The organism is Pseudoalteromonas sp. DL2-H2.2 (assembly GCF_021532535.1).
Classification (GTDB): Bacteria; Pseudomonadota; Gammaproteobacteria; order Enterobacterales; family Alteromonadaceae; genus Pseudoalteromonas; species Pseudoalteromonas rubra_A.
On record NZ_JAKGBD010000008.1, the window covers coordinates 1 to 115,343 of the forward strand.

General features: G+C 49.1%; 90 protein-coding genes (1 of these 90 running past the window's edge). 48 read left to right on the forward strand and 42 right to left on the reverse strand.

Going from position 1 to position 115,343, the window contains the following annotated elements; translation table 11 throughout:
* The 5 genes from L1285_RS14335 to L1285_RS14355 form a co-directional block, all read left to right on the forward strand.
* Window positions 1-9,008: Ig-like domain-containing protein (locus tag L1285_RS14335; protein WP_268836081.1), on the forward strand; the 9,008-nt coding region annotated here is incomplete at its 5' end.
* Window positions 9,009-9,266: 258 nt separating this feature from the next.
* Window positions 9,267-10,940, forward strand: coding sequence for an O-antigen ligase family protein (locus L1285_RS14340; RefSeq protein WP_235412895.1), 1,674 nt, complete (start codon window positions 9,267-9,269; stop codon window positions 10,938-10,940).
* Window positions 10,941-11,089: 149 nt separating this feature from the next.
* Window positions 11,090-11,416, forward strand: coding sequence for a hypothetical protein (locus L1285_RS14345; protein WP_235412896.1), 327 nt, complete (start codon window positions 11,090-11,092; stop codon window positions 11,414-11,416).
* A 15-nt stretch (window positions 11,417-11,431) separates the two neighbouring features.
* Window positions 11,432-16,351, forward strand: coding sequence for a hypothetical protein (locus L1285_RS14350; protein ID WP_235412897.1), 4,920 nt, complete (start codon window positions 11,432-11,434; stop codon window positions 16,349-16,351).
* Between the two features lie 122 nt (window positions 16,352-16,473).
* Window positions 16,474-17,412, forward strand: a complete 939-nt coding sequence (locus tag L1285_RS14355; protein ID WP_235412898.1) for a class I SAM-dependent methyltransferase — start codon at window positions 16,474-16,476, stop codon at window positions 17,410-17,412.
* On the opposite strand, the gene L1285_RS14360 is transcribed toward L1285_RS14355, so the two are convergent.
* Together L1285_RS14360 and L1285_RS14365 are read right to left on the reverse strand one after the other, a co-directional pair.
* Complete coding sequence (locus tag L1285_RS14360) at window positions 17,405-18,148, reverse strand: substrate-binding periplasmic protein (RefSeq protein ID WP_235412899.1); 744 nt, start codon at window positions 18,146-18,148, stop codon at window positions 17,405-17,407. The genes L1285_RS14355 and L1285_RS14360 overlap by 8 nt on opposite strands.
* A 151-nt stretch (window positions 18,149-18,299) precedes the next feature.
* The gene (locus tag L1285_RS14365) at window positions 18,300-19,061 is read right to left on the reverse strand and encodes a hypothetical protein (protein WP_235412900.1); all 762 of its coding nucleotides are present in this window, start codon (window positions 19,059-19,061) and stop codon (window positions 18,300-18,302) included.
* A gap of 307 nt (window positions 19,062-19,368) precedes the next feature.
* Between L1285_RS14365 and L1285_RS14370 the strand changes: the two genes are divergently transcribed.
* The 3 genes from L1285_RS14370 (at window position 19,369) to L1285_RS14380 (ending at window position 24,124) form a co-directional block, all read left to right on the forward strand.
* Complete coding sequence (locus tag L1285_RS14370; protein ID WP_235412901.1) at window positions 19,369-20,373, forward strand: alpha/beta hydrolase family protein; 1,005 nt, start codon at window positions 19,369-19,371, stop codon at window positions 20,371-20,373.
* A 312-nt stretch (window positions 20,374-20,685) separates the two neighbouring features.
* On the forward strand, window positions 20,686-22,926 hold the full coding sequence (locus tag L1285_RS14375) for a M14 family zinc carboxypeptidase (protein WP_235412902.1): 2,241 nt from the start codon (window positions 20,686-20,688) through the stop codon (window positions 22,924-22,926).
* 139 nt (window positions 22,927-23,065) lie between these two features.
* The gene (locus L1285_RS14380; protein ID WP_235412903.1) at window positions 23,066-24,124 is read left to right on the forward strand and encodes a hypothetical protein; all 1,059 of its coding nucleotides are present in this window, start codon (window positions 23,066-23,068) and stop codon (window positions 24,122-24,124) included.
* A 38-nt stretch (window positions 24,125-24,162) separates the two neighbouring features.
* Here L1285_RS14380 and L1285_RS14385 read toward each other — a convergent pair whose 3' ends face one another.
* From L1285_RS14385 to L1285_RS14405, 5 genes are all read right to left on the reverse strand, one after another.
* Window positions 24,163-24,516, reverse strand: a complete 354-nt coding sequence (locus L1285_RS14385) for a gamma-glutamylcyclotransferase family protein (protein WP_235412904.1) — start codon at window positions 24,514-24,516, stop codon at window positions 24,163-24,165.
* A gap of 314 nt (window positions 24,517-24,830) precedes the next feature.
* On the reverse strand, window positions 24,831-26,984 hold the full coding sequence (locus tag L1285_RS14390; protein WP_235412905.1) for a DUF6351 family protein: 2,154 nt from the start codon (window positions 26,982-26,984) through the stop codon (window positions 24,831-24,833).
* Window positions 26,985-27,067: 83 nt separating this feature from the next.
* The gene (locus L1285_RS14395; RefSeq protein WP_235412906.1) at window positions 27,068-28,288 is read right to left on the reverse strand and encodes a response regulator; all 1,221 of its coding nucleotides are present in this window, start codon (window positions 28,286-28,288) and stop codon (window positions 27,068-27,070) included.
* Window positions 28,289-28,335: 47 nt separating this feature from the next.
* On the reverse strand, window positions 28,336-28,695 hold the full coding sequence (locus L1285_RS14400) for a response regulator (protein WP_046004703.1): 360 nt from the start codon (window positions 28,693-28,695) through the stop codon (window positions 28,336-28,338).
* 46 nt (window positions 28,696-28,741) lie between these two features.
* Window positions 28,742-28,984, reverse strand: a complete 243-nt coding sequence (locus tag L1285_RS14405) for an EAL domain-containing protein (protein ID WP_235412907.1) — start codon at window positions 28,982-28,984, stop codon at window positions 28,742-28,744.
* Between the two features lie 104 nt (window positions 28,985-29,088).
* Here L1285_RS14405 and L1285_RS14410 point away from each other — a divergent pair, with 104 nt between their 5' ends.
* Complete coding sequence (locus L1285_RS14410) at window positions 29,089-29,409, forward strand: GAF domain-containing protein (protein ID WP_442960504.1); 321 nt, start codon at window positions 29,089-29,091, stop codon at window positions 29,407-29,409.
* On the opposite strand, the gene L1285_RS14415 is transcribed toward L1285_RS14410, so the two are convergent.
* The 6 genes from L1285_RS14415 to L1285_RS14440 all read right to left on the reverse strand — a co-directional run bounded on the left by L1285_RS14415 (window position 29,406) and on the right by L1285_RS14440 (window position 35,653).
* Window positions 29,406-30,185: a substrate-binding periplasmic protein gene (locus tag L1285_RS14415; RefSeq protein WP_235412908.1), complete on the reverse strand. Its 780-nt coding sequence runs from the start codon at window positions 30,183-30,185 to the stop codon at window positions 29,406-29,408. The genes L1285_RS14410 and L1285_RS14415 overlap by 4 nt on opposite strands.
* 18 nt (window positions 30,186-30,203) lie before the next feature.
* Window positions 30,204-30,941: a substrate-binding periplasmic protein gene (locus L1285_RS14420; protein WP_235412909.1), complete on the reverse strand. Its 738-nt coding sequence runs from the start codon at window positions 30,939-30,941 to the stop codon at window positions 30,204-30,206.
* 134 nt (window positions 30,942-31,075) lie between these two features.
* Window positions 31,076-31,702 carry a hypothetical protein gene (locus L1285_RS14425; RefSeq protein WP_235412910.1) on the reverse strand — a complete coding sequence of 209 codons (627 nt, stop codon included), beginning with the start codon at window positions 31,700-31,702 and terminating at the stop codon, window positions 31,076-31,078.
* A 171-nt stretch (window positions 31,703-31,873) separates the two neighbouring features.
* The gene (locus tag L1285_RS14430; protein ID WP_235412911.1) at window positions 31,874-34,309 is read right to left on the reverse strand and encodes a TonB-dependent receptor; all 2,436 of its coding nucleotides are present in this window, start codon (window positions 34,307-34,309) and stop codon (window positions 31,874-31,876) included.
* A gap of 259 nt (window positions 34,310-34,568) precedes the next feature.
* Window positions 34,569-35,279, reverse strand: a complete 711-nt coding sequence (locus L1285_RS14435) for a helix-turn-helix transcriptional regulator (RefSeq protein WP_235412912.1) — start codon at window positions 35,277-35,279, stop codon at window positions 34,569-34,571.
* A gap of 56 nt (window positions 35,280-35,335) precedes the next feature.
* A complete protein-coding gene (locus L1285_RS14440) occupies window positions 35,336-35,653 on the reverse strand; it encodes a hypothetical protein (RefSeq protein WP_235412913.1) in 318 nt (105 codons plus the stop codon).
* 153 nt (window positions 35,654-35,806) lie between these two features.
* Here L1285_RS14440 and L1285_RS14445 point away from each other — a divergent pair, with 153 nt between their 5' ends.
* Window positions 35,807-36,427: a LysE family translocator gene (locus L1285_RS14445; RefSeq protein ID WP_046004717.1), complete on the forward strand. Its 621-nt coding sequence runs from the start codon at window positions 35,807-35,809 to the stop codon at window positions 36,425-36,427.
* Between the two features lie 166 nt (window positions 36,428-36,593).
* On the opposite strand, the gene L1285_RS14450 is transcribed toward L1285_RS14445, so the two are convergent.
* Both L1285_RS14450 and L1285_RS14455 read right to left on the reverse strand, forming a co-directional pair.
* On the reverse strand, window positions 36,594-37,241 hold the full coding sequence (locus L1285_RS14450; protein WP_235412914.1) for a hypothetical protein: 648 nt from the start codon (window positions 37,239-37,241) through the stop codon (window positions 36,594-36,596).
* 34 nt (window positions 37,242-37,275) lie between these two features.
* On the reverse strand, window positions 37,276-38,706 hold the full coding sequence (locus L1285_RS14455) for an aminotransferase-like domain-containing protein (protein WP_235412915.1): 1,431 nt from the start codon (window positions 38,704-38,706) through the stop codon (window positions 37,276-37,278).
* An 87-nt stretch (window positions 38,707-38,793) separates the two neighbouring features.
* On the opposite strand from L1285_RS14455, the gene L1285_RS14460 reads away from it, so the two are divergent.
* On the forward strand, window positions 38,794-40,173 hold the full coding sequence (locus tag L1285_RS14460; protein WP_235412916.1) for a pyridoxal phosphate-dependent decarboxylase family protein: 1,380 nt from the start codon (window positions 38,794-38,796) through the stop codon (window positions 40,171-40,173).
* Between the two features lie 50 nt (window positions 40,174-40,223).
* Here L1285_RS14460 and L1285_RS14465 read toward each other — a convergent pair whose 3' ends face one another.
* Window positions 40,224-43,718: a cadherin-like domain-containing protein gene (locus L1285_RS14465; RefSeq protein WP_235412917.1), complete on the reverse strand. Its 3,495-nt coding sequence runs from the start codon at window positions 43,716-43,718 to the stop codon at window positions 40,224-40,226.
* 302 nt (window positions 43,719-44,020) lie between these two features.
* Here L1285_RS14465 and L1285_RS14470 point away from each other — a divergent pair, with 302 nt between their 5' ends.
* Entirely contained in the window at window positions 44,021-46,156 is a 2,136-nt protein-coding gene (locus L1285_RS14470) for a winged helix-turn-helix domain-containing protein (RefSeq protein ID WP_235412918.1), read from the forward strand.
* Between the two features lie 49 nt (window positions 46,157-46,205).
* Here L1285_RS14470 and L1285_RS14475 read toward each other — a convergent pair whose 3' ends face one another.
* Complete coding sequence (locus L1285_RS14475) at window positions 46,206-48,392, reverse strand: carbohydrate binding family 9 domain-containing protein (RefSeq protein WP_235412919.1); 2,187 nt, start codon at window positions 48,390-48,392, stop codon at window positions 46,206-46,208.
* A 169-nt stretch (window positions 48,393-48,561) separates the two neighbouring features.
* Between L1285_RS14475 and L1285_RS14480 the strand changes: the two genes are divergently transcribed.
* The gene (locus L1285_RS14480; protein WP_235412920.1) at window positions 48,562-49,602 is read left to right on the forward strand and encodes a S66 family peptidase; all 1,041 of its coding nucleotides are present in this window, start codon (window positions 48,562-48,564) and stop codon (window positions 49,600-49,602) included.
* Window positions 49,603-49,758: 156 nt separating this feature from the next.
* Window positions 49,759-50,985 (forward strand): alkaline phosphatase family protein, encoded by a 1,227-nt coding sequence (locus tag L1285_RS14485; RefSeq protein WP_235412921.1) that lies wholly within the window; start codon window positions 49,759-49,761, stop codon window positions 50,983-50,985.
* Between the two features lie 266 nt (window positions 50,986-51,251).
* Here L1285_RS14485 and L1285_RS14490 read toward each other — a convergent pair whose 3' ends face one another.
* Both L1285_RS14490 and hutH read right to left on the reverse strand, forming a co-directional pair.
* Entirely contained in the window at window positions 51,252-53,264 is a 2,013-nt protein-coding gene (locus L1285_RS14490) for a urocanate hydratase (RefSeq protein WP_235412922.1), read from the reverse strand.
* Window positions 53,265-53,277: 13 nt separating this feature from the next.
* Window positions 53,278-54,771, reverse strand: a complete 1,494-nt coding sequence (gene hutH / locus L1285_RS14495; protein WP_046004691.1) for a histidine ammonia-lyase — start codon at window positions 54,769-54,771, stop codon at window positions 53,278-53,280.
* 853 nt (window positions 54,772-55,624) lie between these two features.
* Here hutH and L1285_RS14500 point away from each other — a divergent pair.
* Complete coding sequence (locus L1285_RS14500; RefSeq protein WP_235412923.1) at window positions 55,625-56,578, forward strand: LysR family transcriptional regulator; 954 nt, start codon at window positions 55,625-55,627, stop codon at window positions 56,576-56,578.
* 640 nt (window positions 56,579-57,218) lie between these two features.
* Here L1285_RS14500 and L1285_RS14505 read toward each other — a convergent pair.
* A complete protein-coding gene (locus L1285_RS14505) occupies window positions 57,219-57,653 on the reverse strand; it encodes a hypothetical protein (protein WP_235412924.1) in 435 nt (144 codons plus the stop codon).
* Complete coding sequence (locus tag L1285_RS23880; RefSeq protein ID WP_328285037.1) at window positions 57,650-58,009, reverse strand: helix-turn-helix domain-containing protein; 360 nt, start codon at window positions 58,007-58,009, stop codon at window positions 57,650-57,652. The genes L1285_RS14505 and L1285_RS23880 overlap by 4 nt, the downstream gene beginning before the upstream one ends.
* Window positions 58,010-58,258: 249 nt before the next feature.
* Here L1285_RS23880 and L1285_RS14515 point away from each other — a divergent pair, with 249 nt between their 5' ends.
* The 3 genes from L1285_RS14515 to tnpB all read left to right on the forward strand — a co-directional run bounded on the left by L1285_RS14515 (window position 58,259) and on the right by tnpB (window position 59,216).
* A complete protein-coding gene (locus tag L1285_RS14515; protein WP_235412926.1) occupies window positions 58,259-58,549 on the forward strand; it encodes a helix-turn-helix transcriptional regulator in 291 nt (96 codons plus the stop codon).
* 127 nt (window positions 58,550-58,676) lie between these two features.
* Complete coding sequence (gene tnpA, locus L1285_RS14520) at window positions 58,677-58,832, forward strand: IS66 family insertion sequence element accessory protein TnpA (protein WP_235412927.1); 156 nt, start codon at window positions 58,677-58,679, stop codon at window positions 58,830-58,832.
* A gap of 141 nt (window positions 58,833-58,973) precedes the next feature.
* Window positions 58,974-59,216: an IS66 family insertion sequence element accessory protein TnpB gene (gene tnpB / locus L1285_RS14525; protein ID WP_235412928.1), complete on the forward strand. Its 243-nt coding sequence runs from the start codon at window positions 58,974-58,976 to the stop codon at window positions 59,214-59,216.
* Between the two features lie 139 nt (window positions 59,217-59,355).
* Here tnpB and L1285_RS14530 read toward each other — a convergent pair whose 3' ends face one another.
* Window positions 59,356-59,541 (reverse strand): hypothetical protein, encoded by a 186-nt coding sequence (locus L1285_RS14530; protein ID WP_235412929.1) that lies wholly within the window; start codon window positions 59,539-59,541, stop codon window positions 59,356-59,358.
* A gap of 971 nt (window positions 59,542-60,512) precedes the next feature.
* Here L1285_RS14530 and L1285_RS14535 point away from each other — a divergent pair.
* Window positions 60,513-60,737: a helix-turn-helix transcriptional regulator gene (locus L1285_RS14535; RefSeq protein WP_268836094.1), complete on the forward strand. Its 225-nt coding sequence runs from the start codon at window positions 60,513-60,515 to the stop codon at window positions 60,735-60,737.
* Between the two features lie 321 nt (window positions 60,738-61,058).
* Here the strand turns inward: L1285_RS14535 and opgC are convergent, their stop codons facing one another.
* The 6 genes from opgC to L1285_RS14565 form a co-directional block, all read right to left on the reverse strand.
* Window positions 61,059-62,159 carry an OpgC domain-containing protein gene (gene opgC / locus L1285_RS14540; RefSeq protein WP_235412931.1) on the reverse strand — a complete coding sequence of 367 codons (1,101 nt, stop codon included), beginning with the start codon at window positions 62,157-62,159 and terminating at the stop codon, window positions 61,059-61,061.
* Between the two features lie 216 nt (window positions 62,160-62,375).
* Window positions 62,376-63,164: a hypothetical protein gene (locus tag L1285_RS14545; protein ID WP_235412932.1), complete on the reverse strand. Its 789-nt coding sequence runs from the start codon at window positions 63,162-63,164 to the stop codon at window positions 62,376-62,378.
* A 523-nt stretch (window positions 63,165-63,687) separates the two neighbouring features.
* Window positions 63,688-63,858, reverse strand: a complete 171-nt coding sequence (locus tag L1285_RS14550; RefSeq protein WP_235412933.1) for a hypothetical protein — start codon at window positions 63,856-63,858, stop codon at window positions 63,688-63,690.
* A gap of 71 nt (window positions 63,859-63,929) precedes the next feature.
* The gene (locus L1285_RS14555; protein ID WP_235412934.1) at window positions 63,930-64,115 is read right to left on the reverse strand and encodes a hypothetical protein; all 186 of its coding nucleotides are present in this window, start codon (window positions 64,113-64,115) and stop codon (window positions 63,930-63,932) included.
* Window positions 64,058-65,356: a di-heme-cytochrome C peroxidase gene (locus tag L1285_RS14560; RefSeq protein WP_235412935.1), complete on the reverse strand. Its 1,299-nt coding sequence runs from the start codon at window positions 65,354-65,356 to the stop codon at window positions 64,058-64,060. The genes L1285_RS14555 and L1285_RS14560 overlap by 58 nt, the downstream gene beginning before the upstream one ends.
* Before the next feature lie 352 nt (window positions 65,357-65,708).
* On the reverse strand, window positions 65,709-67,124 hold the full coding sequence (locus L1285_RS14565) for a coniferyl aldehyde dehydrogenase (RefSeq protein ID WP_442960505.1): 1,416 nt from the start codon (window positions 67,122-67,124) through the stop codon (window positions 65,709-65,711).
* Between the two features lie 207 nt (window positions 67,125-67,331).
* Between L1285_RS14565 and L1285_RS14570 the strand changes: the two genes are divergently transcribed.
* The 4 genes from L1285_RS14570 (at window position 67,332) to L1285_RS14585 (ending at window position 74,766) form a co-directional block, all read left to right on the forward strand.
* Complete coding sequence (locus tag L1285_RS14570; protein WP_442960506.1) at window positions 67,332-68,636, forward strand: ABC1 kinase family protein; 1,305 nt, start codon at window positions 67,332-67,334, stop codon at window positions 68,634-68,636.
* Between the two features lie 135 nt (window positions 68,637-68,771).
* Window positions 68,772-69,434: an ABC transporter ATP-binding protein gene (locus L1285_RS14575; protein WP_235412937.1), complete on the forward strand. Its 663-nt coding sequence runs from the start codon at window positions 68,772-68,774 to the stop codon at window positions 69,432-69,434.
* Entirely contained in the window at window positions 69,425-71,953 is a 2,529-nt protein-coding gene (locus L1285_RS14580; protein ID WP_235412938.1) for an ABC transporter permease, read from the forward strand. The genes L1285_RS14575 and L1285_RS14580 overlap by 10 nt, the downstream gene beginning before the upstream one ends.
* Window positions 71,954-72,159: 206 nt before the next feature.
* Window positions 72,160-74,766 carry a serine hydrolase gene (locus L1285_RS14585; RefSeq protein ID WP_235412939.1) on the forward strand — a complete coding sequence of 869 codons (2,607 nt, stop codon included), beginning with the start codon at window positions 72,160-72,162 and terminating at the stop codon, window positions 74,764-74,766.
* Window positions 74,767-74,814: 48 nt separating this feature from the next.
* Here L1285_RS14585 and L1285_RS14590 read toward each other — a convergent pair whose 3' ends face one another.
* Complete coding sequence (locus tag L1285_RS14590; protein ID WP_235412940.1) at window positions 74,815-75,336, reverse strand: GNAT family N-acetyltransferase; 522 nt, start codon at window positions 75,334-75,336, stop codon at window positions 74,815-74,817.
* Between the two features lie 173 nt (window positions 75,337-75,509).
* On the opposite strand from L1285_RS14590, the gene L1285_RS14595 reads away from it, so the two are divergent.
* Both L1285_RS14595 and L1285_RS14600 read left to right on the forward strand, forming a co-directional pair.
* Window positions 75,510-75,707 carry a hypothetical protein gene (locus tag L1285_RS14595; RefSeq protein ID WP_046004671.1) on the forward strand — a complete coding sequence of 66 codons (198 nt, stop codon included), beginning with the start codon at window positions 75,510-75,512 and terminating at the stop codon, window positions 75,705-75,707.
* Between the two features lie 2 nt (window positions 75,708-75,709).
* Window positions 75,710-76,108: a beta-lactamase family protein gene (locus L1285_RS14600; protein ID WP_235412941.1), complete on the forward strand. Its 399-nt coding sequence runs from the start codon at window positions 75,710-75,712 to the stop codon at window positions 76,106-76,108.
* Here L1285_RS14600 and L1285_RS14605 read toward each other — a convergent pair.
* Together L1285_RS14605 and L1285_RS14610 are read right to left on the reverse strand one after the other, a co-directional pair.
* Window positions 76,077-76,667 carry an FMN-binding negative transcriptional regulator gene (locus tag L1285_RS14605; protein WP_235412942.1) on the reverse strand — a complete coding sequence of 197 codons (591 nt, stop codon included), beginning with the start codon at window positions 76,665-76,667 and terminating at the stop codon, window positions 76,077-76,079. The genes L1285_RS14600 and L1285_RS14605 overlap by 32 nt on opposite strands.
* Window positions 76,664-77,239 (reverse strand): GNAT family N-acetyltransferase, encoded by a 576-nt coding sequence (locus L1285_RS14610; protein ID WP_235412943.1) that lies wholly within the window; start codon window positions 77,237-77,239, stop codon window positions 76,664-76,666. Before L1285_RS14610 ends, L1285_RS14605 begins: the two co-directional genes overlap by 4 nt.
* Before the next feature lie 127 nt (window positions 77,240-77,366).
* Between L1285_RS14610 and pdxR the strand changes: the two genes are divergently transcribed.
* The 3 genes from pdxR to L1285_RS14625 all read left to right on the forward strand — a co-directional run bounded on the left by pdxR (window position 77,367) and on the right by L1285_RS14625 (window position 79,974).
* Complete coding sequence (gene pdxR / locus L1285_RS14615; protein WP_235412944.1) at window positions 77,367-78,806, forward strand: MocR-like pyridoxine biosynthesis transcription factor PdxR; 1,440 nt, start codon at window positions 77,367-77,369, stop codon at window positions 78,804-78,806.
* Window positions 78,807-79,122: 316 nt separating this feature from the next.
* Window positions 79,123-79,494, forward strand: coding sequence for a hypothetical protein (locus L1285_RS14620; RefSeq protein ID WP_046004666.1), 372 nt, complete (start codon window positions 79,123-79,125; stop codon window positions 79,492-79,494).
* A gap of 105 nt (window positions 79,495-79,599) precedes the next feature.
* Window positions 79,600-79,974, forward strand: coding sequence for a hypothetical protein (locus tag L1285_RS14625; RefSeq protein ID WP_235412945.1), 375 nt, complete (start codon window positions 79,600-79,602; stop codon window positions 79,972-79,974).
* A gap of 34 nt (window positions 79,975-80,008) precedes the next feature.
* On the opposite strand, the gene L1285_RS14630 is transcribed toward L1285_RS14625, so the two are convergent.
* Window positions 80,009-80,479 carry a SixA phosphatase family protein gene (locus L1285_RS14630; RefSeq protein ID WP_235412946.1) on the reverse strand — a complete coding sequence of 157 codons (471 nt, stop codon included), beginning with the start codon at window positions 80,477-80,479 and terminating at the stop codon, window positions 80,009-80,011.
* Window positions 80,480-80,815: 336 nt separating this feature from the next.
* On the opposite strand from L1285_RS14630, the gene L1285_RS14635 reads away from it, so the two are divergent.
* From L1285_RS14635 to L1285_RS14660, 6 genes are all read left to right on the forward strand, one after another.
* A complete protein-coding gene (locus tag L1285_RS14635) occupies window positions 80,816-82,072 on the forward strand; it encodes an efflux RND transporter periplasmic adaptor subunit (RefSeq protein WP_235412947.1) in 1,257 nt (418 codons plus the stop codon).
* A gap of 14 nt (window positions 82,073-82,086) precedes the next feature.
* The gene (locus L1285_RS14640) at window positions 82,087-82,800 is read left to right on the forward strand and encodes an ABC transporter ATP-binding protein (RefSeq protein WP_125779244.1); all 714 of its coding nucleotides are present in this window, start codon (window positions 82,087-82,089) and stop codon (window positions 82,798-82,800) included.
* Between the two features lies 1 nt (window position 82,801).
* A complete protein-coding gene (locus L1285_RS14645; protein WP_235412948.1) occupies window positions 82,802-84,115 on the forward strand; it encodes an ABC transporter permease in 1,314 nt (437 codons plus the stop codon).
* A gap of 14 nt (window positions 84,116-84,129) precedes the next feature.
* The gene (locus L1285_RS14650; protein ID WP_235412949.1) at window positions 84,130-85,335 is read left to right on the forward strand and encodes an ABC transporter permease; all 1,206 of its coding nucleotides are present in this window, start codon (window positions 84,130-84,132) and stop codon (window positions 85,333-85,335) included.
* 197 nt (window positions 85,336-85,532) lie between these two features.
* Complete coding sequence (locus tag L1285_RS14655; protein ID WP_235413063.1) at window positions 85,533-86,870, forward strand: sigma-54-dependent transcriptional regulator; 1,338 nt, start codon at window positions 85,533-85,535, stop codon at window positions 86,868-86,870.
* Between the two features lies 1 nt (window position 86,871).
* Complete coding sequence (locus L1285_RS14660) at window positions 86,872-88,188, forward strand: sensor histidine kinase (protein WP_235412950.1); 1,317 nt, start codon at window positions 86,872-86,874, stop codon at window positions 88,186-88,188.
* Here L1285_RS14660 and L1285_RS14665 read toward each other — a convergent pair.
* Window positions 88,150-88,500: a hypothetical protein gene (locus tag L1285_RS14665; protein WP_235412951.1), complete on the reverse strand. Its 351-nt coding sequence runs from the start codon at window positions 88,498-88,500 to the stop codon at window positions 88,150-88,152. The two genes, L1285_RS14660 and L1285_RS14665, sit on opposite strands and share 39 nt — an antisense overlap.
* A 124-nt stretch (window positions 88,501-88,624) precedes the next feature.
* Here L1285_RS14665 and L1285_RS14670 point away from each other — a divergent pair, with 124 nt between their 5' ends.
* A complete protein-coding gene (locus L1285_RS14670; protein WP_235412952.1) occupies window positions 88,625-88,951 on the forward strand; it encodes a hypothetical protein in 327 nt (108 codons plus the stop codon).
* Between the two features lie 192 nt (window positions 88,952-89,143).
* On the opposite strand, the gene L1285_RS14675 is transcribed toward L1285_RS14670, so the two are convergent.
* The 4 genes from L1285_RS14675 to L1285_RS14690 all read right to left on the reverse strand — a co-directional run bounded on the left by L1285_RS14675 (window position 89,144) and on the right by L1285_RS14690 (window position 92,404).
* Window positions 89,144-89,632, reverse strand: a complete 489-nt coding sequence (locus L1285_RS14675) for a low molecular weight protein-tyrosine-phosphatase (protein ID WP_235412953.1) — start codon at window positions 89,630-89,632, stop codon at window positions 89,144-89,146.
* 90 nt (window positions 89,633-89,722) lie between these two features.
* Entirely contained in the window at window positions 89,723-90,901 is a 1,179-nt protein-coding gene (gene hmpA, locus L1285_RS14680) for an NO-inducible flavohemoprotein (protein ID WP_235412954.1), read from the reverse strand.
* Window positions 90,902-90,962: 61 nt separating this feature from the next.
* A complete protein-coding gene (locus tag L1285_RS14685; RefSeq protein WP_235412955.1) occupies window positions 90,963-92,180 on the reverse strand; it encodes an NnrS family protein in 1,218 nt (405 codons plus the stop codon).
* Complete coding sequence (locus tag L1285_RS14690) at window positions 92,180-92,404, reverse strand: hypothetical protein (RefSeq protein WP_235412956.1); 225 nt, start codon at window positions 92,402-92,404, stop codon at window positions 92,180-92,182. The genes L1285_RS14685 and L1285_RS14690 overlap by 1 nt, the downstream gene beginning before the upstream one ends.
* 119 nt (window positions 92,405-92,523) lie before the next feature.
* Here L1285_RS14690 and norR point away from each other — a divergent pair, with 119 nt between their 5' ends.
* The 10 genes from norR (at window position 92,524) to L1285_RS14740 (ending at window position 105,761) form a co-directional block, all read left to right on the forward strand.
* Entirely contained in the window at window positions 92,524-94,146 is a 1,623-nt protein-coding gene (gene norR / locus L1285_RS14695; protein ID WP_235412957.1) for a nitric oxide reductase transcriptional regulator NorR, read from the forward strand.
* A gap of 197 nt (window positions 94,147-94,343) precedes the next feature.
* A complete protein-coding gene (gene bfr, locus L1285_RS14700; protein WP_235412958.1) occupies window positions 94,344-94,814 on the forward strand; it encodes a bacterioferritin in 471 nt (156 codons plus the stop codon).
* A 3-nt stretch (window positions 94,815-94,817) separates the two neighbouring features.
* Entirely contained in the window at window positions 94,818-95,303 is a 486-nt protein-coding gene (gene bfr, locus L1285_RS14705) for a bacterioferritin (RefSeq protein ID WP_235412959.1), read from the forward strand.
* A 153-nt stretch (window positions 95,304-95,456) separates the two neighbouring features.
* Window positions 95,457-96,293, forward strand: a complete 837-nt coding sequence (locus L1285_RS14710) for an ATP-grasp domain-containing protein (protein ID WP_235412960.1) — start codon at window positions 95,457-95,459, stop codon at window positions 96,291-96,293.
* Window positions 96,294-96,333: 40 nt separating this feature from the next.
* Window positions 96,334-97,590, forward strand: a complete 1,257-nt coding sequence (locus L1285_RS14715) for an adenylate/guanylate cyclase domain-containing protein (protein ID WP_235412961.1) — start codon at window positions 96,334-96,336, stop codon at window positions 97,588-97,590.
* Window positions 97,591-97,749: 159 nt separating this feature from the next.
* Entirely contained in the window at window positions 97,750-98,886 is a 1,137-nt protein-coding gene (locus L1285_RS14720; protein ID WP_235412962.1) for an ABC transporter substrate-binding protein, read from the forward strand.
* On the forward strand, window positions 98,886-102,209 hold the full coding sequence (locus L1285_RS14725) for a PAS domain-containing hybrid sensor histidine kinase/response regulator (RefSeq protein ID WP_235412963.1): 3,324 nt from the start codon (window positions 98,886-98,888) through the stop codon (window positions 102,207-102,209). Before L1285_RS14720 ends, L1285_RS14725 begins: the two co-directional genes overlap by 1 nt.
* A 144-nt stretch (window positions 102,210-102,353) precedes the next feature.
* Window positions 102,354-102,794 (forward strand): phosphate-starvation-inducible PsiE family protein, encoded by a 441-nt coding sequence (locus L1285_RS14730; protein WP_235412964.1) that lies wholly within the window; start codon window positions 102,354-102,356, stop codon window positions 102,792-102,794.
* Between the two features lie 327 nt (window positions 102,795-103,121).
* Window positions 103,122-105,302: an exonuclease domain-containing protein gene (locus L1285_RS14735; RefSeq protein ID WP_235412965.1), complete on the forward strand. Its 2,181-nt coding sequence runs from the start codon at window positions 103,122-103,124 to the stop codon at window positions 105,300-105,302.
* Window positions 105,303-105,368: 66 nt separating this feature from the next.
* Window positions 105,369-105,761 carry a DUF1294 domain-containing protein gene (locus L1285_RS14740; protein ID WP_235412966.1) on the forward strand — a complete coding sequence of 131 codons (393 nt, stop codon included), beginning with the start codon at window positions 105,369-105,371 and terminating at the stop codon, window positions 105,759-105,761.
* A 65-nt stretch (window positions 105,762-105,826) separates the two neighbouring features.
* On the opposite strand, the gene L1285_RS14745 is transcribed toward L1285_RS14740, so the two are convergent.
* On the reverse strand, window positions 105,827-107,962 hold the full coding sequence (locus L1285_RS14745) for a cation:dicarboxylate symporter family transporter (protein WP_442960508.1): 2,136 nt from the start codon (window positions 107,960-107,962) through the stop codon (window positions 105,827-105,829).
* A 317-nt stretch (window positions 107,963-108,279) separates the two neighbouring features.
* Complete coding sequence (locus tag L1285_RS14750) at window positions 108,280-108,771, reverse strand: malate synthase (protein ID WP_125717863.1); 492 nt, start codon at window positions 108,769-108,771, stop codon at window positions 108,280-108,282.
* 305 nt (window positions 108,772-109,076) lie between these two features.
* Between L1285_RS14750 and L1285_RS14755 the strand changes: the two genes are divergently transcribed.
* On the forward strand, window positions 109,077-110,570 hold the full coding sequence (locus L1285_RS14755; protein WP_046004646.1) for a DUF3612 domain-containing protein: 1,494 nt from the start codon (window positions 109,077-109,079) through the stop codon (window positions 110,568-110,570).
* On the opposite strand, the gene L1285_RS14760 is transcribed toward L1285_RS14755, so the two are convergent.
* The 3 genes from L1285_RS14760 to soxR all read right to left on the reverse strand — a co-directional run bounded on the left by L1285_RS14760 (window position 110,567) and on the right by soxR (window position 113,894).
* On the reverse strand, window positions 110,567-111,028 hold the full coding sequence (locus tag L1285_RS14760) for a GyrI-like domain-containing protein (RefSeq protein ID WP_235412968.1): 462 nt from the start codon (window positions 111,026-111,028) through the stop codon (window positions 110,567-110,569). The two genes, L1285_RS14755 and L1285_RS14760, sit on opposite strands and share 4 nt — an antisense overlap.
* 554 nt (window positions 111,029-111,582) lie before the next feature.
* Complete coding sequence (locus L1285_RS14765) at window positions 111,583-113,370, reverse strand: DUF885 domain-containing protein (RefSeq protein ID WP_235412969.1); 1,788 nt, start codon at window positions 113,368-113,370, stop codon at window positions 111,583-111,585.
* Entirely contained in the window at window positions 113,367-113,894 is a 528-nt protein-coding gene (soxR, locus tag L1285_RS14770; RefSeq protein WP_046004643.1) for a redox-sensitive transcriptional activator SoxR, read from the reverse strand. Before soxR ends, L1285_RS14765 begins: the two co-directional genes overlap by 4 nt.
* Window positions 113,895-113,961: 67 nt before the next feature.
* Between soxR and L1285_RS14775 the strand changes: the two genes are divergently transcribed.
* Both L1285_RS14775 and L1285_RS14780 read left to right on the forward strand, forming a co-directional pair.
* Window positions 113,962-114,423: a flavodoxin family protein gene (locus tag L1285_RS14775; protein ID WP_235412970.1), complete on the forward strand. Its 462-nt coding sequence runs from the start codon at window positions 113,962-113,964 to the stop codon at window positions 114,421-114,423.
* A 137-nt stretch (window positions 114,424-114,560) separates the two neighbouring features.
* Window positions 114,561-115,343: the start of a hypothetical protein gene (locus L1285_RS14780; RefSeq protein ID WP_235412971.1), read on the forward strand. The gene runs 1,167 nt beyond the window's last position; 783 of the gene's 1,950 nt are visible here — the first part of the coding sequence; the start codon lies at window positions 114,561-114,563; the stop codon falls past the right edge of the window.

Consider the following 115,343-nt stretch of genomic DNA (forward strand, 5'->3'; position numbering starts at 1 on the left):
TCAACGCAGCCGAAGACAACGATGTACTCATTGCCGGTTCTGGCGCTGAGTCGGGTAACAGCGTGACCGTCACCATCACGGATAACAATTCATCAGTCAGTCGTACCGTGACCGCCGATAACTCCGGTAACTGGACGCTCAGTGGCAGTGAGCTGGATGTCAGTGGCCTGAACAATGGCACGCTCACCGTATCGGCAACGCAAGCGGATACGGCAGGCAATACCTCTAGTGCAGCAACACAAAGCATTACACTGGATAATGTTTCGCCATCAGGCCAGTCTGTCGCTGTCGACCAAACCGTGATTAACCGCGACAACGAGTCGGCACTCAGCTTTACCCTATCTGGCTTAGAAGGTTCTGGTTCATTTACATATCAGGTCAGTGACGGCACTAATACTGTTTCAAGCAACAGCGCGACAACAATCACAGCAAGTAGCCAACAGCTAACGGGCGTTGATGTGAGTACGCTTAATGAGGGGACCTTAACACTGACCGTGACTGTATCCGATGAAGCGGGCAATGCTTCTGAAGGGGTCACTGCCACGGTGACTAAGCAGTACAATATTGCGCCAGTGCTGTCGGGGACACCTGCTACTTCAGTAAATGAAGATGAGGCCTACAGCTTTACACCGACTCTGACTGATTCGGACGATGGAGATACACACACCTTTAGCATTGTGAACAAGCCAGACTGGGCAGAGTTTAGCACCACGACGGGCGCCCTCACCGGGACGCCAACGGATAGTGATGTTGGTACCCATGCAAATATTCAAATTTCAGTCTCGGATGGCACCGATCAGGCAACGTTGACAGCCTTCAGCATTGAAGTGGTAAACACCAATGATGCGCCGGTTGGACAGGACTTTACCTTCACGTTAGATGAAGAAGCGACGCTTACAGTAACAGCGGTCCTCGGTTTGTTAAGCACTGCCACGGACGATGACACGGATAGCGGAGACACCTTAACAGCGAGTGCTGTAAGCCAACCACAGTACGGTCAGTTGACGCTGAATGCAGATGGCAGCTTCAGCTATCAGCATGACGGTAGTGAAAACCACAGCGACAGCTTTACTTACCAAGTCACAGACAGTAACAATGTAAGCTCTGCAACTCAAACGGTGACGCTGACAATTACGCCGGTGGCGGATGCGCCAACTGTGGTTGATGACTCAGCAACGACGAATGAAGACACAGCCGTTATTTTCGACCTGCTGACCAACGACAGCGACCCAGAAAATGACTTGGTTGAGGCCTCAGCCGCTATCGCGACCCAGCCTGGCAAAGGAACTGTGACCATAGTTAATGGCGTGGTAACTTATACGCCAAATGCCAATGAAACGGGCCAGGATACGTTCACCTATACGGTTAAAGATGCGGCACTTAATACATCCGCAGAAGCAACTGTGACAGTGACCATCACGCCTGTTAACGACCAGCCCACAGTGCAAAACTTCACTGTATCAATTGATGAAGACAACGCCAGTGAGGCCATTGCTGTGCGTGCCGGTGCTAGCGATATTGAGGACGGTACGCCCTCGGGTGATATTGCTCTTGCCACGCAACCTTCAAAAGGGAGCGTAGCAATAGATCAGCAAGCTGGTACTTTGGTGTATACGCCAAATGCAAACGAGACCGGCGCAGACACCTTTACTTATACCATCAAAGACAGCGAAGGCAGTACCTCAGAATCTGGTACTGTCACTGTAAACATAGGCGCTGTGAACGACCGTCCAGTTGTTGCTGATGACAGTGTGACCACCAATGAAGATGTCAGCGTGACGCTAGACATACTGAGTAACGACTCGGATGTAGAAGATCAGGGCTTTAATGGCGCAAATGTTACACTGGAAGATCAGGGTAACGGCGCGGGCAGTTATGCCAAAGCAGATGTCAGCATACTAACAGACGGTACATTACAGATAGCACCTAAACAAGACGAGACTGGCACCTTTAGCTTCACTTACACACTGACTGACAGTGAAGGGCTCAGCTCAGATGCAGCAACGGTGACAGTGACTCTGACTCCTGTGAATGACGCGCCAGTTGCTGTTGACAACGTTGCGCAGTTAATGGAAGAGGGCTCGTTTGAAGTCAATGTGTTAGGTAATGACACCGATGTGGATGAAAATGACAGCTTTGATGCGTCAAGCGTCACTGTAGTTCGTGCGCCAAGTAGTGGTCAAACACAGGTCACGACTGCGGGTGCAATTATTTACACCCCTAACACTGACTTCTCCGGAGAAGATACCTTTACCTATACGGTAGCGGATGCGGCCGGTGCGGTTTCGAACGAGGCGACAGTCACTATGACGGTCATTCCGGTGAATGATGCACCAGTGCTTTCTGGTACGCCTGCAACCGAGGTTAACGAAGACAGCGCCTACAGCTTTACCCCAACCGCGACGGATGCGGACGCTGACACATTGACCTTTAGTGTGCAAAATCTACCATCGTGGGCCAGCTTCGATACAACCACAGGCTCAATAACGGGCACGCCAACGAATGATGACGTTGCTACTTATCAGGGGATTGTGATTAGTGCGACGGATGGTACTGAAACTGTGAGCCTGACTGCCTTTGATATCACAGTGGTTAATACCAACGATGCGCCGACAATTTCTGGCTCACCTGCAACCAGTGTCAGTGAGGACACGGCATATAGCTTTACGCCAACAGCCAGTGATGTAGATGTAGGCGACAGCCTGACCTTTAGCATTGCGAATCAGCCTGCCTGGGCAGGTTTTGATGCTCAAACGGGTACGCTCTCAGGTACGCCGACGAATGACAATGTAGGTACAACCTCGGATATTGTTATTAGTGTGAGTGATGGCACAGAAACAGTCTCACTGGCTGCATTCTCATTAACAGTAACGAATACCAATGATGCACCTGTTATCTCAGGAACGCCGGCGACCAGTGTGAATGAAGACACGGTTTATAGCTTTGTACCGACGGCGTCGGATGTTGATAGCGGTGACACACTCACCTTTAGCGTGACAAATCTACCATCGTGGGCCAGTTTCTCTACTTCAACCGGGGAGATAACCGGTACACCTGCTAACAGTGATGTTGGTACTTATCAGGGCATTGTTATCAGTGTTTCGGATGGCTCACAAACCGTTAGCCTGGATGCATTTGCAATTACGGTTGTGAATGTGAATGACGCACCGGTCATTTCCGGGACGCCCGCAACATCGGTCAATGAGGACTCAGCGTATAGCTTTACACCTGTTGCAGCGGATGATGATGGAGACAACTTAACCTTTAGCGTTGTTAATCAGCCAACCTGGGCGAGCTTTAACACGCAAACTGGTACGCTGTCAGGCACACCAACCAACAGTGATGTAGGCACCGTAAACGACATAGTGATTTCGGTGAGTGATGGCACGGCAACTACGTCCTTGCCTGCGTTCTCACTCACGGTTGTTAATACCAATGATGCGCCTGAAATTAGTGGTACACCAGCGACCAGTGTCAATGAAGATGCCAGTTATAGCTTCACTCCAACAGTGTCTGATGTAGATGCAGGTGATGTACTGGTTTTCTCTATCAGTAATCAACCTAGCTGGGCAAGTTTTGATACGGCAACAGGTACACTATCGGGTACGCCGACTGACGCTAATGTGGGTACCGACACGCAAATCGTGATTACGGTGTCTGACGGCAGCGCGCAGCAGTCATTAAGCGCCTTTGATATTGAGGTGGTCAATACCAATGATGCGCCAACGGCACAAGACTTTAGCTTTGGTCTTGATGAAGGACAGTTGCTAAGTATAACTACGACGCTGGGCTTACTCAGCACCGCGAGTGACGACGATTTAGATAGCGGCGATAGCTTGTCTGCCAGTGCGGTTTCTCAGCCTCAACATGGTGTTCTGAGTTTGAACGCTGATGGTAGTTTTAACTATCAGCATGATGGTTCGGAGAGCTCCAGCGATAGCTTTACCTTCCAGGTAACCGATGCACAAAATGCGGCCTCCGCTACGCATACGGTATCGTTAACAATTAACCCGATTGAGGATGCGCCAACAGCGGTTGACGACAGTGCAACAACCAACGAAGATACAGCGGTACAAATTGCTCTGCTAGACAATGACAGCGACCCAGAAGGCAATATGAACGCAGCTTCGGCTGTGGTTGTGAGTGCGCCGAGCAAAGGGTCTGTGTCCATTGCTAATGGCATCGCAACTTACACGCCTGCAACCAATGAGAATGGTCAGGATACCTTTACTTATACGGTTGCAGATACCGCGCTCAACACCTCCGAGCAGGCAACGGTTGTGGTGACAATCACGCCTGTGAACGACGCACCAGTTGCTGCAAACTTAACGATCAGCACTGACGAAGACACTCCGTCTGCGGCACTGGCTGTACGTGCTGCAGCAACGGACATAGAAGATGGCATTCCAACCGGAGACCTGACACTGACCAGCGCACCGAGTCTGGGTTTGGTTACGCTGGACCAGGAAGCTGGTACTTTAGTCTATGCACCAAACACCAATGAGACTGGTGAAGATACCTTCACTTATACCATTACAGATAGTGAGGGGCTGGCCTCGGCCTCAGCCAGCATTACTGTCAATATTGGTGCTATCAACGACCGCCCTGTGGTGGGTGATGATGCGGTCACCACGGATGAAGATATCACGGTTGTTCTCGATATCCTTGCTAATGATTCAGATGTGGAAGATCAGGGCTTTAATGGTGCGAATGTCACACTGGAAGACCAAGGTAACGGCGCCGGTAGCTATGCAAAAGCAGATGTAACTATTCTGGCCGATGGCACCTTGGAGATTGCGCCCAAACAAGATGAAACGGGTACCTTTAGCTTCACTTATACACTAACCGATAGCGAAGGGCTTACTTCCTTACCTGCGACAGTCACAGTCACTCTAACGCCGGTGAATGATGCGCCAGTAGCAGTCAATAATAGCGTTGAGTTGCAAGAAGAAGGGTCGTTTGAAGTAAACGTGCTGGGCAATGACTTTGATGTGGATGAAGGAGATAGCTTCGACTTGAGTAGTGTCACCGTTGTGAGTGCTGCTCAGAATGGCCAAACTACAGTGACCGCACAGGGCACCATTATCTATACGGCTAACACGAACTACTTCGGAAACGATAGCTTCACTTATACCGTGAAAGATCAGGCTGGCGCTGTATCGAACGAGGCTACGGTATCCTTGAGCGTCACCCCAATTAATGATGCACCGGTTGTTGAGGGGCAAGCATTGTCCCTGAATGAAGACGACACTTTGCTGATCACATTGAATGGCACCGACCCAGATGCCGATCCGCTGACATACAGCATAGTGTCTGGTGTGTCGTCTGGGTCGTTGCAGCAGCAGTCTGATACAACCTGGTTGTACACACCAAATGCAGACTTTAATGGCTCAGATAGCTTTAGCTTTATGGCAAATGATGGGGCGCTTGACTCAAATACAGCCACTGTGTCGTTAACGATTAATGCTGTAAATGATGCGCCAGTGATTTCTGGCACGCCAGATACCACAGTAGTCCACAACACTGAGTACAGCTTTACGCCGCAGGCTTCTGATGCTGATGGAGATGCGCTGACATTTGCGATTTCTAACTTGCCTGTATGGGCTCAGTTTGATACTGCAACGGGCACGCTATCTGGCACGCCGGGTAGAGATGACGAGGGCGTGTATAGCAATATTGTGATCAGTGTAACTGATGGGGTTGAACAGGCTTCTTTGAGCCCATTAGAGATTGCAGTTCAGTTTGTGAACAACCAGCCAGTTGCGAACAATATGGATGTGGTGGTCAATGAAGATGGCACAACCAGCTTTGTGGCGGACGCGTCGGACGAGGATGGCGATAGTGTCACAGTCTCCATTGAGCGTCAGCCTGTGAGTGGTTTACTGGTGCTGCAAGGTAATACTTTCACCTATACGCCGTTTGGCAACTTCAATGGCCTGGATAGTTTCAGCTACATTGCCAACGATGGTAGCCTGGACTCTGCTGCAGGCGAAGTGAAGATCACCATTAACGCAGTTAACGATCTGCCGGTCGCAGTGAACGATAGCTTTGTTTTCGAACCGCAGGCCAACAATACCTACACGCTTGATGTGTTAGCCAATGACACTGATGCCGATGCTGGAGATGTACTGAGAATTGTGGGTGCCAGAGCTTCGGTTGGCAGTGTCTCGATTGCTAACGGTACACTATTTTATGTGGCTCAGGCAGATACCCAAGGCTTAATAGTCGTTAATTATTTAATAGAGGACAGTCAAAAGGCACGTAGTAAGGCTACAGCTCAGGTGCAGATCAACTCCGCACCGGTAACGACGCTTCCTGTTATCACAGTCCCAACTGACGTAACAGCCAATGCAACAGGGTTATTTACCAAGGTGCCATTGGGTACGGCAACGGCTGTAGATGGTAATGGGAATACTATTCCTGTGTCTCTTGTTGATGGTACAACTCTGTTCGCACCGGGTACGCACTTTGTGTACTGGGAAGCAACGGATAGCCAGGGAGCTCAGTCCATCGCAACGCAAAATGTGTTTGTTAATCCACTTGTGTCACTGGAGAAAAACAGTGAGGTTGCGGAAGAGCAAAGCCATACAGTGAGTGTCTTCCTAAATGGTCTGGCACCGAGTTATCCGGTGACAATCCCATATACCGTCTCAGGGACTGCCGATGCTGCAGATCATGATTTAGCTGACGGTCAGGTGGTGATTGAGTCTGGTACATCCGGTCAAATTAATTTCAACGTGTTCGGTGATGGGGTCCTTGAGGGTAACGAAAACATCGTTATCACGTTGGCAGATTCGCTAAACCGAGGGGCAAAGTCGTCCACGACAGTGACTATTGTTGAAGAAAATGTCGCACCTAAAGTGTCTGTTAAAGTGACTCAGGCGGGCGAAACCCGTTCGTTGCTTTCTATCAACGATGAATTAGTTACTGTGACTGCAACTGCCAGAGATGCAAATCCGCAGGATAATGTAACATTAAGCTGGAATTCGGCTGATAATACCTTGGTCAATCAAAGTGCAGACGACAATACTTTTGTATTCAGCACCTCTGGGCTGGCAGAGGGAATTTACCAGTTGACCGTGACGGCAACGGACGATGCTCAGCCTAGTCTCTCTTCAAGAAGAGACATCTATCTTGAGGTGGTTGCCGAGCTGCAGGCGCTTACGCAAGTCGATACAGACGGAGACTTGATCCCTGACGACGAGGAAGGCTACGCCGATTCGGATGACGATGGTATACCTGACTTCCAGGATGCGATCACCGAATGTAACGTCATGCAGGAGCAAGCTGCGGAGTCTGCTCAATTCCTGGTTGAAGGTGAACCGGGTGTCTGCCTGCGTAAAGGTGCAACCGTGGCGCAAAATGAGACTGGTGGTGTTCAGTTGCTCGAAAACGAACTCCCTGCTGATGAGAATGCAATTAACATTGGCGGGCTATTTGACTTTATCGCGACAGGGCTGCCGCAGGCGGGTGATACATATACTATCGTAATACCTCAGCGCAGACCGATCCCTGCAAATGCACTCTACCGTAAACTCAAAAATAATGAGTGGGTCGACTTTGTTGTAGCCGATGGCAACGCCATATTGTCGGCGACAGGAGAGCCCGGTTACTGTCCACCTCCAGGCAGCAATGAGTGGACACAAGGGCTGACCGAAGGTGACTGGTGTGTGCAATTACAAATTGTTGATGGTGGACCAAATGACGATGATGGCATCGCCAATCGCAGTGTCGTAGACCCAGGTGGTATTGCGGTGCAAAGAACCAGTAATACTTTACCAGTGGCTGTTGCAGATGAGGTTACAATTGCAGCAGGCCAGCAAATCACCATAGATGCGCTGGAAAATGACACTGATGCAGATGGTAATGTTTTGACCATTACTGGCGCGACGGTTGACTTTGGCTCTGTACGGATCGTAGATAATAAACTGGTTTATACACCACCTGCCACCTTCGTAGGTGTTGCGACCATCCAATATAGTATTTCTGATGGTCAGGGTGGTACATCTAATAGTCAGGCTATTGTCAATTTGACCGTTAATAAAGCACCCACTGCTATGCTGGATGTCGCTACCACGGATGATAAAACAAGCTTAGTTATTGATGTTTTGGCCAATGACACAGATGCGGATGGTGATGAATTATTCCTTGTCAGTGCGGTGGCAACACATGGTAAGGCAACGGTGAACATTGATGGCACGCTGACCTACGAACCTAAACTGGGTTTCTCTGGAGAAGATGTCATTATCTATCAGGTGAGGGACAGTAAAGGCGCTGTCAGTCAGGGCATAGTCAAGATAACCGTCTCTGCTTATCAAACTGTGAGTGTGGAAAATACATCTTCGGGTGGTCTGGGAGGATTGTTAGTGATAATGATGTCGGCATTAATTCTACGTCGTCGTAATAGTAAATTGCCAGCCTATACACTGCTTACTACGAGCTGTTTATTGGCCAATCCGGTATTGGCCCAGCAGTGGCGAGTAGAGGCAGCCGTGGGGCAGGCTGAGGCTGACTATCAGGCGCCTGCTTCTGTTGGCGGGCTGACAGTCGGTGCAGTAGATGACACTAGTGAGTCCTGGTCGGCTGGTGCTTTTTACGAGCTAATGCCGAAGTGGGAAGTAGGGCTACGTTATATAGACTTGGGTCAGGGGCGTCTTGAGTTAACCGGCCAGTCTCTTACGCCAGATACAATACATGAGCTGGCAGCTCGAGCAACACCGGTATTACCAGAGGGCTTCGCGTTGCAATCCGGATTTGAAGTGCTGCGTTATGAGCGCTTTAGTGCGGCCTTGTTTCTTGGAGCGTTCGACTGGAAATATCAGATTGACAGCACACGTAATAGTAAGCACTTGCTGCAATATGAAAAAGAAGGAACCAGTGCTTATGGCGGCTTAACGCTCGGATATGATGTTCTGGAAAATACGTCTGTTAATGTGAGCTACAGTTACTACAACTTAAGTGAAAATGCTATCAATGAGATATCGGCCGGGATTAGCCTGAGATTCTAACCCGATTTTAAACTGATTGGGATTGGGCTGTTTGTCCAATCCCTTTTCCTTTGTACAAAAGAAAAGGGGAGCTCTATTAAATAGTCTAGATGCCCTGTGACTTATTCCAACCATAAATTCTACATTCGGCACTTCATAACGATACATTTCAGTCAGCGACTATGTTAGAGTCCTTCCGATAAGTACCGGTATAATCTACAGTCAGCATAAATAATTAGCATATTCTGTCCAGGCTGGTTGTAGAAATGGAGTGTAATTTTGCAAAGTAATGGAATAAATCTTAACGTCTCCTTGTTTGGCTGTTTAACTATTCTGGCCTCAGTCCTAATCTCTTCAGTGTCGTGGGATGTTTTCTACTATAAGTTTGATGCTCCTAAGTGGATAGTATTCGACCTTTTTATTTGCACTACTCTTACCTATGCATTTATTCAAAGGGTTGATATTGAAATTAGCCGAATTGGCTGGCTTTGCATTGGTTTATTACTCCTAATGCTTGTTTCATTAACATATGCAGTGAATCCTTATGAAGGTGTAGTGTTTATTCTTAGGTACTTAGGGAGCGTGCTGCTTGGTTACCTTCTGTTTAAACACATATGGCACCGGTATGGTGTCAAACTGCTCTTTGATATTGTTATCTATTCTTCAGTGGTTTTCTCGCTATTTTATATTGAATCGCGGATAAACGATTACGATTTAGTTCATGTAACGGCATTTTCTACATTTGGATTCAAAAATAACCTGGGGCAAGTGCTCAATATTTGGTTGCCGGTGCTCATTGCTGCGATCTTGTATCAGGGAAAATTAAATGCGCGCTCTGTCATTGGTTTCTTGTCTTTTATCATCTGTATTTGTGCGTTGCTCGAGTCCGGTACTCGCGGCACGATACTTGGGTTGCTGCTCGGCGAAGCAGTTCTTTTCTTGCTTGTATTTGGCAAACTCAAGGGTAAAGCACTAATCTATCTCACAATAACAGTCAGTTTAATAGCTGGAAGCATTGCGTACAGCCAGGTAGATAGTTATTTAGGAGGAAGGTTGAATGCCAAACTGCAAAGTATAAAGGACCTGAATACAGGGAGAGAGGCGTTGTTTGTCAATACGTTTGATATGCTCCTCAATAAACCTTTTGGGGTAGGAGTCAATAATTTTGAGTATATTCACCCCAAATTTGCAAAGCTTGGTACTGATGAGGCGTCGCCCATGGCGGGGGAAAATCGGATCCTCAGAACGCCACATAACATAGCACTGAAGTTTTTAAGTGAAACAGGTTGGCTTGGTGGGCTCATTTTTTCTTCAATACTTGCCTTGCTGCTGTTTAAGTCAATGGTGAATGCTTACAAAGGTAATCAGACAGATAGGTGGTTACTTGTTGCTGTGGTTTCTACTGTGTTCCACTCGATGTTTACTGCGCTCTTCCTGACTCCGGCAAGTTTGTTTTTCGCAATACTTTTGCTCTCTTTTGTACTGTACAGAAATAAGGAGTTAATTGAAGAAAATACAACGGGTATGAAAGTGCTCAGGTTTGGATACCTTGCTGTCTTACTCGTTTTATATTTGGGGGTTTTTACATCAAATCATCTGGCTAATTACTATGCCCATCATGGATATGTGTCTGCAAACCAGTTATACATGCAACGCAGTCTTACACTAAACCCTTACGATAGCAAAGCACTCTATGATTATTACATGCTTCAGAGGTATTTCTACAAAGACCATGAAGAGGCGTTAAATGCAATTGAGAAATTCTTACCGTTATATCCCTATCATACAAGTGGGCTCCTCGCGGCTGCAGAGCTCATGATAATGCAGCAAAATTACGCTGGGGCTTTGGAGCGGTTAGACTTTCTGTTGACATTTTACCCTGAACTAGCCCGCGCTCATGAGTTAAGAGCCGATGCACAGAAAAAGTTGGAGCAGCCCTCTTTCCTTGAATGACATTGGGTGGGTAGTTTATTTCTCATTAAGCTTTTGTAAAACAATAAAAAAAAGTTGTTTGTGTAGAAATGAGTTGATAGACTTCTCTCGTAGTATGGACCTGCTATAGTTCCAATTTTAAAAATAATACTTAATTCAGGACGAAGAAAATGACGAAGGAAATTCCATCGCTATTGTTGGTGATTGTTATGGCTGCCTCGCTTTCTGCATGTGGTTCAGGGGACAGTAAAGATTCAGTACAAACTGGTGATCAGGGTACAAGTGTTGATAAGCCCGTCACGTCAAAACCTAATCCAGAGCCGAAGCCTACTCCCGGTAAAGCAATTCACACAGTGTCTCAAACGGCACAAGCCCAGCCCGTAATACAAAGCGCTTCTTCTGGCCGTCACGATCTAAAAGCTTCAACAGTCATCGTGACTCAAAAAGCAAGCTCCAACAACTTCCAATTAGACAATGCTCAAACCGCTCTAGACTAACTTTTAAGGGAAATTATGTTTAAAGTTAATGCGTTAGCCGCAATGATTGCTGCTGCCAGTGCGATATCTATGCCTGCAATTTCAGCACAACTAAATCACCAAGGTACATTGACCAATTCAAATACACAAGAGGTCGTCAATGATACTTTAACCATCACATTTACACTGTATGCCAATGAACAAAGTTTGTGGCAGGAAGTCAGAGAAGTTCAGGTTGTAGACGGTCAATATAGTGTCCGCCTCGGCGAAAACAACGACATTGATGCCGCTATTTTTCAAAATACGGAATTAGAGCTTGGCATTAAAGTCGGAGACGATATTGAAATGTCTCCCCGATTACGTATCGACGCAGTCCCTAGTGCATATTACGCTGATGTGTCTGGTTCGGTGAAAGGGGCAGTTGATGCGACTCAAGTTTCCGTTGCCGGGATCCCTGTGATCAATGAAAACGGTGAATGGGTTGGTTCTACTACCGGCTTGAGAGGAGAGCCTGGCGCAGATGGCCGTGATGGTGTTGACGGTAAAGATGGTGTTGACGGCAAAGACGGAGTCGATGGTCAAGATGGTGCCCCAGGAGCGAATGGCCTTGATGGTGCTAAGGGTGAAAAAGGCGACCAGGGTGAAAAAGGCGACCAGGGTGAAAAAGGCGACCAGGGTGAAAAAGGCGACCAGGGTGAAAAAGGCGACCAGGGTGAAAAAGGCGACAAAGGTCTTCAGGTTAAAGGTGCCTGGGCAGAGCTTGCTGCCTACGTCGTTGACGATTTAGTTAGCTTCAATGGTAGCGCTTACATTGCTATTGCAGATGTCGCTGCCGTAGAAGAGGGTGGCGACGCAAATCCATCGCCAGATGTTGCAGCGCAGTGGTTGCAACTGGTTGCAAAAGGCGAGCAAGGTGAGGCCGGAGCAGACGGTAAAGATGGCGCTGATGGTCGTGACGGAGCCGATGGGGAAAAAGGCGAACAGGGTGAACCTGGCCTGCGCGGTGAAAAAGGTGAGCAGGGGGAGCCTGGCCAGCAAGGCGAAAAAGGTGAACAAGGCGAGCCTGGCAAGCAAGGTGAGAAGGGTGACCAAGGTGAATCTGGCCTGCAAGGTGAAAAAGGTGAGCAAGGTGAACCTGGCCAGCAGGGTGAAAAAGGCGAGCAGGGTGAAAAAGGTCAGAAAGGGCTACAAATTCGCGGTGCCTGGTCAGAGGAATTGGCTTATTCCATCGACGATGTCGTCGTACTAAATGGGAGTGCCTACATTGCTATCGCAAATATTGCGTCAACACAAGAGAGCGGAAGCATCAACTTATCACCCGAAGTTGCAACAGAAAGCTGGCTACGGCTCGTCGCGAAAGGTGAGCAAGGTGAAAAAGGCGACCGAGGCGAGCAAGGTGAAAAAGGCGACCGAGGCGAGAAAGGCGAGTCTGGCGAGAAAGGCGAACAGGGTGCCAAAGGTGAGCAAGGTGAAAAAGGCGACCGAGGCGAGAAAGGCGATCCTGGCGAGAAAGGTGAACAGGGTGCCAAAGGTGAGCAAGGTGAAAAAGGCGACCGAGGCGAGAAAGGCGATGCTGGCGAGAAAGGTGAACAAGGTGCCAAAGGCGAGCAAGGTGAAAAAGGCGACCGAGGCGAGAAAGGCGATGCTGGCGAGAAAGGTGAACAGGGTGCCAAAGGCGAGCAAGGTGAAAAAGGCGATCGCGGCGAGAAAGGAGACCCGGGTGAGCGAGGCGAGCAAGGTGCCAAAGGTGAGCAAGGTGAAAAAGGCGATCGCGGCGAGAAAGGTGACCCGGGTGAGCGAGGCGAGCAAGGTGAAAAAGGTGACCGAGGCGAGCAAGGTGAAAAAGGTGACAAAGGTGACCGTGGCCTGACCATTAAAGGCAGTTGGTCCGCAGAGTCTGCCTACAAAGCCGACGATGTGGTTGTTCATGAAGGACAAGCATATATTGCAAGGGTGGATATCATTGCTACTGAGGAATCAGGCTCGGTGAATGACGCGCCGTCTGCTTCCAACGACTGGTTGTCACTGTTTGCTGGTGTAGGATCAGGTTTGCCTGGTAAAGATGGTCTTGACGGTAAAGATGGTATTGATGGTAAAGATGGTTTACCAGGTCAGGATGGTGTGGACGGTCAAAAAGGCGAACGCGGCGAAAAAGGTGACCAAGGCGACAAAGGAGAAAAAGGCGATAAAGGTGACCAAGGCGAACAAGGCGAACGCGGCGAAAAAGGTGACCAAGGCGACAAAGGAGAAAAAGGCGATAAAGGTGACCAAGGCGACCAAGGCGAACGCGGCGAAAAAGGTGACCAAGGCGATAAGGGCGAAAAAGGCGACAAAGGTGATCGCGGCGAACAAGGTGAGCGCGGCGAAAAAGGTGATCCAGGAGCCAAAGGCGAGAAAGGCGACAAAGGTGACCGCGGCGAACAAGGTGAACGCGGTGAAAAGGGTGACCCTGGTGCCAAAGGTGACCAAGGTGATAAAGGAGACCGCGGAGAACAAGGTGAACGCGGTGAAAAAGGGGATCCAGGTGCCAAAGGCGAAAAAGGCGATAAAGGAGAAAAGGGTGACAAAGGTGACAAAGGTGACCGGGGCCTGACAGTCAAAGGCGAGTGGTCAGCTGAATCAGCCTACAGCATGGATGACGTGGTCGTGCACGAAGGGCAGGCTTATATCGCACGTGTAGACATACTGACGACCGAGGAATCAGGAACGGTTAACCTTGCTCCAGCATTGTCCCCTGACTGGCTATCGCTGTTTGCTGGCGTGGGGTCTGGTATGCCTGGTAAAGATGGTCTGGACGGCAAGGATGGCGCGCCCGGTAAAGATGGTGTTGACGGTGCTCCGGGTAAAGATGGCGCACCAGGCAAAGACGGTGTTGACGGTGCCCCGGGTAAAGATGGCGCACCAGGTAAAGACGGTGTTGACGGTGCCCCGGGTAAAGATGGCGCACCTGGCAAAGACGGTGTTGACGGTGCCCCAGGTAAAGATGGCGAACCTGGTAAAGATGGCGCGCCTGGTGCAAAAGGGCTGCAAGTTAAGGGTGATTGGAATGCACAATCTGGTTATCAGGTTGACGATGTCGTTACCTTCCAGGGCAGCGCATATATAGCATCAACAGCTATTACAGAAACGGATGGTGTTAATTTGTCTCCTGAGCAGGATACACAGCGCTGGCAACTGCTGGTAGCGAAAGGTTCAGCTGGCATAAACTTTAATGCTTCAGGCTATCTGCTGACCACCGAATACTTGGTTGGAGATGTGATTAGTTATATGGGCAGTGCGTTTATCGCCACCCAGGAAGTGGTGGGTGTGCCGCCAATGGATTCAGAGGGCAATGTTCAACAACCCTGGTCTATTCTGGCTAAGGGAGTTGATTACGACGTTGAACAGCTGGTTAAACGTACAGAGCTGCCCGATTTCACCTCGTTTGTACTAAGCTCGGATGTAACCCAAGTGTTGACCAACTATGTTACAGAAACACAGTTTAATCAGGCACTGGCAGCAAAAGCAAACCAAAGTGATGTTGATACAGCACTGGCAGCCAAAGCAAACCAAAGCGATGTTGATACTGCACTGGCAAGCAAAGCAAACCAAAGCGATGTTGATACAGCACTGGCAGGCAAAGCAAACCAAAGTGATGTTGATACAGCACTGGCAAGCAAAGCAAACCAAAGTGATGTAACAACGGCATTGGCAGCAAAAGCGAACCAGAGTGATGTTGATACAGCACTGGCAGCCAAAGCAAACCAAAGCGATGTTGATACGGCATTGGCAGCAAAAGCGAACCAGAGTGATGTTGATACAGCACTGGCAGGCAAAGCAAACCAAAGCGATGTTGATACGGCACTGGCAAGCAAAGCAAACCAAAGCGATGTTGATACAGCACTGGCAGCCAAGGCAAACCAAAGCGATGTAACAACGGCACTGGCCACGAAGGCGAACCAGAGTGATGTTGATACCGCACTGGCAAGCAAAGCAAACCAAAGTGATGTAACAACGGCATTGGCAGCGAAGGCAAACCAGAGTGATGTTGATACCGCACTGGCAGCCAAAGCAAACCAGAGCGACGTTACGGCGGCATTGGCAGCCAAGGCAAATCAGATCGATGTCAATACAGCGTTGGCGACCAAAGCAAACAAGAGCGACGTTAATACTGCGCTGGCGACCAAAGCAAATCAGAGCGACGTCAATACAGCGCTGGCGACCAAAGCAAACCAGAGTGATGTTAATACTGCACTGGCAAGTAAAGCTAACCAGGCTGATATGCTAACGGCCCTGGCTTCTACCCTTAAATTTACGCCAGCTAAGCTTACCTGGTCTTCAGAACATGCTTATCAGACCGGAGAGGTAGCACGCGTAGAGTTTAGCAATGACCTTTATGTAGCTAGTCAAGATATTGCTGGATCCAGCTCAATAAAGTCGCCAATGATAGATAAAGAGCGTTGGTCATTGTTGATTAAAGGCAATGAAGTCACTAGGAAAAACGTAATATTTGTGACGAGTACCGAATATAATGGAAACCTTGGAGGGATCAGTGGCGCAGATAGCATCTGTAACTCTCTTGCGAACGATGTTGACTCCATTGCACCTTCTGGCACCTACAAAGCGCTATTAGATGGTTTTTACAGCTCAGTTGATTCAACTTCAAAAGTTTACAACATCAATGGTGACTTAGTGGCTAACTCCAGAGGGGGCCTGTCATCCACTTTGCTATCTGAAATTTTATTTGATGAAAAGGGTAATGATGTGTCAGGTTCACGTGTTTGGACGAACACGACAGGTTCTGGCGGTTCGGACCGGTGGAACGCATGTAGTAACTGGAGGAGTACCGGGGCAGTTGATATGTACTCGTCTTCAGAGGCCATGACGGGATTAGTGGGTTCTAAGTCTAGTACTTGGTTACAAAACACGAGCATGAGTTGTAGCTTAAAAGCGCGCCTTTATTGTGTAAAACAGTAATGTGTGAACAAGCGCAATAACACGCAAGCCCGGCTAATTTAGTCGGGCTTTTTTATGTTATTTGCATCAAACCAGCAAACCCAAGTAAAATAAGGGCCAATATTGAAAAATACTTAAATTAAATGACCGACGCGCCACTTTCCACCCTATTACAACACCTTTCGAAACAGACTCTCACGAATGAAATTTACCGCCTCTTTCACGGTCGGGGTCGCAGTTACCCCGGGCTTGAGCACGTTACGGTCGACTGGTTACAGGGGCAGCTGCTTGTTTCCCTATTCAAAGAACATGAACCACAGTGGGTTGAATCGCTCAAATCTGAGTTACTGATACTCATTGAATCTCAGGGGTGGACTGAGCAAGTATCCTCGGTTTTGCTGCAACACAGGTATGCCAATGGCTCCCCCATAGATGTTGTGCATGGTACCTTGTCGGCTATGCCCGTTGTCAGCGAACAAGGCTTGAAGTTTGGCTTGTCTTTGGGCGCCAAACAAAATATGGGGCTGTTTTTGGATATGCGCCTGGGTCGGCAATGGGTGAAAAGCCAGGCAAAAGGCAAACGTATCCTCAATTTGTTTTCTTATACCTGTGGTTTCTCAGTTGCGGCTTTGGCAGGGGGCGCGGATCATGTCGTCAATCTCGATATGTCTAAGGCGGCTTTAAAACAGGGGAAAGTCAATCACCAACTGAATGGGCACGATTTAAGCCAAGTCTCCTTTCTGGGGCATGAGTTGTTTAAATCCTGGGGGAAAGTGAAAAAACTTGGGCCGTATGATTTGATCATTATTGATCCGCCCAGTTTTCAGAAGGGAAGCTTTGCCCTGACCAAGGATTATCAGCGGATCTTAAGACGTCTGGAGGATTTGTTAACCGAGCAGGGAGTCGTGCTGGCATGCGTTAACTCACCGCAAGTGAGCGCGCAATTTTTAATTGATGAAATGGCCAGAGAAGCGCCACAAATGCAATTCGATACCCGGTTACCAAACCCGCCAGAATTCCCCGACATTGATGAAGACAGCAACTTGAAGTGCCTGGTGTTTAGTACGAATAAGACTAATTAAGTTGCCACTTTGCAAGGATCTGTTGATATTTTCCCGTTGCTTTGAGCTGAGCCAGGGCATGCTTCAACAGATCTGCCCGTTGTGGCTCAAAGCTTAAGCTGGCTGCCAGATGCAGCTCTGAGGGAAAATTGGGCACCACCATCTTGCGCTCAACCTGCTCTGCAGGTAGCCCCAGCGCATTGAGTTCTTTGTTTATTGTCTGGGCATTGGTCAACACCAGATCAGTGCGGCCCTTAAACAGCATGTGCCATAACGTTTGGTAATGTGACACCAGCACCAGCTCATGCTCTTCAGAGAACCCCGCTGCACGCAAAAATCGTTCACTGTAATAGCCGCGAATAGTGCTAACACGATGTGCTCTGGCGCTATTTAAATCTTTGAGTGAAAAGGCGCGCTCTTTGAGACCAATTAAGTAGGCCTGAACATGACACATTACGCCCAGAAAGCGATAATTTTGTGCGCGCTCAGGTGTTTTTAGCCATGACAGCAATAGAGTATTGTCTCTTTCTCGCATTTCGTGCAGTGCACGTGCCATTGGCATGATCTCGATATGGCCCTGTAACCCGGTCTCGGTGAGTAAGTGCTCTGCAATTTCAACCAATGCTCCGGTGGGTTTGCCTTGTTTGTCCAGGTAATGATAAGGAGGCAAGTCTTCCGCAACGAAGCGTATCGCTGTGGTATGGCCAACAAAGGGTATCAAAGCAACAAAAAGGGTGAACAACAACGCAAAACGCATAGATACTCTGTTAACAGCCTAAAACCCGCAGTTTGCCGTGTTTGCAGACAAAAATCCAGCTCATCACCTCAGACCACCTGATAAGGGAACACTGTGCTCATAGTGGGAATTGCGTGCAGCCTGAGCGAACCGCACGCCATATGGACGGGCGTTAGTTTCTCAGGCGAATTTCAAACTTATCAGAATAACGTTCCTGCACCGCTTTTGCCGAGCTGCCGTTTGCATAGCCTGAGTCAACGCTGCCCTGGCGGGTGCGGGCAAGATAGAATTCTGCACTACATTCCTGACGGGTATTGATAGCGGTATTTTTTAGCTCTTCAATGGTGCTCAAGTCGAAAATCTGGGTTCCATCATCAGTCAGCTGCTCGTTGTTCACATTGACGAAAATGCTGTCACCGTCGTTTTTCTTACATTCAATTGTCAGTTTGCTCTCAAAGCGAGTGTCACCTTCCGTACCTGGGGTCCAGGCTAGGATTAGCTCGTCATTGACTGAATAGGACTGGTTTTTTTGTGGCGTGATAATCTCGAACGGACGAGGTAAGGTCATAGTTGTGGTCAGCGTTTTGTTTTCAGACGCTCTGGTGAAATCAACTGTAAACTGAGTGCCACCTGAGGTTGTATCAAAAATAGCGCGGTAATCCACGTCGAATAGCGCTTCATCTTCACTCATCACCTGGCTGACATTGCCCGCCTTTGCGACGAGCTTATCATTGGCAGTCAACCTGATATTGTTACCCGTTGGGCCATCAATGTTAAGCTCGGCAATCACTCGCGACGTTTCGCCAGTTGTGGTCACGTAAATTTTAGACCAGATTGCCTCTGTTTTTACATTCTCTGAGTCAGTGGTTTCATTTGAGCATGCCAGCAGTGTGGAGCATGCCAGCGCAAGCATAGAAAATCGTAAAGTATTCATTGTCTTCCCTTACAGGTTGGGATCATAACTGGCCCCATTCTAATCACGAACTGCAAAATAAAAAATGATGTTTTACATTTTTAAACAAACAAACTGGTTTTTAAAACAAACGTTTTGGTGTTTTGTTGGGATATTGCCACCTTGCAGAGCCAGATAAACAGGCTGATGATATTTTTACACCAAAATGGTAAGCGTTAAGCCTTGATTAATGAAGCGTGTTTAGGATGCTGTATTTTCCAAATACAGACGTGTCTGCCAGAACAACAATGACATAACATAAAAATAATTTAGCCACAGGAGTAGTATTGTGTATAAACTGGTTTGTATAACGCTCGGCTTATTAATGACATCTGCCGTGAGTGCACAGCAACCCAAACAGCAGAATATTGAGCATGTTAGCAATTGCTTTAGAGGGGCGTTTTCAGATTACGCCAGCTGGGTAGGGTTTATGGAAAAGAGATTGACAGCAAGGGGCTTAGACTCGCACAAAGTGAAAAAGCGACTGAGTGGTTTTACTGCTCGGTTTCCGAAAGCCAACTTCAATGAGTTCAAGCAAACCCTGTCATGTCAGACTTTTACCTATCATGTCGACGGTCGCGACGTTGCCGGGTATGTTATAAAGCCCAAACACGTCAATGAAAAGTTGCCCGTAATAATCTATAACCGGGGCGGGAACGGTAATTATGGCGCGGTCGTTTTTGGCAGTATGATGGCTAACCTATTTCCACTGGCCAAAGAGGGGTTTGTGATTGTGGGAAGCCAATATCGGGGTACATTCACGCAAGAAGAAAACCTTGATGAGTTTGGTGGCCAGGATGTGAATGACGTTATTGCATTGATGGATATTATCTCCCAATTTGATGGTGCAGATCCCCAACGAGTGGGGATGTTTGGTGCCAGCCGGGGTGCTATGCAAACGCATCTGGCAATGAAACAGATATCAGGCGTAAAAGCCGTTGCGACCATAGCTGGGGTTGTAGATTTAAACAAAGAGCTGACGTTTCGACCCGAGATGGAAAAGGTCTACAGCAAGCGAATACCAAATTATCACGCTACCAAAGCCGCACAGCTGGCCAGACGCTCAGTGATCAATTGGGTAAAAGAGCTGCCAAAAAATGTGCCGATTTTGTTAATCCATGGCGACTCGGACAAACGGGTGTCAGTTGAAAATTCAGTGCGCTTTGCCGAAGCGCTGGAAAAAGAAAAAATCCCAAATAAACTGGTTGTTTACAAAGGCGATAACCATTACATAGAGCGGAACGAGCAAGCCGCCTTTGCTGAGCTTTCCGAGTGGTTTCATACACATCTATAGTTACAGCCTAAGCAACATGAGCAGGGGCAAGTTTGAATCTTGCCCGCCTCTTCACCTTCTTCTTCGTATCGCCCTTTATTCTGATAAAGCTCCGTAAATCCAACAAAATGACGAGCTCTACTCCCATTATCATTCAACGTCAATTTGGGGCCTAAGCGACAGGCACCAGATTAGATCACTGTAGTTAACTGTATAATAAATGAGCTTTTTAATATTTCAGTATGTTTACACTTGAGGGTGCCTTCACTTTTTATACGGAGTTGAGGCCTGAGGACAGTGGGATACACTCATCAACAAGAAGAAGGAAACACTATGAAAAAAAATGTAATGGGACTTGCCCTGTTTGGCGCGATAAGCTTGTCGGCCAACGCACATAGCGGCCATAAAGAGACAAGTACACCCTCTTTGGCTATGACAGAACACACTTTATCTACTTACCAGCTGGCATTCTCAAGTGACGCGCAAAAAGTACAATACCTGACTCGCTATCACGATGCGGTGCTAGACGTAAAAGACAACTACCTGGTGCTAACGCTGAATCAAGCCCAGTTTGCCAAGCTACAAGGCAATGGCGCGCTGATTTTTTCAAGAGCCGACACCACTAGTCGTGCAGACGGCGCGCCAATAACAAACTCACCCATGACGGCACGAAGCCAAAGTGCAGGTCAGACATCAGGTATACCAAGCTTTCCGTGCTACCCAACTCTGGCAGAAACACAGCAGATGGCCGAAACGCTGGCGCAAACCTATCCGGATTTCGTAGAGCTTAAGCACATAGGACCATCATGGGAAAAAAGTCAGGGGCTGGGGGGGCATGACCTAACCGTTTTGGTTCTGAAAAACAAAAAGAAAAACAAATGGCGCAAGCGTCCGGCACTTTATATGCAAGGAGCGTTGCATGCCCGTGAGTATACGCCGGGCGCGATCACCTTGAAGTTTGCTCAGTATTTGCTTGAGAACCGCGAGACCAATGCAGATATCAACTGGATCATGGACCAGCGAGAGATCCATATCTTGCTGATTGCCAACCCAGATGGACGTGTACTGGCGGAGCAAGGGCTATCGTGGCGTAAAAACACCAACACGGCCTATTGTGCACTTGATGACACCTTGCGAGGTGTTGACCTTAACCGCAATTTCGACTTTGCCTGGGCCTCTCCCATTGGGGGGTCGACAGACGAGCAATGTGCGCTGAGGTATCACGGACCCAGCGCTGCGTCGGAGCCGGAAACACAAGCGATCCAGGCTTATCTTAAAGGCCTGTTTAAAGACCGGCGCGGTGATCTGTTGAGTGACCCCGCGCCTCTCAATACACAAGGCGTTTTCTTAGACCTGCACAGCTTTAGCCGTTTTGTAATGTGGCCCTGGTCGAGTGAGCTGACTCCCAGCCCGAATGGCGAACAGTTATCTATGATGGGTCATAGAATGGCGGCTTACAATGACTATCTGGCGTTTCAGACCCAAGAGATATTCAAAGTGGGTGGATCTGCGGATGGGTATGCTTATGGTCAGCTGGGTGTTGCATCATTTACGTTTGAGCTGGGTAACGCCTTCTTCGAAAGTTGTGCCAACTTTGAGGGGGAGATATTTCCCAACAACCTGAATGCTCTGATCTATGCTGCCAAGGTTGCAAAGCGGCCGTATAAGATGCCAGCCGGGCCACAAATTGATGATTTGAGATTGCAAGGAGCTGGCAATGAAGCGATACCCGCTGGTACGCCGGTGCAGATAATCGCCACTGTTGCGGATGATATCTTTGGCCGCTCTTTGACCGGGCAGCTGCCACCCAGCGAGGCCATTCGAAAAGTCGAGTTGACCATTAAGAGAAAGGGTAAGCGGGGAAAACGGCGTATTTTATTGCCCGCTGCGGATGGCGTGTTTGACACTGCGAGAGAATCAATTAACTACACATTAGACACACACCGCTGGCGTCAGGGCCGTTATACGCTGACGTTTCGTGCGCAAGATGCAAGCGGACAGTGGGGGCCCAAACACGCTAAATTCCTGAAAATCGACAATAGCGCGATACCAGGCACTGTTGCCCCTGTGGCGGACTTTGTAGCGGATTGTCGTAAAGGTATTTGTGGTTTTAATGGCTCTGTTACCCAGGATGACCGAGATGCTTTGGCATACAGGTGGGTGTTAGCAAACGACAATTTCTATGCCGTGTTTCATGGCGAGCAAGTCGAGATTGATTATTACTATGCGGGTAACTATCAGCTTACTTTACAGGTTGATGACAGCCACGGTTACCGTGATACCAAAACAGTCCAGCTGGCATTGGATGGTATACGCCCTCCCGTTGCGCAATTTGACTACCAGTGCAACGGTTTGACCTGTGAGTTTGATTCCTCAGCATCCACTGATCCGGATGGAGAAATTGTTCAGCGCCTTTGGCGCATGGGAGAACAATCGACATACTTACCTGGTGCAGAAAAAGCGGTGCACACCTTTAGCGCGCCCGGTGAATATGGCGTTGCGCTTGTTGTGATAGACAATGACAACGAGTTTAATGAGGTATGGCAGACTATTACGGTCACGGAGAATAAGTAACTCGCATTTTGAATAAGCGCGCTCCTGCGCGCTTTTATCCTAATGAATAGAAACAAATAATTAACTTTCTTGTCGTGTTGCTGTTCTTTTTATCATCTACTTTGGCGTCTGCTAATAACTAAAAACAAGGAAAAAGTAGATGAAACATCCTTATCAAATCGCGTTTTGTGTCATTGCAGGTATGGCTTTGCAATCGGCCAGTGCGGGCGAAACCACGCTAAAACTGAGTAAGCCAACAGGTAACCCCAATGCGAGCCAAAAGGTGCGTACTGTGAGCCTGGGCTCACTGGCAGACAGTTTGTTTTCAGACATGAGGCAGTTTGAGTTAGAAACAGAGTCGGATATTCGCCGTGATCTGAGCAATATGAGTGCCGTTAAATACATCTATGCAGTTGATGTTGACGCCCGTAATATATCCGCCACTTTTACCGGTACAGATAATTATAAAATCCGCTTAACAGTGGGGAGCCTGGACCTTTACACCAAAGTGAAGTTTGACGGCGTTGATGTGCTGTGCCCCAGTGTTAAAGTATCTGTTCGCCTTGAAAATCTGACTCCGACCGTTACTTACAATTACTACACGGGCGCTTTGGAAAAGATTGACATTAATTATGGTCGTGATGTCGATGTGAGTTGCTCGGGAGGCATATTGTCATTGCCCGGGATCAGCCTGTTTGTTGACTACTTCGCATCTGATGCGGCAACCGGCGCGGTAGATGATCTGATTAAGGCAAACCTGCAACAGTTTGCTGCGCTGCAACAGCCCGGAGCGCTGTTTGGTATGCAAGAGATACTTGCTGACAGCCGTGTTCGGGGCAATGTGGATGCTGCAGAGCGTTATCTGGATATTGATATCGACAATATCATCGGCAATCTGGCAACCGGTATGAACTTAAATGTCAGTCTTAACCGGGATGCTTACGGCTATGGCAAACACCTTGCACACATTGGGGTTTACCAGAGCGCACCTACTATCACTGCCGGCTGGGGAGGCCAGTTCAACGCCAGTGCACCTGGCGCTAATCGGATCAGTAAATATGCGCTTAGCGGCACATGGCGTAGCAGCAGTTGGACGCCTGGCTTGTTGTATAACAACCAATTTATCGGCGCTATTGCCTATAATCGCGTATACGGGATCCCAAGCTACCTTGGTCAGAAACAGGTGACAATTGGCAACTGTGGTAAGGCATGCGAGTAAATTTATTTGGGGTTAGCAGGCGTGCGGCCTGTTAACCCTCAATCTACCAGGGTTGCGCTGTCGCTGGCGGCATAGATCCAGCAGGTTTTTCCGGATCTCAGTGTTGCCTCCTGCCTGGCGTAATCGTCAACCTCGTAGCTGTCGGCACGCAGCAGCTCTTGCTGAGTGATTAAAAATACCGTGCCTGTAACCTCATCGTCCGGATTCGCAGTATGGATCAGAATAGGGTGGTATTCTTTATTGCTGCTTTTAAGGACCGCGGGATCGCTAATTCTGACCTGGCCCAGCCGATAGCCAATCAGGCTGTCTGCCTCACCATCGAGTAAGCGGCCAAAGGTATCGAGCTGCACCTGGGACTGTTGCAGAGTGCCATAGGAAAAAAGTGCTTCCATTGGGTTTCCTTGCGTTTTTGTTTGCAAATTTTACCAATTTCACTTAATACCTGTCCAATTTGACGGAGCAAATATGACGCTAACGGCGTTAAAAATTTCTCATTTAGAACAGCTAAATAACAAAATTTTTGCCTTGCCTACATGGACGTAGGTACCTCAGCGATAGCAGGACGCGTGAGCGGTGTTATCGACCATATTTTCTCGCCTCAAAATAGAACACTTAATTAAGCAAATTGGTATTAATTTAAAGCATCCTTGCTGTAAAGGAGTTAAATTCATTTAACGAAAAATACGCACCCTGCTCAAAACCGCCGTCATAAGTCACCGGGGCGACCCAGATCACGTCCTTCATGGTTGCAAACCCCTTGAGGAAACGTTGCCTTAAGCGTATCCAGGTGAGGACGTGCATCAAATGGTAAGTACCAGCCATTGTCGATGGCTGTTTCAATGCTGACCAAAGGGCACTTAAACATATCGCCGCCCCAGCCTCCACCGGCCTGAATACGGCTTGTACTGAACATGGGAAAGCGGCTCTGGCATTGACCCTGAGGTTTGCTATTCCATTGTCCGTCAAATACGTCTGAGCCAGCAGCGTATATGCTGCCGTCCTGATTAAAGCAGGTATCCTGTAAAGCTTCTGGCCTTGCATCTGCTGCGCTTAACTGCGGGTTATCTTTCATCGCGAGTAACCAGTCATCCATTGCCTTAAAGGCCGCTGCCGTTGGGTTGTGATCTTTGTGAGCAACCCAGATGACATGATTATCACTGTGACCTTGATGCTGTGCTATGCGCACCCGACTGTAAAAAGAAGCCGACATGTGGTGCATGTCCAGCTCGTTTTCCAGGTAATGGCGCGCATCTATAATGGGCAAGTCGACTTTGCCGATGAAGACCTGACCGGCGCGATAAGCCTGCTCCATTGCCTGTATGGAGCCTTGATGCCTCGGAGCCGGGCCCTCCGAAGCTTTAGTGATATTATGATTGCCCCACAATGTAAGCCAGATAGGAATACGGGTACCCAATGGCAGGGCTATCTCTTCCTGACGCATCTCGGGTTGGGGCTTCCAGCCACCAATGTGATGGTTAATGTGGATAAATTCAGAGAAGGTGATGTGGCCCTCGCGCAGCGCATTTAGCCCGTACTGCACGCCGATATTGTCCCAGGTGCTTCTGCCAAGACCTTGCTCGTCGGTACCAAAAATATGTTTCAGATCCTGCCAGTAACTCCAGTGTGTTTGTGCAATTACGTCATCGGAAAAAAAGGGCCGTAAAAAGCCTTGTCTGGGATTGTTGATAAACGCCGACAAACCAAAGTAACCATTAATGCACTCGCTGTTGCCATCCGGAAATGAAGGGGCAAACCCTGCCATGAGTTGATTCAAAGGTTGTAAAAAACCAGCCTTTTGTGGAAATTCGTTGATTGCATTCAGGCCTTCAATTTGCCGCCTGCGCTCCCAGTCCCGCCAGGCTTTGGGGTTATCTGAGCGAAAAGTAAAGTAGTTATTAAGCAAGTCGCAATCTAATGCATAGGTTGTTTGTGTGATCATATCCGGGTAGCTGTAAAGGGGGATCAATCCATCTAATATTCCCGTGCTATTTTGACCAATCAGATATTGCGCCAGACCTCCCCCTGAGCCGCCAATGCCCACAGTATAAAGAGGCTCGCCGTAAAGGCTGACAAACTGTTGCTTAACGCGCCTTGCGGTGTCTTCTGCCAGCAGCATATTGTAGGTATAACTGGTTTTGTTGCCACTGGAGCTGACGACTGCATAGCCATCCAGCAACTGCTGTGCCTGGCGAGTCATTACTCTTGAGGCCTTTTGTCGGCCTTGGCGGTAACCAATACCCGAGCCACCATTAAACTGATAAATGAGCTTTTTATTCCATTGGGACTGACCATGGCGCTCTCCAACCTCTTGATTCGAAATGGGCATGACCAGGGTGTAAATAAAGCGATTGATGGTGCCTTGCTCCACTCTGAATAAAGGCGATGAGTTGTGTTTTCTGGCGGCTGCTTCATCAAGCCGGATGGCTGAAAATTCACCGCTTTGTTCAGTCAGCGTGAAATAAAACAATTGAGAGGGCAGTGAACAATCTTTGCTGTACCCGATCACTTGATCGCCCTGATATATAGGAATGCCAAGGCCTTGCTGATTATCAACCAAAGGTTGGCCAAGTTCCGATTCCTGAGTCATACAAAAAAAAGGGTACTGATTAGGGCCTGAGTAGAGGTTAGTCGCAGGTCCAGTTTCCCCCAATGCAATAGGAAACGCAAAGGTTTCAGGTGGTCTGGGTACTGCTGATATGTGTGGTTTAAAGCTCAGTATTGGGTTAGCGTCAGGCTGTGCAATCGCGTTTATCTGTCGTGAGCTTGCCTCATCCTGGTGAGGGTAATACTGCAAGACTGCAACTATGATTGCTCCAAGGAACAAGGTGACAAGAACAACAATGCCTGCTTTTTTGCCCATAACGACCTCTGCTGTGATAACCGCCGCTCATACTAATAAGTGTAGGGCGAAAGTGCCAAGTGCATTGTTGTTTATTTGTTATTTCAGTGAGCGGTGTTGTAACTTCCCTGAACTTTGTCGATGGCTTTGAGTATGGCCAGCTTGGTTGAAGGCTTAGTGATATAGCCCATCAGGCCCAAGCTGGCCCATTTACGGATCAGTTCTTTGTTGCGATTGGTCGACAGCGCAATGATGGGAAGTGTTTTGCAGTGCTTGAAGGTACGTATGTTCTTGGTGGTGTTGTAGCCATCCAGCTCGGGCATAAACAAGTCCATAAACACCATATCAAACTTTTTCTTCTTCAACAGCTTAACCGCTTCAAGACCCGTTGTGGCATACTCTGTAATGTGGTCCTCTTCGCGAAGTATTTTGAGCAGCATCTCGCGATAAATTTCGTTGTCTTCTACCACCAGAATGCGCATTTTTTTGGGTACTTCGGGTTTTGCAGGTTGTGTAGCTGATACAGACTTAGGAGCAGTAGCAGGTGCTTCTTTGGCAGGTTGCATCTGCGCTGCGGATACACTGCGGGGAACGCGCTTTTCAATCAGCAGTGCAGATAACTCCGCTAAAGAAACTTGTTTGTCCTTGAGCTGGGACTTAAGTAACTCTACGCTGGACGTCAGTTGATGTTCCAGCTGTGCCATTAATGGGTTGATATGTTGCTCTCTAAGCTGTTCAAGCATTTGCTTTTGTACATCATTGTGACCCTGCTGCTGCGCAATTTCATCCCGGGGTTGCGCAAAGTTATCTTCCGTTTTGGTCCGGTATTGAGCAACATCGTCAATTAATACCCGCAATTTGTCGTCGATTTTGCCAAAATGGGCTTCCTGTAGCTGAGCGCTTTTATTGCTGCCCGACACCTGGTTCAGCGCATTGTGTAAAATCATTCTGAAGCGGTAATTTTCGTACATAGGCTTGTGTACAAAGTAGTCGCTGAAAATGTCCTTCATACAACATTTAAAGACGATGCCCGATTCTTTGTTTTCGCATAGCAAAATGTTTTTGTGCGGATAATTCAGCAGTCCTTGTTTAGATAGTTCAGTGTAGATTTCGATACTGCCGGCAACATCATTCTTTGCCATAAGAATAATAGGCGGGTTGGTTTCTACAATGAGTTCCGCCGTTTCCTCCCAGTGAAACACGGTGCGATAGGCGTCCGTGTGCGCCTCAACAATCTCTATTACACCGGTCAGTTCGTCGGTATTGTCGCAAATAATAATGACCTGAGGTCGACGCTGTGCGTGATTGGGGCTATTTCCTGTCATCGTATGCGGCTTCCTGGAACATGTTCTATACCTCGCTGTGAAATCATTTACACACAGAGCAGGGCTCTGAGCTGTTGCAGGGTGATAGGTTTTACAAAATGTTGGCTTATTCCTGCACTGGCATAGCGACTGGCACAGATCTCATCACCCGACATACCTACCAAAGTGCAGGGGCGCTCATGGTTTTGTTGCTGCTCTTTGAGTACATCAGCCAGCTGAAGCCCGCACTCGCCATCTTCCAGATGGGCATCGATAAATGCCCAGTCGTACCAGTTAGACTCAAGGTGTGCCAGTAGCTCCTGTTTGTCTCTTGCCAGCGACACGCTTACCCCTAAAGAAGCAAGTTGGCTGCTCAGTAACTTCAGAAACAGTGCGTTGTCATCAATCAGGATGGCACTTTGGCTCATGTTCCCCACTCCGCCAGCGGCTTGTCGAGATTGTGCTCAAGTCAATTCAACAAGGCATCGGTGGCCAGGGGTTTGGCAGTTCAATGTCGTATAGCGCACCGGCGCTGAGGTTTAGGCTGAAACTCAGCGATTTAACCTGCTCATAGTGTGTATCGTAAAGCGCCAGAGTTTGTGTCAGTAGTTGTAGTGAGAGCTCGGCAGATAAACCGGCGCGTTCGAGCTGAGGAATGAAATCGCCGGGAGATACTAACCCATCGAAAGGGTGATACCAGCGCGCCAGTATTTCCATACCAATCACACTAAGCGATTCCAGTGATACTTTGGGTTGGTAATGGGCTTTAAATTGCGCTTATCAGTCTGGTCGACAGCGACAGGCAATGGTTTAAATCCAAAGTGGGGCTGGACTCAGAGCAAACACACCGGGACATTTCGTTTTGTGGCCATGCCATTTGCCAGGACGAGGTCTTTGTTGTGGATAATGCCCTAAAGGATGAGCGCTTTTTTGATAACCCTTTGGTGACAGGGGAGCTGAGTATCCGCTTTTACGCGGGCTGCCCTCTGCGGCACCCTAATGGCAGCCAGATAGGCACTTTGTGCCTGATTGACTTTGAGCCCAGAGAGTTTAATGACCACGATGCGTCAATATTAACTCAGGTTGCTGCGGATGTGGTGGAACGCTTGGTCAAACTGGCCCGCATGCAGACATTCAGCTAGTACTGACGCGCTTTAATCTCAGTCACCAAATCGTCTGGCAAGGCAGCCAAAGCCGATTCGAGTTGCCGGGCAAGTTCACTGTTACTGTGACGGTAGCCAATATACTGCGGCTCGCTGTGAAAGTCCTGCGCCAATATCACCACCGGGAGCCTGAACCGATTGACGATATGCTCTGCCCATAACTTATCTACCAGTATGGCATCGACACGTGCTGTGGAGAGGATGTTAAAGAAGGTTTTTGCATGCTCGTCGTTTTCTTCATAATAAGAGCGTCTGACTAACCTGGCATTCAGTGCTTCGAGTTTTTGATATACCGCTTTCGGGTAAGGGTATTCCGTTGCTAACATGATCCTGGGTGTATCCAGGTGTCTGAAATCATCGCTGCTCTGAAACCGGGTAGCAGACACCGCCAGGCTCAGCTGCCAGAATGTTGCCGAGTCTGAAAAAATGGCTAGTCCGTCCGTTTTATCCACATGGAGTGAAAAATCCGTACTGCCATACTTAACGCTAGCAACGCAGCGTTTAAAAGGGAGTTCATTGAACTCTACGGTGCGACCCATTGACCGGGCAGCGGCTCTGATCAGATCCACTTCCTGGCCGCGCGCAACCCCACCGCTATCGGTATAGCTGAACGGACGCCAGCGCTCAAAGCAGACGGTGATGGGCTCTGAGGTTGTCCTTGGCTCAGGTTGTGATGCCTGTGCCCGTGCGCTTAATGATAACTCTGCCAGCGTTGCACAGCATGCTAAAATGAAAAGCAAATAAAAACGCGTCATTGGCTCCTCTGAAAAGCGTTAATATGATTGAGGCGAAAACAGCGACGGCTCATTTCGACGTAAACGCCGCAGTGCCTGGTTCATACTGTGCACCCACTGTGTATCAACCTGCTTGTTACAGGCAAAGCCCAGATAGGAGCGAGACAGGGGCAAAATGACGCGGTAGTGCGCCGGGTCTATGCCAGCCCGTTTGAACTGAAAACGCGCAATAATATCGCCATAGGCGATTAAGTCAATGCGTTTTAGTTTGAGCATTTGTACCAGCTCAAACCCGGAGGCCAGAAAAACAAGGTTGTCTTGTGGCACATTGGACTGGCGCAATAGCTGGTGGCCGATGTCGTTTTTAACCACGCCAATTTTGTAGTTTTTCAGGTCCCTGAGGTCTGAAACTTCGTAGTCGTTTTCTTTATGGCCCATGATGGCCACCTGGTTATCAAGCGAAGGGCCAATAAATTGAAATAACTGCGCCCGCTCCTGTGTATAGGTAATGGAAAATATACAGGTTTTAGGCGAAGTCATGGCCATGCGATAGGCTCTGGGCCAGGGCACCAGCATGATGTTTCTTCTGTCCAGCGTCCAGCCCAGGTCCTGGTAAATGCGCTCTAAAATGCGAATAGATAAGCCTTCTATCTCACCATTTATGTGATAGTTAAATGGCGGATAATCTTCGGTCACCCAGTCGAGATTGGGCGTATCATAGGTTGCCCCAAAGCTTATCAGTGGATACAGGGCAGCCAAACGTACTAACTGATGCATTGCAACCTACCTCACAATCAGGCCGAGCTTGGGTCGGCACAGAGCTGTAAATCGACATGATTTCAGTATAGTACGCTGAGCGTGATTGCACTGCCTGATGCTCTGGTATCGGATCAATCAGTGCGGCTGCTTACCTAAGGAGTCTGATAGAGCGAAAACACGTCGCTGGGTGTGCCGCTCGGGTCGGTTTCTGGTGGCTTATCCTGGCTGTCGCCAAGCAGTTCGTCGATGGCCGCTTCCAGTTTGGCTTTGAGTTCATCAATTTTGTCTTTCAGCTTGTCTTTTTCATGGGTCTCAAGCGATTTATCATCAGTTATTTCTTGTTCTGTCAGGTCGAGCATTTCAATTCGGACTTTGAGCTCTTTATAGGCCAGAAAGTCAATGCCGAGGTTATTGAACAGCAAGGCTTCATTGACTTCGTGAGGCTCTACTTTAACCTCGATTGGCATCTCCATGATTTCGCTCATGGTTTCCTGGTAGAACTGGATCTGCTGCTGTTTTTCTGGCTGGCTTAAATCGACGCGTTTGTATGCGTTGTCTCTGGCTATCTGATAGTAGTTTCTGGCCTGTTCAGAAATACTGTGATAATCCACCCCAACAGAAACCGCAACTTCATTGTCTGGTTGTGATCGCCCGGCTGCATCCATGGCACCATTTAGTTGCTGCATAAAGTGCGCCTGTTTATCCAGTTGTGCTGCATTGTGTGCGGCATACTGATTGGCAGAAAAGGCGCTTTGAGGGGGAGTCGCGTTAATTTTCATTTGGTAATTCCTTTGCACAGTTGGCAATATTTAAGCAAAGAATGTACCTAAATTTATTCTCAGGACGGGATTACAAATCTGGTAATAAAAAAGCGAAGTGGGCGGACCTACTTCGCTTTTGTGTTTTGTTAATCCGTTGGTACCCGGTTATCGGACTACGGACCTTTTGCGTTAGAACTGATAGTTTACCGACAGCTTAACGTTGCGCTCGTTGCCTGGCAGGCCGCCAAGGAAAAGGGCTTTGCTGTAATAACGCTCATCCGTCAGGTTCTCAATATTGAGCTGGATCTGGTACTTGTCACCCTGATAGCGCGCCGCAGCATCCCAGCGTGTGTAGCTGTCAATGGTCGCTGTTGGCAGGCCGAAAGAGGCCGAATTAACGGTACGCTCATCCACATAGTTCACACCCAGGCTAAGGGTCAGGTTTTCCATAACCGTGGCTGGCAACTGGTAGTTAACCCAGGCGCTGGCCATTTTTTCTGGTACACCTTTCTTCTGCTCTGAGCGCTCCTGGGCACGGATCTCAATCGCGTCCTGCCAGGTGGCGTTAAGGTTTAGATCAACCGACTCGGCCAGTGCCAGGTTCAGGTCGACTTCAACACCCTTTGATTCATCTTCATCGTCGTAGAAGTATTGAGTAACACTCACGTTGTACTCAGGATCTTTAGGGTCATCATTATACAGCGGGTTGGTATAACGCAGGTTAGTACGGCTGGTCTCAAACCAAACGATTGAACCCAGTAAGTCTTCGTCCAGCGCCGTGAAGCGGATCCCCAGGTCCAGTGACTCTGACTCAGAATCTGGACGGTTTGGCGAAGCCGTCTCATCGGATAGCGAACCTAGAATACTGTAAGCCGTGCGGCCTTTGGCGACATTAACAAACGCAGACAGTTGCGGATGAACCTGATAGTTAACACCAAAATTATAGGTCATACCTGAGTCATCTGAATCCAGCTCTTTGCTGGCTTCTGGCGCACGGTCGCTGCCTTTGTGCTGATAAGCCTGCTCAATGGCAGAATAGGCAAGACCGGCACGCACGGTTAGCTGATCTGTCAGATACAAGACTTCCTGGAAGCTGATCCCATAGGCATCCAGCGACTTGTCATAGTTGCTGCGCAGTGACGGGTCATAATCCATGATATCGCCGGTAGCCCAGTTCGGGTTGCGAATATCCAGAATATACGGGATTGCGTTGTCGCCTTTGGCACTGTCGGCATCGTAAGCTGACCAGCTCTTCAGTGCCATTTCCCGGTTTTCATAGTTTACGCTGACAAGGTGTTCACCCATCACGCCACCCAGGCTCCAGCCCAGTTGTAGATCGGCAAAGTATTGCCAGGTTTGTTCTTCAGCAACCTGACGGCGGTATTCCTGACGACGGGCGGCAAAGGGATGCAGTTCGCCATCAATAAGCAGCGGTGCACGAGGGTCCGCATTAATCACGCCACGACGCTCCCAGTACACATAGTTATATGCACCGGTTTGGCGTGCAAACTCAGAGTCATAGCTGCGCCACAATACTTGCTGTGTCAGGGTCGAGTCGTTGTTGATGTGCCAGTCGTGACGCAGTTTAATGCGCAGCTCTTCACCTTCGTTTGGTTTAGACAAAGGCGAGATCAGGCTGCCATCGCCCAGGTTGTAAGGCTTAAGGCCATCGGTAGACTGAATTGAGGCTGCCAGCTGCTCACGTTGCTGCGCTGTCAGTTGTACACCCAGATAGTTTTTGCCATCGTCATCCATTTTGGTATCGTTTGGCAGATCAGCGCCATTCAGGTTACCAGGCGTACCACTGGTGCTGTCCCAGTTCATGATTCTGACTGGATCGCCAATAGAATCGATTTGTAGCGCATCGTCGATATAAGCGGTTGAAAGCAGTAGCTTGTGGCTGGCGTTTACATCAAAGCTCAGGCTGGCATACACTTCGTCTCGGTCTGACTGCAGGTCGCGATAACCGTCGCTGCGCTCATGGTTGGTTACCAGGCGGTAGGCCCACTGATCGTTCAGGCCACCCGTGGCATCAAAGCCAATACCATAGCTGTTCCAGCTGCCTGCTTTGGCACTGATCTCAAAAGCTTCCTGTTGCTGAGGTTTTTTCTCAACCAGGTTGACCACGCCCCCTGCGGCGCCAATACCGTATAAACCGGTTGCCGGGCCTTTTAATACTTCAATGCTCTCAACATTAGTCATCGAGCGGGTAGGGTTAAAGTTGTTGCCTAAGTCAGCACCGCCATACATGCCATCATAGGTGTAGTTGACGCCCAGGCCACGCACAGTAAGCGTGTCACCAATGCCATAGTTGTTACCAGCTTGTCCCAGACCACTGACGTTACGCAGAGCCTCCTGAAGCGTTGTGGCGTTTTGTGCTTTGAGTAATTCTTTATCAACCACGACAATGGCTGCTGGCGTTTGCATTAAGGCCATGTTGGATTTAGTGGCTGTGCCTGATTCCAGGATCAACTTATTATGTTTATTGTAAATACTGATCCGTTCGATGTTTTCGTCAGTGTTCTGAGCAAAAGCCGCAGGGCTGCTCACAGCGGCGCCCAGCAGGGCGATTTTAACGGCATTAGCCAACATATTTGGTGAATTCTTCGAGCGAGAGAATTGCATTTTACACTCCATACAACTAAGGAACCCGGCTTCGGGACTGCAGAGGGAGCGCATACTAACAGTGATTTTAAATGATAACAACTCTCATTTGCGTTTAATAAATGTTGCTTGTGTGGCGAATTATTTGATCTGGTTTACCTGCTGAGAATGAATTATTGATAATTTATTAAATAAAAACAATCGAGTAAAAAAAGTACACAGATCCGATGATTGTTTACACTCACCTGCAACCTGCTCAGAGCTCGTCCTAGGAAGCTGGCTAAGGACTTGTCTTGTCTGCCTCGTCGGCATATTTTGCTTTTACCAGAGCAATATAGTGTTGCAGGTTCTTTTCTTGCGTGAGCTCAAAAGGATGTGTCAGCAAAGAGATGTCACACACCCGGTCAAGGCGAAATTCACGATAATCGTTGCGTAAAAGACAATGCCCTATGATGGTCCATTTACCGCCCCAGTACACCAGTCCCAGCGGCTCTATGTCACGCTCACTGTAGGCCTCTTTGGCATCTTTGTAATGCAATCGGACCTGGCGTTTTTGTACCACGGCTTCACGTAGCGTGCTGCTGAATCTTTGATGATCTTCGGTGTGACCAAAGCTGGCGGCCACATAAGGAAAGTCGTCCAGTTGTTGTTTTAGGTGCTCGGGCAGCGCTGCCTCAATTTTTGCCATGGCGCTGCTGGCATGCTCCGATAATACCGGATCGGTCCAGGCGCTGGCCATGCGTGTACCCAGCAGTAAAGATTGCAGCTCCGCCACGGTAAACATCATAGGTGGCAGATCGCATTGCGCTATCAGGTATCCAATACCGGCTTCGCCCTCAATAGGAACGCCTGAACTTTGCAGATGCTGAATATCGCGGTAGATGGTTCGCTCAGATACGTTTAGCCGCTCGGCAAGCTGCTTAGCCGTAATGGCCAGACGCCGCCCTTTAAGCAGATTAACCAGCTGAAATAAACGCTCAGATTTGTGCACGACTGTCTCCAAAAAAACGCCGGGACAGGATCCCGGCATTCATACGCCCGGTCAGGTTACTCACTGCAAGGCGTTTGTGCAACCACCTCAGTCAGGACCAATGACAGGCTATCTTTGTCGATAAGCTTAGCGAACTGCTGACAGACTGGCTCATGCTCAAAAGCCGCTTGCACGCGTTTGGCATCATCCAGCGTGTTCCAGTACACAAGGTCGGTGTATATACCACTGTCAGCGTGCTTTGAAACCGAACGATACAACAATCCTGTCTGCGCTTTGATATATGCCATAAAGTGTTCATTTTGCTCTAAAAAGTCAGCTTCAGTGACGCCGCCTGCCAGTTTGAAAGTGGCAATTTCTACATAGTTAGTGCTCATGTTTTTGTCTCCTTGTTTAAGTTGGTGACAGTAAAACACGTGGTGGTGTCAGGGAGTGTCAGTAGGGTGCAATGGGGTGGCATCCCATTTAAACGTTGGCCCGTTCAGGATGCTCGGTTAGACTATGCGCTTTTTAATGTGTGGGGAAGTGTGATGGAATTTACGGCCTGGTTAAGTCTGGCGTTTATATGTTGTGTTGGGGCCATGTCTCCGGGCCCCAGTTTGGCGGTTGTGTTACGTTACAGCCTGTATCACAGTGCTCAGCATGGAATTGTTGCGAGTTTATCTCATGGTCTGGGCGTGGGTATTTATGCCAGCTTGTCTCTGCTGGGCCTGGCCAGTTTGATTGAGCAGTTTCCTTTGGTTTATCAGGGACTGGTGTACGCAGGCGCGGCGTACCTTGCCTATATGGGTTACAAAATCCTCAGCAGCAAAAGCAGTGGTATTGAAGTGGCCAAAGAGCACGATGCTAAAAGCTATTTTGCTGCGGCAAAAGATGGCTTTGCCATTGCCTTTCTCAATCCAAAGCTGGCCATTTTTTTCCTGGCACTGTTCTCGCAGTTTATTGACCCCGAGGCACTGACGCTTAAGACGGCGGTGATCATGTGTATGACAGTACTGGTGATAGATGCGTTGTGGTATTTCTTTGTGTCTGTTGTAACCGCTTCAGCCCGGGAGCGGTTCGATTTAACGGCAAAACAGGCTGTGATAGACAAACTACTTGGCTGCGCTTTTTTGTTACTGGCCGCCCGGGTTGTTTATCAAACCATCTAATACCAATTTCACTTAATACCTGTTCAATTTGACGGAGCAAATATGACGCTAACTGTGTTAAAAATTTCTCATTTAGAACAACTAAATAGCAAAATCTTTGCCTGGTTATCGAACATATTTTCTCGCCTCAAAATAGAACACTTAATTAAGCAAATTGGTATAAGCATTATTGCCAGCCGTGCAGGCGAACATAATTGCTGACCACATAGACCTTCAGGGTCGGACTGGCGACGGTGTAATGGTCAAATTTCAGCGCCAGTCGGTGTTCGCCCCGACTGGCCACCGAGGCAATGTCGACATGGATGCAATGTCCATTGGGTAACATCAGACTGGCTCCTCTTAGCGTAAACACATCCTGATATGCACCCGCGTAGAGCGGGAAAGTGTTGATGCAGGCTCCGGTGAGTGACAAAGAATCGACATGAAATGATGCCCGGGGAAAATTCAGCAACAGGCGGACAGACGGATAAGGGGTAAACCGCCAGCTGCGCGGCATACCATGCCCTTCGACGATATGCGGCAGGTCGTCAATAATGGACAACAGCGTCTGGTGATCCGGATGCCACTGATTGTGATTGTTCGACTCCAGCAAAGGTTGAACCGGGAAGTCAACGATATTGGCGGCGCGAAAATGGGTATCGAGCAGGCGCTCACTTTGTGCATAGCTGGCCTCGTGCTGAGCCAGCTCTTCAAGCAGATCACTGGTAAACGCCTTCAGCTCATTGCACAAATTAGTGTGTGCCTGGAATAAATCTAGCTGAGACGTTTCAACCACCTGGTGAATATAGTCCAGCTCATCCTGTGTCAAGTCCATGATAGTAATCACCGCATAATTCGTAGTATGAAATTTAAGCAGGTTTTGTACCAGTTTTAGCGTATTTTTCGCCTGGTTTTTGACACAAGGGGTGCTCTATGACCTGGGCAAAGCGAATAAGCTGTGACTCGACTTCTGCACTCAAACACTGGCCAAAGTTAAGGCGAACATGGCTCTGGTAGAGGTCAGTGGTAGAAAAGGCATCCCCGCACAGAATGTAAATATGTTCGTTTTTTAACTGTGCTTGTAATTGCTTGGTGTTGATATCCGGCATCTCAAGCCACAGCACCAGCCCACCTTTTGGGCGATTGAGCTGGATACTGGCACCCAGCAGTGAGGTTAGTGTCTGTATGTATTGATTGCACTGCAACGCAAGCGTGCGGTTCAGCTTTTTAAGATATCGGGTGTAATGCCCCCGACCAATGTAGTCAGCCAGTGCCAGCTGCAGTGGCCGGTTACAACCTAAAGAGCGCACACGGACAAGGTCGCTGTAGCGGTCATAAAACCGTCCCGGTGCACACCAGCCCAGCCTGAATCCGGGCGCCAGTGTTTTGGAAATACTGCTGCACCAGAGGATCCAACCATCCTTGTCAAAGTGTTTAACAGGCAAAGGAGGCGTGCTGTCGTGGCTCAGCTCCCGATAGACATCGTCTTCAATAACCGGGGTTTGATAGTGCCGGGCCATGTCTGCCAGTGCTTGCTTTTGTTGTATGCTCAGGCAATGCCCTGTCGGGTTTTGGAAATTGGCGCTGAGCAAGCAGGCCGCAATTTGCTGGCCCGCCATTGCGCGTTCGAGCTGTACCAGGTCGATGCCATCGAGGTTGCTGGGGATCTCCATAACGTACCTGCCCATAACACTGAGTATATCAAGCAATCCGCTGTAGCATGGCGAGGGAACAGCAACGACGTCTCCCTCTTTGGTGGTCAATTCCAGCGCTGTTTTTACCGCATCCAGAGCGCCCTGAGTAATAATCAAGTCCTGTGCATTTAAGATAAAGCCCTGTGTTTTCATATGATTGGAAAGTGCTTGTCGCAACGAAATTTCACCCAAGGGATCACCATAGTTGAACAGCAACTGGTTGCTCCTCATGGTGCGTGCCAGTGAAGCGCGTAATGTTTGAGTGTCTATCAGGGCTGGGTCTAGCTGTGCCGTTGCCAAACCGGATCTGAGTCTTGAAGGAGGGGTTGCAGGTAAAGGACTGACTTTTGCCGTAAATTGGGCATGCTTGATGTCACCTGCCGGGTTGTATTCAAGGCTGACAAAGAAGCCTCGTTTCGGATCTGCGGTAATAAATCCCAGCGATTCAAGGTGGCGATAGCAGGCCATTGCCGTGGTCATACTGACCTGATTGAGCGCACTAAGTTGACGCAAAGAAGGCAGGGACTGGCCATTTTGGTACTCGCCCGCTTCGATGGCACCGATGAACTGCCCGGCCAGTACTTTATATTTTGCTTGCTTAGCCATCTGTTATCTAAAAATTTCCATTTTTTGTATCTGTTATCTAATTACTACCACGCTAAAGTAGGGGGCGTAAAGTCAAAAGGAGTCATTATGCAGTCATTCACACCCCGGCAGTTGCCGACTTATGAACACTTGCTCGCAGCGCTCGAACAAGAATGTCAGGCTTTCAGAGAGTCACTCGATACCCGCCGAGTAAGCAATTCGGCGTCTAGTTTGCAGCCACGAGAACTGACCGAACAACCGGGCGGGTTTGAGGTCTTCAGGCAAGTTTTTAGTACAGAAATCGCCCCACAACTGTCGGCCAGTAATGGGGGGCGCTACTGGGGCTTTGTCACTGGCGGGGCCAATCCGGTTGCCACCTATGCCGACTGGCTCGTGACCTTGTACAACCAGAACGTGTCTAAAGGCGGCGACTCCGTTGCCAGTCAGGTAGAGCGCCAGGCGATTAAGTGGATCACTGAGTTATTTGAGTTACCCGCGGTATTTGACGGTGTGATGACCACAGGTGCGACAGCCGCTAACGTATTAGGCGCAATGACGGCCAGGCAGGAAATTGGCCGTAAACAAGGGATTGATGTTGCAAAAGTGGGTTGCAAGGAATTGGAGTATACCGTGTTTGCCGCGACCCCACATGCGAGTATGGTCAAGGCGCTTGGACTGGCGGGTTTGGGTCAGGAGAGCTGGGTGCAGGTCGCCTGTGAACCCAACATTGAAGCCATGGATACCACTGATCTGGCACGCAAACTGGCGGACTGTCGAGGCACGGGAAAAATCGTTATCGCCAGCGCGGCAACGGTGACCGGCACAGATTACGACGACCTAGTCCGGGTGGCACAACTGTGCCGCCAGCATCAGGCCTGGTTACATGTCGACGGCGCATTTGGTATTTTTGAACGGCTGCTGGCGGGTCCGCAAGGTAAAACCCAGGGTATAGAGCTGGCAGATAGCATCACGCTTGATTGTCACAAATGGCTCAATGTGCCCTATGACTGTGGCGTATTTTTAACTCGCCATCCGCATACTTTGTTTGCAACCTGCAATGTGGATGCGCCTTATTTGGCAAATACTGAAGAGGCGTTTCCTTTTATGTCTTTGGGGATTGAAAACTCAAGACGCTTCAGAGCGTTGCCTGTCTGGGCTACTTTGCTCGCTTATGGCAAACAAGGTATCAAGGCACAGATCCAACGTAATGTGGCACAGGCTGCGACTTTGGCTAACTGGATTGACGCCTCACCAGCCTATGAACTGGTGAAAGCCTGTGAGCTGAATGTGGTTGTATTCTCGGCCAGCGCAGCAAATGCCCATGATACAGAGGCTCTGTTGGCACAGTTAAACGAGTCAGGTCAGGTGTTTATGACGCCGGGCAGGTGGCAGGGGAGCCCTGTGATACGGTGCGCATTTAGCAACTGGCGTACTGAACAACGGGATGTCGAGTTAGCAATCTCTGAGCTATTCAGGTTAGCAAACTAAGGGGAAATGGCGATCCCTTCAGGTGTGAAGGGATCGCGCATGATTACTACTTAGCGGCGCATATCTGCATCAAATCGCATATATGAGCTGGTTGGGTCGTTTTCAGTGGCAGGGTCCGGTTCCATCATTTTCAGCACTGACACTTTCCAGCCATCATCGAGCATAGAGCTGGGTGAAATGACATAACCTTCAGCACTCAGCCCTGAAGCTGGGGTGTTTGCCATTAGCATCAGTTGTCCCTGATTCACTGACCAGGTGAAGGCACGAGTTTTACCCTCAGTGACCATCTCTGCTAAGTTCCCGCTATGGAACTCCACATACATAGTCTGATCACCATTAATAAGTGCATAGCGCTCATACATCAGAGTGTGGCTATCAAACATAGGTTGACCAGACATAGGTTTAACACGCTGTACTATGCCCAGGTCATTACCGTCTTTCCATTGGATCACATCGCCGTTCAGGAACATGGCGAATCGCGTGTCACTGTCTGCGAGCTGATTCAACTCAAAGGTTAATTCAGTTTGCCCAGTACTGGCGTCATAGGTATAGCTACCGTAGTTAATGCCAGCCATACTTGGATCTTCACTTTCAAAGTCGGCTTCAAAAAACTTGTTCCCAGGCAGGAAGGCGGTCACCCAAATTCGGCCTTGATTCAGCGGGTATTCTACAAAGCCACCAATCAATGGATTATCTGCATCAGTCAGTCGGCTCATGGTAAAGGTGTCCTCGCCCTCGACATCTATGGTCAGTGTGTTGCCATCAACCATCAGTGTGTGTTTGAGTGCGGAGTCAAAACCGTATACACCGTTAGAATCAAATGTCAGATCAACCATAAACTCGCCAGTTTCTTGATTCCAGCTGGCGTAGCCTACTTCCAGTCCTGCTTTCCCTTCTGGATCATCATCGGACTTGATTTCCATATGTACCCATTTACCATCGCGGATCACAACAACAAAGTTGGGCTCAGCTGGGTCGTACCAGGCACCGTTGAGTGGTGTAGTCGTGTAGGCTGGCACAGGGGGGGTTACCATTGCTGCTTTATTGGCTGCTTGCTCATTAAGATAGTAAGTTTCTTCCATACCTTGGTCACAGTTAGTATCCAGCGGGTAGTTACAAACCTTGATATAGTCGCGATCAAAGCCTTTGAAATCACTTACTGTCACTGAGCCAGATTCATCAGAATGCAGCTTGCCGGATTTAACAGAGAATGTGCCAATTTCGCTGAAGTTAGTGTCGCGGATAACCCGAGTAAAGGTGTCATAGTCGCTGTAATTCAGGAAGTAGTACTTTTGCTCAGTCTGCCTGTTGTCGTTGAGGATATGGAAAGTACGATTGTCCATCCACATATAATCAAACTGGGTTAAGGTCGTGTCGGTTTTCATGTATTTAGCTATATAGCTGGAACCCGGGTCTTGCTCATTGGCATTAGTAAAGCTGTAGCGCACATACCAGCTGTTGTTATCCATGGATAGAACCTGATAACTAGTGCTGTTATTCACTGAACAGCTTTCGGGCGTTGCCCCTTCAGGGCACTGGTATACATTGCGGTTATTCATGCTGTCCAAATAGCTATTGACTGATAAGGTGCGGTTGTCAATCTCCCAGGCTTCTATGTATTTGTTCAGCCGGTTATAACTAACGCCATTAACATAGTTATCAAAGAAATAGTTTTGCGGCAGATTTGCACCAGAGTACAGAATAAAGCGCCCCTGGGCCAGGGTATCATTCAGGGTGATAGCCTGCTCAGGCATCATGATCCCCTTGCGATGGCGATGGGTCATTGATGCCTTTTTATCAGGTTCCGTTGCAACGGCATCATCGGTGATTGCCCAGAACTGGAAGCCACCTTGCAATGTCTTCAGCAGCCAGTAAGTGAGCGTTCTTGCTTCCAGTGTGTCGGTTTTGGCCAACATCACAACCAGATTATTGCCACTGATTTGCCAGCTGAAATCACGTTCGGTGCCGTCGGGGAGGGTAGATTTGCCGGTGCCGCCTTGATTGAACACCATTTTACCAGCCTGAGGGCGATAATATTCTTCACCGGTTTGACCGGCCATCAGATAATACATTTGATCAAAATGCCAGGTCCCAGGCATTTGTTCGGCAGTCGGGGTGATTGTATTGTTACGTACCACCATAGTGAGATCTTCGGTGTCGATGACATCTGCATTGAGCACAGTATCGTCATCGGCTTTGATTTCGTCACGCACAACGGTCAGGCTGATTGCTTTGGCAAAGTCATTGTCGTCGTAAATGGTGAAGCTTGCTGTTTTATACCGCGAGTAGCAGGTATAGTTCATGCCCTCAGCATTTTTGCAGCTGTGTCTTTGCGAGAAAATACCATCGCCAAAAACAATACTGACTGCGCCGTTAGTGGCCTGTGTCCAGGTAATGGCACCACTGGTGTGACTGGTGAAAGTACCTGTGCCATCTTCATTTAATGTCATTTCTGTAAAGGGGCTACGGAACCAGCGCGTTGAGCCAATCAGGTAGTCACCAACAATAGAGCCTTCGCCGTTATCAACCAGCTTGTCATCCTGCTTGATTTCTTCTTTGGTTTTATCAATTAAAGTGGGGTCAGAGTCGTTGATGGTATTGGTCAGTTCATTGACGGCGCTTTGGCTCGAAACCAGTTCAAAGGTATTGTTGACGCCTGCGGGCAAAGAAAACTTAGTGTCGCCGCTGCCATCGACAACCAGTTTTATCAGCGCAGACAAAGTGAGTTTTTCATCGCCATCAACCCCTACCAGGGCATTGTTCAGCTCGCTGGTGGTTTGTGGTACACCGCCGACAGCGCGGGTAACGAGCGCATATTCAGCGGTGGTTACATTGGTAATGTTTACGCCAAAGTTTTCGCTGCTATTGACTATGCCGTCCTCTCCGGCCTGAGTGGCGACAGAAGCAAAGCTTTCCAGTTGGGAGTAAAACTCAACATTCTGCTGGTTTGTACCGCCATTCGCTTTGATGCGGATCAGCTGGTTTACCGCCGAATCATCGATATCCAATTGAACGGTGTAGGTGCCGTCATTGCCGGCCGTCGCCGGGAAGGTTTCATCGCCTACGTACACCATCAGTGATGCATTTGCTACCGGTGCGTCGGTGACAATGCCGGTTAGGGTGACGGATCTGACTAAGCGTTTTACGGTGAAGTTTTTCGTTGCTGTGGCCGTTGCACCATCGTCATCGGTTACAGTCACGGCCAGTATCATGGCAGTATCTTCAGTGACATCCGGCGTTGTAAAGCTCACATCACTGGTTGTGCTGTTGCTGAGGGTGACCGATGGCCCTGTACTGACACTCCAGCTGTAGCTGACAACCTGACCATCGCTGTCAGTTGCGCTGGCCTTGAGTGATACCGCGGTGCCCTCCAGTGCTTCACTGTCGCCGGTAATGCTAACTGTAGGCGCCTGATTATTTGGGGCTGGATCTGGATTCGGGTTCGGATTGGGGCTGGGGGAAGATCCACTGTCTGAGGAGCCTCCACATCCAGCCAGTATGGCTGTCAGGCAAGAAGCCGCCAGCAATAATTTTAGATTTTTCATAAACACACCTGTTCGATTTAGCGAAATAAACTCGCCCTTCCTTTGGTTGTAAAATGAGTAGGGTAAGCATAGTTTATAAGTCAGAAAAGTGAATGCTAATTCAGCTTAAATTCAGCAACACATGTGCAGCAGCACATTGGCTTAGTTTGCGCTTAACGGCCCTGACTGCTGCACGCTTTTTGCTCAGCTGTAGTCAATTTTTGCAATGTTCTTCAATTGGTGGGTTGCAAAGCCTTGAGATGATCATAGACTAGGGCATACCTTGCTTCGTCATTACGTCTTTTGCAGGCGTGAGCACGCAGATGCAATACCACAATAACAATAACGAACGCGAATTTGCTGGCCTCACATCAGGTAAGGTGGAGCCGCAGGGGATAGACGAGAAGTCCATGGATTTTATTCAAATTGGCGAATTTCGCCTCTACCATCAAACCAATGAACTTATTAAGGATGAGCGCAGCATCACATTGGATCCTCGGCTGCTGTCATTGCTGACATTCCTGGTTGATAACCCCAATCGCATTATCGGTCGGGATGAATTACAAGATGCCATCTGGCAGGGCTCCATAGTAACGGATAATGCCATTAATAAGCTGGTGGCGAATCTGAGAAAGGCATTTTGCGATGACCCTAAGTCGCCGCAGTACATACAAACCGTGCCCAAACAGGGCTACCGCTTTATTGCGCCCATCAATATTGGGGCTGATGACAATACGCCGTCAGCCATGCAACCCACAGCGCAACAGCGCTTGCCCGGATGGTATTTACGCTTGGGTGTTATCCTGTTTGTTGGGCTTTTGGGTAGCTTTATCTGGCAACATGTTAATACGCCCAAGGCACAGTATGGCGAAAGCCGGGCGCTGAGCCGTGTCAGCGGCGGCAAATTGTTTCCTGTTGTGCTGGCAGAGCAAGCCCATGTTGCATTTTTGAACGTGACAGCAACGCAGGGTCGTCGCTTGTGGGTGGCTGATTATGCAAGTGTCGGTAGCGCGTTACCAAAGCCGATTGAGGCGCCCGATTACCACCTGCAACAATTATTGGGTAGCCAGGGCGAGTACCTGGTTTTTAAAGGCTACTACAAGGAGCAGTGTGGCTGGTTTAAAGCCAGATTAGACATTGCTGGCCAACAACTTTCGCCGCCCTCCGAGGCATTATATAACTGCGACCTAATTTATCACGACAGCATCTATGTTGCCGGTGCAGATACCATATATGCGCTGGCCCATGAACGACGTTTTGAGCATAAAAATGAGTTGTATGCGCTCAGTTTTACCTCCCAAATCAAAAAATTACCGACCAATTTGGAACCAAGCTGGCGATTGGCCTATCTTGATGCTCATCCCGATACGGCCCAATTGTTGCTGACGGCACACACCAATGATGGTAACAGCCGGGTGCTCAGCTACGAGAGCGAGTCGGCACAACAAGTCTTGCAGCTGTCGCTGACCGGATTAATGCACGGCGCTATCTGGGACCATGACCATCAGGGGGTTGTTTTCTCATCTTCCAGTCCGCGTACTCAAATGTATCATCAGACATTTACTGAGAGCGAGCCGACCTTACTGAGCAGTCTTAGCGACAAAATCTGCTGTAATATTGCCCGTCACAGCAATGGCGTGGATTATATTTTTACCACCTATGACAAAAACATTGAACTTCAGTGGCTGGAAACCGGATTTGTGCTGGACAACAGCAACGGGCTGGACCGCTCTCCACGCCTAGCACACACAGACCTGGGCGTATATTTTATTTCTGATCGCTCCGGCAGCTCTCAGGTGTATTATCAGCGCCCACAGGAGCAGGCCAGGCCGCTTTCAGCGCTCCCTGAACATGTGCGCCTCAGGGATATGACGTTGTCACCCGACGATGAACTGTTGCTGATCAATCACGATAATCACGCCATGTGGCTGATCCCAACCAATGAAGCGCAGCAGGGCAATACCTTGTACTTTGATGGTTATATCTATCAGCAAAGTTGGCTGAGTAACAGTTTATTCGCGCTCTCCGTGAAACAGAATGAGCAAAAGCGGGTGCAAATCTACAATCGTCAGATGCAGCTGGTGGCGCAGTTGCCACAGGATTGGATGATTGCACTAACAGACCCGACAACGCCACAGTACGTTTATCTGACCGACAAAGAACATATGCTCTATCGTTTTCCTTTTGCCAGTATTTTAAATGGCATAGAGCGCTCTGCAGGAGAAAAAATCGGACAACTGGAGGCGTTTTCAAGCCTGGAGCTGGAAAATGGCAAGGTCTATCTGATGACAAAGGAATGGCATGAACTGGTGCGCTACAACCTGAGTGATGAGGGGTTACAGCCGCTGTCGCGTCAGGACATAGGGGCATATATGGGGTTTGATGTCCGTGACGGACAGGTGATCTATGGTCGTAAAGCGGCGTTTCGAAGCGACGTTTACAGCACCGTTGCGAGGTAACTGGTAGCGCGTTGCCTCAGTAGTGCAACGCGCTTTATATTATGTATTATCACCACCGATAGGTGTAATTGAGCTTCACGGCGGTCTCACTGAATCGCGCTTGTTTGTCATGCCAGCCATCCTCTAAGTCGTATCCTTTATTAATACTCAGCTGATAGAGCTCATCCGGTGCGGGTTCATAGCGCAAGCGGCTAAACAACGAGAAACTGTCAGACTGGGTGTTATGTTGAAACAGGGAATTCCACGACCATTCGCTGTTGAAAGCAATATTCACTTTCAAACGGGTATTATACATGTTGCTTTTCTCGCCCGCGCGCTCGTAATAGTACATATGACGTCCAAGCTGCACATACAAGTGCTTGTTTGGACGCGTATTTATGGTCAAGCTGAGGCGCTCTAAATCAGCATCAAAAAAGTCGCCTTTAACAACCCGGCCGCTGACGAAAACAGGTCGATCACTGGCGCTTTCATAGTACAAGTTCCACTGATTATAATCATACTCGCCTGTGGCAAACGCAATATTATCGCGGAATTTAAACGGATCTTTGAGCACTTTATTATACATATCATAACTGATGTGGAAGTAGTCATTAGACCGGGTTTGTATGACTAAAGGTTGTAAGAACAGTTGCTGGCCTTTCTTTTCGCCTTCGGTACTTTCCCAACGTTTATAATAGGCTCTGACCTGGTAGAGGTTAAGATTATCTCCGAGCCAGCCTGTTTGCGGACGAACCCGGTAATGGCTGGTGAGGTGGTAGTATTTCAGGTCGGTGCGATTCACAAAGCCCAGCGCCGGGTTAAAGTCCTTGCCGATATAGCGATATTTGGCATTCAGGTAAAACTTATCATTGGGCAGCAAAAACGCCAGACCATAAGACTTGCTGTCACTGTCGGGTGTGTCGTCTGGCACGTCAATGGACTGATAAAAGGCGTTAGCAATCAATTGCTCTTCACCAAATAATAAATCGTCAAAGCGATAATCAACCCCAGTCAGGGCATGACTGGCACTGTCATCGGCGCTGCCATGGGTGAGTATGGCACCGAGCTGGTGACGCTCGCCAATATGCTGTTTGGCTCTGGCGACACTGAGCTGAGTGGTTTCGTCACTATTGCCATCTTGTTCCTGATTGACGCTTAATATGCCTAAGTCGGTATTACCCACACGACCCGTTAACTTGGTCCCCCAGTTAACATCCAGAACGCCCGATTGTGGCCCCTGACCAATACGTCGCGAATAAAAGGGCATGCCGTTATAATCATCATCATCCATGCCGCCAAAGCGGAAGATCTGACTGTCCTGTAAAAAGAAGTCACGCTTTTCGCTGTAGTACTGACCAAACCGGGTCATGTTCATTTCGATTTCGTCGACATCTGTCCCGGAGAAGTCCGTATTCAGAGTGAGCTGACCCGTCAGGCTGGGTGTAAATCGGTAGGTGGCGTCAAGGGAAGGCTCAAAGCTGCTCTCGTCGAGCGTATCTTTGTAGGCCAGTCCTGGCTTAACTTCAACTCCCAACCCCTGGTCCAACTCGCCAAGCCCGGAAATGGGCGCAGTTTGTGATGCATGCCAGCCTGCTGAGTTGGGGTTGTTAAGATTCCAGTAAGACTGCACGTAGGGGCTGGAGAGCTTGTGGCGTAATTGCAACCCCCAGTTTGGGGCATCCGGGTCAAAGGATAAAGACTGCATGGGGATGGCAATTTCCACTGTCCAGCCATCTTGCTGTTGCTGTGTTTTGGCATACCACATGGTTTTCCATTCGGCGATATATTCCGTACCATTCACCAGGCCATCTTCGCGCACGCCAGAGGGGGTAACATGAAATAAGTAGCCATCGGATTTATCATGATTGGTATCCAGGATCAGGCCAAAATAGTCTTCATTCCAAATCCGCTCGCCCTGAGTGAGTACCCGGTCCACTATGGTGTTAGCAGGCTGAGTGATTTTGGCGGCTACATAAAAAAAGTGTTCATCGTAGGCCACATAGGCGGTGATTGGGTATCTGGGCGTACCACCCACGGTTGGCCGGAATTCAACAAACTCGGTGATCACACGGGCGTTGGTCCATTCATCAGGCGCAAGTTCACCGTCTATGTTCGGGGCTGTAGCAAGCCGGGGGATAGCGGTGTCGCTCTGGGTAAACTGCTGCCAGGGTCGAATGGGTTCTGATGTTTGCTGCGCTGCGCTGCAAGTCGTGTAAAGGGTGCATAGTGCTAAGCTTAGTGCGTTCAACTTATTCATTGTTTTATCCGTTTCGTAAAAAGCTGGCTCCATTGTTGTTGCTGCGAAAATAAAAAGCGTGAGAAAGGCGCGAAATGAGGTGACAAAGTGAGGAAATTATGTGACTAATACCTGCCTAACTTAATGAATAAACTGGTTTTAAATTTTTAGTATGTAAAAAGGACCGCTTATGCACTATCCAGCCCCTTTAACCTCTGGCAGTACCATTGCGGTAACTGCATTCTCCAGCGGTGTTGCATCGCCCCTGCACGCACGCCTTGAGCTGGTGCTTGGCGACCTGGCTCGGCGTGGGTTTAATGTACTCGAAGGTCGTTGTTTGCGTGAAGACCAGTTGCATGTCAGTGCGCCTGCAGCGCAGCGAGCCGATGAACTGATGCGATTTTTGCTCGACGATCAGGTGGATGCCATCATGGCGCCCTGGGGCGGAGAAATTGCCATGGATTTGTTACCTTTGCTGGACTGGCAAGCATTAAAGCAGGTGCGACCAAAATGGCTGATGGGCTTTTCCGATATCAGCACAGTGCTGAGCGCGTTTACCAGCAAGCTCGGCTGGGCAAGCGCGCATTGTACTAACCTGATGCAGTTGTCGCTGGCACAAAGCGATCCTTTAACAGCCAATACTTTTGCGCATTTGCAGACGCCAACAGGTGAAGCCTTTACTCAGCACAACGCGCCGTTTTTTGAGCATGGCTTCAGTAACTATGCCAAGGACAGTCATGCCGTATTTAACCTCACTGAACCAGGCGGCTGGCAGTTGCTGGGGGACGATGCTAGCAGTAAAAAACCGGTGTCTTTTCAGGGCAGGCTGATTGGCGGTTGTCTGGATACGCATATGCTGATGTATGGCTCTGAGTATTTTGATCCCCAGTCGCTGCTCAACAGGCACCCGGACGATAAGCTTATTTTTTACTTTGAAAACGCCGAGCAGTCTCCGACAGCTTACTACCGGGCGTTGCAGAGTTTTAAATTACGCGGTGCGTTTGAGCATGCCGCCGGCATTCTGATTGGTCGCAATGCGGTATCCGGCAAGGCCGGTAAAGCTTTTGATGGAGAAACTGCGGTGAAAATGGCACTGGGCGACCTGTCAGTCCCCATCGTCACGGGTGTCGATATTTCACATATTGCCCCCAATCTGGTGGTAATAAACGGGGCGCTTGCGGAAGTTTCACTTTGTGGCGAGCAGTGGACGTTGGTCCAGCACTTACGTTAGCCTGCTATCTGCTTGCAAGGGACGGGCGTTGCTCGTCCCGAAAATCTGTTACTGGTCGTAAAACGCCCCTGGTTCGGTAAAAGGTCCTTCATTTTATTCATCTTTTGGTTTTACAGTGCCTGCGCTGGTTTATCGTTTTAGGAACGCAAGGGCATTATGATCAATCGCGTATTACTGGTTTTATTCTTTTTTATTTCTCTGATCCCGACATTAACTCAGGCAAAGCAAGCTGCAAATAAGCAGCGTGCTGAGCAAAGTGTGGTGATCATCTCGCTCGATGGCTTTCGCTGGGATTACATCGAAAAGCACAAGGCTAAAAACCTGGCTTCTATCGCCGCACAGGGTGTTCGGGCCGAATACCTGGAGCCTGTTTACCCAACCAAAACTTTTCCCAATCACCTTTCTATTATTACCGGATTGCTGCCGTCCAATCATGGTATTGTTGGTAATCATTTTTGCGACAGCGCGCGCGATCAGTGTTACAAAATGGGCCGCGGTCAGGACGACAGCTCCTGGCTTAAGGGGATCCCGCTTTGGAACCTGGCAGAAATGCAAGGCTTAAAGGCCGCAACCTATTTCTGGCCCGAATCGGATGCCCGCATTAATGGCATGACACCCAGCTATTTTTACCACTACTCAAAGCACAGTGACTACCAGCAACGCATTGACCAGATAGTGCAGTGGCTTAAGCTGCCTGCACAAACGCGCCCCCGCTTTGTTGCCGGGTATTTTTCACTGGTGGATACCATGGGACACGACTTTGGCCCGGATGCACAGCAAACCTATCAGGCGGTGCAAAAGGTAGACAAACTGATTGGCCAGCTTGCAAGACGCATTCAGCGCGAGGTTGAACAGGATGTAAACCTGATCATAGTGTCGGATCATGGCATGGCGCAGCTCGACCCGGAGCAGCGTTTGCAGTTGTCGGACTTAAGCGTCGATCTCAGTGACTTCGTCGTTAAAAACAGCGGTACCCAGGTTTGGTTGTACAAAAAGCCAAAGGCAACGTTAGACCTCGATGAGGTGCGTGCTCAGCTGATGCGCAATGCCCGTGGTCGCTACCATATTACCAGTGAAGCAACCCTGAAAAGCCGTGGCGTAACCATCAATTCAACGACTGCCGACATAGTGATTGAAACGCAGGCGCCGCGCTATTTTGCCTATGATGACAAAGATAAGCACTACGGCACCCATGGCTTTGCAGTCACACCCGATATGCACGCCACCTTTGTCGCTGTCGGGCCCGCGTTTAAACAAGGCGTAGAAATTGGCCCGGTGAAGAACCTCGATATTTACCCGGTCGTGGCGCAGATCCTGGGCCTTGACTTGCTGTCTGATATCGACGGTACGGGCGCGTCTTTATTGCCGGCGCTTCGACATTAATCCCGTATAGGGCGGGGCAATGGTTTAGTGATGCAGGCCAGGCATTTGCAGGGCAGATGGCACAGTGAACACAAATGAACGATTGGTTTTCTGAATTATTCCTGAGTTACTCACAAGATAGTCACAAAATCTGTGGGTAATAAATGAATGTTTAATAGAAACAATGGTTTAATGGTCGTTTTTACTGTGCGTGAACGGTCGCACAATGAGCGGATTGTCCACAAAAAAGGCTGCCCTGAGCAGCCTTTTCCACTGTGCTCTTAAGCTTACAGCGACAGATTATTTAAAATCTCGTCGTCTACGCCATTTGGCAGTGTCACTTTAAGCTTAGGCGTGCGGGCCATTTCGCGTTTAATCGCAAAGTTGGCTTCTTCGTTGCGAGCCCAGCTACGACGTGCAATACCATTGTTCACATCGAACAACAGCATAGATTTCAGACGACGCTCAGCATCGCTGCTGCCATCAAGCACCATACCAAAACCGCCGTTGATCACTTCACCCCAGCCAACGCCACCGCCGTTGTGGATAGATACCCAAGTTGCGCCACGGAAGCTGTCGCCAATCACGTTGTGAATGGCCATGTCCGCCGTGAAGCGGCTGCCATCATAGATGTTGGAGGTTTCGCGGAACGGTGAATCTGTGCCACTTACATCGTGGTGGTCACGGCCCAGTACTACAGGGCCAATGTCGCCGCGTGCGATTGCATCGTTAAAGGCCTTGGCAATTTCCATACGACCTTGTGCGTCGGCATACAGAATACGCGCCTGTGACCCAACAACCAGTTTGTTTTGCTTGGCATCTTTGATCCAGGTGATGTTGTCCTGCATCTGCTGCTGAATTTCAGCCGGAGACTCTGCCATGATCTTGTTCAACACCTCAGCCGCGATGGCGTCGGTTTTATCCAGATCGGCCGGGTTGCCAGAAGCACAGACCCAGCGGAACGGGCCAAAGCCATAGTCAAAACACATAGGGCCAAGAATATCCTGCACGTAAGACGGATATTTAAAGTCGATGCCATTTTCGGCCATCACATCGCCACCGGCACGGGATGACTCTAGCAAGAAGGCATTACCGTAATCGAAGAAGTAAGTGCCACGGGCCGTGTGCTTGTTCACCGCATCGGCATGGCGCTTCAGCGTAGCCTGCACTTTTTCTTTGAAGACCTCAGGCTCTTCGCGGATCAGTCGGTTAGACTCTTCAAAACTGATATCGACCGGGTAGTAACCGCCTGACCAGGGGTTATGCAGCGAGGTTTGATCTGAGCCCAGGTGAATAAAAATATCCTGCTCGTAGAAGGTTTCCCAAACATCGACAATGTTGCCGATGTAGGCAATTGATACCACTTCTTCGTTCGCCTGCGCGGTTTTAACGCGCGCAACCAGCTCGTCCATGTTGTCTACCAGCTCATCAACCCAGCCTTGCTGGTGACGTTTAGTGGCAGCGGCCGGGTTCACCTCGGCGCAGACGGTAATACAGTTAGCGATGTTGCCCGCTTTAGGTTGTGCGCCACTCATGCCGCCAAGACCGGCGGTCAGGAAGATCTTGCCTTTCGGGCTGTCGCCTTGTTCAAGGACTTTACGGAAGGCGTTCATCACAGTGATGGTGGTGCCATGAACAATGCCCTGCGGGCCAATGTACATGAAAGAACCCGCCGTCATCTGGCCGTACTGAGTCACGCCCAGCGCGTTGAATTTTTCCCAGTCATCAGGCTTTGAGTAATTCGGGATCATCATACCATTGGTGACAACAACGCGCGGCGCGTCTTCGCTAGACGGGAACAAACCCATCGGGTGACCAGAGTAAATGTGCAGTGTCTGGTCGCTTTCCATTTCGCTCAGATACTTCATGGCCAGCAGATACTGTGCCCAGTTCTGGAATACCGCACCGTTACCGCCGTAAGTGATCAACTCTTCCGGGTGTTGGGCTACTGCCGGATCCAGGTTGTTGTCGATCATCAGCATAATGGCTGCTGCCTGCTGACAATTGGCCGGATAATCGCTTACTGAGCGCGCTTTAAGGTCGTAGTTAGGCTTAAAGCGGTACATATAAATACGGCCAAAGTTTTTCAGCTCCTCGGCAAATTCTGCCGCCAGCTCCTGATGCCATTCTTTCGGGAAATAGCGCAGGGCGTTACGCAGCGCCAGTTGCTTTTCGTCGGCTGATAAAATGTCTTTACGCTTGGGGGCGCGGTTGGCACCGGCCGGGTAAGGCTTAGGCGCTGGTAACTCGCTGGGGATCCCTTGCTTTATTTGGTCCTGAAAACTCATACTGGTGGTCATTGTTATTTTCCCCTTAGTTAACCGTAAATGCTTGTGACTTAACCAATGCGACCATGTGATCAATGTCGGGTTTAAGCAGTCTGTCTTCTTCAAGTTTGGCGACTTTGCTGCGGATCAGCGCAAAGTTCTCTTCAATCAGGTCTGAGCAAGTGTTAGGACGTCTGAATTCAATGGCCTGGGCGGCATACATCAGCTCAATGGCAAAGATTTTCTCCAGGTTGCCCAGGATCTGGTTCAGTTTACGACCCGAGATACTGCCCATAGACACATGGTCTTCCTGGCCCATAGAGGTGGGTACGCTGTCTGCCGAGGGCGGGAAGCACAGTGATTTGTTCTCAGTGACCAAAGCCGCGGTGGTGTACTGTGGGATCATCATGCCCGAGTTCAGACCGCCAGAAGTGGTCAATAAGCGCGGCAGGCCGTGCAGACCTTCCAGCAGCAAATAACAGCGGCGGTCTGAAATGTTGCCCAGCTCAGCAGCGGCGATTGAGGCGTAATCCAGTACCATGGCCAAAGGCTGACCGTGGAAGCTGCCACCCGAGATGGCTTCTTCGCTGCTGATCACAATCGGGTTGTCGGTCACTGAGTTCATTTCAATTTCAGCCAGCTCTTTAAGGTGGTTGTAGGCGTTACGAGACGCACCATGCACCTGTGGAATACAGCGCAGTGAATACGGGTCCTGTACGCGGTCGCACTCTTCGTGGTCGGCCATATTTTGTGAGTCTTTGAATAAACGGCGCATGCGCTTGGCCACTTCCAGGTTACCGGCAAAGGCGCGAATTTGGTGCAGCTCTTCACGGAACGGCGACTGGCTGCCCTGCATACCTTCGATACTCATGGCACCTGCCACGTCAGCTAAGTCCAAAAGATAGCGCATTTTGGTCAGCGCGGTAATGGCGTGCGAGAGGATAAACTGAGTCCCATTGATCAGGGCCAGACCTTCTTTGGCGTGCAGCTCCATTGGCTCCAGGCCATGTTCTTTCAGCGCTTCGGCCGCGGGTACAATTTTGTCGCCCTGCCAGAATTCACCTTCGCCAAGCAGTGGCAGGAATAAGTGAGACAGTGGCGCAAGGTCACCTGATGCACCCACTGAGCCTTGCTCCGGCACCACAGGAATAAGATCCAGCTCAATAAACTTCAGCATACGCTCCACGGTTTCCAGACGAATACCTGAGAAGCCCTGACTCAGCGCATGGACTTTGGTGATCAACATCAGCTTAGAAATGGGCTTAGCGATTGGCTCGCCAACCCCAACAGCATGAGTGATAAGCAGGTTTTTTTGCAGCAGATTGGTTTCTTCTGGTGAGATTTGCGTGTCGCACAGTGGACCAAAGCCGGTGTTAATACCGTATACGGCTTTGTCTGAGGCGGCCATCACTTCCACGTTACTGCGGCTGGCGTTGATTTTATCCAGTGCTTCCTGACACAGCTCGGCTTTGATGCTGCCGTCGGCAATGCCGTTGACTGTGTCCAGGTCCAGACGATCGATACCATATCTAAACGTCATTTTATTCTCCTAAATATCATCTTGTTACATGCAGATGGTGTTTTTATCCCGCAATCCTAACTTGCTGTGGTAGTTTTATAAATGCATAATTATCGTAATTCATTCCGGCTTTATCGAACTAAAAGTGCCGAACTCAAAAGTGCCGAACTAAAAGTATCGAACTAAAAAGTGTCGAACTAAAAAGTATCGAACTAAAAGTTCGAGCGAGTAAGGGGTGTCGTTTTGGTTGAACAACGTGCGTTTAACCTCGGTCATCCCGCACTTGATGCGGGAACTACCAACCGGCAACCTGGGTGTTAAATCTGACGACCGAATAGTCTGGGCGTAGATCCCGGCTCAAGGCCGGGATGACGCGAGAAAAGGGTAGGTTTTCGTGAAAAGGTGTGATGGTGGATAGTTTGATTAGTGTGCTTTTATGCTTCGTCATTCAGCACTCAATTTCAGCTCTCCTGCACCCAACTCCGGTCAATCAACACCCAACTCCGGACATTCAGCACCCGCTCCGGTCATCCCGCACTTGATGCGGGAACTACTAACCGACAACTGGGTGTTAAATCTGACGACCGAATAGTCTGGGCGTAGATCCCGGCTCAAGGCCGGGATGACAGGAGAGAAGGCCGGGTTTTTGTGAAAATGCGAGGAAGTGGATAGTTTGATTATTGTGCTTTTATGCATCGTCATTCAGCACTCAATTCCAGCTCTCCTGCACTCAACCCCAGTTATTCAGCATCCAACTCCGGTCATCCCGCACTTGATGCGGGAACTACTCACCGGCAACTTGGGTGGTAAATCTGACTGGAGAAATACGGTAAGCCGGAGCATTACAAGACATAAATAAAAGAGGTAAATACGCGTGCAGGTACAAGACGTTGATTTAAGACTACTGAGGATCTTTGTCGCTATTGTGGAGTGTGGCGGCTTGTCGGCTGCGGAGTCGCGCCTGAACATCGGCCGTTCGACCATTAGTTCGCACCTGTCGGATCTCGAAGTGCGGCTGGGCCTGAAATTATGTAAACGCGGGCGCAGCGGCTTTGAGCTGACTGAGCCGGGCAGGGTGACCTATCAGGCGTCCCTGGAGCTGTTACAGCAATGCGAAGCCTTTGCCAGTACTGTGGCCAGCTCTAAAAACGAACTCTCTGGAAGAGTGACTATTGCCACCATAGATACTATGGTCAGCGATCCCCGTTGCGGCGTGGCGCGGGCCATTTCGGCGCTCAAAGCGCGCGGTGGCAATATTCAGTTTGATATCCAGGTGTGTGAAGCCCGTGAGGTCGAAACCTCAGTGGTAAACGGCCGCTCTCTGGTTGGATTGGGCGTGAGCCGCCATCAACTGCGCGGCCTGGACTATTATCCGCTGCATAATGAGTACAACTATTTATATTGCGCGCAGGGTCACCCTTTGTTTGATCAGGTGGAAAGTGACCTAATAGAAAGTGAACTGCTAGAAGATGATGTGGCTGAAAGCGACAGTGCAAAATTAGAGGCATTACTGGCCGAGGCTGAGGTGATCACCAGTAACTACCTGCGCGATAAAGAAGTACGCAACGATGGCCTTAACTACCAAAACAGCGCCATTGCTTATCACGATGAAGGCATTGCCCACTTAATATTGTCCGGTGAGTTTATTGGCTACCTGCCCGAGCACTATGCCAGCTACTGGGTCGATAAAGGCATATTCAGAGCCATACAACCAGAAAAATACGCCTATCAGATCCCGGTGATGCTGATCACGTCAAAAAGCAACAGCGCCTCACCATTGGCTGAGGCGCTGATAGAAGAAATAAAGCGGGTGCATGATAGGGCATGATGAGAGAAAAGAGTCTAGTGATAGACTCTTTTTAAACTTATCAAAGTGTAGATTCATGAGTGTGGCTTGATTTGACAGAAAGAATAATCATTGTAAGAAGTAATCCACATGTCAACGCCCAAGCGATGTATATTAGTGCTTCAAAGCTGTCATATATATATGTGATGTCTCTTATTAGGAACGCATTTCTTAATAAGTGCTCTCCTAATGCTAGTGCATAAATAATCGAAGTATATATGAAAGTCCAGTGAAATAGGCCGTCAAAGTTTGTCAGCTCTATGTTCTTAGATTTGGATATTAGTCTAGACAGCTGAACTCTAAAAATAAAAATAAAAACTGCAAGTAGGCTAAGCACTAGTTGAGAGCCAAACACCATTACTCCGTTGAGCAATTTGCTTTCAACTGTAGGGACAAGATTTACAATGCCATAAGCAAAGGCTAAGTATTCGGCAAAGTTTATTAATAACAGGAACGCTGAAATGTGGCTTATATTGGGGTTGCTTTTCACTATGCCAAATATAAGTGAGCATACAAGCGCAATCAAATAGATCTCTGAAACAATCTTTGGGTTAGCAACTAAAATATAAAAAGCAGCTAGGGAAAATATTGATAGCATTATGAGATGAGAGAGTTTCATTTCTTAACCTTTAAAAGTAGCTCCGGGCAAATTATTCTTGCTAGAGCCTAGAAAAACTAAACGTGCGACTTGTGGCTCTACAGGTTTCCATGGGCCTGAACCACATATACCTTTGCATGCTTGTACATTTAACTTCTTAAATCTATCAACCTTTGCTGGATTGACTACCAGGCCACCCGACACCTTTGAGCTTAAATCATCGTTTAAGCTAGGGTTGAATTTTGCTGTATGTGTACCTGAGGAGGAAACCTGCTTATCAGACGTAGCGCCTTTCACACGAGGATCATTAGGTTCATAAATACCGCAACCCGATATCAATTCCCCCTGGTCAGTAGATAAGGTTTTTTTGTTACTCAGAGCTTGGCCCTTCTCCTTGCCTGTTAAATTAGTCAGAGTAGCCAATTTAGTAAGAAGTGTAAGCGGGCGTATCTTTTTCATTTTTCGTCATCCTGTAACTTTGACACATCATGGCGGTTTAGACTGCCACTTATCTGTCTGATTTCATTGAGTAAAGCGCGTGTATCTATTTTACAAAGCATCAGCCAGCGAAAAAGCTGCTTAGACTTAATGTCACTGACACCCTGCTCATAGTTACTGATTGTCTTGCGGTCGCACTCTAACTTTCTGGCCATCAGTTCCTGGGATATGCCGGCGTTTTTCCTCATTGCCTTCAAATCATCGCCATCAATCACGTCCTTTTTTTCCTTTTTTGTTATGAATGCGGAGACTTTTCCACATTCGAATGAACATAATCTTAACAAGAAAGTCGCAATGTTAATACAAAAAGGGAACATGTCAAACGGACTTAAGTTAGAGATATTGATCTGGTTTGTGTTTGTATCACTTTAACAGCCGTGCGGGACTGTTAGATACACGATATTTCTTAACGTTAAAAAGGTCAACAGGGCGTTTACATTGGGTGCGATTTTTCTTTCAGTTAAAACCGGGTGAATGGGCTTGAAACCGTGTTTTTCAGGCGTGTTCTATACAACAGGGCCAGCGCGTGTGCAGGCCGTCATAAAAGCGTGTAAAAGGATTAGGCGATGAAAAATGATGCATTTGCCAGAAAACAGCGAATTAATAAAATGTTGGACCGTTTGCAGTGTAACCTGCGTCAGTTACGGCATAAAAACAAGCTCTCTCAGGCCAAGCTGGCCGCCAAACTGAATGTGGACCAGTCCACCATCAGTAATTTTGAGTCGGGTCGCTCTGTGATGACCATAGAGCACGTATACGAATTATATTTGATGTTTGGCGAAGACTTTTCCTGCCCGGAAATCTTGTTTTCTGAGCAAAGTAAGACCAAAAACAAGGATGAATGTTTTCAGGAATAAATCCGTAAACCGGGCGAAGTACTTTGGTCTGGCCGTCTTATCATCGTAAGCGTCACCTGAACACCACCTAGCTACTGAATTCGCTCAGCTTATAAAGTACAGCTCTGATTTTAATTCGGAGCTGAATATGCCTAAACACAAAACCGCACAGCAATGGCTGAAACTTATCGAACAACAGGAACTCAGTGGTTTGTCTGTCACTGACTTCTGCACGCAGCACAATCTCAGTACCAAGTCTTTTTATAATCGCCGAAGTAAGCTTCGCAGTAAAAAAACCACCTGAGTCATCTTTTATTGCCGCCAAGCCTGCGTCTGAGTCCGCTTCTCTGCCTGAGTTGTTGCAGCTCAAGCATGGTCAGAGTACGGTGTTGTTGCCATCAAACACTGACGCTCAGTGGTTGGCTGCACTGCTCAGGGCGCTGTCATGATCTGCTGGCACAATGAGTCTGTTTACTTGCACCGCCAGCCAGTAGACTTTCGTAAATCCACCAATGGCCTCGCGGCGATTGTTGAGCAAGAAATGGCTGCACACGCGATGAGCGGCCAGGTGTTTGCGTATTGCAATAAAAACAAGGACAAGCTGAAGGTACTGTACTGGGATAAAACCTGTTTTGCCTTGTGGTATAAGCGCCTTGAAAAAGACAAGTTTAAATGGCCCGACAAATAAGATGATGACGTCGTTACACTCAGCGCCGAACTTCGTCATCCTTTAACTTTGACGCATCATAGCGGTTTAAACTGCTATGATGCGTCTGATTTTATTGAGTAAAGAGTGTGTATCTATTTTGCGTATGGAGCGTCTGGCTTTACCGCTTAAAAGCACCTGAGACGCGAGGATCAGTAGGTTCATAAATACCGCAACCCGATACTAATCCCTCCTGACCAGCTAATAAGGTTTTTTTGTTACTCAGAGCTTGGCCCTTCTCCTTGCCTGTTAAGTTAGTCAGAGAAGCCAATTTAGTGAGAAATGTAAGTGGGCGTATCTTTTTCATTTTTCGTAATCCTTTAATTTTGACGCATCATAGTGGTTTAAACTGCCACTGATCTGTCTGATTTTATTGAGTAAAGAGTGTGTATCTATTTTGCATATCAAGCGTCTGGCTTTACCGGCTTAAAAGCACCTGAGACGCGAGGATCAGTAGGTTCATAAATACCGCAACCCGATACTAATCCCTCCTGGCCAGCTGATAAGGTTTTTTTGTTACTGAGAGCTTGGCCCTTGTCCTTGCCTGTTAAGTTAGTCAAAGAAGCCAATTTAGTGAGAAATGTAAGTGAGTGTATCTTTTTCATTTTTCGTAATCCTTTAACTTTGACGCATCATAGTGGTTTAAACTGCCACTGATCCGTCTGATTTCATTGAGTAAAGAGTGTATATCTATTTTGCATAGCATCAGCTAGCGAAAAAGCTGTTTAGGCTTAATGTCACTGACACCCTGCTCATAGTTACTGAATTGTTTTACGGTCGCATTCTAACTTTTTTGCCATCAATTCCTGGGATATGCCGGCGTTTTTCCTCATTGCCTTTAAATCATCGCCATCAATCACGTCCTTTTTTTCCTTTTTTTATTGTAATGCGGAGACTTTTTCATATTCGAATGAATATAATCTTAACAATAAAATCATAATGTTAATACAAAAATAGAACATGCCAAACTGACTTAAGTTAGAGATATCAATTTATCTCGTTGCAATCGCAACACTAACAGCCATGCGGGACTGTGAGTTATACGATATTTCTTAACGTTAAAAAGGTCAACAGGGCATTTATATTGAGAGCGGTTTTTCCAACAGATTAACTCGGTGGGTGTGCCTGAAACGCTGCTTTTCAGGTGTATCCGATAAAAACACGGTCAGCGCTTGTGCAGGCCAATATACAAGCGTGTAAAAGGATTAGGCTATGAAAAACGATGCTTTTGCCAGAAAACAGAGAATCAATAAGCTGATGGGACGTTTGTAGTGCAACCTGCGAAACTTACGATATAAGAACAAGCTCTCCCAGGCTCAGCTTGCCGCTAAGCTTAACGTGGATCAGTCCACCATCAGTAATTTTGAGTCGGGCCGCTCTGTGATGACCATAGAGCATGTATACGAATTATATTTGATGTTTGGCGAAGACTTTTCCTGCCCGGATATCTGGTTTTTTGAGCAAAGTAAGACCAAGAACAAGGATGAATGCTTTCAGGAATAAAGCCGCAGAACTCCCCCGGCCTGGCCGTCTTGTAACGGATTGCTAACTGTCGCTGGGGAAGGCCCTAATGCTAAAAAAACCAGACGCTTGTCTGGTTTTTTAGGTTTATACCTGTGCTGTTTAACGCACTACCTTGTATTTAACGATGCGCGTTTGGCATCAGGAGAGTGAACAGCAAAGTAATACTCAGTGATTAACGCTCAATGGTGGTGACCCATTGTTCAAAGTCGATGATTTGGCAATAGCGTGAGCAGCGAACAGTTAATCTACCGCCGGTAATGGCCGGTGTTGCATCGCTAGGTAGTTGCTTTCGGTCAGCGCTTAGGCTTTTGATGTCCTCAACGCTGTTGTGTTTGTACTAAAATGTACACGCCAGCGCTGGTCAAGTTTAGCCGGAATTGCAAGCAGGCCCACAAAGCCGATGCAAATCAGTACATCCCAGTACCACTGGGCGGTGGTATATGCATGGCTCCAGGGCAGTAAAAAGTAAATCACCACGCAGTGAAAGGCGAAAACCGGCAGGGCATGCTGGCCGATAAATACCGGGTATCTCAGGTTAAAAAACCACGAAAAACGACGCATTAGCAGCATGATTAAATACGCGCTCAGCAGCAAATTAACCTGATAGAGCACGGAGGCGCTGCCGTGGCCCGCAAAATAGGGCTGCATCAGTTGCGGGTAGCCATGTCTGACAACAAAAAAGCAGCCCACACCGCTTAGCAGCAAGATTCTCAACGCAGGGGTAAAGGTCAAAGTATGGCCTTTATCAAACTTCAGATAACTGAGCATTACACCCAGATAAAAATAAATTTGCCACGCGAAGGGATCAAAATGGCTGACGTTCAGGGTAATATCGCTAAACACTCGACTAAATGGCGCTGCCAAAAACTCAGCGGTGACAAACTGGGCCAGCAGCCAGACTGACAAGGAAGTGGCGACCACATACCAGGCTTTGCCACGCTTAAGTGCGTGAATAGCAAAGGGCAAAAATGCCATAGGCACCAGGTAGAGGATCAGAATATCGTGAAAGCCAGGATGCTCGAGCAGTAAGGCGGCAGACAAAGCACTTTGAAAGGGGTTGCTAAACCAATTGGCGGCATTAAAAAAATCAGACCACTGCGGGATATATAAAGGAAACAGCGCCACCAGCGAAAAACAGATAACAATCGCGCTCAGATGAAACCCGTAAATGACCCAACAGCGCCGCCATATTTTGCGTTGCATTGTTTTGCTATCATGAGCCAGTCGCCCATACACCAGATAAGCCACAAATCCGGATAAAAACACAAATCCCTCGGCGGCCGACACAAACCCCAGCGGGGTGCGGGTAAACTGAGTAACAAAACTGCCAAACAAGTGGTTACAGGCAATAATGATAAGCAACCAGCCTCTCAGGCCGTCATAGGTTAAATCTCGGCTCATGCTCTCTCCTTAAGCCTCACAGACTTTGCCCGCAAGCGGGTGGGCCATGTCATCGAATAGGGTATAGACTTTTAGGTACAAAACTTAACGCAGAGAATGGATAGAGACAATTGAGAATGTTTAATAGTTACCGGAAGGAACATTAACAAGGATTGTGGCTTGCCCTCATATATACAAAGTAAGGGAGCATGGCAATTTAAGCTCCCTAATGATGAATTACTGATACAAGTGAGACAATTCGGCCGGAACCTGAGTCGAGATATTAGCGACTCGCTCTGTGGTGGTGTCTATCCCAACAAACGTAGTTGTGTCATTACCAGGTACGCACAATGTGGTTGTGATGGGGCCGGTTGTCTGATTGGCTTGGGTAAAATTCACCCGGGTAATGCTGGAGGCACTGGTGTTGAGTACCGCCAGGTTCATACAGCCTGCCATCATTGGAAATTTCACGCCGTCTTGCTTGGTATTGTAAGGCAGGCGGGCCAGCTCAAAACCCAGGTTGTTGGCATTTTTGGTTGTTTGCATACTGGCGCGCCCGTAATTGGCCACCTGATGCGAAGAGCGACCATAGACATTTAAGGTTGCTGTGGGCTGTGCATTGTCTAAAAAGTAAAAGTGCACATTACTGGACGGGATCAGTACCGTTGAAGTTTGTTCTTGCGAGTTCACATACATCCAGCTTGAGATCTGTTGCATGGATTTATGCATCGATGCTCTTCCCCAGTGTATGTTTGACAGGGTAACCGCACCGCTCATATTTTCAATTGTACAGGCGTTTTCACTATACAAGATTGTGCATGTCCCGCCGTTATTTTGATACTGATAATCCAGTACTACCTGAAATGAAAAAGCATTCTGGCCCATGATTGGCATAGGAACAGAATGATTGGTGCCATCTGTGGTGGCTGCGAGTTTAAAGGTGATATCCTGACCTGCGTTCGCGTCGAATCCGAATGTTAAAGAAGAAGCTAAGGCAAGGCTTAGCGCAGCTTTTGTGAATTTCATTACTTATCCTTAATTTTGTGATCCAAAGTATTTATCTTTCGACGGTCAGCAACAGTAAGCAAACCTGCCTGTAGGTGACTTACAACGCATGTCTCAGGCATTCGTATACTTCAATCAACAATTACATTTGGAGTGTTTTTGGAAACATTAAGTTAACAGGTTGGGGTGGTTTCTACAACAAGACAGTGAGCTTTTGGTATAGCGCGAGTCAATCAACATTGGTTGCACATTGTCGTGTTACAGGTATAAGGACAATGACGCACCTCTGAAAAACGATAAGTGAGCACTCTGATGAATAGAAAAACTTGTTCTGTTTGGCGTACTGCTGATGCCGGTATAATCTTGGAACGATTGTAAGGGGAGCATGATGGTATTCAGGCGCTTCAAACAAAAAATAGCTAACCTAGTCAGTGAAGCCAAGTTTGAAAAAGTGGCTTGAGAATCGCTCAACAAGTGTGTTTGATCTGTAATTGCTAAAATACCTGTCGGGGCGGCTATGGAGCCGCCCTGATTGCAGGTGAACTTAGCCGGCCGCCTGATATGGCGAATTGGCTATTTTGCTGGTGGAGATCTGCTCGGTCAGGTTGGTTGCCAGTGTGTTCCTGGGAATATCAAAGGTTTTACCATTGAGCGCACAGAGATCTAGCTTGTTCAGGTCTACACAATACACTTGTGGCGATGCATACAAACGCACATATCGGATCCTTATTGTTTGTACTGTTTAAAAGATGGCCAGCTACATAGCAAAGCAGGCCGCTACCCGCACTACAGCGTCTTCATAAATTCAATGATCTGCCACTTTTCCTCGTCGCTAAACTCGGTGCCATAGCTGTGGCCAAGGTTGGAGTTACCGGGCATGATTTGGCCATTACTGGCGTTTACTCTGAACTTGTTCAGCCCTTGTGTGGTGACATAGCCCACATTGACCGGATCGAACTCACGACTGCCCACCCAAAACTCGGTGACGCGCTGCTCAGGTTTTCCAGCTCTTTAACCACCGAGATCTTTTGCCCGTCAGTGCCGGTTCTTTCAGGAATGTTGCCGGCCTTCAGGGCTGTGGGTAAGTCCTTCAACACCAGACCGACCACCCCATTGACAGGCACATCGATGGCGTTGTCGACGGCCTGAAACTTACTGCCGATCAGGATTCGTTCTTTGGTGCCCTCTAAAATCAGCGTTTTAGCCATATGGCAGGAAGCGTTATTGGCCGTTACCGGATCGGTGCCCAGGTCAGAAACCAGAGTTTGATTGGCAATATAATTCAGGTGTTCTTTTTCGCGGGGGATCAGTTGGTGACAGCTGGCGCAGGCTTGTTTATACAGTAGCTCACCTTTGGCCGCTTTTTGCGTATCTATAGCGGGCAGATACTCAACCGGCCACTGAGGTGACCTCAAAGTCTTAACCCAGGACTCAAGATAGCCCAGCCCAATCATGTCGACGGTCGAGCTGTAGCGGAACTTTTTACCCCAGATGCGTTGCCAGACAGGCGCTTCTTCTATCTGTAATTCGCCAAATACGCCAACCATCTCGCCAATATTGCGCACTAAAGGGCCGACAATGGGGGTATTCGGAGCGGAGGCGTTCCACTGCACCACGTCTGACTGGTGAGTACCCCACAAAAATGGATAAGACACAGGTCCGGTTGGGGTGTTTTTGTTGCTGAGGTCGTTGAGCGCAAATGCCGTACCGGCATTTTGAATATTGCCAAATGCATCTAAGCGGGCGTAGCTGGTAAAGTCTGCCGGGTAGTCATCTGGCAGGGCGTTGACGGCTTGCCTTTGCGCTGTTTGCAGTGCAACTTGTTGCAGTCGCTGTTTGAGGCTGGCACTGCTGCTGTTACTGTATTTAGAACCCAGTACATTGCGAGCAAAGCGCTCGAACTTGGCGTCGTCTTGTAGTGTATTGTTCAGGGCCGCAACCAGGCGATCAAAGAACAATACGAAGTTGGCCAGCGTCGGCGCGCCCTCAACCAGCATCTTGGTACCTTTGTAATCAATCTGGCTGGTATGACACGCCGCACAGGTCATGCCGACCCAGTTTTCACCGGTTTTTTTGGTTACTGTGCAGGGCAAAGCCAATGGGCAATCCCCCGGGGTTACGCTCGCTTGCCTTGCTGGGCAGGTATCGCAAAAATTCCATGTGCTCGCTGTGGCGAAACAGTTGCTGGTTGTCGGCCTGTTCCAGCCAGACAAACCAGGTGTAGGGAATGATCTGCGAGCCTTGTCCGGTAAACCAGAAATTTTCGCGAATTTTGTCTCTCCAGCCCTGATCTAACCACACCCTTTTAGGCACATCGCCATGCTCAGGGGTCACATCTATCGGATCAGCGGGTGCTGTATGACGGTTGGTGGTACAGCCAACTAAGACCAGCAGGCTGGCTGCGCTCAGGGCGCGATAACAGGTAACTTGCTCATTGGTTTTTCCTTGCGCTCAGAGAGATACAAAAGAGTAGTGGCAGGGCGAGCGTTTGGCTATTACAGCTAGTTACATATCAGGTGTGTTATCTGTTGTGGTTTAAAGGGAGTGTGGGGGTAGCGGCTGCGTTTATCTTAGCAGCCATTTACGGAGCACTTTTAACACCCAGTCCCGGTGTTTGAGCACAAAGCGGTTTTTCGGCAGCCAGCTGCTTGAGTACAACACCGTTTTGGCTTTCGAGAAAGTTAAAAACCCTTCGTAACCATGATAATGGCCCATACCCGAATGGCCTATCCCGCCAAAGGGCGCATCGTCCGCCACCACATGCATGGTGGTATCGTTAATGCTTATCCCGCCGCTGTGGGTGTGGTTGATGAGGCGGTCAATCAAAGCCGGGTTGTTTGACATAATGTACAGGGCCAGCGGGCGAGGGCGCTCCGTGATATACGCGATTACCTCATCTAAGCTTTCATAGCTCATAACGGGCAATAAAGAGCCGAATATCTCTTCCTGGAGCACCGCCATATCGTCACTGAGGTTAGTCAGTAAATGGGGGTAAACGCGTTTTTCGTCACCCGGCTCCAGTGCTTTGACCGCATGCACTTCGGCACCTTTGGCCTTTGCATCATCCAGTAATTGCATTAAGCGGTTGTGCTGGCGCTGTGAAATAATATGGCTTTGCTGATTGCGGTTGCTGCTGTTGAGGTGGTATTCGCTGTAGCGCGCAATAAAGGTTTCAATAAAAGTGTCCAGACGCGACGTCGGCACAAAAATATAATCCGGCGCCACGCAGATCTGCCCTGAATTGATAGACTTGCCCATGATCACCGCATCCACGGCAATCTTCATGTCGATTTGCTCGTCGATAATGGTTGGTGACTTACCCCCCAGCTCCAGGGTAATGGGCGTGAGGTTATCGGCAGCGGCTTTGGCAACTTGCTTACCAACGGCGGTAGATCCTGTGAATATCAGATGATCGAACGCCAATGCAGAGAATGCCGCGCCAATCTCTGCATCGCCTTCTACCACGTGCACATGATCGCTGATGTCTTCAACAATGGTGCGCAGCACCTGGTTGGCGTGGGGCGTAAACTCACTCATTTTGATCATCACCCGATTGCCTGCGGCCAGCGCCTGAATAGTCGGGCCCAGCGCAAGGTAGAACGGAAAATTCCAGGGAGTGACAACGCCAACAACGCCAAGAGGTTGATAATGCACCTTTACTTTAGAAGGGGCGAGCATCAGCCCGGCGTGGCGCTTGGAAGGCTGCATCCATTTTTTCAGGTGTTTAATGGCATACTTGATGGCCGCTATGGTTGGCATGATGTCGGCAAAAAAGGTATCGAATTCACTGCGGTAGCCGTAATCTTTCGATAATGCCTGGTAAACCTGTTGTTCGTGATTGATCAGCGACCGTTTGAGTTTTTTGAGCACCGCCACACGCTGCGCATGGTCCGGCGCAGGATCGCGGCGATAGGCCGACTGCATTGCCTGAAAATTCATCGTTAGCAGCGTTTGTTCAGATACTGTGCTCATATCGCTCATTGTGAGAGGCCTTTTTGTCTTGGTTGTTGGCAAAACGGTTTACCTGATAATAACCCTGATCTGCAGGTGTGTGAATAAAAGCTCTAAAATTGCTCAAAAATAGTTTCTTTCCCTGCTGTTTACTGAGTGCGTTTTTGCCCGCAACTCTGAACAAAATGGGTAAACTGTACGTAATATAGGAAGAAGCCCAAATACAGGAGTGAAGTGTTGAACAATAAATCGCGTCGTGTTCCGGCCAGTCGCCTGAGCAGGCTGGCCCATTTTGGTGGCCTGGCAGGTAAAGTGGCATCCAATGTGATGATTGCCGGTGCCAAACAAGCTTTGAGTGGTCAAAAATCCAGTCGCACTGAGTTACTGCTGCAACCGGGCAACATTAATGCGGTCGCTGAAAAACTGTCTCATTTACGTGGAGCGGCGATGAAGCTGGGCCAATTGCTGTCGATGGATGCCGGTGAGCTGCTGCCCCCTGAGTTGTCGGCTTTGCTTGCGCGCCTCAGAGCCGATGCCGCACCTATGCCACACAAACAGCTGGTTGCCACCTTTGCTAAAGAGCTGGGCCCGGATTGGCTGGATAAATTCAGCCACATTGAGCTGAACAGCTTTGCTCGTGCCTCGATAGGGCAAGTACATAAAGCCACCTCTGAGCAGGGTCAGAATCTGGCCATCAAAGTGCAATATCCGGGGGTTGCCGACAGCATTCACAGTGACGTTGATAACGTGGTAAGTCTGATTAAGCTCAGCGGATTGTTGCCAAAAACACTAAACATTCAGCCACTGGTTGAAGAGGCCAAACTACAGCTACTGGCAGAAACCGACTACCTCCTTGAAGCAAGTGCCCTCAATGGGTTTGCACAGGCACTGGCAGATAACCCGCATTTTAAGGTACCGGGCAGCTATCCATCACTCAGTACTCGACATTTGCTGACTATGGAGTTCGTCGAGGGAGAGCCGCTGGAAAACATGGTGACCTTGCCACAGCAGACTCGGGACGAGCTGGCGTTTCGGTTGATTGAACTGTTTTTCATCGAGATGTTTGAGTTGGGCATGATACAGACAGACCCGAACCTGGCCAACTATCAGTACAATCGAGCAAGTGGGCAGATTGTACTGCTCGACTTTGGGGCAACCAGAGCCATTTCACCCGAGTTGCGTCAGGGCTATAAAAAGCTGCTCAGGGCCGGGGCCGAACAAAACCGCGAGGCACTGAAACAAGCGGCCTGTGAAATAGGCTACTTTGCCGATGACATCGACGCGCACTATCAGCAGGCGGTGTTGTCTTTGTTCGACCTGGCTATCTCGCCACTTAGATCTTCTACGGCGTTTGACTTTGCCGCCAGTGGGCTCGCCAAGCAGATCAGCGAGCAGGGCAGGCAACTGAGTATGCAATCCAGGCAGTGGCATACGCCGCCGGTAGATGCCTTGTTTATCCATCGCAAGCTGGCGGGCTTATATTTAATCGCTGCCAGGTTGAAGGCAAAAGTTGACCTGACGCCTTTAAGGCGCTTTTTATAGCTGGTCTTTGCGACTAAGAAATGGCGGAACAGGGTCGTCAAGACGCTGTTTACATCGCAACTTTGACCATTTCACACGCATTTCACAGCGTGTAGCACATGCTGAATCCTCGATAATTTATTGAGGTATTCAGACATGGCTTTGTCACTTGAGGTCAGTGGCCTTTCACACACAATCAAACTGCACAAGGGTTCAAACCTGACGTTGCTTGATAATTTGGACTTGCGCCTGGATGCAGGCGAGCATATCGCCATCGTCGGGGCTTCGGGGTGTGGTAAGTCGACTTTACTGTCATTGCTGGCCGGGCTGACGCCTTATCAGTCCGGACAGGTGTGTTATCGACGCGATAACCAGACACTGCCCCCCGCCGGGATACTGGCTCAAAGTGGCTTTGTGTTTCAGCAATTTCACCTCTTACCTGAGTTAAACGCGCTGGAGAATGTGGCGCTGCCTTTGCAGCTCAGAGGCGAGCGGGATGCTGAGCACAAAGCGGCTGACTGGCTAACACACATGGGGCTGGCCGAGCGGCTCAAAGACAGCATCAGTCAGTTAAGTGGCGGTGAGCAGCAAAGGGTCGCGATTGCCCGTGCTTTGTGTGTGAGCCCGCAAATACTGTTTGCAGATGAACCGACGGGCAACCTGGATGAAACCACCGCCGAGCATGTGATGAGTCTGATGCTCAAAGGTGCCAGAGAAAGTGGCGCAGCTATGCTGCTGGTGACGCATGATATGGCACTAGCACGGCGGATGGACAAGGCTTATCGTCTGAGCCAGGGGAGGCTGATGTTATGTCATTAGCACACACCCAGCGTTTTAGCTCTGAGTGCCCTCACACGCTAACACCTTACAATGCGTTGATTGTTTTTACCGCCGTGCTGTGGCGCCAGGTGCTGCAAGGCAAATACTGGCTGACGTTGTGCGCGCTGTGCCTGTTGTTTTTTTATTTGCTGCTCAGCAGCTTGCTGGGCCAGGGAATTGAGCGGTTCCTGGCGCACAATCTGCAAGCCACGTTAGGCGCAGATACACAGGTCACAGTAAGACGGGACTGGCAGCAATCTGAACTCGAGTGGATCCGCTCGCATGGTCGGGCCTACAGCTTGCAATCTCAGTATCGTGTTACAGTGAGTCACCGGGAGCGGCATCAGCAGGTGCAGCTTAAAGCCGTTGATAATGACTATCCGTTACAAGGGGATATTCATATCAGTCTCAGTAAAGGGCTTAATACAAAGCCTGTTCAAACAGGGCCGCAGCCCGGGGAGATCTGGCTGGAGCCTAGGCTAGCCGCGGCACTGGCGGCAGAGCTGGGCGGCACCATTACACTTGGCGAAACACAACTGCGTGTCGGTGCCTTGTTGTTGCTAGAGCCGGATCGAGTGCTTGAGGGGCTTGGCAGTGATATGCGCGCCATGGTGTCTGAATCCAGCCTTAGCGCAGCCAAGTTGACACCGCACCTGAACAGAGCTCTGATGCTACATAACGCATTGCCCAAAAGCAGCATAACCCAGTTTCAGTCTGCTTCACCGACAGCGCAGGTGATCAGTAAGTCCCTGAATAACTATCCTCTGGCCAAAGTCTGGGCGCGGGTGCAGAACTTTCTCGGGCTGCTGAGTATGATCATCGTGTTACTCAGCGTGTTGATCTTGTGGTTGTGCAGTCAGGTGCAAACTCAACCCCTGAAAAAAAGCGTGTCGGTGATGCTGGCCTGTGGCATGCCACGTAATTGGTTGCCCTTGCTGGCAATTCATGGCGGGGTGATGATCCTGCTACTGAGCTTACTGCCGGGACTGGTACTGGCGTTACTGGCAGGCTACGGGGTCAGCCATTTGGCGCAGGGGTATATCGAAGGTTTTGCCCTGCAATGGCAATGGCGAGATCTGCTGGCCGCCTGCACTTTGGCCGTCACCGTCTACTTTTTTATTGCTCTGCCTGTATGGCTGTCATTACTACAAGGGGATATTCGCCTGCTACTGGCGCAACGCACAGAGCAAGGGCGCTGGCATTGGCTGGCAATGCTTAGCCCGGCAGCGCTGCTGGCAGCCCTGATAATGTATTATACCGATAACTGGTTGCTCAGTGGCATGTTATTGGGCGGACTGGGTATCTGCATATTGCTGGTGTTTTTTGTTACCTGGCTGGTGCTTCGTTTTGGGGCTCATCTGATGCCAAAGTCCTGGACCCTGGCGCGCTTTAGCGTACTTTTACTGCGCAAACGCATGGCGGTGAAACTGGTGCAAATGACAGCACTGGGCCTGAGCGTCACCTTACTCTTGCTGTGTATCAGTATGGGGCGGGATGTGACCAATATGCTGGAACTTTACCTTTATCAGAATCAAGGCAATGTGTTTGTAAGCAGGGCCGATGATGAGCAAAAAGAAGCGCTAGCGTCCTTTGTGGCGCTTCACCAGGGCAGCATCAAAGAGATGAAGCCGTTTCAGCTGGCTCAGGTCACGCACATTAATGGCACCGCACTTCAGGCGCGGGACGTGCAGCCCAGCGACTCCTTGCGTCGTTTGATGCAGCCCGTTAATCTGCATTGGCGTGCTCAAGCGCCGGACAATGTTCGGATCGCAGAGGGCTCCTGGGCTGCCAGTCCATCCCGGATTGGCGTTTCTGTTGACCACGAAGTATTTGTTGAAATGGCACTGGCGCTGGGTGATACCGTGCAGTTTTTTGTCGGCAATGACGCTGTTGAGGCTAATATAACAGCGGTTCATCAGTTTAAACCCGGTGGCAGCTCAGTCACCTTTTGGTTTGTGCTACAGCAAAACAGCGCCCCCAGTTTGCGCGAGCCAATCTACCATATGGGCAGTATTGCACTTGATGCGCAAGGCGTGGGGGCTGTTGGTGAATTGTGGCGTGCGCACCCTCAGCTGCGTCTGGTTACTGTGGACGCCCTGCTGGAGAAGATCCGTACGCAAGTCCAGGCATTGATTGGACTGGTGATCAGTTACGGCGCATTTATCGCGCTGCTCAGTAATTTGCTGATGGTGGCGGCTGTTCAGACCCACATGAAAAAAGATCAGGCTCGCAATGGCTTGCTACTGAGCTTTGGCCTGTCACCCGCACAGGGCTTGAAGATCCTCATTATTGAATGGCTGATAGTGACTATGATCCCGGCTTTTTGCGCATTTGGGGCAATTTATAGCTTTATCGACGCATTTTATCAGCAGAACCTGGCCATGTCTTACCCCGGCAGTGGACTGCTCATGCTCGTACATGCGCTGGTTATCGCGCTGGTGGTGGCAATCGGTGGTATTTTACTCAGCCGCAAACAACTGTGCCAAAGTAGCATAGGATTACTAAAAGAGGGCGTATAAAGCACACTAACCAGGGGTTATGGCCTTGAAAAGGCCATAACCCCACAGTTAGCCACACTTGCTGACGGCTCGCTACACAAACCAACAAACTCAAATAAGCATACTACAGAATCGAGCAACGCATTCATCTAGCCTTAAGTCTCCTTATCGGGACCTGCTCAGGTTGTCTGGGCCGGAACATTATCAAATGGAAAAAGGACGAAGGTATGTTTGACTTACAGGGTAAGAAAAAATCGGGATGGATGGCACTGAGCCTGATCAGTGCGGCTGTGTTGCTTGCAGGGTGTGGCAACAGCAGTGACGATCATGCGCTTGCAAAGCATCGGGGTGTGTGGGTGCAGCAAGGCACAGGTAACCTGTGGCAGTTCGATACCGATCATTTACGCCGTTTTCATTACAACAGCCATGGCTGTGTGCTGGTTGAAGCACGTCCGTACAAAGAGCTGGATGCGCTCGACCAGTTCCTCGAAAGTGATAAAAATACACTGACGTTAACTACTCACGCAACCAATGACTGGGTGTTCACAAAGCAAGCCCAAATGCGCGAGCAGTGCCTGCCCAAAAACCGCCTGAGCGGTGACGATCCGGAGGCAAACTTCGAGTACCTTTGGCATATGTTTAACGATTATTATGCGTTTTTTGCGCTCAGAGACATTGACTGGCAGGCGGCTTATGCAGCATACCGCCCCCAGATCAATGCGGATACTTCACCAGAGCAGCTTGCAAGCGTTTTTGAAGCCATGCTTGAAGATTTTGATGATGCGCATGTATCACTGACGGATAGCAAGCGTTTTGAGGTATCGGGTGAAGGCAGCACGGCGCTGTACGAGGATTTAGCCTGGCTGATGCAGTTGCGCTATGCCGACGAATGGGAAGCGCATATTGGTAAGGCTTACGATGAGCAGCTCAGTGAATTTGCGCGACTGACCGACTTGTATCTGACGGATAAAAAGCTGAAGCGATACCCGGACAGCAACGCCCTTGGCTGGGGCAAAGTGGCAGGCAACCTGGGCTATATTCGCATTGACCGTGAGTCTGCCATGCTGGCGAATGAAGAGACGGAAGCTGATGATTTCTTGGCGATTATTTCGCAAGCAAAGCAAGATATTGAAGATACCCAAACGTTAATGCGAGAAGTGATGAAAGACCTTGCTGACAGCGACGGCATCATCATTGATTTAAGGGTAAACGACGGCGGATTTGACGGCGTTTCACTGGAGATTGCACGATTTTTTAACGATCAGGCACAAACCGTGGCCTATAAGCAGATCGACAATAGCGATTACCAGCAGGAGAAACAGGCGCTCACACTGAAAGCCGCGCCCGATCAGGCTTACACCAAGCCCGTTTATGTGCTCACTGGCGAGCTGGCTTACAGCGCAGGTGAAGTCCTGACTCAGGCACTTAAATCCTTGTCTCATGTGACCCTGATTGGTGCTGCGACCAATGGTGCGGTGTCAGATGCTTTGGACTTTACGTTGCCTAATGGCTGGACAGGGTCCCTGAGCCATCAAAGCTATTCCGATCTTAACAATGTGGCGCTTGAAGCCGCAGGTGTTTTGCCAGATATCGACCTTCCTGTCTATGCCAGAAAAGAACTCGAGTGGGCATCCGATAACGTGCTTGATTATGCCATTGCACAGCTCGGTGGCGTGCCCGACAGAGGCCACAGCTTCGACTCCGTAGATCAGGATTTCACTGAGGACCTGACCGATATGGCTATTCCCGGCGTTGCTGTGGCAGTAATTAAAGACGGCCAGATTGTCTTTGAAAAAGGCTACGGTATTGCAAATTTGGAGACCGAGCAGGCCATGACAGTGCATGCGCCAATGAATGTTGGCTCAACCAGCAAAGCGGTCATGGGAGTCGCCATCATGCAGTTGATTGAACAAGGCCGGCTGAGTCTGGATACGCCACTGTCTGAAATGAACTTGCCATTTGACCTTGTCCCGCCAAATAATGAACGCGATATTCTGCTGCGGCATTTAGTGACACACACCTCGGGAATCGCAGACACAGCGCAATACAATTGCAGCTACTATATTCACGGTACCAACCTGTCTTTATATGCTCGGGGCGGTCGTGAGAGTTGTGAAGAGACCACGCTGACAGACTCTACCGAGTTCTATCAGGCTTATTTATTACCAGATGGCCAATACTACAGTGAAGACGTATTTATAGGGGAAGGCAGCTTACCAGCGGGCAGTGTGCATAACTACAGCAATGTGGGCGCGGGCCTGGCAGGGTATGCAGTGGAGCATCAATTGGGTATCAGCTTGGTGGATCACATGCAGCAGTACTTATTTGCGCCACTGGGAATGAACAACACCCATTGGGATCACACCCAATTGCCAGAAGGTAATCCAAAAACACCTCAGTATACGATAGATGCTGAAGGGGTTGCGCAGTATGTGCCCGAGTTCAGCTACCCAACTTTCTTTGATGGAGATCTGAATTCATCAGCGCACGACCTGGCGCGGTTGTTAATTGCCATCAGTCAGGGCGGTGCACTGGATAATGTCAGCGTGCTGAGTGAGCAAAGTGTCGCCACTATGCTGTCAGTGCAAACAGACGTCCCCACCTACTGGATGGACACCCAGGGACTGTTTTGGTTCTGGCAAGGTCCGTTTGTGGGCCATGACGGGGGCGATCCGGGTACTCATACCATAATGAGTTACAACCCTTACACTAAAACGGGGGTGGTGGCACTTGCGAATGCTGAAGACGGCCATTATAGCGATGGTTCAAACATACAGCGTTTGCAATCTCACCTGGCTAAATTTTACCGTGCAGGTGTAGCACACCGGCAATAACGATTCGGATTAACTCGTTAACAGGAGGGCTCAGGCCCTCCAGCTTTATTACAAATTCTCTGAGGTGATTTTATAAACATTATTATCGATTGTACTACCGAATGCCTCAAAACTGAGTGTACCAATCAGCTGGGCGCCCAGCCTGCTATAAAACTGATTGGCTGCGTTTTCTGTCCAGGTATAAAGCCACATGGGCGTGCCATAGAGGCGGGCAACGTGGCTCAGCAATGCTCGCCCAACTCCCATCCCTTGAAAGGACTTATGCACATAGAGTTTGTCAACTTCATAGCCATTATCTGGCGTCCGATACTGAGCGCCGAGATTGATCAGCACAAAGCCCTGTAACACGCCAGCTTGCTCACTGATAAGCAGTCGGTAGGTCGGGTGTTCAAGCAATGACTGAAAGTAAGCCGTGGTAAAGGTGCTATTGGCGTACTCGGTATATTCAGGCTTAATCCCGTCGGTGGCGTAAGTATCCAGCCAAACATCCGCAGCCAGCTCGGCCAGCTTTGCGCAATCCTGTGGGATTGCACGGCGGATCTCATAGGTGTGTCGGTGATTTTTATTCACGAATTCTTGTCCTTTAATTTGCGCCTTGAGTCATAACAAAACGCCCAGCACAATCAGGAGAAGTTTGGTGATACCGGATCAAATGCTGCAAATAGATATATGACGTAGTGTATGTATTTGTACCGAAATTTAAAGTAGTTTGTAGTCACATTGATGGGCAAGGAAATCAACTGGTGGGAAATAAAACAGCGCAACTTGGTGTATGGCTTGTCATGCTCTGGTTAGTCAGTAGTTGCGGGGGGACGCAACACGCAGCGCCGGGTGAAATCAAGCAGCCTGAAAGCGAGCGCCGCCGGCAGATAGATTTCTTATTGGCCGATTTAGTATCGGACTTTATTCCCGGCGTGAGCGTTACAACACAAAACAGCTGATTGTGAATACGGCACTGGCCGATGCGCCGGTTTCATCCAGTGCACGGGATATGGCCAAGCTGCTCAAAGCCATCATTGTTAAAGAAAAGCTTGTTAATGAGCGCATCCGTCGCAATATGGTTGGCGATGCGTATTTACAAACAGCCCGCTGGTTGCCACGCTTTTTGGACGGAGCGCTGTATTATGGGCTAGGCGTGATGGTTGAAAAGCATGACGGCGGCATTTTATATCATCATGGCGGCAATGAATTTGGTTACATCACGCAAAGTGTCTACCTGGCCAATCAGGATGTGGCGATCTGCCTGATCGCCAACTGTGGGGCTCAGGATGAGTGCGATGAGCCGGTAATTGCGCTGACCGAGGCGCTGATCACGCTGTTTTCTGCTGATAGTAGCGACTAAGCGGGTTGCCCTGAACTTCAAGCAGGTGTGCAATGGCCTGGCGGGTGTCGTTACTTTTGTTCTGGCTCAGTTTAAATGTGCCGGTGATTGAGGCTATCTCTATGCTGAAAAAGAACAGCTGTGAGAACAGTTTTGCAATTTGGTTTTCACTGAGCATGGACATATCCCAGGGATTGGCCGGGGATTCAAATTGCTTTAGCTGGCACTGCATGGCCGCGTACTTATCGTCCGGGTGTGTGATCTCCCTAAGTTGCCCGCTAATATGTACGGTGGCGTAATCCCAGGTTGGCAACATGATCCCGGCAACCTGACTCGGGGATAAATAGGCATCTGGTCCTCTGAACAACACCTGTAGCTGAGCTTTATCGAGTTGAGTGAGTGGGTTCGCTGGATTTGCATGCCCTAACAAGTGTGTTCTTTCATTGTTCAGACTCAAAGACATGTGGACAAAAGGGGTCTCAGAGTTCGGCACAACCAAGGTTGCCAGTGGGTGCTCATTGATCAGTTGCCACAGGCGTTCGGTATTTTGCTCTGCAAAGGCGCTGCGTGGATAGCTCATAACCAGCCCTCCAGTTGGTTTTTTACCTGCGGCCACATGTCATCTGTGATGGCAAACTGGGCCGTGTTACGAAATGCATTCGGCGCAACACGCTGATCTTTTAGTATCACTCCTTCGAACTGTGCGCCCAGTCGGGTGATTGCTGCACGCGACGCCTGATTGTGTTCATGTGTGCGCAACTGCACGCGTACCAGGCCCAATGTTTCAAACGCATGTTTTAGCAGCAGATATTTGGCATGAGTATTAATGTGGCTGCGCTGCCACTGTTTACCAATAAACGTATGGCCTATTTCCGCGCTCAGGTTGGTTTTGTGCAGCCTGAACAAGCGAGTACTGCCTGCCACCGTATTGCTTTGCTGGTCTAAAATGACCAGGGGTAACTGAACATCAGGGTCAAACTGTGCGCTTTGTTCAAACCAGTGGACGAGTTTCTCGTCTGTTTGACAGTAATTATCCAGCACCCAGGTCCACAGCTCGGTTTGCTCGCCAAAGCTGCGCAAGTGTGGCAGGTGTTCTCGTGTCAGCGGTGCGAGGCGCACCTTGTCTGTTTGCAGTGTCAATTGTGTCAGCATAAGTCTGTACTCCCATAACTGTGTTCTGAGTGTGATCAGCTTAGTGTTTTCTGGTAGGTTATAAACAACCAGAATTCTATTTTTGATTAGACCAGTTGGTATGGCAGAACTGGCACGGAGAGAAACTATGTTAACGGGTGCGCCCTTAACTCAGAATACCCCTAAGTACATTCAACTGGCGGAGCAGATCTGTGACGCAATTAAGCAGGGGCATTTGCAGCCTGATGACCCGCTGCCATCGGCCAGAAAGCTGGCCGAGTTATATGGCATCAACCGTCATACGGTGATGACCGCGCTACAAAACTTAGTGGCTCAGGGCTGGCTATGCTCTGCACAAAGGCGTGGATATCGGGTTAATCAGGCTTTGCCGGTCGAATCCAGTCAGTTGGTAGTCCAGCCCAACACACAGGCCCGGGATATCAAACCTGATTTTGCATTATCGCTGCCAGATACTCACACCAGCAGTGTAGAAAAAGAAACCTGTGAGTATAGTTTTGCCGGTGGTCTGGCTGACTTGTCCGACTTTCCTTACGATGAGTTTCGGCGCCATCTCAGCCAGGCTTGTCGGGCTGTGAATGTGCCGCATTTACACTATGGCAATTGCAGTGGTGAGCCCGCATTGAAGCAACAACTTCAGCATTATCTGCGTCGGGCGCGCGCTTTGGAGTGCGATGATCTTTTGGTGTGCAACGGCTCTCAGGAGGCGCTGTTTTTGATTGCCAAAGCTTTTATTAAGCCTGGCGAAGGCGTTGCAGTCGAATCTTTGGGTTATCCACCGGCGCATCGTGCATTTGAAGCATGTGGTGCAACCCTGCACGGCATTGCGCAAGACAAGGAAGGGCTGAGTGTCGACAGTCTGCGCGCCTGCTTTGAGCGCAATAAAATTAAGTTGCTGTATCTAACGCCATTACACCAGTATCCGACTATGGTGACCTTATCCGTTGCGCGTCGGATGGCGATTTATCAGTTGTGTACTGAGTATGGGGTGTTCATTATTGAAGACGATTATGATCACGAGTTTCACTACCGCTGTCCGCCCCTACAGCCTATGGCTGCAAACGACCCTCAAGGGATAGTGATCTATGTCTCAACCTTTTCAAAAATCATGTTTGCCGGCGCCAGAATGGGTTATCTGGTTGCCAGAGCCGATGTGCTTAATCAATTGGTGTTGCTTAAGCAGTTAATGAACCATAAAAACGATATTTTGTTGCAAATGGCGCTGGCGAGCTGGATGGCCTCGGGTGAGTTTGAACGTCATTTAAGACGAATGACCAAGCGCTACCAGGCGCGCTGTGATGCAATGACACTGGAGCTTAAACGTTATCAGGCGCAGGGCTATGCGTTGACTTTTACAGTGCCTGATGGGGGCATGGCATTTTGGGTGAATGTACATCAGGATGTGTCTGAGCTGGGAGCACGCGCTGCTGAACAGGGGGTGTATGTGCAGACCGAAGCTGAATTCTGGCAATTTCCACAACAAAATTATACCCATATTCGCCTAGGGTTTGCCGGGCAAAGTGAGGAAAAGATGCGTGCGGGGCTGGCGCGTATCATCGCGTTACTCTAGAGAGTCATCCATGACTTTTGCTGTGTTGTACCATATCTAAAGCCTGAGATGATGCATATCTATTACCACTTAAGAATAATATATTCTTATTGATCAGGGTTTTGGATTGGTAAATTCCAGCTTTTGAGCAGGCGTATCCGCACTCCAAGAATGCGAAAAAATATAACCAAAATGTAATTTTTTTGTTTTTATTGTATCTTTCCAACTTGTGAGTGTTGACTTTTATGTAAGTGTTTCGCTAATTTCATTAACCAACATTTCATTTAATGTTTATCTAACTATCAAGTGATTCACAACAAAGAAAAGGATAATAACTATGAAGACAACAATAAAAGCGTTTGCTCTGGTTGCCGGTACTCTGTTTGCGGGCTCTGCTTTCTCTGCGCAAGTGGTATGCGATGTTTACCCTAAATCAAATGGTCACAGCTGGGGTAATGGCACACCTAACTGTGCTGGTTTTGATTTCTCATTTGGCAGCTCTACAAACGGTCGTTTTTACCTCAAAGATGTCACAAAGGAAATCAAGGAAGTACGCTGGGAAGGTAACGCAAACTGTTCAGGTGGTACCAGCTGCAGTACAACTATCCGTGCCTACACAAGTAACACAGCGACAGCGCTTATCTTATACAAAGACGGTACCTGGGAGCGTCCTAAAGCAGCTAGCGCGTTTTACGAAACAGGACACTAGTTAATTGTGTGTGAGGCCTAATTACAACGGGCTTCACACCCCAAACTCTACTCAGATGAAATTATACATACCCAATAAACATAATACTGGATAAAGGAAATGACCATGAAAACGATAATAAAAGCATGTGCGCTCATAGCAACCACTGTTTTTGCAGGCTCAGCTTTCTCGGCGCAATTAGTATGCGAAGTTTACCCAAAAGGCAGTAATGCTCACACCTGGGGTGATGGAACACCCAACTGTGGCGGTTTTGATTTCTCATTTGGCAGGTCAACCAGCGGCCGTTACTTCCTGACAAATATTGCAAAACCCATTCAGGAAGTGCAATGGAATGGTGATGCTAATTGCCCAGGTGGAACAAGTTGTAATGCGACAATCAGAGCTTATACGACGAATTCTGCCTCTGCGCTGATCTTATACAAAGATGGCACATGGGAGCAAACTAATACAGCTCGCGCGAACTACGAAACGGGCCATTAGCCTTATTAAGAGGGGGCTTAAAGCTCAAGCCTCCTCAATTTGAATGTTGCTTTTCCAGAACCGCTTTACCCTCTTTCCAGTTTACGATAAACACCTTATCAAACTCATCCTCGCGAATACTCACCGAGTGCCCGCTCAGTAACTTGACCAGCTCAGGTGTCGTGTTGCTGTGACCCGCAACCACAATGGTCCCAGAGTAGGTTTTGAGTTGCATGGCAAAATCGGCTAATGCCCGTGGGTCATACAATTGCACTGGCACTGAGGTTTTGCTGCTCAAAGGTGCCAGAGTCTGTTTTGTCCGGTTGTAATCTGTTGAAAATAAACGGCCAGGGCTCAAAGGGGCCAGCAAGGTGGCGAGTCGTTGTGCCCTTTGTTGGCCCTGTGGCGTGAGCTCAGGATCCTTGCCTGCCATTTTTTCTGCGTGGCGTATCAAAACAATCTGCTCTGGCTGCGCAAAGACATTAGCCGAAGCGAGCGTTAACAGCATCAGGAGTAGGATTTTCATTGTATTTATTATCCTTAAAACTAAAGCCGCCAGTGTGTCTAATTTTGTCCCTGATAGCAAGTTGCGCCAGCCAGTGCTGTGCTGTCCGCTTATGGTGATCTGTCCGGTTTTGGCAAAACTGCGGACACTTTTTCCGTCCGCGGACACTTTTACTCCGTTCTTAAAATCACTTAATCCAATAAAAACAACAAGATAAAAGTTGGCACGACTCTGGTATTCATTCTACACAACAGACGACAGGACACATCTACACACCATGGTGCATGGCTTTGCAACCAAGCGCTGCCGGATGTGATGGACCTGACAAGATGATGAGAATAAAACGAGGGAGTACCCATGATTAAAGACACCAGTCAACAGGATTTAGTGGTGAAGTCCACCAAAATAAGCTGGAAGAAGGCCGTCGGTGCGGTGGCCTTGATTGGCGCTTTAGGCGTCACAGCACGTGCTATTTCAATGGCAGATACCACAGGCCGTTCCTTTGAGCGCAGTGCTTTACAGGTTGCGATGGTTTCACGGGGCGATTTTGTGCGCGATATTCAGGCCAGCGGCCGGATAGTGGCGGCCAACGCCCCCCAGGTGTACAGCCCACAAGCAGGCTTTGTCGACTTATTGGTGAAAGCAGGCGATACCGTTACCCAAGGCGAGGTGATTGCCCGGGTAAATAGCCCGACGTTGACCAATGAGCTTAAGCAGCAGCAGGCCGAGCTGGCAAGGCTGCGTGATAGCCTGGCGCGGGAGCAACTGGAGGTCAGACGCGAGACGCTGACCCTAAACCGCAGCCTGGAGCTGGCCAAAGTGACGCTGGACGCCGCGGAGCGGGAAAATCGTCGGGCACAGTTGTCCATCAAGCAAAACCTGATCAGCCAGATCGACCTGGAAGAAGCCGTGGATGACCTGGCCCGTGCCAAACTGAACTATCAACATGCGCAGCAAGAAGTTGCGCTGGGCAAAGATACGCTGGCGTTCGAACTGGCAGCGGCGAGCAACTTGGTTGAGCGACAGCAACTGGTCGTCGATGAGCTCCAGCGTCAGGTTAACGCGTTGGAGATTAGTGCGCCGGTAAGCGGTCTGGTCGGTAACCTTTTTGTCCAAACTAAGGCTGCCGTGACAGATCAGCAAGCGCTGATGACGCTGGTTGATTTATCCGCCTATGAAGCGCAATTACAAGTGCCTGAAAGTTATGCCAATGAGCTGGGATTGGGTATGAGTGTGGTGCTGAAGGTCGGTGCCAGTGAAGTCTATGGTAAGCTTTCCGCGATATCTCCGGAGGTCAGTAATCGGGAAGTAACGACCAGGGTGCGTTTTGACCACAGCGACATGGGTGGGATCAGGCAGAATCAGCGATTATCTGCGCGGATATTATTAGACAGCAAAGAGGACGTGATTAAAGTCCGCCGGGGCTCATTTATGAACGCCGGAGGCAACGTGGTTTACCGGGTTGAGGGTGAGGTGGCAACGCGGCTCAATATACGCACCGGCGCATCCAGTGTGAACGAAGTGGAAATTTTGGAAGGTTTGTCGCCTGGCGACCAAATCATAGTGTCTAATTACGAACAATTTGAACATGCACCCCTTGTGCAACTGAGATAAGAAGGATAACGAAAATGCTAGATATGAAAGCTATCAGTAAAGTCTATCAAACAGATATGGTACAGACGCACGCGCTGCGGGATTTTAACCTCCATGTGGCCGAGGGAGAGTTTGTGGCCGTGACGGGTCCTTCCGGCTCAGGTAAAACCACCTTTTTGAATATTGCGGGTATGCTGGAGCCCTTTAGTGGCGGGCAATACTGCCTCGATGGCGTTGATATTGGCAAGCTCAACGACAACGCCAGAGCCGATTTGAGAAACCAGAAAATTGGCTTTATTTTCCAGGGATTCAACCTGATCCCTGACCTGAACTTGTATGAAAACGTGGAAGTACCGCTGCGCTATCGGGGGATCAAATCCGCTGAGCGTAAACGCCGGGTCGAGGAATGTCTGGAGCTGGTGGGTCTGGCGGGACGCGCCAAACATTTACCTCAGCAATTGTCAGGCGGGCAGCAACAGCGTGTTGCAATAGCCCGAGCGCTGGCGGGACGACCTCGTTTTTTGCTGGCGGATGAACCCACAGGTAATCTCGATAGCCTGATGGCACGTCAGGTGATGGAACTGTTGGAGCAAATCAACCGCGAAGGAGCGACCATAGTGATGGTGACGCACGATCCTGAGCTGGCAAGGCGCGCACCGCGCAATATTCAGATTGTTGATGGCCGGGTGACAGACTTTACGCTGTACCAGGGTCGCACAATGGACACCGCGATGGCGGCAGGAGGCTAATATGTTTACACACTATATTGACCTGGCATGGCGCAGTTTGCGCCAGACCCCTCTGGTGACTTTTTTAATGATCCTGGCCATTGCTATCGGCATTGGGGTGACCATGACAACTTTGTCTGTCTATCACATGATGTCGACCGATCCTATCCCCAATAAAAGTGATCGTTTGTTTGCGGTACAACTGCAACCTATGGATGACGGTGAAACCTGGGCAACAGGAGATGATGTACCCTATCAGCTGACCTATCAGGATGCCATTAATTTGCAGGCGTTGCCGGGCGACTTTTTGCGCGCGCCGATGATCCGGGCTGGGTTTTCTGTGCACCTGAATACACCACAAAGTAAGCCGGTGATAGAAGATGCGCGGGTGACCGATAGCGACTTCTTTAGCATGTTTAACCTGACCTTTATCCATGGCAGTGCCTGGACTGAGGCGCAGGCGCAAAGTGCCGCCCCGGTGGTGGTATTAGATGAAGAAATGGCGCAGCAAATGTTCGGTAAAACTGACGTGGTGGGTGAGTCGGTGTTTCTCGGTGAGCGTCGCCATGAAATTGTGGGGGTGACACAAAAGTGGCGGCCTAATATCAAATTCTATGACCTGAACAACGGTGCCTTTGGTAAGGCTGAGCGACTATTCGTGCCGTTTAGTCATGTCAAAGCTTATGATGTGGACACCTGGGGCAATACCAACGCCTGGAAATTTGAAGAAACCCGCGACTTTAACGACAAAATGAATTCAGAAATGGTCTGGATCCAGTTCTGGGTGCAGCTGGATACGCCAACACAGCGCCAGGCTTATGGCGACATGCTGATGGCTTATATGCAACAGCAGCAAAAGCTGGGTCGCTTTAACCGTGAAGAGTTAGTGTATGGATTACAAGACGTCAACGCCTGGATGAACTACAACAAGGTGATAAGCGAAGACAATAAAATATTGGTCGGTCTGAGCTTTATGTTTTTGGCCGTGTGTGTGGCCAATATCTTAGGCCTTTTGCTGGCCAAGTTTATGCGACGAGCAGCCGATGTTGGTGTAAGGCGGGCGCTCGGCGCCAGCAAGCGTCAGGTTTTTTATCAGCACCTGGTGGAAGTGGGTATGCTGGGTTTGCTGGGTGGTGCGGTCGGTATTGTGTTTGCGCAGCTTGGCTTGCTGGGCGTGCGACAAAGCTATGACTACTACAATAACCTGGCCAGTATGGACTGGATGATGTTACTGAGTGCACCTGTGATTGCGATATCTGCCTGTATTTTGGCAGGGCTGTACCCGGCCTGGCTGGTTTGTCGAACCACCCCGGCAACTCACCTGAAAGTACAATAACAAGGAGCCTCACTATGTTTGAAATTAAACCAACACTCAATGCCCTGATGCGCTCTAAACTCGGTGCGGTATTGCTCATTTTGCAGCTAGCCATTACTCTGGCCATTGTCAGTAATGCGGTGTCGATTATTCAGGACAGACTAAGCTATCTGAATAAAGATACCGGTTACCAGGAAGCTGCGATTTTTAAATTTAACTCACTGAATTTTGATAAAAACCTTGACTTACTTCAGCAAGTTGAGCTGGATGAGCAAGCACTGCGTAACCTTGATGGTGTGATAGATGCGGCGGCAGTCAGCTCGGTTGTACTATCGGGTAGTGGCAGCTCTGGCGGTATGCGGCTCAAACCAGAACCGCAAGAAAGTAAGAGCGTCAATATGGGCTATGTTTCCGGTGATGAACATCTCCTTAGCACCTTAGGTGTTAAAGTGTCCGAGGGGCGTGATTTTACCGCGGCGGATGTTGTGGTTATTGACGAAAGTGATACACAGCCGTCCGTCGTTATTGTCAGTCGCGCATTATCTGATGCTCTGTTTGGCCCAGGTAATGGGCTGGGAGAGACACTCTATTGGGGCGCGGACCCTCTGACAATCATAGGAATTGTTGACACTATGGCAAACCAATGGCCAAAAAGCAGCTTTGGTACAAAAACGGCGCTTATTCCCATGGTCAGGGTTGGTAATTTTCAGAAGTTTCTGGTTCGCACTGAACCACAAGACAGGGCACAAGTGATGCGCCAGATTGAAGAGCTTATGCTTGCCAGCCATCGTGAGCGAGTCATTAGCGATGTGACCGGCTTGGATCAGAAAAAAGCCCGCTATGATGCCAGAGATGTCCTGATGATGCGGATGCTGATGACGCTGATTGTGGTACTGGTAATTGTCACGGCACTGGGTATTTTTGGTTTGTCGACCTTTAATATCAGCAAGCGAACCAAACAAATTGGCACACGACGCGCTCTGGGTGCCCGAAAGTCTGCCATAGTGCGCTACTTTGTGGTTGAAAATGCGCTGATCTGCACCATGGGCCTGATGCTAGGTGCAGCAGCGGCAGTGCTACTCGGACAGCAACTGATGCAGTGGTATTCAGTGCCGGCATTGGGTTATTCCTTCATTGCCGTTACAGCCGGGTTACTGTTGCTGATGAGTCTACTGTCGGTGCTGATGCCAGCGCTGCGCGCAGCCAATATCTCTCCCAGCATTGCAACGCGCAGTGTCTGAGTGAGCTTTATCAAATCCAATTAAGTAATGAGTTGACCGTGGCAACTTGCTTGCCACGGTCCACAATGTTCACTGCAAGTGGCTAAATTGGTACTATGAGTTACTGATAATAAAAGGGATTATGTTACACTGGGAACACAGAGCCAAAGCGATGGAAATAGCTGGCTTACGGATACTATACGAGCATAATAATAATGATGAATAAGATCCTCGTCGTCGATGACAACCAGGCTGTGCTGGATGCGTTATCACTGCTGCTGGAGCTTCATGACTATCAGGTCGAAACGGCCTTAACACCTTTTGAGGCACTGCAAATCGTGCGCTATCAGCGTATTGCTTTGGTGATCCAGGATATGAACTTCACAGCAGACACCACCTCAGGGGAAGAAGGTAAAGCCTTATTCCAGGAGTTGCGCGCAATCAATCCGCATTTACCTGTGATCCTGATCACCGCCTGGACCGAGCTGGAAATGGCCATAGAGCTGGTTAAAGCCGGTGCTGCGGATTACCTTGCCAAACCCTGGGACGACCAGAAGCTGCTTACCTCGGTTGCCAACCTGATCGCCTTAGGCGAAGCAAAAACGCAAAATGAACAGTATGAGCGAGTCGCGCAACAGCGTGAAACACTCAACGAAGGCGCAGATCTGCGCGGGCTTATCTATAGCAGTGCGGCAATGCAGCGGGTGGTCGATATGGCGGTGCAGGTCGCTAAGTCCGATGTATCTGTGTTGATCACCGGCGACAACGGCAGCGGCAAAGAAAAAGTCGCTGAGATCATTCAGGCTAACTCCACACTTAAAGCGGCACCTTTTATTAAGGTTAATGCCGGAGCGTTGCCACAAGAGCTGATAGAGGCCGAGCTGTTTGGCGCAGAGGCCGGTGCTTATACCGGTGCCAACAAGCAACGGATCGGGCGTTTTGAAGCCGCCGACGGTGGCACTTTGTTTCTCGATGAGATTGGCAATTTACCTTTATCCGGTCAAATGAAGTTGCTCAGGGTATTACAGACGGGCGAATTTGAGCGGCTTGGCTCTGTTGAAACCCGCCGCGTTAATGTCCGTGTGATCTCAGCCACCAATGCCGACTTACTGAGCGATATTCAAAGCGGCCGGTTCCGTCAGGACCTGTATTACCGCCTTAACGTGATTGAACTGAACCTGCCGCCGCTCAAATTACGCAGTGATGATATTTTGCCACTGATTGGGCACTTTTTACCTGGTCGGGAGCTTAGCCTGAGCGCCGAGCAAAGGCTACTGAGCTATGACTGGCCGGGCAATGTCAGGGAGCTGGAAAACGCCTGTAAACGCGCCGCCGTGCTGAATCCGCACGGATTACTGGAAGCGCAGGACTTTGGCTTGCAACAGGGCGCGCAGCGTAGTGAGCAGCCAGCGCAGAGCAAACAAGAGCCCGGCAAAGCTGAGCTGGAAGGCGCGATGCGAGAATTTCACGGGGTTATTGCTAAAGTGGCACGCCATTTTGGCATGAGTCGCCAGGCCTTGTACCGGCGTCTGCAAAAACACGACATTGATTACTAATATGAAGCTACCCGGAATCTCTATTGCACAAAAACTTCTGCTTGCAATGGCACTGACCCTGGCGTTTGCCAGTGTCCCGCTGCTGTTTTTATTTGACTGGCAAACCTGGCTGAGTGGCTTGTCATTGGCCATGTTAGTAGGCGCTGTCATACTCAAGCTGTTGACCCGCAATCTTTTTGCTGGTCTACAGGCGCTGGAAAGTGGCCTGCTCAATTTTAAAGACAGTGATTTTTCGACACTACTGGCCTACCAAAATAACGATGAACTGGGCAGGTTATGCCAGTTATACAACCAGGCAGCAGCGCAGCTCAGAGATGAAAAACAGTGGATTTATCAGCGTGAGCTGATGCTGGATAAGGTGCTGCACAGTGCACCGCAAGCGCTGTTGCTAACCGATGATAAGGGCATTGTGGTTTTTTCAAATCACAGCGCTAAGTCGCTGCTTAATTGTGAGCATAATCTCGAAGGCATGAAGCTAGATAAACTGGCGCAGCAAGCCAGCCCGGCGTTGCATAGCGCGCTGTCGGAGGCGGTGGATGGCTTGTTTGAACTGCATCCCGAGGGCGCAGATAAACAGACCTGGCATTTATCTAACGGCGAACTGTTGCTTAATAACCAGTTTCATCGGCTCTACATCTTCAAGCAGCTGACCCGCGAGTTGAACCGTCAGGAGGTGGCGGTGTGGAAAAAGGTCATCCGTATAATCAGCCACGAATTAAACAACTCGCTGGGGCCCATTTCCTCTATGCTTCACAGCGGCAAAATCCTGGCAAGTAAGTTAGAGGAGGCGCGGCTTGAGCGGGTGTTCTCAACTATAGATGAGCGGATCCGTCATCTTACCGAGTTTGTTCAGGGCTATGGCAAATTTGCCAAGTTGCCTGCGCCTAAGCTAAACCCCGTCTGTTTGTCGCAGTTGCTGGCGCAGCTGCAATCCCACTGGCAGTTTCAGTGCACGCAAACAGGAACCCAGCCGCACAGCCGCCAGCTGCTGGCCGATGCGGCCCAGCTCGAGCAATTGCTGATCAACTTGCTCAAAAACGCCCATGAATCGGGGAGTGCCCCGGATGGCGTGGGTATTGAGGTGGGCTTTGCCGACCAGCATGCGTTGCTACGAGTTGTGGATGCCGGTCAGGGAATGAGCGAGCATATTATGGCCAATGCCTTGATCCCCTTTTACTCCACTAAATCCACCGGCACGGGCTTAGGCCTGGCACTGTGCCGTGAAATCGTTGAAGCGCACCATGGACAGATCCATTTGAAAAATCGCCCGCAGGGTGGGCTATGTGTCGAAGTTCGTTTGCCGCTCAGTGCTGTTTGACGGCGTTTTCGGGCGCTCAGGACAGCCTTGCGCGTTTTCCAGCCAGGAGACGGTATTTGTGGCAATGACTATAGTGCCAGATACCACCAGGCTGGCGGCACTGACTAACCCGGCGCCTGCTAAAACCAATGCGCAAGCATCGCCCCGGCACTGACTAATTGCCTGCATTTGTGCATGGGTCAATGTTTGTTTGCGCATCATCATTTTGCACTTGGTGTCGTAATACTGGACTTCCTGGGGAGCAAACATACAACTACTTAGTAACACTGAGCTGATGAGTAACAGGCCCGCAACGGGTTTAAAACGTGTCATGCTGGCCTCACGGTGAGAAAAAAGAATCTTGCTGTATGGCACCTATCATTCAAGCTGGCTTGAACTCGATACAAAAATGCCCATACTCACGTGAATAGAGTCTCAAAAAACGCTTCGACGCATTATGACTCAAGCGCTTAATCAGGTAAAGCAACTCAGAATCAAACTACTGCTACTGCTGGTCATTGTGTTTATGGCCCTGGTGGCATTAGTGCCGTTTGTGATCTCCAGTTTAAATGAGCTTAATGCACTGAACGCCCACATTGAGTCAATTAAAAAAACAACCAGTGAAATCATCTATTACGATGAAGTGCTGACGATGTCATCGCGCATGTATACCTTTACTGGCGACGAAAAATGGTCTCAGCGTTACCTGAGAATTGCCAACACACTGGATAAGAGCGAAGTGGCCTGTGGTACCTGTGATAGCGGTGACCGCCAACGTGTTTGAAAGCGACGTGTCTCATTATGTAGATTTGGGCTTTGACGCTGTCGTGGCCAAACCCATTTCCCAGTCCGAGTTAACCGACTCTATTCTTACCAATTGTGTGTCAGTGAGTGAATGAGCCAAAAATCTCCCATGGAAGGTGGCAAAGTAGCCAGAGCTGGGCACTTTGCCTGTGGGATAAAATCATCTGCTGGCCTAACCGGGATGGTTTAACTTTGCAATGATCCTGTCACTGGCTTGCTCAACCAGGTCTAATACCAGTTCAAAGCCGTCGCCGCCGCCATAATAGGGGTCGGGTACTTCATCGTGTGGTTGTTCGCCATAACGTAAAAAGAGCGCCAGCTTGTGCTGATAGTGCGGCGGACAGCGGGATTGCAGGTCGACCAGGTTTTGCTCATCAGCACACAAGATCAAATCAAAGCATTCAAAGTCTTGTGACTGAACCTGCCGGGCTGTGATGGACGACAGGTTATAGCCCCGCTTATGTGCGGCCGCAGCACTGCGCCTGTCGGGTGGGTTGCCCTGATGGTAGGCAATGGTGCCCGCAGAATCGACTTCCAGGTTAAGCCCCTGCACAATGGCTGCATGTTTCAATACCGCTTCCATGGTCGGAGAGCGGCAGATGTTGCCCATACACACGACCAGTATTCTGGGCGGATTGCTCAATTGAATGGCGTCACTCATAAATGGATCCTTTTGCAGAGGGGCCGCCGGGGTAAGGCAGCCCTTAGTATCCGCCATCATATCAGACTTTTATGGCACAATTGCGCGAGATCACAGGCTTTCGTGAGGGCCGAAAACTTCGTACAGTATTCTTGCGTCATCAACCCCCAGCGCCAGCAACTGTTGTTTCAGGTCGGCCATAAAGGGGGTTGGGCCGCAAAGGTAGAATTCGCCGTTGTTTACAGGCAGAGTGTCACTCAATGGAGCCAGTACCATGCGTCCGGCACCTACCTGCTGTGAGCTGGTGCCGGTTGCACCCTCCTCAAACCAGGTGTAAGTAGTCAGTGCAGGCAGAGTGTGTGCGGCTTTTGTCAGCTCATTGTTAAAACTCAGTTGCGTCGGGGTGCGGCAGGCATGGAGGAAAAACACCGCCTGGTCGCTTTGTTGCTGGGCTTGCGTATGCAACATTGCCATCATAGGCGTAATACCTACTCCGGCACTGATCAACACTTTGGGCATATCGGTTTGCCTGAGCACAAAATCCCCCGCAGGTGGGGAGATGTCCAGCTCATCGCCCTCACTTAAGCCATGTAAATAGCCGGACACCAGGTTATCCAGCTTGACTGAAATGCGATAAAACCGGCCGTTAGAAGCATGAGATAAAGAGTACTGGCGAATTTGGCGATGGTTTTGGCCCGGGATGTCGCACTGCACAGCCAGGTATTGTCCTGCGTGATAAGGCATCACAGCCTGCCCATCACAGGGCTTAAGATAAAAACTCTTAACCAGGTCAGATTCCTGAACAATTTGGCTGATAGTGAAGCGGCGCGTGCCACGCCAGCCGCCATGGTGTTGCTCGGTCTGACGATAAATGCCTTCTTCCTGGGTGATAAATAAGTCGGCCAAAAAGGCATAGGCCTCAGCCCAGGCTTGTTCTATCTCTGCGTTAAACTGCTGTGGAAATTTTTCCCGTAAGGTCGCAAGCAGGTGCTCGCCAACAATGGGGTAGTGATGTGGCTGTATGCTGAGGCTGGCATGCTTATGGTTAATGCGCTTAATCGCATCACTCAGTACCTCAGGCTGGTCTATATAGGTTGCATAGGCCGCCAGTGCGTTAAACAACGCAAATTGCTGCCTGCCAGAGCGCTGGTTGCTGAGATTGAACACATCAAGTAATTCTGGGTTATGTGCGAACATTCGCTGGTAAAAGTGCTCTGTTACCTCAACACCGGCGTCGGCAAGTAGAGGGATTGATTGTTTAACCAGGGTAATGGTTCGTTGGCAAAGCATAAAAAACTCCTAATAAGTCCACTTTTCGTTTAAGTGGAGTAAATGCACGAAACAATAAAAACTAACCGCGACGCCCATCGAGGCGCTTGCGTACCAGCATGGGGGCGTAAATAAAGACAAACAGCGCAAAGCTGGCAGACCAGATCAGGGCACTGAGCTGCCAGGCCAGATGCGCGCCAATATATACGCTCAGCAGACTGCGAATGAGCGCGCTTGCAAGGACCAGTAAAAATGCCACAGACATCAACGGATGGGGGGTTAAGGGGCGGGCAGTATGGCCCAGTGCAACCCGAGCCATCATCGCCAGGATCATCATGCCCATACCACCTATGGTGATAAAGTGCAGGGCGTCTTTGGCCTGCAAGCTTGTGTTAAAGTAGGCGTAACCAAAGCCAATCAGGCCAAGCGCCATCATCAGGTAGGCCAGGTACAGCGACCACAGCAGAGGCACTAAAAATAACCGCCGATTAAACCACATAGCAGCACGCACCAGGTGTAACAGTCCGGCCAGGATCAACAGATAGCCAGGTATAACAGCAAGCTGCAAAAAGTGATGCGCAAAAAAGCCAGATATCCCCGTCACAGAAACAAACAGCAGTAGTTTATCGAGCCGGGGAGTACGCTGTTGCTGTGCCAGTCCCAGGCCTCGGGAGATAAAAAAGGGCACAACCCGGCCACCGAGTATGCTGATCAGCAAAGTAAAGCCGAGTACGGCCATTTGACTTAGCAGTCCAGCCAGCTCAAAGGCTTGCTGATCAACCACCACGAGAAACACCATGTTCAGGGTTGCCAGCAGTGCCAGTATCGGGACGAACAGGTAATTTTTGTTGTTATTAACCTGCACCACCACCCAGGTGAAATGTGCAATGGCAATGAGCCAGAATGCACCTTGCAGAGCCATTAGCCACAATAAGGGCAGGGATGACCAAACTCCGGCGACCCGGGCGCTGCCCCAGACCACGCAAAGCCCCAGCAAAGGCCAGCCATTTAAAGTGCTTACGCCGGTCCAGTTTTTGGCGGCGGTCAACAAAAAGCCAATGGCGATGGCGCTGGCAAAGCCAAACAGCATCTCGTGTGCATGCCACAGGGTTGCCGGGTAGGGGGCGGACCAGCTCAGGTAACCGCTCAATATTGCAAACCACACCAGCATTGCGCAGCAGGCCCAGAGGCTGGCGAGTAAAAACAGCGGACGAAATGCCAGCATCAACACAGGAGCATGTTGTAGCTGATACCATTTGGCAGTGCGTGGCATGGGTTCATCTAGGTTTAGCAGGGTCATCAGCGCACCTCCAGGCCCAGGTTATACTGGCAAAAACACCGCACCACATAACTGACCTTGAGCAGGGTAGCAAAAACAATGGTGCTGATATGGGCCGCTATTTGTGTCGACAATGACAGGTGATGGTCAAAGGCATAACTGGCCAAAATGGCCAGCATAAAGCCAATCAGGCTGAGCATCAGGCATTGATTGGCAAAAGGGAGCGTACGGCGATAAAGTCTCATAATTACCCTTGTAAAACACAGTGAGTCAAACTGATGGTACAGTGGCATGAACTGTGCCAAACTTTTATTTCATATAAAACAGTATGTTATGGTTTGTCTGCTTGCTGTGTGGAGTCATAATGACTTACACTGAAGATGTCTTTAAAACTTTTATAGGTCATATTGACTTGGATCAGCGAACCTTATCTCACCTGCTCGGTATCAGTACTGAGCTGGCTCAGCAACTTCCCCGTGTGAATGAAGGCGATATTGGCGCATTTACTCAGGCCCTGGTACGTGCAGTTCAGAGTGCAGTAACGGCCGATGCCATTGCGGTTTTACGCTGCGAGCAGGGGATTGCCTATCCGCTTGCCTGCTCGGGCCTTGCGCCAGAGGCGATGGGGCGGCGTTTTGTGATCAAAGATCACCCAAGGCTGGCGGCCATTGCTGGAGCTCAGCAACCGCAAATATTTGCGGCAGATTGCCCGCTGCCAGACCCGTATGATGGCATGCTGCTGGCCACCGCCGGGGCATTACCCGTTCACGCCTGCATGGGCTTTTCGCTATATCAGGACGCGCAACTGGTTGGCATGGTGACCTTTGACAGCCTCACGCCCAGCGCGTTTGAACAAGTTGCGCTGCCCATGCTCGTGATGTTGCAGTCATTGGTTGCAGCACATTTTGCGACCGCACTGAATCTGGCGGCATTGTCTGAGCAAGCGCGCCACGGCAGGGCGATGCTCAGAGAGCTCAGCCATCAGAGCTATACCATGATAGGCAACAGCGAAGTGATGCAACGGCTTAAGCAGGATATTGACCTGGTTGCGAATTCTGAGCTGAGCGTGCTGATCCAGGGTGAAACCGGCACGGGTAAAGAGCTGGTTGCACGGCGCATTCATGAACACTCCTCGCGCGCTCAGGGCCCGTTTGTTCAGGTCAACTGTGCATCGTTAAGTGAACACCTGGCCGAGAGTGAGTTTTTTGGCCACCGTAAAGGGGCCTTTACTGGTGCCGACAGACATCGTGAAGGTAAGTTCCTGGTGGCGCATGGTGGCACCCTGTTTCTTGATGAAATCGGTGAACTGCCGCTGGGCATGCAAAGCAAGTTACTGCGGGCGCTTCAAAGTGGCGAGATCCAGCCTGTCGGCACAGACAAGCCGCAATATGTTGATGTCAGGATAGTTGCTGCAACCAACCGGGATTTACGCCAGGAGGTTGAAGCGGGCCGCTTTCGCGCCGACTTGTATCATCGCCTGAGCGTATTTCCGCTGCAAGTGCCGCCGCTGAGAAACCGGGCACAGGACATTGTGCCGCTGGCGGGTTTTTTTGTTGAGCAATTGCGTAAAAAGCTGGGAGTGCGTCAATTGGTGCTGTCGGCACCTTTTTTAAAACAACTGCAGGCACACGACTGGCCGGGCAATGTGCGCGAGCTGGAACATGTACTCAGCCGGGCAGCGCTGAAAGCAAAGCATACCGCCCGGGCGCAGGATATTGTCGAGGTTGATATCACCCATGGTGTTCAGTGGCAAGCCAGCGCAGTGCATACATCGGCAGAAAGTCCAGGCAGCGAGACTACATCTGCGCCCGTTGCGCAAACCCTAAAGGCCGCCACAGAAGCGTTTCAGAAAAATCTCATCAAGGCCCGATTACAAGCCAATGAACTCAATTGGGCAGCCACTGCGCGCGAACTATCTGTTGACCGGGCGAACCTGGTGCGTCTGGCAAAACGTTTGGGCATAGAAACACTTAAAAAGCTAACCTGATGACACTGGCAATTTAGTAAAATGAAGTATCTGAACAAGGACTGTTATTCGTAATGGAAATTGTTCTTACTAAGTTTATAAGTCGTTTATTTTAAAAGAATATATTAAGAAATTTATTAGTTTTAATCGGTCTTGCTAAGTTGCGATTTTGTTCTAGGTTTATAGGGCGTCTAACTATTCCTTATTGAGGGGGCCCTATGCAGGGTAGCAAGCAAGTAATAGCAGCATTAAATCAGGTCTTAACGCTTGAGCTGACGTCTATTAACCAGTATTTTTTACACGCACGCATGTGGAAAAACTGGGGCATTGAAGAGCTCAACGAGAAAGCCTACAAAAAATCCATTAAAGACATGAAGCAGGCCGACGACTTAATCGAACGGATCTTATTCCTTGAAGGCCTGCCAAATTTGCAACATCTTGAAAAATTGCGCATTGGTGAGCACACCGAAGAAATGCTCAGCTGCGATATGGCATTTGAAACGGAGCAAATGCCGGTGCTGCGCAGTGCCATTGAGCTGTGTGAAAAAGAGCAGGATTATGTCAGTCGTGAACTGCTCGAAGATATTCTTGAATATGAGGAAGACTATGTCGATTGGCTGGAAACCCAGCAATTCCTCATCAAAAATTGCGGCATAGAAAACTATCTGCAATCGCAAATTGAGGAGTAAGACATGCAAGGTTCTCAAAAAGTAATCGATTTACTCAACAAGCAACTGACCCTGGAGCTATCGTCAATGGATCAGTATCTGGCCCATTCTAAAATGTACGAAGACTGGGGCCTGTCCAGATTGCACCATAAACTGGCCCATGAATACGAAGAAGAGCTGGATCATGCGAAGCGGATCACCGAGCGTATTTTGTTTCTTGAGGGCACGCCTGACACGGCATCCAGAGTGCCCATTAAAGTGGGAGAAAATGTTCAGGAAATGCTTGAAAACGACCTGGCAGCAGAGATCACGGTAAAAGATCATCTTAAGAAAGTCATTGCGGTCTGTGAGGAAGAGCAGGACTATGTGTCGCGCGAGATGCTCGAAGCGCTGCTTGACGACACCGAAATGGACCACATCTACTGGCTTGAACAGCACATTGGACTTATCAAACTTATTGGTTTGCCAAATTATATTCAAAGCCAGATGTCGGGTGGCGATCCCACTTAAATACTAGATTAAAGTGCAATCTTAAGGAGGCCATGCCTCCTTTTTTTATGTCGGATTAAACTGACTTTACGGGCTTGCCAAACAGGTTATTCACAGGGATACTTGCCGCCATGAAAGATGGCAGCATCAGGCTGTTGAAAACGGAGCGTTAAATTGGAAAGACAGGTCGCCTGCCTGGTAGAGGCATGTAAACAACTGAGCTTAAAACACGAATGTATCGACCGCGAACAAAACCTGGTCAGGGTGTATTTCAACCATGGTGTTGAGTACTTTGAGCTTAATAAAACCCCTTTTAACTCTGAGTCCATTTACGGCCTGTGCCGTGACAAAATGCATTCATATCAGGCGTTTAATCAAGCAGTAACCATGCCCGAGACGCTCTCTTTCCTCGATCCGAATGTGCCAGACGAGTACAAACACTATTTACAGTACCAAAACATGGATGAAATTGTTGCTACAGTTGAGCATACTTTTGGCTATCCGGTAGTTGTCAAAAGTAATAGCGGCGCACTGGGTGTGAATGTTCACTTATGCCAGGATAAAGCCTCGCTTGTGGCTGCCTTTGGTGAGATATTCAACGGTCAGTCAAAGCACTATGACTATCTGGCGCTGGCGCAGGCCTACGTTGAGAACAAGGCTGAATATCGTCTGGTGTGCGGCTTTGGTGAACCCTTGCTGGCCTATAAAAGGGGCATGGCGCAGACATTTAATGTGCGCTATTGGGAGAAAAATGAAGTTGCCACACTTGAGCAGGATGAGGCTTTGCTCACGGCGCTGTTTGAGTTTGTTAAGCCCGTGTTTGAGCTGGCAAATATCGGGTTTGTTGGCTTTGACATTATCCTGGGTCAGGATGACCGTTTTTATCTGATTGAACTGAACTCTTCCCCTAAGTTTAATCACCTGATCATAGATAATCCTGAACTTGGGCCTGCGGCGGTCACCAGCATGTACAAAAACATGCTACAAAAGCTGAATAATCGAACAACTTAGGGCTAAACTGTTGGAAACCCTGTGATCTGGTTATCCAACAATGAAATGGTTAAAGGACATAGACAGCAGTTTTGATACCCTGCTGACCGACTGTTACCAAAGGCGTGAAATGGACATGGAGCGCCATGTTAATAAGCTGCGTTTTTTTGGCCTGATGGCCTTATTCCTTACTGAACTGGCCATTGGTTTATACAGTATCGGCTGGGATACCACGCTGGTGGTCGTTGACTTGGCCACCATCGCCGTGGTGACTTGCTGGTGCGCTCTGGTCTCACACTGGTCTCGCTCCGAAGGCTACAAACCCTGGCTCAAATATGTCTCTATCTTATTCGATTACACTATTATTCTGGTGGTATCGGTCGAAATTGAGTCGCTGGATGTATTTAAACACTTTTTGCAGGACCTCCACCAGACTGAATTCGAACTCATGCTGGTGAGTGTTTTGTTGCTGTTTAATATTATGAGTGCATTTCGCCAGGGTAAGCTGATCATTTACTATTCCACACTCTGTTGCGTGGTGACCGGGACCTTAGTGCTCGAGCACAGCCACACAGCCAGAGCCATTGAGATCCACGAGCAAGTGATCATCATCTGCTCGGGTTTTTTAGCCTGGTCCTTGTCCAGTTATATCACCGGCACCTATACCAAGTTGCGCCATCGCGAGCGCCTGTTGCGCTATTTGCCTGAGCAATTAGTAAAAGCGGTAGAGCGGGGAGAGGTTGACATAGAACCTGGTGGCGAAAGGCGCGATGTGACGGTATTGATGGCGGATATCCGCGGCTTTACCCGTTTGTGTGAGCAGCACGACCCGGAAGTGATCACGCAATTGCTGAACCGCTACTTTTCGCGCATGAGCAGCGTTATTTTTATTCACCAGGGCATGATTGATAAATTTATCGGTGATGCGATCATGGCTGTATTCGGCACGCCTCAGGAAGAAGAAAACAACGCTAAAAACGCAATAGAAGCGGCCCGTCAGATGCTTCAGGCGCTGGAGGCACTCAACCAGGAATTTGTTGCAGAGGGCTTGCCGCGCATTGCGATTGGCATTGGCATACACAGTGGTGATGCTATTGCGGGTAATGTGGGTAGCAGCAGCTGTATGGACTACACTGTGATTGGCGATACAGTCAATGTGGCGGCTCGGATTGAAAGCAAAACCAAAGAGTTAAACTATCCGCTGCTGATCAGCGAGCAAAGTGTACACCAGTCCCGGCTGACACAGCTCAAACGGGTTGCCATGGTTGAGCTTACCGGGCGCAGTCAGCCTATCGAGGTGTATCACTATCCCGACTAAAAAAGATTAACAAGGTGTTGCGCTAAGCAATCTTTATGAAATAGTCTAACTTTAAATAATCAGTTACTTAACGCGCTTATGAATATGGAACGGACACTGCTTGCTGTTTTTCTTTGTATTGTGACTTTCAGTATACAGGCAAACGCGCCAGAGCGGCCCGTGCTGCATATTTACCATGACTCGGATTACAGCAGCCATAACGCGTCCGCTGAAGCCATGAAAATGGGCTTTAATAGTGCGCTCAGTGAGCGCAACTTTGAGGTTCAGGGGTTCAGGCTGCAATTGCTGGAAAAGGACCACAGGGGCAATAGTAATCGCAGTTTACTGACCATGCGACGCTTTTTGCAGGACGACAATGCGTTACTGATGCTCGGTGGATTACACTCACCGCCATATATCAAACATCGCGAATTTATTAACCAGCAGGGTATTTTGCTTTTAGTGCCCTGGGCTGCGGGTGGGCCGATAACACGGTACCCAGACGCCAACAACTGGGTATTCAGACTCTCTATTGATGACACCAAAGCCGGTTTGAGGCTGGTGGAATTTGCCAGGCAAAAGCAGTGTCGTTCGCCACACATGTTGCTGGAGCGCACCCCCTGGGGTAAATCAAATTATCAGACCATCACCCGGGCACTGGACAAGCCCGAGGCGCCCGTGACCTGGTTTAACTGGAACATAAAAATGAACGCCACCAAAATCATGCTGCGAGAAATTGTCAGCAGCGGCCATGACTGTGTGATATATGTCGGTAATGCGCTGGAGGGCAAACAACTGGTCAAAGCGGTTGCGCAGACACCAGAAGCACAGCGCCCAGCCATTATCAGTCACTGGGGCATAACGGGTGGTCACTTTTTCGAGCAGGTGGCTGATGAACTGCGTGCGGGCATAGATTTACACTTTCTGCAAAGCTGCTTCTCATTTCAGCAACGGCCGCATAGCGAATTTGCTGCGCAGGTTTGGCAGCGCTTGGTAAGCGCTTATCCGGACAAAGTCATTGATGGCCGATTTATTCAGTCTCCGGCCGGGTTTATTCACGGCTATGATTTGGGGCGGGTCCTGCTTGGCGCGCTCGAACAAATCGTTTTAAGCGGCGATGTAAAACAAGACAGAGCCGCATTGCGTGCTGCGCTTGAAGACCTCAAGCAGCCAGTTCAGGGGTTGCTGAAAGTGTACGAGAAGCCGTTCTCACCCTGGTCAGAGTCGCAGCCAGATGCCCATGAGGCGCTGGGCCTGGAAGACATTTGTATGGCCAGCTACAACGCTGATGGCAGTATCAAGGTGCTAAATAACTAATGAAAAATAATGCAGTGAAGTCGCTATTTAAAATGAGCTCCGACAAGGCATTCTACGCATTTTTGTTGTGTAGCCTGATATTGTCAGTGTCCTTGAGTTTGGTGATGCTCAGCAATCATGCCGATACCGCCATTCGGCAGGTACAAACGGAAGTACGACAGACTGAAGCGCGATTAGGGGTCAGTAACCTTGGCCAGTTTTTGCGTACCCGACTGGTACTGCTTAAAGACTTGGCGCAATATCCGGTTTTGGCCAACGGCGTGATGGGGTCAGATATTTCGCGTGCTTCTTTGTCTGACTTTCTGGGGGAGTATCGGATCCTGGGCAAAAAGGAGCCCTTGTCTTTGTACAATGTGCTGGGCGAGCCGGTATATCGCAGTGGCCAGGTCTCATCAGAGCCCGGCAAACAGGAAGAGTGGCTTGAGCTGCTGCTTGACGGGCGCTTACCACATGCGGTGATTTTACAACAAAACGAACAGTTATTTAGTTTTGTCATTGCCGTGCCCATTGAATACAACGGATTTACAGAAGGGGTGCTGGTTGCTGAGTTTGATACAGATCTGGCAAATTTGCTGGCCCTGGATCTGAGCAATCAGGCGCTGGCGGTCGAGTTGTCCGGGCAATGGGTCGATTACAGTAACGCCGCGCCTGGTGCAGAATATGTTGTGCTGCACAATACACAAATGCCGGGCACTGATATTCATGTCAGTCTGATGATCAGCCAGTCGACCATAGACGACAGCGTGTTTGATTTTACTGTTGAGCTTGGCCAGGCCATTTTTATTGGGCTTTCTTTATCCTTCCTGCTGTTGCTGTTTTTTGGTCGCCAGTTACTGCTGAATCCGTTCAAACGTCTTCAGACCTCAGAGCAAATGATCAAAAAAAGCGAGGAGCGCTTTAAACTGGCAATAGCCGGTAGTCATGATGGCATCTGGGATTGGGATATCGAAAGCGGAGATGTCTTTTATTCGCCAAGATACAGAGAGTTACTGGGTTATAGCCCCAATGATCTCAGCGGCTTTGCAGATCGCTTTGAGGTGCTGGAGCAGCATTTACATCCAAAAGACAGAAGTGCGACTTTTTCTGCGTTACAAGATCATTTAGATGGTAAAGGTGGCTTTGACGTAGAGTTTCGTCTGCGCACCAAACAAAACGACTATCGCTACTTTCGCTCAAAAGGGCTGGCACTGCGCGATGAGGCGGGAAAAGCCATTCGTATGTCGGGGTCTTTGACCGACATCACAGATCAAAAAATGTATCAGGAGGCGCTAAGCCAGGCAAAAGAACACAACGATTTGCTTGCCTATGCTATCGAGTCCTGTGATGTGGGCATTATTATTTCGGATGCCAAAGTGCAGGGCTTACCACTGACCTTTATCAATAGCGCATTTACTAAAATAACGGGCTATGGCGACGAGGTTTTGGGGACTAACTGTAAGTTTTTACAGGGCGAGGACACTGTACCAGAAGTGGTCGTCAATATGGTCGAAGCGATTAAACATCGCCAGGCGCACCGCACTGTGATCCTCAATTACACAAAGGATGGCAAGCCGTTTTGGAACAACCTGCATATTGCACCGGTGAGCAACGACCAGGGAGAGCTGGTTGCCTATGTGGGGATCATTCAGGATATTTCTGAGGAAATCGCGCAGGAAAGAGCGCTGGCAGAGGCAAAAAGTCAGGCCGAGCAGGCCAGTCGGGCGAAAAGTGAGTTTCTGGCCTCCATGAGCCATGAGATCCGTACCCCCATGAACGGCGTGCTGGGGATGTTGAATCTGCTACTCAGCAATGAGCTGGATGAGCAACAAACCCACAGGGTTAAGCTGGCGATGAGCAGTGCCAACTCATTGCTGAACCTGATCAATGACATACTCGATTTTTCTAAGGTAGATGCCGGAAAGTTAGAGCTTGAAATGCTCGACTTTGACTTGCGCGGCATGTTTGAAGACTTTGCCGAGTCGGCGGCTTTGCAGGCGCAATGTAAAGGGCTGGAACTGGTGTTGGATACTTTGGATATCGAGCAAAGTATGGCCAAAGGAGATCCAAGCCGGATCAGGCAAATTCTCGCGAATCTGGTTGGTAATGCGATTAAATTTACCGAGCAGGGCGAAGTGATTATCCAGGGAAAACTGACGGAACAGGAAGATAATCTACTGCGTCTGGAGTGTGCCATTACAGATACGGGGATAGGCATACCGAAAGCCAAAAGTGCGGCCCTGTTCGACTCCTTTTCTCAGGTTGACTCCTCTACCACACGAAAATATGGCGGCACCGGTCTGGGTCTGGCCATCGTCAGAAAGTTATGCCAGCTGATGGGCGGCGATGTCTCAGTGCAAAGCACAGAAGGTGAGGGGAGTACCTTTACATTCTCCGTGCTACTTGAGAAAAGTGCACAATCAAAGCAAATACTGCCTGATTTGGACATGTCTCAGCTTGAGCTTTTAGTAGTGGATGATAACCAGACAAACCGGACGGTATTAGGCCAGCAACTGCGGCACTGGGGCGCCCAGGTGTTTGAGTCTTCTTCCGGTATTGCCGCACTGGCTGAATGTGAAAAGCGCTACCACGATGGTCAGCGCAAAATGTTTGATATTGCCTTGCTGGATATGCAAATGCCCAATATGGACGGTGCACAACTGGGCAAAACCATCAAAGAAGATAAGCGTTTTGGGGGGATTAAGCTCATTATGATGACCTCCATTGGTCATCAGGGCGATGCTTCTTACTTTGCAGATCTGGGCTTCTCGGGGTATTTTCCCAAACCTGCAACCACGGAAGACTTATTTAATGCCCTGTCTGTGGTTGCCGATGACGGCGAGGCGCTGGCAAATGCCAAGCCGCTGGTGACGACCCATTATTTGAAGAGCATGAAAGACCCGCACCAGGATACGAAAAAGGTTAAGTGGTCTCCAAAGCCGCGTATTTTGCTCGCAGAGGACAATCAGGTTAACCAGATAGTGACAGTCAGTATGCTGCAAAAGCTCGATATTGAATCTGTGGATGTTGTTAATGATGGCAGTGAGGCGCTGCGTAACCTGAGAGAGTATCAACACTCTGAAGGTTATTCGCTGGTGCTGATGGATTGTCAGATGCCTGAAATGGACGGCTTTCATGCCACCAAAGCCATTCGAAAAGGGCAAGCCGGTAAGTCGAATATGGACATTACCATAGTGGCGCTCACCGCCAATGCCATGGTTGGTGATGAGAAAAAATGCCTTGAAGCCGGTATGAACGATTATCTGAGCAAACCTGTATCCATAGAGGCGCTGCTGAGTTGTCTGAAAAAGCACCTGGAGTATGAGCAAATCCTGGTCGAAGAATAAAAATAAAGAGTATCAAAATAATGCTAGCTAATTGCTGCGCTTAGCCTTATTATCGCGCGGCTTTGCTCAGGGTGAGTAAAGTTTGTACAGGCTGGGTGTGCTCGGCACTGTACATTTAACCTTGTAACTAAGTTAATTGACACCATGATAAGCAATAAAATAAAAGTGGTTTTTGATAAATCTGTTGATGCAATCTTTGCAGTCATCTTACTCTTTATCATCATCGGCATTGCCATTGGCACACTACAACTCTTCGTGACCACCTGGAAGCTGCTGGCATTTAAAGGGATCACCGGGCATTACATCGATATCATTGCGGATGTATTGACGCTGTATGTGCTGATTGAGCTGTCGCGCTCTTTGGTTGAATATTTTAATACCCATCGTTTAAGGCTGACCTTTATTGTTGATGGTGCGATTGTGTTTGTGATCCGGGAAATTTTGATTGCCCTGTTCAAACATGACCTTAAGCCAGACATGTTCTACGCATTTTCGGCGTTTTTATTTGTACTTGGCGCATTGCGTATTGCCTCTGTACTGGTATATCAGCGCGAAAAACACCTCGCAGAGCAGGAAAGTCACTAATCTTTACTTCGGGGCTGCGGCCCCGTTTTCAAACTCTTTTCTCTCAACCACCTTACGCGCGCTTAACTAATATTGCATAACAACGGGCTTTGCTTTCAGACCAGATTAGCTTAGGATTTTATACCAATTTTACTTAATACCTGGTCAATTTGAGAGAGCAAATACGACGCTAACGGCGTTAAAAATTTCTCATTTAGAACAACTAAATAGCAAAATTTTCGCCTGGTTATCGACCTTATTTTCTCGCCTCAAATTAGAACACTTAATTAAGCAAATTGGTATTTCTGTGATAATATACAGTGTTTTGGTTTTCGGGGTTGAGTGTCTATGTTAAAAGCGTTACCAGAAAAGTATTACCTCACCCACTTTAATGAGCTGCATGGGTTTATTGCAAAAACCAGCCTTCATTTGCTAAGCCCGGCGCAGCAAACGCTGTTCAGGGAGCTTGCATCTCTGGATGAGGATTGCCTGTGCCTGTTGTTGCGGATCATTAATCGCAAGCGCGTATTTGTAACCCGAGCCCAGCTTAACTACGCAGAAATTAACGATATTGATGCTGCGCTGCTGGCACTGGCGCGCAACGGCCTGATCAGTGTGGCACAAGATGAAGATAGCGATGTACTGCTGGCTGAGCTCACCAAGGAGCAGTTACAGTCTATTGCCGCTGAGCTGATTTCGTCTGGTTCTGCGTCTGTTGCAGCGCCGGCTAAATCGGCGAAAAAAGCTCTGTGGGTTGAGTTTGTCCATACACAAAGCAAAAGCGCTTCCCTGGCGGATACATCTGTCTTTCGTGCTCACCTGTCGGCGCCGGTCAAAGCGGACTTTGAATACTGGCTGTTTTTATTTTTTGGCAAACTGGGCGGCACCTTACAGCAATTTTCACTGCGCGACCTGGGTGTAATGCAAACGCGACAGGGCGTTGCCACTGGTAATGCGCATTTTTCGGAACTGGCAGAGGCGCAAAGTGCCTATTATTATCTTGTCCAGAGTAAAAACCTGAAAACTCTGGATTTGGCAGGCAAAGTGTCATTGGCAAAGCAAATTTGCGAACAGCAGGTGCCAGTCGCTGAGGGGCCGATGGCACAGGCAAGACGGGATGAACTGACGCACAAACTGGCTTGCCAGCTGGAGCAGGACGACGCGCAATTAGCAATGGCTATGCTTGAGCTCAGCAATCACCCAAAAGCACAGGAAAAATACATTCGTGCTTTGTATAGCGCTGGTGAGCATCAGGCCTGTCAGGCGCAATTGGAGGCTGTGTTAGCTTGCCCACAAAATGAAGAGCTGCTGATATTTGCCGAAGACTTCTCAGCGCTGAAATTCACCACCAAGCGTACCTCAGTACTCACCGATATGCTGCGTCAAAGCGGCACACCGATTGCGCTGGACGAGGCCTATGTTGGCTATCCTGAACAAGGGGCCATTGCCTGGTATCGCCGTCAGGGTTGCCAGGCCTTTCATGGAGAAAACCAGTTCTGGCGGATGTTATTTGTATTGGCTTTTTGGCCCGCGCTGTATGAATCTGATGCCAGTGCACCCAGTAACGAGTTTGACTTAACCCCCAAGAGCCTTAAATATAACCAGTTCTATGAAGTACATAGCGAGCAAATCGAGCAGATCCTGGCTGGTATTACAGATAATCAAAGTTTATTCGACTGGTTGTTGCACCAGGCAGGCTCGCATTTTGGCAAGCCGAATCGTTTAGTATTTTGGCATCAGCCAGGCATAGATCTCTTACTGATGGTGGCCCGGCTGCTCCCCATTGCGCCGTTAAAAGCACATCTGCGCGCCATGTGTAAAGATTTTAAAATGCTCAAAGATGGCTATCCGGATCTTATTTGCATTAAAGGTACCGACGTCTCATTTGTTGAAATTAAAGCGCCAGGCGACAGCCTTCGACGTAATCAGCTGGTGACCATAAGACGCCTGATGGAGTCGGGCTTTAAGGTGGATATTCAGCAAGTGTGCTGGCAAATAGCGCCGCAGCAGGCCTATGTTGTGATAGATGTGGAAACGACTGGAGGCAAAAAAGAGTTTGACCGCATAACCGAAATTGCCATGCTCAAAGTAGTTGATGGCCAGGTGACACAGCGCTGGCAAAGCTTAGTTAATCCGCTGCGGCGGATCCCGAAATACATCACCGAATTAACGGGTATAAGTAATGAGATGGTGGCTGATGCACCGCGTTTTTCTGAGGTTGCACAGCAAGTGGAAGACTTTATGCAGGATGCCATTTTTGTTGCGCACAACGTCAACTTTGATATGGGCTTTATCAAGGCTGAGTTTGCCCGTCTGGAGCAAACCTTCCAAAAGCCTAAGCTGTGTACGGTTCAGCAGGCCAGAAAGTGGCTGCCCGGCCTGAAGTCTTATGCGTTAAACAATGTGTGCCGCGAGCTGGGCATTACCTTAACCCAACATCACCGGGCGATGGCAGACGCACAAGCAACGGCCGAGTTATTTGTGATGATTAACGCGCAAAGGCTTGCACATCAGCAACCGTTAACTTAGCGGGGGTGTTTGTTTGAGGGGTTTAGTGTACATTGCTCCTCATGTCCTGAGTAAACAGTCATTGCTGTGTATAAAAAGTATCTCGTCTATTCTTTGTTGCAGGTTTCCTGGGGGTTGTCTGCGTTACTGCTGATATTTGCGATAGCACCCAACCTGATAGCTTTGTCTGTTCCTGCCTGGTCCATCCCTGTGTATCTGCTGATCTCTTGTGCCATTGTGTTTGGGGTATATGCAAGAGATAAAGCATTAGCAAAAAAAGGCACTGAGCGACTGTCCGAACGCCTGTCCGAACGCCTGTTACTGCTTGTCTCTGCGGGATCATGCCATATGGCAACCTTACCGGTTATGTCGGTGTTAAGGCATAAAACAATCAAGCTGCCGTTTTTATTAAAACTACTGGCTTTGTACCTGCTTCAGCTCTTGGCCTTTGTCACTGTGCTGATTGGTTATTTGATGTAATACCCAAGCGCCTGGCTTGCAGTTTTGGAAAGTTAGGTGACAGACTTGCGTCTGCCACCGGCCTATTAATCGAGCTTGAGTTCAAACTCGTAGTCCAGTTCGTCCATTAACGACCATCGATGCTGCTTGTTTTGCGTGCCTTTGCCCAGGATCCAGTAATCATAGCTCTTAGTAATTTGCCCCTGACTTTTGGCAATGGTGAGCCAGGCATTAACAAAACTCAGAATGTCCAGGTTACGCTTGGCAACGGCAAACCCGACTGGGTATTGCATCTGGGCACCTTTGGGCACAACAACGCCAAATTCCGGGTGGAACATGCTCCAGGCAAACCCAGCCTCAGCGCTTATCACCATGGCATCGAATTGTCCGTCGGATTCAAAGAATGCCTGATGATTCGACAACGCCGACACCTGAATATGAGGATATTTTTTTGCCAGGTCCTGCATCAGCGGGGTGTATTCCACATGCGCCAGGCGCAGATCCTTGTAGCTGAGCACCTGCTCCCGGGTGGCCAGTTGCTTAAGGCGATGATCTTTGGCAATTAAAGCCATTTGTAATTGCAGCACTGGATCACTAAATCTGACCTGACTAAGGTCGGCAACATTAATTTCCAGTCCCGACATCGCAATGTCAAAGAAGCCTTTATTCAGGTACTCAGCCAGTTGCGACTTTTTAAACGGAATAAACTCAACCTTCACATTCAGGTCGGCAGCCAGTTTATGGGCCAGACTGATATCAAAACCGACCAGTTCTCCTTTTTGGTTAAAGTAGCTAAATGGCACGTTGTCGACCAGGTAGCCCACCCTGAGTAAGTTTCGTTTTTTGATCACGTCTATGTTGGTCAGAGACAGCTCACCGCTTTGATAGGCCTTGGGCACATGGTTGAGCACTTCTGCCGGCACTTTATCGGAAACCACCATATTGGCAATTATCTCATCGGCCGCCTGCGTGTCGCGGGCCAGGTGATTGTTGGCCGTAAAGCTGAGTAACATAAATGCAGGCAGCAGGGCGCTGAGTAAAGTCAGGTAATACACCGAGCGGATCCGCTTAAGATGCAGCTGGCGTTTGGTATAGAAAATACTTAACAGCACGAAGGAAAAAATATAGATAACTGTGGTCGGAGAGACAATTTTAGCGGTCAGTACCGACATCGACAGATACAACTGATAGCTGTCTGCCGGGATCTTCAGGCTGTCCAGCAGATAAGGAATGGCAATATGCACGTTGGCAAAATAGCTCAGCATGGCCGATAAAGTGACATTGGGTATTTGATCCAGCGTAACCGGGCTGCCTGTCAGCCAGGCTGCAAAGGTGACAAACATCAATGTTGTCAGCTTACCTAAGCTTGGAAAGGTATAAGCAATGGGCACCAGCACTTCGGCGATATGGTCCGACTCTTCATCACTGCGTTTGATTTTTGCCAGATGGGCTTTGATCCCCTCCGTGATCACGGGTAAGACAATAAATACGTTGCCGGTACTGAATGCGGTGATCCATGCATTGCGCATCACCATGATCAGGTCGCGATACTTAACCGGGGTTAATGCTGCAACCAGCATGGGCAGCAAGGCAAACATCAGGTAAGCCCCCAGACAGGTAACCAGCACCAGATAAATTTGCAGGTTGTTGAGCTCTTCCATACTGATGGTGCCGGCGGTACTGGCGGTCATTGCAAAGATCCCAATCGGGAAAAGCTTAATGATCTTTTTCGAGATCAAAGAGAGCCCCTGACCCACGACTTCAAGCACGTCTAACAGGTTATTCTTTTGTCCGTTTGAAATTAACGACAGCCCAAGTGCAATACAAAAAATCACCAGTGCGGGCACATTGCCCTCGGCCATGGATGCAAAGGGATTGGCGGGAATATACTGGCTGACAAAGTCCACTTCCGGGGCGCTGGCCACCAGGGCGGGGGAGAAAAAAGTCCCGGCATCATGGCTGGGCAGCGTAAGTGAAAACGCCCAAATGGCAGCCAGGCCGACCAGCCACAGGCTTACCATGACAGTGGTTGCTTTGACTAGAATGGATTTAACCTGATCAGGATTAAACTTACCCAGCCCGACCACCAGACTGACCACAATGTAAGGGAAAATGGTGATCTGCATGAGTTTAACAAACCCTTCGCCGAGTGGTTTTAAAAACGCCACCCGTTCACCAAAAATAAGGCCACATGCAATACCGAGTAACAATGCCCAGAGCATCCAGTTCATGCTCTTCAACCAACCTAAAACGAGTTTCATAATCCCCATGTACGCAATAAAAAGAGCGAGATTATATTGAGGTTAGCTGAAATTAATCTGAATGCAGCGCAGATAAGTAAAACTGCAGGTGTATTTGCAAGCAAATAATAGTGATTGGTTTGTTGAGGTGGCTGTGTGCGCAGACGTCCAAACGAACCATGCTCGATTGATTTTACTATGAACAGCTTATTATTGTGCCGAGTTATTGAAACTTGAGTGCTTACATTTGTGTGAGCACTCAAGCTTTGATTTGTATCGCCAGGAGCGGGAACAATCAACTATAGTTGGTAATCGTCACCGTTTTTGGCTCGGTAGCATTTGCGGTCTTGCTGGTTGACCAACGCATGCTGTACGCCAGAAACAAAGCTCATCCACATGGGGCTGAGTGCTTCTCCAGTGCCAGTGACCGGGCTGAGCGGCGTCTCGTACTGAACATCGTTCAGGTGGGCGCGGTCATGGCGGCCAGGCTCACATCCTGTGTCAAAGCTGAGTTCAATATGCATGCCGTCCGCTTTTTTCAGCAAAATGGCGCTGGGCGCTTCACGGTGGCCACATAACGCCACAAATTGCTTACAGTTTTTGAGTCCGCAGTGCTGGCCGTCGGCGAAGAACACCATCAGGTGATTGTAGTAAACGACATAGGAGCTGACGTCTTTGTGAGAGCCGAACTCCAAAGGACAGTGTTGATCCAGGTACTGCTTTGCGACGATCAGCTTTTGACATTCTGTGCTGGTGTTTTCTAGTTCTGTATGCTGAATTTGTGCTTTCATGTGTGTATTCCCAGTTACCAAGGTTACCCGATACCCGTTGCCTGTGTGGTGAGAGCCTGCTGGCTTATCAATTCACCCGTTGTCGTCACAAGGCAAAATATCGCTACTATTATTAATTACCTGCTTAGTCCCGGCGGGAGTGCAGAGTCTTCTGTTGACAAATTCAGTGTATGAAAAAAAATCGATAAATTTCACAAAAAGAATTTTACAGTGTAAATTTTACAAAAACTGGTCTGACCATGTGTTGTGGCATAGTAGTAAGCACAGCGCTCAGGCGCCTTACAGACGTAAACAGGAATGAAGCGGTGAAAAAAAATTCAGAACTCATGAGAAAGTCACACTTTCTGGGCACCAAAATCCGTAATTTACGCAAGCGAAATCACTTAACTCTTGAAGACTTATCTGCCCGCTGCATCCGTGTCGACCCACAATCCGCGCCCTCGGTGTCTTACCTGTCAATGATTGAGCGAGGTAAACGCACGCCCAGCAGCGACATGCTGGAGAACCTGGCCGAAGTATTTCAAAAGCCGGTAGACTGGTTTTTGGACAATGAGCCCGAGGTGAACGAAATCACTCCGCAAAAAGGCCGGCATGGTGGGATCAGTGGGATGGCGCTGGAGCCTAACTTTTTATTTGATAATGATATTTTGCAAATTGCGATTCCGGAAATGCTGTCACAAACGGGGATCAGCGGACGTCAGTTTGCACACTTGCTGATCCGCGCGCATCAGGAGCATCATCAGAATCACTTTCCGGATCTTGAGCGTGCGGCGGAAGAAGTGGGCGGCAAAGACCTGTATCTCGATGTTGATGCCCTGTTGAGTATGCTCAAAGCTCAGGGGTTGGTGGTACATTGGTTTGATGAGGCACCGGGCGAAGTAATCGATGAAAGTGGCCATGTGTTTGCGCGTGTGATCACCTCTTATTTTGCGCCGCCAAATGAGGTGCATATCAATCGCATGTTGCAGCAAAACCAGCCCAGACTGAAGTACGACCTGGCCGTGCATCTTGGCCACGCGGTGTTGCACAACAGAGACGGGTTGCAATGTGTACTGGGCTCGGGTGGCGTCAGTGGTGCAGCAAATACCGACGAGTCTGCACCGAATGCTCAGGATATTCTCTCGGCCTGGCACGACTTTGAGTCGAGCTTTTTTGCCGGTGCGCTGCTATGTCCTAAAGTTGCATATCGCCAATTACTTGATTCGTATGGATATGAAACGCACATTCATCAGGCGCTGGGCATTTCACCGTCGGTGGCTATGCGCAGGATGACAGTGGCTTCGCCTTATCCACACTGGCACTATTTTGATGCCTATTTGCCGGGTAAGCTCAAAGCCGTGTACCGTGGTAATGGTATCCCTTTGCCCTGGGGCAATATGCGCAGTGTGGCCGATCCCTGCCAGCACTGGGCGGTGTTCCGTAAGTTTCAACAGCAGGCCATGCAGGCCAGCGCGCAACTGTCGGTGCTCAATGTTAATAATCAGCCACGGCTTTATTGTTGCGAATCCATCAAAGTGAATGATGTTGCAGATAACCCTCATGTGCTCTGCGCCGGGATAGATCTTAACCCGGCGATCGCGGCCCAGGGGCTGGATGCCAATGAGGTTGTGCAGGAGCTCCAGGCCTTGTGTATTAAGCAAGGGGGTGCCAGCGTAGTGCCCTGGCATTTGAAAAAGCAACTGCAAAGTGTGGCTAAAATTTTGAATATCAATTGGATAGAGCGGGGCATAGCCAATGATGTCCGTGTTATATGTACACGTGGTAAAGCCTGTCCCCGACAACCCGGTTGTTATGACTAAAGAATTGAGATGGCTACCTCGACTTCGTCACTGTTATGATAGATTTCTATATCCTGCAAATAGGCGCGTTGGTATGGGCAGTCTGTTTGCTCAAAGTAGCGCCATACAAGCTCCCACAGGCGGATCACGGTTTGCGGCATTTCACCCTGAGCGGCAAAGCTCAGGTAACGCCCGGCGTTTAGTTGCTGTGGTTGCAGTGCCTGATCTTTGTCAGCATGCGCAATCAGCTCCGCTGCATCAGTGGCAACGGTGGCCTTAAAGTCGCCATGGTGATCCGACTCGTAGTGCGAGTAGATACCATATAGTGTTGCGCCTTGATTAAGCAAAGGGGCATAGCGTTGATTAAATGTTTGCCACAACTGGATTATGTGACCTTCTCCTTCGGTCTGTTCGTGGTGATTGTTGGTGCGGGTAGAGATCCCCACAACCTGGCGTGGAGCGAACGTTTTTACTTCCATTGGATTCCCTGATTACTCGTCGTATGTCGCTAAATTGCTTTACTCCGAATATCTGTCCCTGTCTACTGACAAAGTCACAACATCTGGCGTGTCTGTAAGTCTTTTCCAAAGAGGTGGAGATTGCAATTTTATATGTATATTAAATAATCACTTAGACTATTAATAAAGCGGCCGAATGGTAACATAGTGTGAGTTTTAGGCAAGTCGCTGGGAAGGAAAAGTGACACGGCTTTAGTCTTATATGAGCCATAATACATGGTTTCGCCAGAGTCGATGGATGATCCCGAAAATCTTATGATTGAAATCAGTATAATATGCCGGACCTTTCAGCCCGGCATACTGGATATACCAATTTCCTTAATTAAGTGTTCTAATTTGAGGCGAGAAAATGTCGTCGATAACACCGCTCCCGCGTCCTGCTATCGCTGAGGCACCTACATCCATATAGGCGAGGCAAAAATTTTGCTATTTAGTTGTTTTAAATAAGAAATTTTTAACACAGTTAGCGTGATATTTGCTCCTTCAAATTAAACAAGTATTAAGTGAAATTGGTATTAGTTCATCAATTGACGAATGTACTTTACGGGGGCGCTGCCGTAGCTGAGGAATTCTTCGTGAAAGGCTTTGAGGTCAAAGTCTTTACCCAGCTGTTTCTTTTGCGCTTCGCGCAGATCGTAAATTTCACGAAATCCACTGTAGTAACTGGTCAGTTGCACCTGGCTGAGTGTGGCCCGACGCCACTTTCCTTCGGCTTCAGCCTGCTCCTGGAATGCACCGTTCATGAGTAAATCCAGTCCTTGCTCTTTGCTTATTCCCTTAACCTGAATGCCATAGTCCAAAATGGTGTTGCAAATGACGCGCAGGTTCCACTTGTAATACATCAGCCACATTTCTGGTTCGAAATTACCGTATCCTTCTTCCAGCATCATGCGCTCAGTGTAGACCGCCCAGCCTTCAACCATAGCACCATTACCAAAGATGCTTTTCACTAACGAAGGAGAGGTGTTTGAGTACACCAATTGCGTATAGTGACCCGGTACGGCTTCGTGGATATTAAGGATCTGTAAGATCCAGTGATTGTACTCACGCAGCATAGAATCTGCCTGTGCATCCGTCAGGGCATCCAGCGGTTCAACATTGTAATAGGTGTTTTCTTTTTTCTCATAAGGGCCTGGTGCAGAGATAGACGCCAGTGCAAAGCCTTGCATGTAGTCCGGTGTTTGGCGAACAACCAGCGGCTTTTGGGGATCGAGTGTCAGCAAGTCTTTTTCCATCACAAAGCGCTCCAGTTCAGGGATCTGGCGCTTAATCTCGTTTACAAACTGAGATTTTTCAACATGACGCTGAGACAGGTGCTTGATAAGTGTTGCAATGGCTTGTGTATCATCGCCAGGACGCACCGTATCGGGGAAATACTTAGGCCAAAGTTGGTCGGTCAGTGTGATCATCTCAGCAGTGACGCGGGCTTTGTCCGCTAGGGCTTTTTGATACATTTGTTTGGCGGTGTATCCCGACTGAATATCAAACGCAAATTTGTCTTCGTAAAGTGCCTCTCCAATCCTAAAACTCCGAGCATTACCGGTTTTTTGCAATTCCTGTTCAAGCGCAGTCAGAAAGTCAATGTAACCATGAATTGCCGTTTTAGCGTTGGCAAAGCGTTGCTTGAACTCGGCCTTTTCTTCGGCACTAAAGGTGCTGAGCGCATCCACACGTGTCAGCAAATCGTCCGTCAAAACGCTGAATGCGCCTTTGTTTTGCTGGATCCCGAGCTGAGTATATTCCAGCGTTGGCTGGTCAATGTTGGCTTGTGCAGCGTCATAGTATTCAGGTACAAACTTGAGTCGCTTAAACACCTGGCGAAGCTTGTCATCCTCAGACTTAAAGCGGCTGTTCATAATGCTGGCAAAGCCGTAAGATACATTGTAGCTACTTGGGTTCCATTGCCAGCTCTTGAACGTTTCCAGCTCCCATTTGGCGCGCTTGAGTGTATTTTCAATCAGGTGATAATCGATTTTAAGGTGGTCGCTGAGCTGAGCTAAATCAAATGACTGGAGCTTTGCTAACTGAGTGGCGATAAAAGCCAGCTCGGCAGAGCGATTGGCAGCGCTTGGGATGGTGATGACATCATCATATTTGCCGTAGCCAAAGTAAACCGACAGCTCGGGGTACTGCTGCCAATACTGTTCGATAAACTGCTCAGAGAATGCAGCGAAGGCCACATCACTGGTTTGTTGGCTAGTCACTGCAGTGAACTGCTGCGGCTCTGAGTGTGTCGTGGTCTGAGCACAACCAGCCAGCGTAAATATGGCTGTCAGGCAGAGGCTGAGTGCTGTTTTTCTCATTCGCTTGTTCCTTTTTTATTATTGTCGTCATCATAACAAGATTTGGCGGCCTTTGCCTGCTCGGGGTTATCTATCAGTACCGCACCATTACCTGCTTGTGCGACTACATCATCCGGGTTGTACATAGGGCAGCGGCTCATTGATAAACAACCACAGCCAATACAGCCATCCACCATGCTGCGAACCCGTTGCATATACGCTATTTTTTCGTCTAGCTGCGCGCGCCACAAACTGGACATACGGGCCCAGTCTTCTTTACTTGGGGTGTTGCTGTGTGGCAACGACATCAGAGTTTGTTTAATTTCTGCCAGGGTTATTCCCATTTTCTGGCCGGCCTTAATGATGGCAATGCGGCGCAGAACATCTTTTTTGTAACGTCTTTGATTGCCGTTGTTGCGCCAACTGCGGATCAGTCCTTTATTTTCGTAAAAATGCAGTGCGGAGACTGCAACATCGGCACGTTTTGCAACTTGCCCGACGCTGAGCTTAGGTTCGTCGCGCTCCGTTGTGTGAGTTGGGGTCATTCGGCTCTTTACCTCAATCTTGGTTGAGGTTTTATGCTAGCAGAAAATAACTCAAAGGAGAACCACAATGAAGTCGATCATTCTTTACTCAAGTTCAAACAAGCAGGGCAATACCGCAAAATCCGTACAACAGTTGGCGCAGCAGTTGCGAGCCGATAGCCTATATCTCGATGATTATGATATTAAAGACTATTGCTATAATCACAGTAATTCGGAAGATGATTTTCGTGCTCTGTTTCGGGCTGTGCTGAACTACGATCACATCGTTTTTGCCTCGCCGGTATACTGGTATGCGATAACGCCAAAAATGAAAGCGTTTCTCGATCGTATTACCGATTTTATGGATGATGAAACACTTCAGCCTGAGCTGAGAAGGCTACGTGAAAAACAGTTTTCGATATTATCTAACTCCATCCAGGAGACTGCACCTAAGTGCTTTCTCGAGGTGATCCAGAAAACCTGTGAATACCTGGGCATGACCTGTCGTGAGCAAATTCACCATCAGTACCCTTATCAAGAAAACGAGTAAAAAAAGGATATTTCTGGTTAAAAAATAGGCGTTAATTGTTTCGTTAAACTAAACTGTTTGTGCTGTGGCATGGTGATGAGGTGGATCCGTTGCTGTGCCAGAGTAATTATCAGTAACCGTCAAAACCAGGAATTACCATGAAGATATACAAGCTGCGCAACTGGCTTGTTATATTGTCTGTTCTCGTACTTGCCTCCTGCCTGGGCGATGATGACGACGACAATACCACAACGCCAGATCAAACCGCACAAACCACAGAAATCAAAGTGAGCCCGGCATTGGGATTAACCAAAAATGCAACTGTCAGGCTCATTTTACTTGCCAATAACACACCCATTGAAGGCGCGACAGGTAATACCGGCGAAACCGGTGTTGCGACCATCACGCTTAACTCAGCAATAGCTGAGCCTTTTATTGTCGAAGTTTTGGGCGGCGGGGACGCCGAGTATTTTGATGAAGCTAAAGGTACTTTTTTGGCCTTACCGGCTGACGCCACGCTTCGCGCCGTATTGAGTGCTTTTAAGTCTGAAGTTGGGGTCACCACACTGACCGAAATTGCGACAACGGCTATATTGAATACCGGGGCCACCAGTGCTGAGGCCGTTAACCTGGTCAACGAGCAGGTGCGTATTGCACTGGCGCCTGCCTTGACGGATATTACAGCCCCTCCACAATTGATTAACGCGGCCAGCGGTGTGACCGCAAGCAATGATCAGGCCGGTATTTATGCCGTTTCTCTGGCTGCACTGGCACAATTGGGCAGCTCATCCAGCTCACCGGCGCTGGCCATTGTTGATGCATTGCGCGCCGACTTTTTAGACCTCACGATAGATGGCAAGGTTGGGGACAAAGCTTTTGAGTCACCTCTGTATAATGCCAGTACTTTTATCAGCGAATATACCAGCGCTATTCAGGCTTAT

What these genes read in the sequence shown, in the direction of transcription:
- L1285_RS14745 (WP_442960508.1), bottom strand. Translation starts at nt 107,962, where the DNA reads ATGCTCTGGGCATTGTTACTCGGTATTGCATGTGGCCTTATTTTTGGT.
- L1285_RS14380 (WP_235412903.1), top strand. Translation starts at nt 23,066, where the DNA reads ATGAAACATCCTTATCAAATCGCGTTTTGTGTCATTGCAGGTATGGCT.
- L1285_RS14405 (WP_235412907.1), bottom strand. Translation starts at nt 28,984, where the DNA reads ATGGAAATACTGGCGCGCTGGTATCACCCTTTCGATGGGTTAGTATCT.
- L1285_RS14505 (WP_235412924.1), bottom strand. Translation starts at nt 57,653, where the DNA reads ATGAAAAAGATACGCCCGCTTACACTTCTTACTAAATTGGCTACTCTG.
- norR (WP_235412957.1), top strand. Translation starts at nt 92,524, where the DNA reads ATGACTTACACTGAAGATGTCTTTAAAACTTTTATAGGTCATATTGAC.
- L1285_RS14645 (WP_235412948.1), top strand. Translation starts at nt 82,802, where the DNA reads ATGTTTACACACTATATTGACCTGGCATGGCGCAGTTTGCGCCAGACC.
- L1285_RS14625 (WP_235412945.1), top strand. Translation starts at nt 79,600, where the DNA reads ATGAAAACGATAATAAAAGCATGTGCGCTCATAGCAACCACTGTTTTT.
- L1285_RS14480 (WP_235412920.1), top strand. Translation starts at nt 48,562, where the DNA reads ATGCACTATCCAGCCCCTTTAACCTCTGGCAGTACCATTGCGGTAACT.
- bfr (WP_235412959.1), top strand. Translation starts at nt 94,818, where the DNA reads ATGCAAGGTTCTCAAAAAGTAATCGATTTACTCAACAAGCAACTGACC.
- L1285_RS14345 (WP_235412896.1), top strand. Translation starts at nt 11,090, where the DNA reads ATGACGAAGGAAATTCCATCGCTATTGTTGGTGATTGTTATGGCTGCC.
- tnpB (WP_235412928.1), top strand. Translation starts at nt 58,974, where the DNA reads ATGATCTGCTGGCACAATGAGTCTGTTTACTTGCACCGCCAGCCAGTA.
- L1285_RS14545 (WP_235412932.1), bottom strand. Translation starts at nt 63,164, where the DNA reads ATGAAATTCACAAAAGCTGCGCTAAGCCTTGCCTTAGCTTCTTCTTTA.
- L1285_RS14725 (WP_235412963.1), top strand. Translation starts at nt 98,886, where the DNA reads ATGAAAAATAATGCAGTGAAGTCGCTATTTAAAATGAGCTCCGACAAG.
- L1285_RS14465 (WP_235412917.1), bottom strand. Translation starts at nt 43,718, where the DNA reads ATGAAAAATCTAAAATTATTGCTGGCGGCTTCTTGCCTGACAGCCATA.
- L1285_RS14395 (WP_235412906.1), bottom strand. Translation starts at nt 28,288, where the DNA reads ATGACAGGAAATAGCCCCAATCACGCACAGCGTCGACCTCAGGTCATT.
- L1285_RS14655 (WP_235413063.1), top strand. Translation starts at nt 85,533, where the DNA reads ATGAATAAGATCCTCGTCGTCGATGACAACCAGGCTGTGCTGGATGCG.
- L1285_RS14620 (WP_046004666.1), top strand. Translation starts at nt 79,123, where the DNA reads ATGAAGACAACAATAAAAGCGTTTGCTCTGGTTGCCGGTACTCTGTTT.
- L1285_RS14610 (WP_235412943.1), bottom strand. Translation starts at nt 77,239, where the DNA reads ATGCTGACACAATTGACACTGCAAACAGACAAGGTGCGCCTCGCACCG.
- L1285_RS14455 (WP_235412915.1), bottom strand. Translation starts at nt 38,706, where the DNA reads ATGGCTAAGCAAGCAAAATATAAAGTACTGGCCGGGCAGTTCATCGGT.
- L1285_RS14385 (WP_235412904.1), bottom strand. Translation starts at nt 24,516, where the DNA reads ATGGAAGCACTTTTTTCCTATGGCACTCTGCAACAGTCCCAGGTGCAG.
- L1285_RS14425 (WP_235412910.1), bottom strand. Translation starts at nt 31,702, where the DNA reads ATGAAAATTAACGCGACTCCCCCTCAAAGCGCCTTTTCTGCCAATCAG.
- L1285_RS14350 (WP_235412897.1), top strand. Translation starts at nt 11,432, where the DNA reads ATGTTTAAAGTTAATGCGTTAGCCGCAATGATTGCTGCTGCCAGTGCG.
- L1285_RS14660 (WP_235412950.1), top strand. Translation starts at nt 86,872, where the DNA reads ATGAAGCTACCCGGAATCTCTATTGCACAAAAACTTCTGCTTGCAATG.
- L1285_RS14760 (WP_235412968.1), bottom strand. Translation starts at nt 111,028, where the DNA reads ATGGAAGTAAAAACGTTCGCTCCACGCCAGGTTGTGGGGATCTCTACC.
- L1285_RS14630 (WP_235412946.1), bottom strand. Translation starts at nt 80,479, where the DNA reads ATGAAAATCCTACTCCTGATGCTGTTAACGCTCGCTTCGGCTAATGTC.
- L1285_RS14475 (WP_235412919.1), bottom strand. Translation starts at nt 48,392, where the DNA reads ATGAATAAGTTGAACGCACTAAGCTTAGCACTATGCACCCTTTACACG.
- L1285_RS14565 (WP_442960505.1), bottom strand. Translation starts at nt 67,124, where the DNA reads ATGAGCGATATGAGCACAGTATCTGAACAAACGCTGCTAACGATGAAT.
- hutH (WP_046004691.1), bottom strand. Translation starts at nt 54,771, where the DNA reads ATGACGTTTAGATATGGTATCGATCGTCTGGACCTGGACACAGTCAAC.
- L1285_RS14635 (WP_235412947.1), top strand. Translation starts at nt 80,816, where the DNA reads ATGATTAAAGACACCAGTCAACAGGATTTAGTGGTGAAGTCCACCAAA.
- L1285_RS14580 (WP_235412938.1), top strand. Translation starts at nt 69,425, where the DNA reads ATGTCATTAGCACACACCCAGCGTTTTAGCTCTGAGTGCCCTCACACG.
- L1285_RS14750 (WP_125717863.1), bottom strand. Translation starts at nt 108,771, where the DNA reads ATGAAAGCACAAATTCAGCATACAGAACTAGAAAACACCAGCACAGAA.
- L1285_RS14765 (WP_235412969.1), bottom strand. Translation starts at nt 113,370, where the DNA reads ATGAGAAAAACAGCACTCAGCCTCTGCCTGACAGCCATATTTACGCTG.
- L1285_RS14605 (WP_235412942.1), bottom strand. Translation starts at nt 76,667, where the DNA reads ATGAGCTATCCACGCAGCGCCTTTGCAGAGCAAAATACCGAACGCCTG.
- soxR (WP_046004643.1), bottom strand. Translation starts at nt 113,894, where the DNA reads ATGACCCCAACTCACACAACGGAGCGCGACGAACCTAAGCTCAGCGTC.
- hmpA (WP_235412954.1), bottom strand. Translation starts at nt 90,901, where the DNA reads ATGCTTTGCCAACGAACCATTACCCTGGTTAAACAATCAATCCCTCTA.
- L1285_RS23880 (WP_328285037.1), bottom strand. Translation starts at nt 58,009, where the DNA reads ATGTTCCCTTTTTGTATTAACATTGCGACTTTCTTGTTAAGATTATGT.
- bfr (WP_235412958.1), top strand. Translation starts at nt 94,344, where the DNA reads ATGCAGGGTAGCAAGCAAGTAATAGCAGCATTAAATCAGGTCTTAACG.
- L1285_RS14460 (WP_235412916.1), top strand. Translation starts at nt 38,794, where the DNA reads ATGCAGTCATTCACACCCCGGCAGTTGCCGACTTATGAACACTTGCTC.
- L1285_RS14440 (WP_235412913.1), bottom strand. Translation starts at nt 35,653, where the DNA reads ATGAGCACTAACTATGTAGAAATTGCCACTTTCAAACTGGCAGGCGGC.
- tnpA (WP_235412927.1), top strand. Translation starts at nt 58,677, where the DNA reads ATGCCTAAACACAAAACCGCACAGCAATGGCTGAAACTTATCGAACAA.
- L1285_RS14670 (WP_235412952.1), top strand. Translation starts at nt 88,625, where the DNA reads ATGACTCAAGCGCTTAATCAGGTAAAGCAACTCAGAATCAAACTACTG.
- L1285_RS14575 (WP_235412937.1), top strand. Translation starts at nt 68,772, where the DNA reads ATGGCTTTGTCACTTGAGGTCAGTGGCCTTTCACACACAATCAAACTG.
- L1285_RS14430 (WP_235412911.1), bottom strand. Translation starts at nt 34,309, where the DNA reads ATGCAATTCTCTCGCTCGAAGAATTCACCAAATATGTTGGCTAATGCC.
- L1285_RS14685 (WP_235412955.1), bottom strand. Translation starts at nt 92,180, where the DNA reads ATGACCCTGCTAAACCTAGATGAACCCATGCCACGCACTGCCAAATGG.
- L1285_RS14715 (WP_235412961.1), top strand. Translation starts at nt 96,334, where the DNA reads ATGAAATGGTTAAAGGACATAGACAGCAGTTTTGATACCCTGCTGACC.
- L1285_RS14365 (WP_235412900.1), bottom strand. Translation starts at nt 19,061, where the DNA reads ATGAATACTTTACGATTTTCTATGCTTGCGCTGGCATGCTCCACACTG.
- L1285_RS14640 (WP_125779244.1), top strand. Translation starts at nt 82,087, where the DNA reads ATGCTAGATATGAAAGCTATCAGTAAAGTCTATCAAACAGATATGGTA.
- opgC (WP_235412931.1), bottom strand. Translation starts at nt 62,159, where the DNA reads ATGAGCCGAGATTTAACCTATGACGGCCTGAGAGGCTGGTTGCTTATC.
- L1285_RS14420 (WP_235412909.1), bottom strand. Translation starts at nt 30,941, where the DNA reads ATGCATCAGTTAGTACGTTTGGCTGCCCTGTATCCACTGATAAGCTTT.
- L1285_RS14390 (WP_235412905.1), bottom strand. Translation starts at nt 26,984, where the DNA reads ATGGGCAAAAAAGCAGGCATTGTTGTTCTTGTCACCTTGTTCCTTGGA.
- L1285_RS14530 (WP_235412929.1), bottom strand. Translation starts at nt 59,541, where the DNA reads ATGAAAAAGATACGCCCACTTACATTTCTCACTAAATTGGCTTCTCTG.
- L1285_RS14735 (WP_235412965.1), top strand. Translation starts at nt 103,122, where the DNA reads ATGTTAAAAGCGTTACCAGAAAAGTATTACCTCACCCACTTTAATGAG.
- L1285_RS14675 (WP_235412953.1), bottom strand. Translation starts at nt 89,632, where the DNA reads ATGAGTGACGCCATTCAATTGAGCAATCCGCCCAGAATACTGGTCGTG.
- L1285_RS14690 (WP_235412956.1), bottom strand. Translation starts at nt 92,404, where the DNA reads ATGAGACTTTATCGCCGTACGCTCCCTTTTGCCAATCAATGCCTGATG.
- L1285_RS14470 (WP_235412918.1), top strand. Translation starts at nt 44,021, where the DNA reads ATGCAATACCACAATAACAATAACGAACGCGAATTTGCTGGCCTCACA.
- L1285_RS14355 (WP_235412898.1), top strand. Translation starts at nt 16,474, where the DNA reads ATGACCGACGCGCCACTTTCCACCCTATTACAACACCTTTCGAAACAG.
- L1285_RS14415 (WP_235412908.1), bottom strand. Translation starts at nt 30,185, where the DNA reads ATGACGCGTTTTTATTTGCTTTTCATTTTAGCATGCTGTGCAACGCTG.
- L1285_RS14450 (WP_235412914.1), bottom strand. Translation starts at nt 37,241, where the DNA reads ATGGACTTGACACAGGATGAGCTGGACTATATTCACCAGGTGGTTGAA.
- L1285_RS14730 (WP_235412964.1), top strand. Translation starts at nt 102,354, where the DNA reads ATGATAAGCAATAAAATAAAAGTGGTTTTTGATAAATCTGTTGATGCA.
- L1285_RS14400 (WP_046004703.1), bottom strand. Translation starts at nt 28,695, where the DNA reads ATGAGCCAAAGTGCCATCCTGATTGATGACAACGCACTGTTTCTGAAG.
- L1285_RS14515 (WP_235412926.1), top strand. Translation starts at nt 58,259, where the DNA reads ATGAAAAATGATGCATTTGCCAGAAAACAGCGAATTAATAAAATGTTG.
- L1285_RS14490 (WP_235412922.1), bottom strand. Translation starts at nt 53,264, where the DNA reads ATGACCACCAGTATGAGTTTTCAGGACCAAATAAAGCAAGGGATCCCC.
- L1285_RS14375 (WP_235412902.1), top strand. Translation starts at nt 20,686, where the DNA reads ATGAAAAAAAATGTAATGGGACTTGCCCTGTTTGGCGCGATAAGCTTG.
- pdxR (WP_235412944.1), top strand. Translation starts at nt 77,367, where the DNA reads ATGTTAACGGGTGCGCCCTTAACTCAGAATACCCCTAAGTACATTCAA.
- L1285_RS14360 (WP_235412899.1), bottom strand. Translation starts at nt 18,148, where the DNA reads ATGCGTTTTGCGTTGTTGTTCACCCTTTTTGTTGCTTTGATACCCTTT.
- L1285_RS14650 (WP_235412949.1), top strand. Translation starts at nt 84,130, where the DNA reads ATGTTTGAAATTAAACCAACACTCAATGCCCTGATGCGCTCTAAACTC.
- L1285_RS14445 (WP_046004717.1), top strand. Translation starts at nt 35,807, where the DNA reads ATGGAATTTACGGCCTGGTTAAGTCTGGCGTTTATATGTTGTGTTGGG.
- L1285_RS14665 (WP_235412951.1), bottom strand. Translation starts at nt 88,500, where the DNA reads ATGACACGTTTTAAACCCGTTGCGGGCCTGTTACTCATCAGCTCAGTG.
- L1285_RS14485 (WP_235412921.1), top strand. Translation starts at nt 49,759, where the DNA reads ATGATCAATCGCGTATTACTGGTTTTATTCTTTTTTATTTCTCTGATC.
- L1285_RS14775 (WP_235412970.1), top strand. Translation starts at nt 113,962, where the DNA reads ATGAAGTCGATCATTCTTTACTCAAGTTCAAACAAGCAGGGCAATACC.
- L1285_RS14585 (WP_235412939.1), top strand. Translation starts at nt 72,160, where the DNA reads ATGTTTGACTTACAGGGTAAGAAAAAATCGGGATGGATGGCACTGAGC.